Genomic DNA, 112,315 nt, shown 5'->3' with positions numbered 1-112,315 from the left:
TCCAGGTGACGTCTGAAGGTGTGGTGCTCGCCAGTTCTGGCAGCGAGGTTGGCGAAGACTTTTTCACATACACGGTCGAGGATGACCTGGGAAACACCGATGTCGGCCATGTCAATCTGATCACAACCGCCCCCTGTTTCACCTTTGGCACCCGCATCCGGACACCGCGCGGCGGAGTTCCGGTTCAGCATCTCAAGGTCGGTGATCTGGTGGAAACCGTGGATCGGGGGCCGCAACCCCTTGTCTGGATTGGACGTTCGATCAGAAAGGCGGTGGGGATGGATGCGCCCGTTCGGATTGAAAAAGGTGCTTTGGGGAATTCGCGCACGACATGGGTGTCGCGCAATCATCGCCTGCTGCTCAAACAAAGTGGCTTGCAGCTGTTCTTTGGCGAAAAGGAAGCCTTGGCAAGGGCTTGTGACATTGTCGACGGGAAAGGAATTGTTCTTGATCCGTCAGGCAAGGACGTAGTGTATTTTCACCTTTTGCTTGAGCGCCATGAAATTATTGTCGGTGACGGTATGCGGAGCGAAAGCTATTTGGCAGGCCCTGAAACTGCGCGGAGTTTTGACGAAACCTATCAGGAAGAGCTGTTTGGTCTGTTGCCGGGCCTACGGCATTTGAAGGCACCAAAAATGCAATCTGCGCGGCTTGCCCTAAAACCTTTCGAAACCGCCTTACTCCCGCGGCTTGGGTCCGGCTTGGCCAAACCAGTTTCCTGCGCGCGGCGGACCGTCGCCTGAACCGATGCACCCCTAGGGTCAGGACCCATTAATTCGCAATGCTCAGCATGGAAAAATGCGTGTTGTCAGAGGGTTGAATTTCGCAGACAAGGCTGGTTGCCTTGGCAAGAAAATCGAGCCACTGAGAGCATGTATTTCTCCATGCCCTTCGGGTTCAACTGATTTTGCTCCAACCTGCGTTATATACCCTTGAAATAGAACCACTATTCCGGCGGGCATATGCCTACTCTGGAACAAAATCAGATGAACTGAGCGTTGTGACTTAATGGGTCCTGACCCTAAGGTAAGGGGATTATAGTCGGCGTTTTTGCTCGGGGGTGCGCAGCCCGGTGGTGGGCTGCGCGGGTGCTCTGTCAGTGGCAGCCTTTGGCGCGGTAGATGCCTTCGAGTTGCTTGAGGGATTTGGTGGCGTCGATCTCATCCACGAGGTTGACCCCGGTTTCGATATCGGCGGCGGTGCGGACCTCTTTATCCTTGGCGAAGATCGACTCGACGTTATTGACGAAACCGTCAACCTGCGCCGAGGTTTTGCGCTGCTCGCGCTTGCCGATCTCGCGGGCGAGCTGGGTGCAGCTATAGGTTTGGGCCTTGGCCAGCTGCTGTTTGGATTCACCACAGGCAACAAGAAAGCTGAGGGCTAGCAGCCCCATCAAAGGCAGTTGGATGGAACGAAGGTACATAATTTTCCTCTTAGTCTGTCGTTTCCCACCGCTGGCCGGTTGTCTGTCTTGGGGTTTGCGGCCCTGACGGATCGACCGGCTTCGGTTGCCTGTGCAGATAGGCGGCGGGGGGCAGTGCTGTCGTCTCCTTCCAACGGGAAGGACAAATTAGCGGTCGAGACAGGTGGAAAAACCGTGCTGTCCTGTCCTTGCCGGTTGAGAGAGACGACAAGAATGGGGGAGATGCGGCAGGACCGTTCTGTCGAAACGCCGCGCGTCTTGACGGTTTGGGCGGTTGCTTAACTCCACCATGGCTGGCAATCCGGGGTCGCGGTATTGCGCAGCGTATGAGACAGGTTCCGAGATGACTTTTGCTTCGATTGAAACTGCCCTGACCCTTGCGACAGCCGGCTTTTGCCTGTTTTGCGCCAATCTCTTGCTGCTGCGGCGGCGCGATGCCTGGGTCTATGTGCCGCTGGCGCTGTTGTTTCTGTTCAAGGGCCTGGCCAGCGGTGCCCTGTTATGGGCAGAGAGCGAGGGGGCACCGGATTTTGCGCTGCGACTTGCGCTGCTTGTGGGCGGGTTCGAAGTGGCCAGCCCGTTTCTGTTCTGGCTCTATGTGCGCGGCCTGACCAGCGAGGGCGAGCTGGAACGCGTCCCGAGACTGCGCCGCCACATCCTGCCGATTGTGTTTGTGGTGCTGTGTTTCTGGTCCGCTCTGTTCATGCCTGCTGATCTGGTGAATGCAGAGATTGCCGAGGATGACCCTAGGATGCCGGGCCTGTTGTTGATCGCTTTGCTGGTGCTGGTGGCGGATCTGAGTTTCAAGGTTATGATTGGCATCTATATCTATCTGACGATCCGCCGGTTGACCACCTATCAGGCGCGTTTGAAAGAGGTGTTTGCCAGCACGGAAAACAAGGAGCTGACCTGGATCTGGGTGATTATGCTGTCGGCGGGTCTCTATCTGTTGGTCAATATCCTGCACAGCGCGTCGATCTGGGCCGGGGCCCTGAGCGCGGCGGATTTCGAGGCCGAGGCACTGGCGCTGAACAGTCTGGTTCTGTTTGCGCTGTTTTGGGTGCTGGGGATCTGGGGGTTGCGGCAACGGCCTGGGTTGATCCAATCCCACACGGATGACCGCCTGCCGCCCGAGGAACCGGCCAAGCCGAAATACGAGAAATCCGCCCTGGATGAGACCCGCGCCCAGCGCATCGCCGAAAAGATCGAGGCGGCGATGTCAGAGGATTTGCTCTATCGCAATCCGAACCTGTCGCTGTGGGATCTGGCCAAACATGTTGGCGTGAATTCCCACTATCTGTCGCAGACGCTGAACGCGCATCTGGACAAGAATTTCTTTGACCTGGTGAATGGCTATCGCATTCAGGACGCGATCAAACAGCTGACCCAGACCGAAGAAACCATTCTGGTCATCGCCTATGATGTCGGGTTCAACTCCCGCTCGGCCTTTTACAAGGCGTTCAAGCGGGAAACCGGTAAGACGCCGTCAGACCTGCGCAAGTAGAACTAGGGCCTGTGGACATTCACCATAGATCATCAGTTTCAGTCCAAAATTGCTCAGTTTTAGGCATTTGAGCGCAGCACTAGCGGGCTAATGCGAGCGAAAATAACGACGAAATGAGCAATTTTGGCGAAACAGCGGAGCTGCGCGGCCCATTTTGCCTTTGCCTTCGTTGATTTCCCCTGCCGATCAACCAGATCGCTGCGGGAAAATCGCCTTGTCAGCGGCAAAATGGGTCTCGCGCTGATGATCTATGCTGATTGTCCACAGGCCCTAATCGGCCTGCTGCGCCTTGCTTTCGAAAAACGCGTCCAAATGCCGGGTGCCGTGGGGTTTGGCGGTCATGGGCAACCCGATGGCTGAGAGGAAGAACTGCGCAGGGCCAGAGATGTGGCGGGGGGTGACATGTGGGATCACCCTGAGGGCCAGGCGGCGGGTCCAATCGGGGAGATGGGTGATGCGGGGTGATTTGCCAAGGCTGTCAAAGGCGAGCTTGGCCAGATCCTCATGGGTGAACATATCGGGGCCGCCCACATCAAGCCAGGTTTCGCCCGCCTCAATCGCCTGTCGGGTGGCATGAGCAAGATCTGCCCCATGGATCGGGTTGATCCGCAATTGACCAGAGCCAAACAGCCAGACCCGCCCCTGCCGCGCCATGTCAAAGAAATCGGACATGTCCGAGAAATAACCGGTGGGGGCGATGACCGTATGGGATATCGGAGCGGTTTGCAGCTTGCGGACAAAGGCGCTTTTGGCGGCGACAAGGGGGACGTGGCTCATCCGGTCAGCATGAAGCACATGGGCATAGGCGAAATGTGCGACGCCGCTGGCCACGGCCTCGTCCAGCAGGTTGAGATTGGCCTGGTAATCCACATCCCAATAGCTCAGCCCATCGGCCTGGCGGGTGATGCCCAGCGCAGAAACAACCAGATCAATACCTTGCATGGTGCCATGCAGGGTTTCGCGCCAAGTGGCCTCGGCCTCGACGATGCGGTCGGCGGGGAGATCGGTGACTTTGCTTTTGGAGCGGACAAGCGCGGTGACATGCCAGCCATTGGCGTGAAATTCCGCGCAGAGATGGCGGCCGAGATAGCCGGTGGCCCCGGCAATAAAGACATGTTTCATCGCACATAGCCCTCGCTGGCGCGGTCGCTGGGCACGACCTGATTGAACAAAGTGGTAAAGCCTGCGGCGGCCAGACGCGCCGCAGGACGGGTGTCATCCAGAGCATCGCGCCCCGCCACAGAGGCGTTGAGCGGCAGAGACACAGCTCCGGTCAGCAAATCATGCAGGGCCTGGAAACGGCAGGCGCGGATGCTCAGGATGTTAGCCATTTTGCGCCCCCTTATCCAACAACGTTATGGCCGCGGCCACGCATGCAGTTGATCAGGATCGACTGCTTTTTCTCGCGCGCGTCGCCGACACCTGTCAGGCCACCAGCCAGAGCGCCAGCAATGGCCCCGCCTGTGGCGTCGCCCTCGTCATCCGCGCTGCCCAGCGCCGCGCCGATCCCGGCCCCGATGGCGGCTTTGCCCATGGTCCGGCGGTTGAGCTGGGTCTGGTTCTTGGCCAGGGCGCGGCAGGAGGCGAGATCGCTTTGATAGGCGGCGTCTTTGGGGCCGTCCAGAATGGGTTGGTAATTCGCGCCGCTATTGGAGCAGGCCGCAATTGCGACAACAAGCGGGAGTGTGATCAGAGCTTTCATATGAGTCCTCGTTGACTGTAAAGCGCCGCGTTTGGGGGCGGCGGTGTTGCTGTGACGCCGAGATAGTCAACGAGGGGGATGGAGATCGTCCGAACCGGCTGGGACGGGCGTACGGACAAGCTGGCCCGTACGGATTTGGGAAATTCCTTATATTTTACTGACAGTTACAGAATGGGGTCGCTGATCATTTTCGCGCATGTTTTGCCCGCCATTGCGAGGGCGTCTGCTCGGTCACCTTTTTGAAACTGGTGTTGAAGGTAGATTTCGAGTTGAACCCCACCGTCTCGGAGATCTCCAGAATCGTGTGGCTGGTGGTGGCCAGCAACTCGCAAGCGTCGCGGATGCGGCATTGGTTCACGTAGTCGTAAAAGGACATGCCAAGCTTGGTGTTCAGCACCTCGGACAGGTGGATCGAAGGGATTGAGATTTCAGAGGCCAGCGCGCGCAGGCTAAGCGCGTGATTGCGCCAGAGCTGGCCGACCTCCATGCGTTGGGTCAAACGATCAGCGTAGCGGTTCAGATCTTCGGGTGTCAGGCCAGAACGGGCATAGCGATCAGGTTTTGGCGAGGGCGGCGCAGGTGTGGCTGTCTCGATCACCGGCGGCTCCAGCACGGCGCTGGTCCAACCCGGCAAGGGCGGCACAGCGCGCAGAGCAAAGAGGCCAAAGGAAAAGACCAGCACCAGATCGTACAGGAATTCGGTGGGGCCAAAGCGGATCTCGGGATAGTTCAAAAGGTCAAGCACCTCGTCCACGATCACGATCAGCGACAGGATCAGGATGGTGGCAACCAGCGCGTCGAGCCAGGCCAGCGTCTTGCCCGTCAGATCGGAAAACACGTCGCGAATGTTGCGTTTGTGCTGGATGAGCTTGCGCGCGCAGAGGGTGCCGTAGATCAGGACGGTCACCACCCATAGTGTCCAGAATGCATCATCCCCCAGTTGGATCAGGTCAAGGTGGTCTTGAGTGAGGCCATGCGCCTCGGGGTCGCGGCGGATCTCTCCGGGCAAGAGCAGCGCAGGTGACAGGCAGAGGAAGGACAGGGCAATCGGGATGAGATGCAGCCAGTCGCGCCGGATCAGCTTTGGCGCGGCGCTGGTGAGGCCACGGACAAAGAAATAGAGCGCGATCATGAAGCAGGGCAGAAAGATTTCGTGCCATTGGAACAGCCATTCCGGGCCCCAGATGAAGGGGTTATAGATCAGCTCGGCCAGGTGGTCGGCGGCGTTGATGGAGAAAAACCCGATCATCGCCCATACGAACATGCGGTGGCTCTTGGTATCGCGCAGCTTGAGCAAGAGGCCAAGCAGCACAAAGATGCAGAGCGCGAAAGAGATCATGGAACCGGAGAACAGCCAGAGGTCGTCAGGCGCGATGGAAATGTCGATCATTTGGAATGTCTTGGGCGCGTGGAAATGGGGGCTTGGGCGTAGTGTATCCGGGTGGAGGGGGGATGCAATGGGGTTGGCAGGTTAGTTAGGCGGGGCGCGGATAATGCGCCTCACTTGTAATCATCCCAAACGAGAGGTTCGCGCCCGATCCCGAGGGTGGGCGCGTCTAACCTTAGCGACTGGGTGGTGGTATTAGATTACAGTGCATCCAATTGAAACGTAGAGACCAATTCGCGCCCGCCGCTTTGCCGAAGGCAAACCTTTGGTTTGACGGGCGGGATCATGCTGGAAGCATGCCTCTGGCATGAGCGCGAACCGGATCGCAAGCGATCCGGGGCGTTATCTCGATGATGAGAATTTCATTTACTGGTGACTAGGCTCATCAGTTAGCGCGGATATTTACACTTCCACGCTCCCACCGGGCCGCCATCTGTGCCAGGCGGGTGCCGAAGTGTCGGGCGGTTTGGGCGTCCTCTGGGCGCAAGGTCTCTCCGCTATCCGTGGCCATGAGGCCAAGCCAGCTGCCATCGGCGTTCAGCCCTTGGCGGTCCGGATAGACCGGCGCGCCAATGGCGGTTTGGCCAACCCAGATCATGCCCATTTGCGCCGCATAGATCGATAGGCGCGAAAGGGCAGAAAGCTTGTCGCCTGACGGGTGGATGGCGCTGACAAACCCGGCGGCCAGCTTGTCCTGCCAGCGCAGGTCTGGCCAAGCGCTTGCTGCCTCTTCGAGAAACAGGGAATAGCGTGCCGGGGTGGAGCCCATATAGGTTGGGCAGCCAAAGGCGATAAGACTGGCGGCGTCCAGGGCCTGCCAATCTGCGGGGGAAAGATCGGTGACATCCATGGTAACGGTACGGGCGCCAGAGGCGTCCACCCCGGCGGCAATTTCCTGCGCCAAGGATTGCACATGACCGGTTTCGGAAAACCAAGGAAGGCAGATGAGCGGTGTATCGGCTTGCGTCATAACGGCAAATTGGGCGATTGTCGCGCCAGTCACAAGAGCGAAAGAGCCCCATGGTCACGGTCAAGGAACAATACGAAGCCTATCCCTACCCCGAACGTGATCCCGCGGATGAGGCCAAACGGCTGATCACCGGCTCGCCCTCGCATCCGATTGAAATGGATCATTATTTATGGGGCGGCCAGCGCGATTGGTCCCAGCCCTTGCGGGTTTTGGTCGCCGGTGGCGGCACCGGGGATGGATTGATCCAGCTCGCGCAGGTATTGAGCCATGCTGGCGCGCCTTATGAGATCACCTATGTGGATCTTTCCAAAGCCTCGCGCGCTGTGGCCGAGGCGCGGGCGAAAGCGCGCGGGTTGAGCGGCATTCGTTTTGAGACCGGCAGTTTGCTGGATGCGCCGGATTACGGTGAATTTGACTATATCGACAGTTGCGGCGTGCTGCATCACCTGCCCGACCCCGAGGCCGGCTTTGCCGCCTTGCGCGCTGCCTTGGCACCGGGGGGCGGCTTTGGCTTTATGGTCTATGCGCCCTATGGGCGCTCTGGCGTGTACCCGTTGCAGGGCGGGTTTGGCGCGCTGTTTGAGGGGATGGCCCCGCAAGAGCGGCTGAAGGCGGCGCAAAAGATTGTCGAAGGGTTGCCCGAGGGCCACCCGTTCAAGAGCAATCCGAATTTGAACGATCACAAAGCCTCGGATGCCGGGTTTTATGATCTGTTGTTGCATGGGCAGGATCGGTCTTATTCGGTGGCGGAGCTGTTGGAGACATTCGAGAAAACCGGCTGGCAGTTACAAAGCTTTGTCACCCCGGCGCTTTATGATCTGGAGCGGATTTGCAAACGCCCCGAGGGCATGAGCGACGGCGCGGCCATGGCGGTGGCAGAGCAGTTGACCGGCACCATCCGGCTGCATGTGGGCTATGCGGTGCCTGCGGGTGAGGATCGCAAACCCGCCAAGGGCAGCAATCGCAAACTGGTGCCACATCTGAGCGGTGTTCAGGCCGGGGCGCTGGCCAAGGCGGTGGCGCAGGGCAAACCGATCCCGGTTGGGTCAGATGGGGTGCGCAGCACGTTCACATTGCCCAAGGCAGCGGCGGGATTGATCGCGGGGATTGATGGGCGACGCTCGCTGGAACAGATCGCGGCGGGTGCGCGCATGGATGCGCTGGCATTTGGCATGGCCTGGGCCCCGGTGGAAAAGGCGCTTTGTGGCTGGGGCTTGTTGAAATATTCTGGCTTGGGGAACCTTGGGAAGAACCCCTAATAAGCTGAGGGAGGTCACCCATGTGTGGACGCTTTGCCACCACCCTGCCCAATGAGGCCATGGCGCAGTTGTTTGACGCCAGCCCGGCCAATGACCTGCCCGAGGTGCCCAATTTCAACACCTGCCCGACCACCCAGATCCATGTGATCGAACCCGGTGAAGATCGGCGCAAGCTGCGCGCCATGCGCTGGGGATTCATCCCGCATTGGTATGACAAGCCAAGCGGCGGGCCGCTGCTGATCAACGCGCGCGCCGAAACCATCGCCGAAAAACCCGCCTTTCGCGAGGCCTGTCGCCAGAGGCGATGTTTGATCCCCTGTAGCGGGTTTTATGAATGGAGCAAGGATGAGGCCGGCAACCGCCTGCCCTGGTATATTACCCGTAAGGATGGCGCGCAGATGGTCTTTGCCGGGATCTGGCAGGATTGGGGGCCCGAGGAGGCGCGGCTGCGAACCTGCGCCATGGTGACGGTGGCGGCAAATGCGGTGATGTCCAGGATTCATCACCGGATGCCAGTGATCCTGGAGCCGCAGCATTGGGGCAAATGGCTGGGCGAAGAGGGGCATGGTGCGGCAACGCTCATGCAACCCGCTGAGGAGGATGTCATCACCTTTCACAGGGTCCGCACAGAGGTGAATTCCAACCGGGCCAGCGGGCCGCAGTTGATCGAAGAAATTCCACCTGATGCGTGTTGACGCCGCCCGCGCTCTGGCCTAAACCCTGTCTTCGCTGCGGGTATGGTGAAATGGTATCATAAGAGCCTTCCAAGCTTAAGGTGCGGGTTCGATTCCCGCTACCCGCTCCAAACTCCCCTACAGATCTGGTGGGCCGCGCAGGCGATTGCCTCTGGGTGCGCGCGTGATATCTGGCGCGTGTATGCGGCGCGCGGGTCCAAATTTCATCGATGAAATTTGCAAATTCCGTCAACGGAATTTGGAGGCGAGTTGCGCGAGGCCAACGCTCGCCATGAGCGAAAGGACAAGCCTGAGGCCCACAGAGCGCCCTGCAATTGCCCGCCCGCGTCATCTCAGCGCTTGACCCGGGGGCCAGAGATGGCAAAACCCCCTGACAGCTATTTGCAAAGGACGCATACATGGCCCGTGGCACGACGATGACCTCAGCCGAGGCAGACCGCGAGAAATCCAAGAAATTGGGATCGCTGGGCGCGCTGTGGCCTTTCATGCGCCCCTATCGTGGCCAGATGATTGCCGCCCTGCTGGCTTTGATCACCACCGCCACGTTGTCGCTGATCCTGCCGATGGCGGTGCGCCGGGTGGTGGATAATTTCAGCGTCGAGGATGGCGCTCTGTTGGATCGCTATTTTGGCGCGGCTTTGGCGATTGCCGCCGCGCTGGCCGTGGGCACGGCTTTGCGTTACGCGCTGGTCACCCGCTTTGGTGAACGTGTTGTCGCCGATATTCGCAAGGCAGTGTTTGATCGGGTCATCGGCCTGTCCCCGGCCTTTTTCGAGAAAACCATGACTGGCGAAGTGCTGAGCCGGATCACCACGGACACCACGTTGATCCTGTCGGTGATTGGCTCGTCGGTTTCGGTAGCGCTGCGCAATGTGCTGATGTTCAGCGGCGGGTTGGTGCTGATGCTCTTTACCTCGCCGAAACTGACTGGGTTGGTGCTGCTGATTGTGCCTGCCGTGGTTGTGCCCATTCTGGTGCTTGGCCGTCGTTTGCGTCAGCTGAGCCGCGAGAACCAGGATTGGATCGCTGAAAGCTCGGGCAATGCTTCTGAGGCCTTGAGTGCGGTGCAGACCGTGCAGGCCTTTACCCACGAAACCCTGTCGCGCAGCCGCTTTGGCGATGTGACGGAAAAGAGTTTTGACTCGGCCCAGAAACGCATCTGGACCCGCGCGCTGATGACTGCCATCGTGATCTTTCTGGTCTTTACCGGCGTGGTCGGTGTGCTGTGGATCGGGGCCTGGGATGTCCGCGCAGGCGGGATGAGCGCCGGCACGCTGGTGCAATTTGTCATCCTGTCGGTGCTGGTGGCCGGGGCGGTTGGGTCTCTGTCCGAAGTGTTCGGAGAGCTGCAACGCGCCGCTGGGGCGACCGAGCGTCTGGTCGAGCTGTTGCAGGCCGAGGACAGCGTGCAAGACCCTGATGCGCCCGCATCCCTGCCCAGTCCGGTGCGCGGGGCGATCCGCTTTGACAAGGTCAGTTTCTCCTACCCGTCGCGCCCCGATCTGGCGACTTTGGACGATATCGAGCTGAGCATTGAGCCCGGTGAAACCGTGGCGCTGGTTGGTCCCTCGGGCGCTGGCAAAACCACGATGATCCAGATGATCCAGCGCTTTTACGATCCGGTATCCGGGGTGGTGACGCTGGATGATGTGGCTTTGCGCGACCTCAACCGCCATGATTTCCGCAGCCATATCGCACTGGTCCCGCAAGAGCCGATGATCTTTGCCACGAGCGCGCGGGAAAACATCCGCTTTGGCCGCCCCGGAGCGAGCGATGCCGAGGTCGAGGCCGCCGCCAAGGCCGCCGCCGCGCATGACTTCCTAACCAAATTGGCGGACGGTTATGACACCTGGCTGGGTGAGCGCGGCGTGATGCTGTCGGGTGGCCAAAAACAACGGGTCGCCATTGCCCGCGCCATCCTGCGCGACGCGCCGTTGCTGCTGCTGGACGAGGCCACCTCGGCGCTGGACGCTGAAAGTGAGCGCGCCGTGCAAGAAGCGGTGGACACTTTGTCAGCCGATCGCACCACGGTGATCGTGGCGCACCGTTTGGCGACGGTGAAAAAGGCGGATCGTATTGTGGTGATGGATCAGGGCCGCATCGTGGCCCAAGGCACGCACGATGCGCTGGTGGCCAAAGGCGGGCTTTATGCGCGTCTGGCCAAAATGCAGTTTACCGACGGGTAAAGCGCTGGCCTACGGGATGGTGGGCGGGGCGATGCTCTGCAAGAGCGAGCGGCGTCCCATCATCTCCCTTAGGAGGAAACCCCAAGAGGGATTTGCGCGTGCCGCGAGCGGGTTGGGGGCGCTGCCCCCGTCCGCAAAGCGGCCTCCCCCGGAGTATTTTCGCCAAGAAGAAACTCAGGCACTCTGCATGTCGAGGAAAAAGCGCTCCGGATAAGCGCCTGGCCAATACAAAAAAGGCGGATCGCCTTGTGGCGCAAGGCACGCATGGCGCGCTGGTGGCCGAAGGGATGTTTTATGCACGTCTGGCCAATATGTAATTCACGGCCGGGTCTGTCGACGGGTAAAACCTTCGGCTTGCCCGACGGATTTGCACTCTGCTCCAGGCCTCCTTGCGAGACAATCGAGACAAGGCTGGACGCTGGCAGGTGGTTGCCGGGTCATACGCCAGGTCCCGGATAGCCGCACCTACGGCAAGGCGTTGGCCCAGCGGCAACAGGCTGAGCGCGTAGCGACCGGGGAAAAAGCTTTCAACCGGGAGCCCTTCGGCCAGTAAAATATCGTGCTGATCGCACAGGATGCTGTGATAGGTCACCGAACGCGCGCCGCGCATCTGACGAAACCCCGGCAGAGGGGTCAGATGTTTGGCCGCCACCAAAGCCGCTGGTGATTGCGTCGTCGCGGGTAACATGACCCCATGTTGCGGCGACAGGACCAGACGGTTTTGCGGAAACCCGCGCCCCATGGCGCCTGGTTTGATCTCGATTGGTTTTTGCGACAGGTCCCCATCTGAAAAGACCAAATGCCGGCTGGCCCGCCAGATGACCTGACGCTCGGTGCCGGACGCAGTGGTCACCCGGTCCCCGACCTTCACCTCTTCGACTGGGAGCGGTCCGTTTGGGGTCGCAATCCGCGTGCCGCTGGCAAAACAAGGAAAAGCCTGAAGGTTGGTGTGGAATAACCCGGTATAATTGGTGTCCACGGTCGTGACGGTAACGGATTCAATATACGCGCTGGACCCGCTGGTGATATCCGTTCCGGCAAAATTCGAATTGGTCAGAAACAGGTTGCCGTTGGAATCCTGGAACATCACCGCATTGGTAAAATTCGCGGTGTCGCCATTGGTGTAGGTCACGGTCAAGGACACCACAGCCAGGGAATCCACCGTTGTGATGACCGGAAAGCCGCCTGCGGAATGGCTGATCGTATCCAAGGTGGCCGTATTGTCGGTCGCCACCTCACCGGTTGAATCCCAATCGTCGAAATCGATGTCCACCACGTGATCATGAAGCGGGTCCCCGGACGAGCCAAAGGAATTCAGATAGACACCGGTATTTTCGACCGGAAAGGTCAGCTCATCCGTGTCCGCATCGGCGTAAGTGCCTAAATAGATCGCCTGATGTGTTGAAATTGGCAAATGAGCCTCCGCATCGAAACGCGGCAAAGCTAGCAAGCCTTGGTAAAGTCTTTCTTAGGGTCAGGACCCAGCCTAAGAACCCTTGTCCAGTGTTCGACCTTGGCAAAGAAAAACCCCTCCCCCGGGCAAAGCGGGAGAGGGGGGCATCAGTGGCGCGTGCCCTGATTATTTGGCTGTGATGCGGCCATCCAGCATGATTTTGACCGGGCCCATTTTGGCCATGTATTCGGCGGTCACATCCGCCAGATCCGGGCCATAATCATAAGCGTTGTCAGCGTCGCGGAACATTTTGTAACCGTCGCCGCCATTGCGCACATAGTTGTTGGACACAACGCCATAGGTCGCGGCCAGATCAATTGGCGCGCCGCCAACCATCACGTCGGAGACCCGCTCACCCGCTGGTTTGGAGGCGTCAAACGCATAGGTCATGCCCGCAACCTGTGGGAAACGACCTGCGCCATCTTCCAGCTTGGAGACACCGTTTTCCAGCGCTGCCACGATGGTTTCACCGGTGACCTCAAAGGTCGACAGGGTGTTCTGGAAAGGCAGAACCGAGAGCACTTCGCCCATGGTGACTTCGCCCGCATCGATAGAGGAGCGCAGGCCGCCACCGTTCTGAATGGCGATCTGGATGCCTTGATCCTTGACCCGGTCCAGCATGGCATCTGCCACCAGGTTGCCCATGGCGCATTCTACCGCACGGCAGGAACCACGCTCGCCATCAATGGCTTCGGCGGTTTCGGCCACAACGCGGTTTTTCATTTCCTCAATCGGGCCAGCCAGTTCGGCCACGCGGGCGACGATGGCTTCGTCTTCGGCCACAGAGGCATCCAGAACGATGGTGTCGCCGGTTGCGGCGGTCACATTGCCCGCATCATCAAAGGTCAGCGTCAGGTGGCCGACATATTTGGAATAGGCATAGGCCTGCACCACGGGCACGTCACCAACCATGGTTGGATAGGCCATTGCGCCCTCTTCGGTGTTGGAGAATTTGGTGTGCGAGTGACCGCCCACAACCGCATCAACACCGGCGACTTTCTCGGCGATTTCCATGTCTTTCTTTACGCCAACATGGTTCAGCGCGATGATTTTGGTCACGCCGTCTGCCTCAAGCGCGGCCACATCGGCCTGCAGGCTTTCGATTTCGTCCTGGAAGATCACCGCTTCGCCGGGGCTGGAGGTCTCGGAGGTGTCAACCGCCAGGGCAGAGATGACCGCGACCTTTTCGCCGCCAACCTCAAGCACCACGTGATTGTCGACTTTACCCGCCAAAATATTGGATTGGGTCACGTCGATATTGCCCGAGATCACCGGGAAGGAAACGCCATCCACCAGCTTGAGCAGGCCTTCGGGGCCATCGTCAAATTCGTGGTTGCCCACGGCCATGACGTCAAAGCCGATCTTTTCCATCATCTCGATTTCCACGTCACCCTTGTAGGTGGTGTACATCAGAGAGCCCTGATACTGGTCGCCCGCATCCAGAACCAGCACGTTTTCGTCTTTCAGCTGCTCGCGCAATTCGGCGATCTTGGTCGCGACGCGCGCATAGCCGCCAAAGCACTTACCCTCGGCATTATCCTCGGCCTTGCAGGTCGAATCGTATTTGTTGATCGGCTCAATACGGCTGTGCAGATCGTTGATGTGCACAATATGCAATGTGTAGTCAGCAGCAGCAGAGCTGGCACAAAGCGCAGCCGCAGCGACCGTGGACAGAAAACGAACAGACATGATATTCCCCTGTGTCGGTTATTATATCGTGTGATGCTGCACCTGTTCTAAGGGCGAGTCAAAGCCGAAAAACATGACGCAGCGGACCCTTGCCCAATAGGCGTGATTTGTATCGGTTTCATGTCGCGCCGCTGCCTGACAAAGTGGCAGGCCCGCTTGCGGCGCTGCTGCAATTAGGGCCTGTGGAGGAAATACCGCTTGACCCTGACACTAGTGTCATAGCGCTACCCCTGCCCCCTGACAGCATTTTGCAACACAGGAGACGCAGCGAGATGACAGGTACCAACACGTGGCAGGACAAGGTGGCGATTGTGACTGGGGGCAGTTCTGGCATAGGCAAAGCCGTGGCGCTGGAACTCGTACGGCAGGGTGCCAAGGTGGTGATCACCGGGCGGAATATGGATCGGTTGGCAGAGGTGGCGGGCAACAGCGCAGCAATTGAGGCTGTGCAGGCGGATGCCGCTGATCCGGCAACTGGCGCGGTCCTTGTTGCGCGCGCCTTGGCCCGGTGGGGACGGATTGACCTGATCGTCAACAATGCCGGGGCTGGTCAACCGATGCCCCTGCCCGCTTATGACGCAGAGGTGATCAGCCAGATGGGTGCCGTGAACATCACCGCGCCATCCATGCTGGTGAAGGCCGGGGCGGAGGCCTTGAAAGCGAGCAAGGGGGCGATTGTGAATATTGGCACCGCGGTATCGCGCAAGGACGCGCCGATGATGGCGCATTATGCGGCGAGCAAAGCGGCGCTGGAACACCTGACCCGCGCCTGGGCTCTTGAATTTGCCGGGGATGGCGTGCGGGTGAACGCCATTGCGCCGGGGCCGGTCCAGACCGGGGCTTTGACCGGGATGATGGGGCTGCCCGCCGAGATGGCGGCGCAGATTGAGGCGCAGGAGGCAAAGCAAATCCCTCTGGGGCGGCGCGGGGTGACCGAGGACATCGTGCCTTGGGTGCTGCGCCTGGGCAGTGCCGAGAATGCCTGGCTGACCGGGCAGATCTTGACGGTGGATGGGGGCTGGACGCTGCGGGAGTAATCTCGTCCTTGTTGCTTTTGCGCAGACGAGAAGAGTCGTTCCCGGATTGCCTGCAATCCGGTTCGCGCCCGACCCCGCCCCCCCAGGGCGGGCGCGAATTTTGAAACATCGCAATCCTCTGCAAAGCGGCGAGGATGCAAGCGGAAACCATGCCAGTTAGGCCCACCCTCGGGGTCGGGCGCGAACCTCTGTTGCTCGTTCTTCTGTAAGTCACGTTGCCTTGGTTTTTGTACAAAAGACCCTAGCTCAATCTTCACCACCACAAAGAGGCCGCCAAATGACCCCCAAAGACGCCGCCCTCCATCTTGGCATCAGCCAGCGCATGCTGCGCCATTATGAAAGCGCCGGGTTGATGGCGGTCGGCCGGACCCTGAACGGCTATCGCCAGTACAGCCCATCGGATCTGCGCCGCGCCGCGCGGATCCGCGACTTTATCGCCACCGGGTTTTCGACGCGCGAGATCTATGCCATGCGGGCGTGTCTGAGCGATGACGGTTCAGGCCCTTGCGAGGGTGGCATCGCCAAGATGACCGAAAAGCTGGAGAGCATTGATCGGCTCATGGCCGAACTACAAGAGCGTCGCGCAGCCGTTCTGGATCGGCTTCAGCTGCTAGAGACGCAATTGGACAGTGAATCCCCCCGGTCAGAGCCGCAACCCGCTTGACCCCACAGCAGCGGCGCCGCATCACGGCCCCATGCTGATCTACAAAATTCTCCGGGCCCCGGAATGGGCCGATTTGCAGGCGCAGGGCGAAACCGCTGGCGCGCCTATTGATGTCGCTGACGGGTTTGTGCATTTCTCGACCGCCGCCCAGGCCCGCGAAACCGCCGCCAAGCATTTTGCCGGGATCGACGGGTTGTTGCTGGCCGCTTTGGATGCCGATGCCCTGGGTGAGGCGCTGAAATGGGAGGTCTCGCGCGGCGGTGACAAATTCCCCCATCTTTATGCGCCTTTGCGCCTGGCCGACATCCTCTGGACCCGCGACCTGCCGCTGGGCCCGGACGGGCACCAATTCCCGGAGGAAATGGTGTGAGCCATATCGACCCGACCCGCGCCCAGTTTGACCTGTTCAAAGGGCTGAACCGCGATGAGCCTTGCGAGATGCTGAACCTCGTCAAGCTGCGCGATCAGGCTGCCTATCCCGAGGGCCACGCCCTGCACGGGCAAGGGCTGAGCGGGGCTGAGGCCTATGCCCGCTATGGCGCCGAAAGCGGCCCGGTTCTGGCCCGGGTTGGTGGCACCATCCTGTGGCGCGGCGCGTTTCGCTGCACCTTGATCGGGCCTGAGGGCGAGGATTGGGATCATGTGTTTATCGCGCGCTACCCTTCGGCCCATGCCTTTATGGCCATGGTCAAAGACCCGGATTACGCCAAGGCGGTGATCCACCGTCAGGCGGGCGTCGCAACCTCGCGCCTGATCCGCAATGCCCCAACTGAGACCGGAGATGTGTTCGGATGAAAGCCCTCGAAACGCTTGGCATGAGCCTGCTGCGCAAACTTGATCCTGAAACCTCGCATGGCGTTGCGCTCAAGGCGCTCAAGGCGGGCCTTGCCCCTTTGCCGGGGCTGGTGACCTCGGATCGGTTGCGCTGCTCGGTCGCCGGGCTGAACATGACCAATCCCGTAGGCATCGCCGCCGGATTTGACAAAAACGCCGAGGCGCTGCACCCGCTCAGCCGGGCCGGGTTTGGCTTTGTCGAGGTGGGGGCGATCACGCCGCGCGCCCAGCCGGGCAACCCGAAACCGCGCCTGTTCCGCCTGTCTGAGGACCGCGCGGCCATCAACCGGTTTGGCTTTAACAATGAGGGTATGGAAGCCGCCGCGACCCGGCTGGCCAAACGCCCGCGCGATATGGTTCTGGGTCTGAACCTGGGTGCCAACAAGGATAGCAGCGACCGCGCCGAAGATTTTGCCAAAGTGCTGCGCCATTGCGGCGCGCATCTGGATTTTGCCACGGTGAATGTCAGCTCACCCAACACCGAAAAGCTGCGCGATTTGCAGGGCAAGGACGCGCTGGCGGCTTTGCTTGGCGGGGTGATGGAGGCGCGCGGCGATCTGGCCACGCCCATTCCGGTCTTTTTGAAAATCGCCCCGGATCTGGACGAACAGGGGCTGAAAGATGTGGCCGAAGTCGCGCTGAGCTCGGGTGTGTCTGGAGTCATCGCCACCAACACCACCCTGTCGCGCGAGGGGCTGACATCGCAGCACAAGGGCGAGTCTGGCGGTCTGTCCGGTGCGCCCCTGTTTGAAAAGTCCACCCGCGTTTTGGCGCAGCTTTCCCTGCTGACCGAAGGCAAACTGCCCCTGATTGGGGTGGGCGGCATCGGCTCGGCCCAACAGGCCTATGACAAGATCCGCGCCGGGGCCTCGGCGGTGCAGCTATATACGGCGCTGGTCTATGGCGGGCTGACGCTGGGGGCTGAGATCGCGCGCGGGCTGGATCAGCTTTTGGCCCGCGACGGGTTTGTAAATGTCGCCGAGGCTGTCGGCACCAAAAGAGAGGACTGGCTATGATCCTGTGGCACAATCCACGTTGTTCAAAATCGCGCCAAACCCTGACGCTGCTTGAAGAAAACGGCCATGCGCCCGAGATCCGCAAATATCTAGAGGATGTGCCCACAGTCGCGGAACTGCGCGCTGCCGCTGACATGCTGGGCCTGCCGGTGATCGCGATGATGCGAGTCAAGGAGGCGGCGTTCAAAGACAAGGGCCTGAGCAAAGACAGCGATGCCGAGACCCTGCTGACCGCCATGGCAGACGCGCCCAAGCTGATCGAACGCCCGATCCTGTTTGCCAATGGCAAAGCTACCATTGGCCGCCCGCCAGAACAGGTGCTGGAGATCCTGTAAGCTTAGGCTCTGTCAACAAGGCCTAGAGTTCGGGAATAGCGCCCGCGCTTTGGGCCGCGCTGACAAACTCCGCGATCAGCCCGGCATTCTTTTGCCCCGGCGCGCTTTCGACGCCCGAGGACACGTCGACCTGGGTCGCCCCGGTCAGTTCCACGGCGCGCGCGACATTGTCAGGCGTTAGCCCGCCCGCCAGCATCCAAGGGCGCGACCAACGCCGCCCAGCAATCAGACGCCAGTCAAAAGCCAAGCCGTTGCCGCCGGGCAGATCGGCCCCTTTGGGCGCTTTGGCATCAACAAGGATCTGGTCACAGACACGCTCATAAGCAGGCAATTGCCCCAGATCCTCGGCAGTGGCGACGCCCACGGCCTTCATCACCGGCAGACCATAGCGGCTGCGGATCTCGGCGACGCGCTCGGGGCTTTCCTCGCCATGCAGTTGCAATATGTCGATGGCCACGCGGCCGCAGATCTCATCCAGCAGCGCATTATCCGGATTCACGACCAGAGCCACCTTGGCCAAACCAACCGGGGCCAGCACCGCAAGGTCGCGCGCCTGCTCGACACTGACATTGCGCGGTGACTTGGGAAAGAACACAAACCCTGCATAGGCCGCGCCCGCCTTGGCCACAGCTTCCACATCTGCCGGTTTCGACAAACCGCAAATCTTGACCTTCACATCCATGCTGTCGCCCTGTTTCTTCTTGGCACAAATATCCCGGGGGTGAATTGCTTGAAAAGCAAGAGGGGGCAGCGCCCCCTCCCCGGCCCTATAAGGGCATTCTCAACTTTACAAGTGGATCAGCTGGCCTGATCCAAAAGCGCCAGAACCTCGTCCTTGTCCTTGTCGCGCTCGGCCTGAGTCTTTTTCAGCTCACGCTCAAGCTTGCGCACCTGCGCGCCCTTTTGCGCGGCATCAGCGCGGTGCTTGTGCTCACGCAGCCATTCCAGCACTTCACCCAGCAACACGCCAAGGATCAGGCTGCCCAGGACAACGATAAACAGCGGCACCTCAACCGATTGCGACAGCCAGCCAACACCCGGAATGGCCGCCACGGCCTCGGGCAAGGTGTTCAATGTCACCATGTCACGATTGGCCAAAGACACGGTTACAAGAAGCACTGCGAGCGCTGCGTAAAAAGCGTAACGAATATACCGCATGGGTTATTTCCCGTTCAGGCGGTCCCGCAGCAGCTTGCCGGTCTTGAAGAAGGGCACGTGCTTTTCCTCGACCTCGACAGATTCCCCGGTACGGGGGTTGCGGCCGGTGCGTGCATCCCGCTTCTTGACCGAAAACGCTCCGAAGCCCCGCAATTCGACCCGGTCGCCCCGAGCCATGGCATTGGTGATCTCTTCGAAGATCGTATTGACGATCCGTTCCACATCCCGCTGATACAGGTGCGGGTTCTCATCCGCAATCTTCTGGATCAATTCAGACCTGATCATGCTTTCGCATCCCCCCTGCTGTGCTTGTCATTTGCACGTGATTATTGCCCGACTATAGGACGCGAATTGCGTTCCGAAAACTGTTCAATGGGTGAAAAACTCATGTTTTGCAGCTATTTGAGCAGAAATAGCGCCGCAGTCTCGTGAAATAGGCGGTGAATGGCGCAAAAACCGGGCTGTGCAGTCGCAGCATCCCATGCGGCGATTCGTCTGCCCTTTTGTCCCGCTTGCGACAGTTGGGTGGGGCTGATAGAGCGGTGTCACAGATCAAATGGCAGGAGGTTTGATGTCCTGATTGGGCCGGATGCACAGCATCCATGACAGTGTGACCACATGAAACGGCTTTGGGCCGCATGTGTGTTTGCAGCCAATCAAAACTTGATCCAATCAAATCAAGAGACATCAAACAATGATCAAAGACTATCAACCTCTCCGATGACGACGCAATCGTCGACATCTATCGCCGTGCCAGCCAACAGGCGCATGGGTTTGTGTCACCAGCCTTTCTGGAGCAGGAATGTGACAATGTTCGCCAGATTTACCTGCCACAAGCCCAAACACTTGTGGCGCATGAGCAGAACCGGCTTTGCGGTTTTATCGCCCTGTTGGGCCACACTGTGGGCGGGCTTTTTGTCGATCCGGACTGTCAGGGCAAGGGCCTGGGTCAGGCCTTGGTGACAGCAGCTTTGCAGCGCCAACCGGTTTTGGAGTTGGATGTGTTTGAGCACAATCCGCTGGGTCGTCGGTTTTATGAACGGTTCGGCTTTGTCGAACTGAGCCGCCGTCACGACGATTATACGGGTCAGCCGGTGATCAAATTGCGCTATGAAACGCGCGGCTAACCGCCAAAGGGGTCAGGTGCTATTTGCATCTGGCCTCAAACACCGTGAGCCCCTGGGCATTACGCCCCAAGACTTGCAAACCGCCAAAGGGTTTGCCGATCTCGGCACAATTCTTGGCCGCCTCGGACTGCACCTGCCCCGGAGCCCAATCACTGCCAAAAACGCCCAGCATCTTATGGATGCCATCCTCGACCTTGAACTTCATTTTCAACGTGTCAGGGCCGCTGGCAAAGGCCGTGCTGGCGACAATAACAAGGGCGGTTGTACACACGAACCGTTTCATGGCTCCCCCAAATTCTCTTTTTCAATAGGTTCAGCCTAAGGGGCGCGCTTGGGGCGGTGCAACTCAAATATCATGAAGTGCCGAGAGACAGGACTAAAGTCACCGAGTCCCGCGCCAGAAGTGCAAAAACCCGGCCAGCAACACAAGATGAAGGAGGGTGTTGGGCAGGAAGGACATGGGCGAGGCGTAGATGCCGAACATATAGGCCAAGGGATCAACGGGCAGGATCAACACTTGTAACAGGGCGTTCGCAAGCAAAATAGCCGCAAGGGTCGGCGAGGCCTCATGTGATCGGACCAAGATATTCAGGACACCGATGCTGAACAAAAAGGCCCCTGCCGTTCGCGCCATGACCAGCCCCGCGCCGGTGGGCTGCGCGCTTTTCATATCCACCAAGAGCGTTGTCGGAAACAGAAACGCGATGGTGCCGATGGTGCAGGCGATGAAGGCGGCAAAGGTCAGGAAGGTTTTGCGAGACATGTGGTGTCCTGTTCGTGGTCCAGAGTGGCGAGGGCAATGTCCAAGGCGTCCTCAACCCGCACGCGTCCGCCGCCGGTTTTGGCAAGGGCGCTGAGCCCGTTCATGCTGGCGTAAAGGTAGTCAGCCAAAGCCTCTGTCGAGGCGTGCGACGTGACCCTGCCCCGGTCTTGTTCAGCGCGCAGAACCCCAGCGAAACCGCTGCGCACCTTATGCGCAACAGCCTCAAGAACCGGCGCAATCCTGGGGTCGGTGGCCTGGGGGCTAAAGGCGGTGACAACAGCAAAGCAGGCCCCGCCGCCATGGGTTTCTTGCGCGGCAAGAGAGCTGAGGATGAAGGATTTGATCGTCGCCATATTGGCATCCGGCGCGTGCAAGGGTTTGCATTGCTCGGCCACCATGGATGTGTAGTGCTCGGCGGCGGCAAGAAAGACACCATCCTTGTCGCCAAAGACATTATACAGCCCCTGCCGCCCCATCCCCGTCGCCTCCACCAGCTCCTGGATAGAACAGCCCGCATAGCCGTTGATCCAAAAGGCTTTCAAAGCTCGGTCAAGCAACGCGTTCTTGTCGTATTCAATGGGTCTGGGCATATCAATCACGGGTTATGGAATGATCATTCCATAACCTATTGCATGATTCTTGTAAAGCTTTGGCCTGACATCGGAGGAGTAACGCTTTAATGTCTGGATGCATTGGATTGACACGCCAAATCCAGATACGCCCCAAACAAAAAAGGCCCCGGATTTCTCCGGGGCCTTTCTGTGTCGCGAGAGCGTGACGATTACTCGTCGCCCTTCAGAGCCGCGCCCAGGATGTCGCCGAGCGACGCACCGGAGTCGGAGGAACCATACTGTTCCACGGCTTCTTTTTCTTCTGCGATTTCGCGTGCTTTGATCGACAGGCCCAGACGACGGGTCTTGCTGTCGATATTGGTGACGCGCACGTCGATCTTGTCACCGGTGTTGAAGCGCTCTGGGCGCTGCTCAGCACGGTCACGGGACAGGTCGGAGCGGCGGATGAAGGATTTCATGCCTTCATATTCCACTTCGATGCCACCATCTTCGATCGCGGTCACTTCGACGGTCACGATCGAGCCGCGCTTCACGCCGCCAACCGCATCTGCGAATTTGTCACCACCCAGCGCCTTGATCGAGAGCGAGATACGCTCTTTCTCGATGTCGACTTCGGAGACAACGGCCTGAACCATGTCGCCTTTGCGGTAGTTCTGGATCGCATCTTCGCCACGCTCGTCCCAGGACAGGTCGGAGAGGTGAACCATGCCGTCGATATCGCCTTCGAGGCCGATGAACAGACCGAATTCGGTGATGTTCTTGACTTCGCCCTCAACCTGAGTGCCCTCAGGATAGGATTCAGCGAACTGCTCCCATGGGTTGCGCATGGTCTGCTTGAGACCAAGGGAAACGCGGCGCTTGGAGCCGTCGATTTCCAGAACCATGACGTCGACTTCCTGAGATGTGGAGACGATCTTGCCCGGGTGAACGTTCTTTTTGGTCCAGGACATTTCAGAAACGTGAACAAGACCTTCGACACCGGCTTCGAGCTCAACAAAGGCACCGTAATCGGTGATGTTGGTCACGCGGCCTTTGTGCACGGAACCCAGCGGGTATTTCGCGCCAACCAGATCCCATGGATCTTCTTGCAGCTGCTTCATACCCAGCGAGATGCGGTGCGTGTCTTTGTTGATCTTGATGACCTGAACCTTGACGGTTTCGCCGATGGTCAGGATCTCGGATGGGTGGTTCACACGGCGCCATGCCATGTCGGTGACGTGCAGAAGGCCGTCAACGCCGCCCAGGTCAACAAAGGCACCGTATTCGGTGATGTTCTTGACGACACCCTCAACGGAGTCACCTTCACCCAGCTTTCCGATAACTTCGGCGCGCTGTTCGGCGCGGGACTCTTCGAGGATCGCGCGACGCGAGACAACGATGTTGCCACGGCGACGGTCCATTTTCAGGATCTGGAACGGCTGCTTGAGACCCATCAGCGGGCCAGCGTCGCGCACGGGGCGCACATCAACCTGAGAACCAGGCAAGAACGCAACTGCGCCGCCCAAATCAACGGTGAAGCCACCTTTGACACGACCAAAGATCGCACCTTCGACGCGGGCGTCATCAGCGTAGGCTTTTTCCAGACGATCCCATGCTTCTTCACGGCGCGCCATCTCGCGGGAGATAACAGCCTCGCCACGGGCGTTTTCGGCAGCACGGAGGTAAACCTCGACTTCGTCGCCAACTTCGACCTTGGGGGCTTCGCCGGGTTCAGCGAATTCTTTCAGCTCGACGCGGCCTTCCATTTTGTAGCCTACGTCGATGATGGCCTGGCCCGCTTCAATTGCGATTACCTTGCCTTTGACAACCGAACCTTCGTCCGGCGTGTCCATTTCGAGGCTCTCATTAAGGAGGGCTTCGAATTCTTCCATAGTTGCATTAGCCATGTGGCGTTTTATCCTTTGCATCACTTTGTCGGGCCGCACGGTTGTCTCCGCGGGTCTTGGTTTCGTTGCATCCGGGGCGATCGCTGGTAGAGGCGGGCGTGGCGAAAAACACAAACAAGAAGGGCCCGAGGATTGTCCCCTGGCCCTGCTCACCACATCCGCGACTCTTGATGGCCGTCAGATAGCGGGGTCCTTACAATGAAATGAAGGGTTGGGCAAGCCCGTATGCCGCGTTGAGGACCAAGCGAACTTGGGCCCCAACCACACATTCCTTGATCGCAATCGCCCCCCATGCCAAGAATGACAGGTATTGGAGGACTTAATATGAAGACTATTTTTGCAATTTCCCTGGCGGCTGTTTCTCTTTTGACTGCATGCCAGACGGTGACACCGGATGCGGCTCCGACCACGGCGGTGACGCCTTTGGTGGGTAAAAAGCTGATGGCCGATAATGGTTTGGTTATTATCATGAACGCCGATGGCACCGTGTCGGGCACCGCGCGGGGGGAGGATATTGACGGGACTTATGTTGCCACCGCCAAGGAGGTGTGCAGCACCTATGCCGCCCCGGAGTTTCTGGCCGGGAAAGAGTTTTGCAGCGAGCCGCAGATTGACGGAAACACCGTTGTTTTCCTGCGTCGCGACGGATCGAAATCGGCCACTTATACGATTGGTGGATAAGCGGTCGGCATAGGCCCAGCAAAACGCCACTATTGACCTGAAATGAATGAGGTTGCCAGCCTGTGCTGGCAGCCTTTTTTGTTGCGTGATCTGCCCAAAATGTGCGGCCTTTCCATGGGGTCAGCGGACACAGATTTTAGGGGAAAACACCCCACGCCCTCCCCCTATGGGTTTCCTGACTGGCACAAACTGCCGGGCGTTTGCAGATAGAAAGCACCGGGCCAAAACGGAATTTTCAACCCGGCTTCTTTTTGACAAACACACAGGTGTAACCATGAAAACTGTAACGCTTTCCATTTCGAATATTCCAACCAGCACCCAGGCGTTTCTGGCCGAACAGGGCTGGACCATTGCCGATGTCGCCGCATGGTTGGCCGAAGGTGATTTTCTGGCGATAAGCGCGGCTTTGGAGGTTGATCCAACCGCCGCGCTCAATGCCATGTTGAACACCCCGTCGGCGCTGGAGGCCTTGGCCGCTGGAGCGACCGAAGATGCCTTTGGCGAAATTGGTGGGGCCAAGGGGATTGAGGACCATATGGCCGGCCTGCCCGAAGCGGGTGAGGACAAGATGGAACAGGCCGCCAGTGGCGATCAGAGCACGCTGTTTGAGGGGGATGGCTGGCATACGGATACCGGCAAGCCGAATTACCAAACCGCGCAGCCCGGCGACATCGTGTATGATTCCAATGGCAAGGAGGCCGGGGTGATGACCAAGAACGGCATCGATCTTTGGCTGGATGGCACGGATGAGGACGGGGACGGCAAAGCTGATTACGCCGTTGATGAGGACGGGACCATCTATCTCTGGCCCGAAGAGGGACACAATCCAGAGCCTGAACAAGAGGATGAGCCCGAAGACGGCACCGGCAAAACCCCAGAAGACGATGGGGACAGCCCGGAACCGGAGGACACTACGCCAGAAGACGGCAAAGAAACTCCTCCAGAGGAAGATGACGCGCCGGCGGGCGGCTCTGATACTGCCGCCATTCCTGCCGGTGGCGAAGACGGGTTGGGCGGATGCAGCGGAGACGAAGACGGGGCCGACATCCCGGATGCCTTTGAGTTCCGCAAGCCCGGCGATGACGGCACCACACAACCCGGCCCTGACACCTATGAGGTTGAGGTCGAGCTGGTCTTGCACGGCCCGACCTATGGGTTGACCCAGCCTGCACAGGGCGACGGTGAATTCTCGGGCGGCGTTGTGGTCGAGCCGGTGGATCCAACCTATGGCACCACCCAGCCGGATCCGATTGACGATTTCATCTTTTGAGTGACGCCGCCAAAAACAACCAAGCCGCCAGAAGTACTGGCGGCTTGATCCTGTTTATCGCTTGCTTTGGGGAAGCCCCAAATTAGCTGTGCTTTTTGATCTCACCCGATTTCAGGCGCGACAGGTAGCTGTCGAGCTCGCCCTTGACGACAGGCATCAGGAGGTAGAGCGCAACGATGTTGACCACCGCCATGGCAAAGATCGCCGCATCGGAGAAGTCGATCACAGGGCCAAGGTTGGCCGAGGCACCGATCACAACAAAGATGCAGAAGATCACCTTGAAGATCAGCTCTTTGGTCTGGCCTTCACCGAACAGGAAGGTCCAGGCTTTCAAACCGTAATAGGACCAGCTGATCATGGTGGAGAAGGCAAAGAGGATAACCGCAACCGCCAGGATATACTTGAAGAACGGGATCGCCGAAGAGAAGGCCGCAGATGTCAGCGCAACGCCTTTGTTGCCGTCAACGGTCTGGATGGTCGATGCGCCTTCGTCCAGCAGGTAGAGCCCGGTATTCGGATCGGCCACCAGCTGACCGGTGATGATGATCACCAAAGCGGTCATGGTGCAGATCACCACGGTGTCGATGAATGGCTCCAGCAAGGAAACGAAACCTTCGGTGATCGGCTCTTTGGTGCGGACCGCCGAGTGGGCAATCGCCGCAGAACCAACACCGGCTTCGTTCGAGAACGCCGCCCGCTTAAAGCCCTGGATCAGCGCGCCAACCATACCGCCTGCAACGCCAAGACCGGTAAAGGCCCCTTCAAAGATCTGGCCAAAGGCCCACATGATCATATCAGCGTTCATGATCAGGATGACCAAAGCGGTCAGAACATAAAGCACGCCCATGAAAGGCACGACTTTCTCGGTCACCTTGGCGATGGATTTCAGACCACCCACGATCACTAGGAACACGATGGCCGCAAAGATCAGACCGGTGATCCAGCCCGGATAGTCGCCGACAACATTGGCGATCTGCGCATGGGCCTGGTTGGCCTGGAACATGTTGCCGCCGCCCAAAGCGCCCAGGATACAGAAGATCGAGAACATCACGGCCAGGATGCCACCGGCGGGAATGCCGCGTTCTTGAAAGCCCTTGGTCATGTAATACATCGGGCCACCAGAGACGGTGCCGTCATCGTATTCATTGCGATATTTCACGCCCAGCGTACATTCGGTGAATTTCGACGCCATGCCCATCAGGCCGGCCAAAATCATCCAGAAGGTTGCGCCCGGACCGCCGATGCCAATGGCCACGGCAACCCCCGCGATATTCCCCAGGCCTACTGTACCGGAAAGCGCGGTTGCGAGAGCCTGAAAATGACTGACCTCACCCGCATCATTGGGGTCGGAATAGTCACCTTTGACCAGCGAAATCGCATGTGGAAACGCGCGAAACTGAATGAAGGCAAAGTAAAGGGTGAACACGGTGGCGGCGATGACCAGCCACATTACGATCCATGGGAAGGTCGTTCCCGGGAACGGGCTGAAGATGAAGGAGACGAACCAGCCGGTGGCGCTTGCAAAGCCCTGGTTGATCGTTTCATCGAGCGATTGAGCCGCGGCTGGCGCAGATGCAGCCAACACGGCAGGAGCGGCCACGGCCGCTGCCTTGATAAGATTTGTCATGATAGATCCAATTCGCTTTTGGCGCTTAGGGTACAATGGTGACAGGCACGGGCGCAGATTGCGCAAGGCTGATGGCGACAGAGCCGAAGACCCGCGACGACAAACCAGGTTCACCGTTACGACCGATCACAATCTGATCGGCACCGCTTTCCTTGGCGATATCGCCAAGCGTGGTCGCGATATTGCCGTATTTCAACGCCGTGTCGATCGCCAGACCGCTGTCTTTCAAGCCATCAACGGCCGGAGCCAAAATCGCGACCTCGGCCCGATCCAACTCTTCGCCGCGCCGCTTGTGACGCTCTTCGAGTTCGGTTGGCGTCAAGAACGAATATGGAGACCATTCCAGGATATGGGCAACGACAATGCTGCTGCCCTGTGTCTTGGCTTGGTCTACGGCAAAGGCCAATGCGGCCTTTGCGCTGTCGCTGCCGTCATATCCGACGACAATTTTCTGGGACATAATCCCCTCCCATTTTTGTTTTGTCTGCTGTGAGACAGGCGCAAATTAGTCGGAAAGGAATGAGAAAGGTTCTTTAATTTCTTGAAGATCAGGAATTTTTATGGAAAAAATACACAATCATGGAAAATATTGGGATAATTTCCGATGGACAGACTTGATATCCGAATTCTTTCCATACTGCAACGGGACGGTCAAATCTCGATGGCCAAGCTGTCCGACCAGGTCGGGCTGTCCTTGTCCGCTTGCCACCGGCGAGTCAAATTATTGGAGAGTCAGGGGCAGATTTCGCACTATGCTGCCCGGCTCAATCGCAAGAAGGTCGGGCTGGAAATCCAGGTGTTCATCGAGGCGAAACTGGTCAGCCAGCGCCGCGAAGAAATTGAAGCCTTTGAGGCGGCCATTCATGAAATGCCCGAGGTGCTGGAATGCCATATGATCTCGGGCGAGTTCGACTATCTGATCCGGGTCGCGGCGCGCAACACCGAGGATTACGAGACGCTTTATCGCGAGCGTCTGACGCTTATTCCATCCGTTGTGCAGATGAAAACCTTGCTGAGCCTGTCAGCGGTAAAGGAATTTCGGGGGTTTCATCTGACCGAAGATAGCTAGGGCCTTTTGCCCCCCAAGAGGCTGATGCAGACCCGTCCAGGTCTGCATCCTGTTTCACGGCAGTTACGCGATTTCGGTCACGAACCCGGCGCGCGGTTTGCGCACTTTCTTCATGTTGACCAGCCAATCCTCTTCCGCCTGACGATAGCCCAGCGGCAGCAGGGTCAAAGAGCGCAGCCCCTTTTCACGCAGGCCCAGAATTTCATCGACCTTTTCGGGGTCGAACCCTTCCATCGGGGTGCTGTCGACCTCAAGTTCAGCGGCGGCGGCCAGGGCAAAGCCCAGGGCGATATAGGCCTGACGCGCGGCGTGGTTGTGGTTCACTTCGGCCTCACGTGGGAGATACATGTTCTTGAGGTTGTCATAATAGCCGGTCAGCATCTCGCTCTTGCCGCGCTCTTCCTCCATTTGGGTGACAACCGCGTCGATACGCTCGGCGCTGTAATTGTCCCAGGCGGCAAAGACCAGAACATGCGAGGCATCTGTGACTTGCGACTGATCCCAGGCCACTTTGCGGATTTCGGCGCGGATCTCGTCATTGGTCACGACAAACACTTCGAAAGGTTGCGTCCCGGACGAGGTCGGCGCGAGGCGGATCGCTTCGAGGATTTGGTCCACCTTGTCCTGCGGGACAGATTTGGACGGGTCGAATTTCTTGGTGGCATAGCGCCAGGTCAGCTTGTCGAGAAGTGCGGTCATTTTGAGTCAATCCTGATGATGCGGCCAGCGCCGCGAGGGGTGGTGTCATTTTGTAACTGGCTATATAAACAGAACCACTCGCACCACAAGAAGGCACAAATTTGTGTCCCGGTAACAAAAAGGAAACCACATGGCAGAGCGTCCCAAATGCCCGGACTGCCCCCGCATCCAAGAGGTGCTGTCGCGCGTTGGCGACAAATGGAGCGTGCTGGTCGTCACCGCCTTGGGCTATAACGACGTCATGCGTTTCAATGAGTTAAAGCGCCATTTGGGCATTTCACAACGTATGCTGAGCCTGACTTTGCGCGAATTGGAACGCGACGGGCTGGTGCGAAGGACACAATACCCAACCATCCCGCCCAAGGTGGAATACGCGCTGACGCCGCTGGGGCAATCCTTTCGCGAACCGGTGCGGTTGATGGGCTATTGGGCGATGGATAATCTGGCCAATATCGACGCAGCACGGGCGAACTTTGATGAGCGGAGCGAGGCATCGTGATGGATGCCGCAGCCCCCACGACTGAAACGCTGACTTTTGCCGAAGCTGATTTCACAGAAGTTCTGAACATGCGTCATGCGGTCATGTGGCCCGAGCATCCGCGCGATTTTTCCCGGGTAAAGGGCGATGCCACGGCCTTGCATCTGGGGGCGTTTCTTGGCGGAAAACTGGTTTCTGTCGTCTCTTTATACGATTCAGAGAACGGCCTTCGATTGCGAAAATTTGCGACTCTGCCAGAATTTCAGGGCCGCGGGATCGGATCGCGGATGTTGCAAAAGGTGATAGACATCGCCGCCAAGGACCATAGCAGGATCTGGCTTGGCGCGCGGCTGGATGCCATCACCCTTTACAAACGGTTCGGGTTTCGGGAGTTCGGACAGCGCTATGAAAAGGGCGGTCGCCCTTTTTGTTTTATGGAACGAGCGCTGGATGAGGGGCGGGATGTTTCCTAGGGTCAGGACCCATTAATTCGCAATGCTCAGCATGGAAAAATACGTGTTATCAGAGGTTTGAATTTCGCAGACAAGGCTGGTTGCCTTGGCAAGAAAATCGAGCCGCTGAGAGCATGTATTTCTCCATGCCCGTCCTCCCGAAGGGAGGCCAACTGGTATTGGCGCGCCTCTGGCGCGACGGGTTCGCCGGATTTTGCCCCAGCCTGCGTTATATACCCTTGCAATAGAACCACTATTCCTGCGGGTATATGCCTGGTCTGGAACAAATTTTGGCGAACTGAGCGTTGTGAATTAATGGGTCCTGACCCTAGGTTCTTTCCGAAATCAGGCTGATCGCCTGGCGCACGGCTTCGTCGATGCTCAGGTCAGAGGTATCAAGCAGCACCGCATCTGCCGCCGGTTTCAGCGGCGCATCTGAGCGGTTCATGTCACGATCATCGCGCTCGCGCACATCGCGCAACACCGCCTCGTAATCATCCGCCAGCCCCTTGGCTGCCAGCTCGTCAAAGCGCCGCTTGGCGCGCACCTCGGCTGAGGCGGTGACAAAAAGCTTGGCCTCGGCCTGCGGACAGATCACCGTGCCAATGTCACGCCCATCCAGAACCGCACCGCCAGCCCGACGGGCAAAGGCGCGTTGGAAATCGACCAAGGCGGCGCGCACCTCAGGAAATGCGGCCACTTTTGACGCGGCTTGCGCCACCTCGGGCGTGCGCAGGCTGTCATTTTCCAAATCTTCCGGCTGCAAGCCTTGGGCCGCAGCGATGGCTGAGGTGCCGCTCAAAGTCTTGGCCCCAACTGCGCGATAAAGCAGGCCGGTATCCAGATGGGCAAAGCCGAAATGTGCCGCCACGGCCTTGGAAATCGTGCCCTTGCCCGCCGCCGCAGGCCCATCAATCGCGATGGTGAATGCCATCAGTCTCGTCCTTTTTCTTGACGCATGCGCAACATCGACAAGACCAGCAAAAGCCCCAGTGAGATCAGCAGCAACACCCATTTGCTAACCGTGAATTGCGAGGCGCGCGCAACCATTTCTGGGGTGATGCCATCCGCCCCGGCGCGGAGCAGCCCAGCCACAAGGGCGTTTTCACACAGATCCATCATGGCGTAACCGGCCGCCGGAATGACCAACACCAGGCGCGACCAGGGATGCATATTCGCGGCCTGGTTCATGATTAGATGGCCCAACAAAAGGGCCAACACGACCGGAAAGGCGCTGTCCAACAGGCGCAGTTCCACCAGATAGAGCGCTTTGCCGGTGCTGTCCAAAGTGCTCAGATAAGTCTGGGCATCATCAAGGCTATAGCCAAGCCCCCTCTCGTCAAAAGGGGCCAATCCCTGAGCCGCGGGTTTGAGCACGGAATGCACAAGCCACAGCATCACCCCGAACAAACTGACCGACAAGGCCGCCAGGATCGGGGTGGCGCGCATCATGCCTCGGCACCCTTGCGCTCGATCTTGGCCCCAAGACCGCCCATCAGGCTTTCAAAGATCGGGAAAGAGGTGGCGATTGGCCCGCCATCATCCACCGACATCGGTTTTTGCGTGGCAAAGCCCATCACCATAAAGGACATGGCAATGCGGTGATCGAGCTGGCTGGCGGCAGTCGCGCCACCGGGCACGTTGCCATGGCCCAACCCATGCACGGTCCACCAATCCTCGCCCTCATCCACACGAACGCCCGCAGCGCGCAGGCCAATGGCCATGGCGTCGATGCGATCTGATTCCTTGACCCGCAGCTCTTTCACACCGGGCATATGGGTCTTGCCCTCGGCAAAGGCGGCCACCACGGACAGGACCGGATATTCGTCGATCATGCTGGCGGCACGTTCGGCGGGCACTTCGATGCCCTTAAGGTCGGGGCTGAACCGGGCGCGCAGATCGGCGACAGGCTCGCCCCCCTCTTCGCGCATATTCTCAAAGGTCAGATCGGCACCCATATCCTGCAGGGTAAAGAACAGCCCAGCGCGGGTCGGGTTCAGTCCGATATTGGGCACCAGCACATCCGAGCCTTCGGTGATGATCGCCGCGCAAACCGGAAAGGCCGCGGATGACGGATCACGCGGAACGATAATGGTTTGCGGCTTGAATTCGGGGCGGCCCTGCAGGGTGATCACCCGCCCCTCATCGGTTTCCTCGGTGCGGATTGTCGCGCCAAAGCCAGCCAGCATACGTTCGGAATGGTCACGCGTGGCTTCTTTCTCGATCACCACGGTGTCGCCCGGCGCGTTCAAACCCGCCAAAAGCACCGCCGATTTCACCTGGGCCGAGGGCACTGGCACCTCATATCGTACCGGCAGCGGGTCCGCCGCGCCAACCAGAGTCATGGGCAAACGCCCGCCCTTGCGGCCGTAGGATTTGGTGCCAAACAGCGCCAGTGGGTCGGTGACCCGCGCCATGGGGCGACCATTCAAAGAGGCATCGCCGGTAAAGGTCGCCGTGATCGGAGAGGTCGCCATCGCCCCCATGATCAAGCGCACCCCGGTGCCTGAATTGCCGCAATCAATGACGTTATCAGGCTCAGCAAAGCCCCCAACGCCGACGCCATGGATGTGCCAGGTGTCACCGGTCTTTTCGATCTCGGCCCCAAAGGCGCGCATGGCTTTGGCGGTGTCCAACACATCCTGCCCTTCCAGCAACCCGGTCACCTTGGTTTCGCCCACAGTCATGGCCCCTAGGATCAACGAGCGATGCGAGATCGACTTGTCTCCGGGCACATGCGCCTCGCCGCGCAACGGGCCAGAGGCGCTGGAGGTCATCGGGATCGGATCACCGTGGCTGGACATGGGCAGTTATCTTTCCTGTTAGCGGTCGCGGGTTTGATAAGACATGGCCCCGTTACTGTCCATGCGCCCTTGGTTTCTCTGGGTCAAAAATATCCCGGGGAGTCCTGAGCCTGCTCAGGACGGGGCAGCGCCCCCTGCCCGGCTACCGTTTGCGGAACGTCATGTAATGGGGCACCCGCCCTTCGCGCAGGGCCTTTTGTTCGTAACGGGTGGAAATCCAATCCTGCCAGGGCTCACGCCAATCCGACGGCCCTTCGGCCAGCCACTCAAACCCGGCCTTGGGCACTTCGATCATGGTTTGACGCACGTAATCAGGGATATCCGTCGCGACACGGAACTCCGCGCCGGGTTTCAGCGCGCGTGACAGTGGTTGCAGGTATTCCGGTGTCACCGCACGGCGGCGGTGATGGCGTTTTTTCGGCCAAGGGTCGGGATAGAGCAGAAAGGCCTTGTCGATCGAGGCCTCGGGCAGCACGTCAAAAAGGTTGCGCACGTCACCGGGATGCACCTTGATATTGCCCGCCTCGGCCTTGCGGATCTTGCCCAGCAGCATCGCCACGCCGTTGATATAGGGCTCACAGCCAATAATGCCGACATCGGGGTTGTTGACCGCCTGATGCACCATGTGTTCACCCCCGCCAAAGCCGATCTCCAGCCAAACCGGTTTGCCGCCAAACATCGCCTGCAGATCCAGCGGGCTACGATCGGGGTTGTCCTCCCATTCAATCGCACCCGGCGACAGGGCGGCGAGGTCCTCTTCGAGATAGGCCTCTTGCGACTGTTTCAGGGTCTTGCCCTTCACACGGCCATAGAAATTGCGCCAGGGGGCTTGCGGGTGTTTGTTCGACGTGGTCATGGGCGCGCTTTTACCAGAGCGCACGGGCAAGACAATGATTGAAAACCCTGCCAGCGTGCCTGTCAGGCCTCTGGCGGGCCATCCGGCCAGAATAGCGCTGTCTTTTGCACCCCCTGTTCACGCAAAGGAGCCAAATCCTGCAGGCGATGATCTAGTCGATAGGCTGTGAACTCTGCCGGGCTAGGAAAGGTCAGATGATGGATTTCATCCGGCACTTCTGCCCCTTCCGGGACTTCGACGGTGATTTCCGCCCCATATCCGCGCATGATCTCCATCGCCTGATCTTCAAACTGACGAAAGGCGCGCGCCGCGCCGGGGGTTTGCCAAAGATGAACAGTGACGCGAAAAACCATGTGACTATCCCACAAAATCAGACCGATGCGCCTTGATATAGGGCACCAGAATGTCGCGAAAAGCCCGCACCCGAGCCGAAGGCCAGACATCGGGATGAGCGACCAGCCAGATATCTGCATAGGGTTGCGGGGACAGGATCGGCACCTGCACCAGACCGGGCAAAGCACGGCCCAGAAAAATCGGCATACGCGCGATCCCCAAACCAGCCTGCGCCGCCCCGGCCATGACCACCATATCGTCGAAATGATATTGAATGCGCGAGCCCGGTGCGGTTTGCATCACCTGATCCGGCAGAGTCTTATGGGTGACATAGGCCACCCAATCCAGCGGTGCCTTCGGGTCGGCCGCAAAGCGATCCGCCCAGGCTTGTGTGGCGAAAGAGGCGGTTTCCTGTTCGGCCAGCCGCAATCCCGTAAGGTTGTCACCGGGCGCACGGCTGATGCGAAAGGCCAGATCCGCCTCGCGCCGGTCCAGATCCAGCAAGGTATTGGTGCCTTTGACCTCCAGCTCAACTTCGGGATGGGCCTGACGAAAGGCCTGCAGGACCGGGCAGAGCACATGGGCGATCATCAATTGTGGTGCCGTGATGGTGAGCTTGCCGGTCAAGGCCTGATCCTGCCCGGTCAGCGCGCGCATCATGGCGTGCTGCGCGCTTTGCATATCAGCGGCGTGATGGGCCATGGTCAGCCCCGCTTCGGTCGGAAGATACCCATCGCCAGAACGCACAAACAGCGCCTGCCCGGTCGCGGCCTCAATCCGCGCGACCCGGCGGGCGACGGTGGTGTAGCTGATGCCCAGCTCAGCCGAGGCGGCGGCCAAAGAGCCGCGCTGCACCAGAACCAGCACGGTTTCCAGATCATCCCAATGTGTCTTTGCCTGCGCCATGCATGCGTTTTCGCATGAGTGCGATGCAAAAGCACTCGTTTTCGCGCATGACCGTGGCGATTACCTCTGGGCCATCAGAAAATGATCACCCCAAGGAGCCCATCATGATCTACGCCTATGTTCAAATCACCGTCACAGATACCGCATCATTTACCGCCTATGCGGAAAAAGCCGGGGCAGCCTTGGCCAAATACGGGGCCAAGCCTGCGGCCATGAGCACCGAGCCGACCAAGTTGGAAGGGGACGAACCTGCGCCCGGGCGTGCGGTTTTGCTGTCCTTCCCGGATCGCGATGCCGCTTTGGGCTGGATCAACGACCCGGACCTCGCCGAGACACACGCACTGCGCCGCGCCTCTGGCCCTAGTGAGATTACCTTGATTGGCTAGTGACAAAAGAAAAGGGGCGCAGGCCTCGCGACCTGCGCCCCAAATTCCGTCGACGGAATTTGCAAAACTTTTCTGCAGCGTGTTCAGTTCAATTGTATTCCTTCGGCAGGCCGAACGCGTTGTGCATTGCAAACGCTGCCTCGACCTGCCGAAAGAATGCTCAAATCCGATCTAACCGAACACGCTGTAAAAGTTTTGTTCCGCTCTTTGGTATCAAACCGCCTTTTTCAAAGCGTCGACCAGATCTGTGCGCTCCCAGCTAAAGCCGCCATCGGCTTCCGGGTCGCGACCAAAGTGGCCATAGGCTGCGGTGCGCTGGTAGATCGGCTTGTTCAGCTCCAAGTGGGTGCGGATGCCGCGTGGGGTCAGATCGATGACCTGCGGGATCGCCGCTTCGATGTCACGCGCTTCAACCTGGCCGGTGCCATGGGTGTCGACATAGATCGACAGCGGCTTGGCCACGCCAATCGCATAGGACAGCTGAACGGTGCAGCGATCCGCCATGCCAGCGGCGACAACGTTTTTCGCCAGATAACGCGCCACATAGGCGGCCGAGCGGTCAACCTTGGTCGGATCTTTGCCCGAGAACGCGCCGCCACCATGCGGAGCCGCGCCGCCATAAGTGTCAACGATGATCTTGCGACCCGTCAGGCCGGCATCGCCATCGGGGCCACCAATCACGAACTTACCGGTCGGGTTCACGTGCCATTCGGTAGCATCGGTCAGCCAACCATCCGGCAGAACTTCGGTGATGTAGGGCGCAACGATGGCCTGAATGTCAGCGGAGCTGAGCGAGGCGTCCAAGTGCTGGGTCGACAACACGACAGAGGAAACGCCAACTGGCTTGCCACCTTCGTAAACCACCGAAAGCTGCGATTTCGCATCCGGGCCCAGTGCAGGCTCGGAGCCGTCTTTGCGCACTTCGGCCAGACGACGCAGAATCGCGTGGCTATACTGGATCGGCGCAGGCATCAAAGCCGGGGTCTCATTGGTCGCGTAACCAAACATGATACCCTGGTCACCGGCCCCTTCGTCGCCCTGCTCGCCGGTCACACCCTGCGCGATATGCGCGGATTGTTCGTGCAGCAGGTTGGTAACTTCGACGGTTTCGTGGTGAAACTTGTCCTGCTCGTAGCCGATATCCTTGATACAGGCGCGGGCGATCTCGTCGATCTTGCCCATATAGTCGTGCAGTTTTTCCTGATCGGTCAGCCCGACTTCACCGCCAATAACAACGCGGTTGGTGGTGGCGAAAGTTTCGCAGGCAACGCGGGCCAGCGGATCTTCGGCCAGAAATGCATCCAGGACTGCATCAGAAATACGGTCGCAGACCTTATCAGGATGGCCTTCGGACACGGATTCCGAAGTGAAAGTGTAATTCTGTCGGGACATGTTTGCTCCATTCAAAAATGACACCGCCACGTCAGGAAGCCGTTGTGGCGGGGTATATGCCTATTGCCCGTAGGCCCGGATGAGCAGAAGGTCAATCGGAAACGCGCCGCCCGGTCCAGAAAAGGCACAAACACCCCAGAACCAGCAGCAGAAAGATCGGGAAATCGCCAAAACGCGAATAAAGTGTCACGCGAAGGGGCGGCGGCAGGGGGGAGTCGACTTTGCCTGCGACGCCAAGGTCCAGATCAGCCAAAATGCGCCCTGCCCCGTCGATGACGGCAGAGACACCCGTATTGGCAGATCGCAGCATGGGCAGCCCCTGTTCGATGGCCCGCACACGCGCCTGGGCCAGGTGCTGATAGGGGCCGGACCATTTGCCAAACCAGGCATCATTGGTGATCTGCAACAGAAAGTCCGGGCGCGACGGGCTGCGATAGACATCCTGTGGAAACACCGCCTCGTAACAGATCAGCGGCAAGGCGCGACCAAGCGCGCCGAGGTCCAAAAGCTCAGGCCCCGGTCCGGGGGTGTAGCCCCCATCGGCGCGGGCGGCCAATCCGGCGATGTTCCAGCGCTGAAAGATCGCAGCGGCGGGCATGTATTCGCCAAAGGGAACGAGGTGATGTTTGTCATAGATCTGCGCCAGCGCACCCGTGCTGTCGAGCAAGATTAACGAGTTGAAATAGGTTCCAGCGCTGCCCCGCTGAATGCCCGCCACCAGGTGCGCCCCCTGGGCTGAAAGGGTCATAATGCGGCGCGCGTCTTCGGAGCGTTCCAGCATCACCGGAACAGCGGTTTCCGGCCAGACAATCAGATCGGGTTTGCGTTGATTTGGCTCGGGCGCGGCTTCGGTCAAAGACAGCTGGCGGTCAAAGAACATTTTGACAAACCGCGGATCCCATTTTTCATGTTGCGGCGCGTTGGGTTGGATCAGGCGCACGGTGGGACGGTCGGACAGGTCTTGCAGCGGTGGCGTTAACCATGTTCCACCAAGGAAGAGCGCTGCAAGCAGTGTGATGGCCGCAATGCTTGGGCGCGTGTTGGGCCGCTTGGTCAACAGACCCGCCGTCGCACAAGCGGCAAAGATCAAGGTCACAAGGGTCATACCATGCGGCCCCATGACCGAAGCAAGCTGGATTGGGCTGACCGAGGTCCAGATGTAGCCGACCAGCGCCCAGGGAAAGCCGGTGAACACATAGGCGCGGGCAAATTCGGCAGCGGCCCAGAGGAAGACCAGCGCCGCCAAAGGATAGCGGCTTTGATGGGCCGCGCCCCAAAAGGCCAGCCCCCAGAACAGCGCCAGCCCTCCGGCCATGCCAAATAGGGCAAAGGGGGCCATCCAACCGGTGACGGCGGCGTCAACCATGAAGGGTTCAACTATCCAGCCAAGCGAGACGCCAAAATAGCCCAGCCCCACGCCCCAGCCTGTGCCAACGGCATAAAGCCCCTTGGGGGCTGAGGCAAAAAGCCAGAAGGCGGCAATCAGCCCCGATAGTCCGAGATACCAAAGATCGTAAGGGGCCAGCCCCAGCGCCATGATCGCGCCGCAGACAATCGCCAATGGCAGGCGCACCCAGCGGATCAGGGGCGGTGCAACCGCCTGATCAGCCAACATGAGCACTGCCTGAGCGGGGTGCGAGGGCGGCTACCTTGGCCTTGGGCGCACCGGGCAGGCGCACGCGCAGCCGTTTGATGCGGCGGGGATCGGCATCCACGACCTCAAAATCGACACCGGCAGGATGTGGCACAATCTCGCCCCGTGTCGGCACGCGACCCGCCAGCATAAAGACCAGACCACCCAAGGTATCGATCTCTTCGGCGTCGATCTCTTCATCCTCGGTCAGGGTCATGCCCAGCTCGGCCTCAAAATCCTCAAGCGGGGTTTTCGACAGGGCGAGATAGCTGCCCTGGCTTTCCTTGGCCCAGAACTGCCCCTCATCGGTGTCGTGTTCATCCTCGATCTCACCGATAACCTGTTCGATCAGATCCTCAATGGTTACCAGACCGTCAACGCCACCATATTCGTCGATCACCAGCGCCATATGCCGCCTTTCGGTCTGCATCTTGGAGAGCAGCACACCGATGGGCATGGAGGGGGGCACAAAGAGCAAGGGGCGCAGCATCTTTTGCAGATCAAAATCACCACCCGCGCCGTTGAAGCCCTGGCTGAGTGCAAAATCCTTGAGATGGGCCATGCCGACAGGCGTGTCGAGAGTACCGTCATAGACCGGCAGACGCGTCAGCCCGGATTCGCGGAACACGCTGACCAGTTCATCCTTGTCGATGGTGTTTTGCACAGCGACGATTTCCGCCTTGGGAATCGCCACATCCTCAACCCGCATCCGCGAAAGGTTGCCAAGGCCAAGGCCCTGTTGCGGCGCGATGCTGCGCGGTGTTTCCACCGGCTGCGATTGTGGCGCGTCCTGTGCTTGTGGTGAAAGCCAACCAAAGAGCCGGGTCCAAAGCCCCGCTTGCGCCTTGATCCCGTTTTCCTGCCCACCCTTTTTCGGGGAGCCGTTCATTTGTGTCATCTGACGCGCGCTTTGCGCTGCGTTAGACGATCCGTCAATATCGCCCATCAATCCGTACCAGTCATAGGCCGTTCGGCCCGGTATCCTCTCTATATGGGTCGGGCAGACCGAGCTTGCCAAGTATTTCCACCTCTAACTGTTCCATAAGCGTGGCATCTTCGTCACGGATATGATCATACCCCAAAAGATGTAACACCCCGTGAACAATCAGGTGAGTGACATGGTCGGCCATGGGTTTGCCCTGTTCCGCCGCTTCACGTTGGCAGGTTTCATAGGCAATGGCGATATCCCCCAGCTCTTCGGCCTCGGGTTCCAGCGGTTTCCCGCCGGGGGTTTCCGCCGAGAGGTCTTCGAACGGCCAGGACAGCACATTGGTGGCGCGCGGTTTGTCGCGAAAATCGCCATTAAGTGTGGTGATGCGGGCATCGTCACAGCCCATGAGCACGATTTCATGTGCCTCGGGGTCAAGGTCGAGATGCCGCAAGGTGACGGTGGCAGCCTGATCGGCCAAGGGTTCGAGATTAAACGCCTGCCAGCGCGAGTCTTCGATGACGGTGTCAGTAAGCAAAGTTATGCACCGGGGGCCAGCCCCCGGACCCCCGGAATATTTGAACCAAGAAGAAACCCTTACAGCGTTTCGATTTTAACTCAAAACATCAAGTATCGTTCAACACGTTGAAATCTTTGATGTCAGGCAGCTTTACGCGATGCCTGTTTCATCGACAACGCTCTAGGTTTTCACTTCGTCTTTCTCATAGGCTTCGATGATCGCCGCGACAAGCGGGTGGCGGACCACGTCTTTGCCGGTGAAATAGTTGAAGGAGATGCCGGGGATGTGATCCAGCAGGCGTTCCGCATCGGCCAGGCCCGAGGGCATGCCGCGTGGCAGGTCGATCTGGGTGCGGTCGCCGGTGATCACCATGCGAGAGCCTTCGCCGAGCCGGGTCAGGAACATCTTCATCTGCATGGTGGTGGCGTTTTGCGCCTCGTCCAGAACCACAAAGGCATTTGACAGGGTGCGGCCGCGCATAAAGGCCAGCGGGGCGATTTCGATCACCTTTTCCTCGATCATCTTGCCAAGCTGTTTGCCCGGCAGGAAGTCATTCAGCGCATCGTATAGCGGCTGCATATAGGGATCGACCTTGTCTTTCATGTCACCGGGCAGATAGCCGAGCTTTTCCCCCGCCTCGACCGCTGGACGCGACAAGATGATTTTATCAACGGCACCGGTGATCAGCATGTTCACACCCACGGCAACGGCAAGATAGGTCTTGCCCGTGCCCGCCGGGCCAATGCCAAAGGCCAGCTCGTTTTCAAACAGGCTGGTGACATAAGCCTTTTGCGCATCGGTGCGTGGTTCGACCAGCTTTTTGCGGGTCTTGATCTCGACCTTGCCGCTGGTGAACATTTCAAGCTGGTCATCCGGGGGGAGATCATCCGCCATGCGGAATTCCCGGTCGATATCGCTATGCCCCACTTCGCGCCCCTGTTCGAGACGTTCATAGAGCGAGCGCAGCACCTCGGTCGCCTCGGCCTGAGCCTCGGGCGCGCCATGAATGGCAAGCTGATTGCCCCGGCGCAGAATCTGCACGCCGGTGCGGGCCTCGATATCGGTGAGGTTGCGGTCATATTCACCGCACAAATCAATCAGCAAGCGGTTGTCAGGAAATTCCAGAACGGCTTCGGTCAAAGGGCCAGTTGTCACGCATGTCTCCTGCCATGTTTCAGGCCATGTCTCAGGTGCCAAAATACATAGATATGGTGCCAAGGCGCGCGGGGATGCGCAAGTGTCGTGTTGAAAATCTCTGGGGATAAGTTTGATTGCGCGGGAAATGGTCAAAAGAAAACCGGCCACACGCTGGGTGCAGCCGGTCTCTTGAAGCCGTTATTTACAGATAGTTTAAAGCGGGTCGCCGATGATGGAGGTCGAGCCCTGCTTGAAGTCGCCGGTGGCGATTGTCGGAGGCGCGGTGCCAGAGCAGACCGGCTTGCCATATTTGTCGAGACGCGCGGACAGATAACCCTCAACGCCATCGTCGATGATCCAGTGATCACAGCCATTCGGGTCAACCCAGATGCCTGCATGCATGGTGCTCAGATCGTCAGCGTCAATGCCGCGGTCGATGCTTTTGTCCGGGCCATAAGCGCCCACACCTTCAAGTCCGCCGCCCTCGCAGCCAGCCAAAACCGCAGCAGCACCCAGCAGAAGGGCCAGTTTCGTCATTTTCATGGTCAGACCCCTTTAGCGGATGCAGATGATTTCAACACGGCGGTTCTTCGCCATGCCGGTGGCCGTGCCGTTTGTGGCAACGGGTTGGCGTTCGCCATAGCCGCGCACATCAGCAACATTTGCGCCAACGGATTTTGCGACGCGAGCAACGGACAGGGCGCGGTTGTAGGACAGTTTCATATTGTAGCTGTCCGAGGCGCGGCTGTCGGTGTGACCTGCGATGATATAGGCCTGAGCAGACGCGTTGTTAAAGAACTCGGCCAGGCGCTGTTTACCTGCGGACGAGATACGATAGCTGTCCGTGGCAAAGAATTGGTCGGAATTCATGACGCCGCAAACGTTGCCACGGTTACAAACCGGGATACCTTTGCGGTTCACATGTGGGGTCATATACCCCTCGACACCGTCATCCATAACCCAGTGTTCGCAGCCATCCGGATCAATCCAGATACCAGGGATGTATTGCTCGCCCTGAATGGTGCGTGTGTTTTGCGTCGAAATGAATGGTGATTTTTGCCCCGCTTCATCGGCAAATGCCGGCGCGGTGGCCGAAATGCCAGCGAGAGCAGCCAGCGCAAGCGCGCCAACGGCTTTGGTCAATCGATTAGCCACAGCCTCTGTCCCTTTGGTTTGTGTTTCCCCCACTGCGCGCACCAAAAAGGCAGCGGTACACGCAAAGTTACTATAATCAACAGATTAGCAAACCTTGCTCGCGTGTGAAGTGAAAAGGCAGCCTGATTGGTGCGAAATCGGAAACAATTCCCGGGATTCTGTCGCTTTCTTGTGGATAATCCGGTTCGCTATTACGAAACAAAGGCTTGTTCGGCCCTCTTCACGGCAAAAGCACACCTTTGAGCGAGTTGGGACCGGAGGAGGCGATTCGCACCTTGGCCAGCTCGCCCACTGCGATTCCCTCGGCCTCGACATGGACCGCGTGCAGGTATTCGGATTTGCCCACCATCTGGCCCGTCATGCGGCCCGTCTTCTCAAACAACACCGAAACCTCGCGTCCGACCATGGCATCCTGAAGGGCCTTTTGCTGCTCTTTCAGCAAGGCCTGAAGGCGCTGGAGACGGTCATCCTTTTCCTCTTCGGACACCTGAGGACGTTCGGCAGCCGGGGTGCCGGGGCGTTCGGAATATTTGAACGAAAAGGCCGAGCCGTATTCCACTGCCTTGATCAGGTTCAGCGTGTCCTGGAAATCCTCTTCGGTCTCTTCTGGAAAGCCAACGATAAAGTCGCCGGACAGGTGCAGATCCGGACGCACGGCGCGCAGACGCTCGATCAGTTTCAGGTATTCCTCAGCGGTGTGAGACCGGTTCATGCGCTTGAGAATTTTGTCGCTGCCCGCCTGCACCGGCAGGTGCAGGTAAGGCATCAGCTTTTCGCAATCGCCATGGGCGGCGATCAGGTCGTCATCCATGTCGTTTGGATGGCTGGTGGTAAAGCGGATGCGCTCGAGCCCGTCGATTTTGGCCAGATCGCGGATCAAACCGCCGAGCCCCTTGTCATGACCGTGATAGGCGTTGACGTTCTGTCCCAGCAAGGTGAGCTCGCGCACGCCACGTTCGACCAGTTCACGGGCCTCATCCATGATGCGCCCCGCTGGGCGGGAGACTTCGGCCCCACGGGTATAGGGCACCACGCAAAAGGCGCAGAATTTGTCACAGCCTTCCTGAACGGTCAGAAAGGCGGTTGGGCCGCGCTTGGCTTTGGGACGGTTTTTGAGGGTTTCAAACTTGTCATCCTCAGGGAAATCGGTGTCCAGCGCCTTTTTGCCCTCACGCGCTTTGGCCTCCAGCTCCGGCAGGCGGTGATAGCTTTGCGGACCAACGACCAGATCGACCATGGGCTGACGGCGCATGATCTCTTGCCCTTCGGCCTGAGCCACGCAACCAGCGACACCGATCTTGAGATCCGGTTTGTCCGCCTTGAGCCCCTTGTAGCGTCCGAGTTCGGAATAGACCTTTTCCGCCGCCTTTTCGCGAATGTGGCAGGTGTTGAGCAGGATCATATCCGCATCGTCAGGCGTATCGGTCTGCACATAGCCCTTGCCGCCCATGGCCTCGGCCATGCGTTCGCTGTCATAGACATTCATCTGGCAGCCATAGGTCTTGATAAAGAGTTTCTTCGGCTCGGTCATGATCGGTCCTGTTGCTCGCGGCGGGCGTTGGTGGGATTTTCGCCTGAAAAACCACCATCGGGTCAAAACGCGCAGATAACGCATAACCGACCCATCTTGCAATGCACGAGATTTTCACCGATTCTGGGAGAAATTTCCGCACCCAATCGGGGCAGATGCGGATCAGGGGCTGATGCATGTATTATAATGGACTGAGCGATTATATCCAAAAGGGCAAAGCCGCCTTTGCCAAAGGCCCCATCGCGCTGGTCTTTGCCGAGGATGATGCCGAGCTGGGCACCACCCTGCGCCATCACATGCATTCGGGGTTCAAATCGGTGACGGTTTTTATGTCCTCGCTGTTCGAGCTGCCGCCCGATCTGGAGAACAGGGTACACCGTGTCGAATATGATATGACCGTCGAGGGGGCCCTGCCCGCCGCGATCAACGCGGTCATTGCCGCCGCGCCTGATATCTGGATGTATTACTGCTATAATGCCGAATACCTGTTTTACCCGTTTTGCGAGACCCGCACGATTGGCGAGTTGCTGACCTTTCATACCGAAGAGCGGCGGGATGCGATGCTGGCCTACGTGGTCGATCTCTATGCTGGCAATCTCGACAAATGCCCCAATGCCGTGTCACTGGATGATGCGCATTTGGACCGGTCTGGTTATTACGCCCTGGCCCGCCCCGACCCGGCGAATAACAACTACCCCAAGGAACGGCAGCTGGATTTCTTTGGTGGTTTGCGCTGGCGGTACGAGGAACATGTGCCCGTTGAGCGGCGCAAAATTGATCGCGTGGCCCTGTTCAAATCCAAACCGGGGCTGAAACTGCGCGACGATCACACCTTTGATGATGAAGAATACAACACCTATGCCTGCCCATGGCATAACAACCTGACGGCGGCGATTGTGTCCTTTCGCACGGCCAAGGCGCTCAAGCGCAACCCCGGTTCAACCTTCGATATTCGCAGTTTCCGCTGGTATAATTCGACGCCGTTTGAGTGGCATTCCCGGCAATTACTGGATCTCGGGTTGATTGAACCAGGACAGTGGTTCTAGGCGGTTTAAAATCCGTGCACGGATTTTGCAAATTCCGTCGACGGAATTTGTGGCGCGCGCTGCGAGGTCACGCGCCGAAAGAACAGATGTCTAAATGCCCGTCGGTGGCGCGGGTCAGCGCGTCATTTACAAAAACCGCATGGACATATCTCGGGGCCTCGGCAGAGCCATAATTGTAGCTCACGCAGGCCTCATCCCAATTGGAAGGGTTTCGTTCAAAACCGCTATCCGGGCCAAGCGCAACTTCGGCCTCAGAGGGGCTCACCCCTTTGGCCAGTTTGCGCGCCACCCCGTCGCTTTTGGGAACCCCGCCCTCACCGGCGGGACCTGCGCCTTGCATGCACCCCGAAACGCCGACAATCGCGGCCAAAATCAAAACAAGACGCATATCAGCCCCCTCAGAGATTCTCCTGCTGAGGCATTCCTAGCACATGGAACCCGCCATCGACGCGGACAATTTCACCGGTTGTGCAGGAGCCAGCCTCGGAGATCAGCCAGACCGCGGTGCCACCCACCGCGTCGAGCGTTGCGTTCGAGCGCAGAGGTGCGTTTTGATCGGTGTGCTTATAGGTCTTGCGCGCGCCACCAATGGCGGCCCCGGCCAGCGTCTTCATCGGACCCGGAGAGATCGCATTGACGCGGATACCCTCTGGCCCCAGATCATTGGCCAGATAGCGTGTGGTCGCCTCAAGCGCCGCCTTGGCCACGCCCATGACGTTGTAGTTCGGCGTCACACGGGTTGAGCCCATATAGGTCAGGGTCAGCAAGGTGCCGCCATTTTCCTTCATCAGCGGATGGGCACGGCGCGCCACCTCGATAAAGCTGTAGGCGGAGATATCCATCGAGTTTTTGAAATTCGCCCGGCTGGTATTCAGGATACGGCCGGTCAGCTCATTCTTGTCGGAATAGGCAATCGCATGCACGACGAAATCGAGACTGTCCCAGCGCGCACCCAACTGCTCAAAGGCTGCGTCCAGTGATGCATCATCGGTGACATCGACATCCACCATGAAATCGCTGCCAACGCTGGCGGCAAGCGGTTCCAAACGCTTGCCAAAAGCCTCGCCCTGATAGGTAAAGGCCAGCTCGGCCCCCGCGTCGGCGCAGGCCTTGGCGATGCCCCAGGCGATCGAGCGTTCATTGGCGACGCCCATCACCAGGCCGCGTTTTCCCTTGAGATCAATGGTCATGAAATTGGTCCTGCAAATCAGTCTTTATATTTCGACATCACCATCGAGCCGTTGGTGCCGCCAAAGCCAAAGCTGTTGGTCATCACCGAATCCAGCCCGGCATTTTCCACCAGGGATGTGGCGATCTCTTCCGGCTTCAGGGCGGGATCAAGGTTTTCGACATTGATCGACGGAATGATGAAGTCATGTTCCAGCGCCAGCAGGCAATAGATCGCCTCTTGGGCACCGGTTGCGCCCTGGCTGTGGCCGGTCATGGATTTGGTCGAGGAGACCGGCGGGGTCGCCCCCTCACCAAAGACGCGGCGCACCGCTTCGATCTCACCCACATCACCGACCGGGGTCGAGGTGCCATGTGCGTTGATATAGCTGACCTTGCGACCCTCTGGCAGGGATTGCAGTGCCAAGCGCATGGCGCGCTCACCGCCCTCACCCGACGGGGCCACCATGTCATGCCCGTCCGAAGTCGCGGCAAACCCGGTCACCTCGGCATAGATCTTGGCCCCACGCGCCTTGGCGTGTTCCAGATCCTCCAAAACGACCATACCGCCGCCGCCGCCAATCACGAACCCATCGCGATCCGCATCAAAGGCGCGGCTGGCAAGCTCGGGCGTGTCGTTATATTTGGAGCTCATCGCACCCATGGCATCGAACAGGCAGGACAGCGTCCAATCCAATTCCTCGCCACCGCCTGCGAACATCACATCCTGCTTGCCCATCATGATCTGCTCAGCCGCGTTGCCGATACAATGCAGTGAGGTCGAACAGGCCGAGGTGATGGAATAGTTGATGCCCTTGATCTTGAACGCGGTCGACAGGTTGGCCGACACGGTTGAGGACATGCATTTGGGAACCGCAAAGGGGCCAATACGCTTGGGCGCGCCTTTTTCCAGAACGGTCTGATGAGCAACCAGCATGGCCGAGGTAGACGGACCACCCGACCCGGCCACAAGACCTGTGCGCGGGTTCACAACATCGCTTTCCTCAAGCCCCGCATCGGCAATCGCCTGCTGCATGGCGATATAGGCATAGGCCGCACCCGGCCCCATAAAACGCAGGGTGCGTTTGTCGATGTGATCGGCCACATTCAGGTCAATGTCACCGGCAATCTGGCTGCGAAAACCATGCTCTTTCATCGCCTCATTGGCGGTGATCCCGGATTTTCCGGCCTTGAGCGATGCCAGAACTTCTTCGGCATTGTTCCCGATGCTGGAGACAATCCCCAGACCTGTAACGACGACACGGCGCATGCGGCCTCCCTAGTTTGCTTGCCTCTTAGTAGGGCATTGCTTGGGGAAGGTGCAAGGTGGGCTCGACATGCAATCAGGAATGTCTAAGCTGGTTTTGCGAGGTCAGGGGCGTATTTATGGCATCCGTGAAAGAAATGGTCGAGACAATCGCGTCTCTTTCTGAGGTTCGAAAACGAGGTTGGAGCAAGGCTGATCTCATAAACCCGGATCAGGACTGGGCAGATTACATCCTTCACTTGCCTCAAAACCCTCCGCTGCAGGTCATAGAAGCCCTGTTGAAAACCTTTGATGACTCAATCGACGACGGAGGAACCCAGGAAATTGTGATCGGATACTTAACAGTGGTTCCAAGGGCGCTACTATTGCAGGCATTGACCAACCAAATGGCGCATTTGAAGACCCACGCCCCGAGTTGGCTGGAGGACCTCGAAACCGGTTTCATCCAAGACGCTGACCTTTAACAACGACACGGCATGTGCGGCGTCTTTAGCATTCTTACGCTTTTCCGGGCATTGCAGCAGAAAGATGTAAAATGGGCTCGACAGGCAATTCCAATTGCCTAGGTCAGGTTGGGATGATCTAGGCTCTTTTGACAGCTTACCGCTTGTGAGATCTCCTACCCCGCAATGCCTGCGCTGCAGTCTTTTCCCAAATAGAGCCACAGTGCCAAAGGCACAAAAAGTGTGCCTAGCATGAGCAATGTTGACACTTTGTCGTGGCGGACACGTTCAATGCCAAACAACACCTTAAAGGTCTTTCCAATTCCCAATTGGTGTTTGCGTTTGATGTAGAAGGACGTGGCGATGCAGCCGAGAAAGAACAGGGCCGCCGGGATTGGATAGGCCGCGTTGACACAGTCTTGGACGTCCATCACGGCTCCTATTGTTGGTTTGGCCCTCGCTCAGCGCGGCCTTGGCCAGCCTAAATCTTCTTCACGAATTGCGACTTCAATCCGATCTGCCCCAGGCCCGGAATCTTGCAGTCGATATCGTGCCCACCGGCGACAAGGCGAATGTTGCGCACTTTGGTCCCGGCTTTGACGCTGCCCGAGCCACCCTGCAATTTCAGCGATTTGATCACGCTGACCGTGTCACCGTCTGACAAGACATTGCCAACGCTGTCGCGCACAATGTCGTCATCGCTTTCCTGCGCGGATGCGGACCATTCATGCCCGCATTCCGGACAGACCAAAAGCGCATCCATTTCATAGGTGAACGTGGATGCGCATTCGGGGCATGGGGGGAGGTTGTCTGACATCAGCTCTCGCTCAGGGCGACCTTCATGTCTTTGACTTCATAAGCCAATTCGCCGTCAACCTTCACGATGCCATCCGCAACACCCATGGTCAGGCGGCGGGTTTGAACGGCTTTGGTAAAGTCGATCTCATAGGTGACCAGTTTGGCCTCGGGGCGCACCATGGCCTTGAGCTTGATCTCACCGACACCCAGCGCATAACCGCGGCCTTTCCAGCCACGCCAGCCGAGGTTAAAGCCGGTCAACTGCCACAAACCGTCCAGTCCCAAACAGCCAGGCATGATCGGGTTGCCGGGGAAATGGCATTCAAAGAACCATAGATCCGGCGTCACGTCGAATTCGGCCAGCACATGGCCTTTGCCATGGGCACCGCCATCCGCAGAGATATCGGTGATCCGGTCCATCATCAGCATGGGCGGTGCAGGCAATTGAGCATTGCCCGGACCAAACAGGTCCCCTGCCGCACATTTCAAAAGATCTTCTTTGCTGAAGCTGGTCGGAAAATCAGCCATGCTGACGCGCCCCTATGTTGTTTTTCTGAGTTCCTCTAAGGATTCCTCTACCACTCGCCCTACATAATGCCAAGCGGGGTTGCGCCCAAGCAGGCTTGGACCGGACGCGCCGCGCTGTTTGTGTTGCGAGTGAGGTGCAAGAGCAAATTCGTTTGAAAACATGCCCCGTTGAGGTTTATATAGCTGAGGCAGCAAATAGGACACGGCGACCGATGAATTCAGTGGCACTGACACGCGGCAAGGAATGGCTTGGCAAATCGGACCTGCGTCCGACGCGGCAAAGGCTGACTTTGGCGGCCCTGCTGGTGGGTGATGGTCAAAACCGCCATGTCACCGCCGAAAGCCTGTTTGAAAGCGCCAAGGATCAGGGCGAAGCTGTCTCGCTCGCCACGGTTTACAACACGCTCAAGGCGTTTTGTTCCGCTGGCCTGATGCAAGAAGTCACCGTCGATGGCTCGCGCAGCTATTTTGACACCAACACCCATGATCACCCGCATTTCTTTTGGGAAGACGATGGCAAACTGACCGACGCCCCGGCGGAACAGCTGCGCATCGTTGAACTGCCCGACGCCCCCGAAGGGATGGAAATCGCGGCGGTGGATGTGGTGATCCGTCTGCGCAAGGTTTGAAGGTTTCGGACACGTGTTGAGCAGGCCGGTTTACCCGGCCACCAGAACCAGCCAATTGCGATGCACCCAGCCCTTCTTGCCCGGATATGGCACGGGACGCTGGCCTTCACCGACATAGCCACAACCAATTTCATTGCCGTTCTCGATCAACTCGTGCCCGCGCCCATAATAGACCCCAGCCCAATCGCCGCGAATGTCAAAAGTGATGACAAAGTCTCCGTTATGAAGCTGATCGATTTGGCGAAAGCTGGTACCGGGGCCAGAACGAACGGATAAAAACCCGTCGCGTTCGGTGTTCAGCCCCTCGACCATGTCCAACGTGCATTCCGCCACTTGGCCATCCCCTCCGCGCTCGTAGATCATGACATCCAGACTGTCAGCTTGGGCGGTTTGAGTGTTCAGGAAGAGGATGCTCGATGACAAAAACAAGGACGCAAAGAGCGTTGTGTAGTTTTGGGTGATGGGTTTCATGCGGGTGACCTAGCAGCTAAAAACTTGCTAAATAATAGTTGATTTTTGAACTGTGATTAGTCTGGATTTCCACCCCTAATGGAGCCTTAAAATTAAGAGGTTCCACGCTGGCACACCGCCCCAATCAATGACGGTTCCAGCATAGTTTTACCATGTCTGATATACGGTTAGCGGTCTGCGGAAGGGGCGCAAGCCACGGGCTTGTCATAGCGATCCTGACACCTGGTACCCGCGGCCGGACTCGAACCGGCACGGCCTATTAAGCCTGGAGATTTTAAGTCTCCTGTGTCTACCATTCCACCACGCGGGCCAGTGGCGCGACAATAGCCGGGCCATCCGTGGTGTAAAGAGCAATAGGGTCAGGAAATGGTTAAAGTTCTTGCCCCGGCAAAGGCTGGATCAGGTGGCGTTCGGACAGCCACGGGTTCAGCTCAAGCGCATCGCGCAAGGTCTGTTGCCCCTCAAAGTCGCGCCCCATTGCCAGCAAGGTCAGCGCCTTGCCCGACAGCGCCCCGATATGGCGCGGATTGAGCTCTAAGGCGCGGTCAAGATCAGGCAAGGCGGCCTCGTAATCCTGACGCAAGTAGTTGACAAAGGCGCGCTGATTGAACCCTTCGGCATAGAACGGACAGTAGCTTACCAGCGTGTCAAACCGCTCTATCGCGCGCAAAAAATCCCAGGAGGCGCGCGCACTCATGCCCTCATCCAGCATCTCCTGGCTGGCCTCATCCGGGGCCTGCGCCCAGTATTTCCACATCTCGTTGGACAGCTGCTGCGCTTCGAAGTCGTTGTCGACCTGTTGCAGCGCCTCGTAAAGCGGCTGCAAGGCGGCGATGTGATCAGGGGCAACCGGACAGCCATCGGCCAAGGCAGCCCCAGCCCAGAGGATGGAAACAAGAGTTGCGCGTATCATGGGCCAATGGTGACCCACGCCTGCGGAAAATCAAGTCACGTCTGCGAGACCATCCTCTTTGACCGCTTCCATCGCCACATAGGTCGAAGTGGAAGACATGCCTGGAAGGGTCGAAATCTTTTCCGCTAGAACACGGCGATAGGCGCGCATGTCAGCAGTGCGCACTTTGAGAAGGTAGTCAAAATTCCCTGCAATTAGATGCACTTGTTCAATTTCAGGAACTGAGGCCGCCGCAGCGTTGAATTTGGCCAGAGCGGCCTCGCTGGTCGAGCTCATCTTCACCTCGACAAAGGCGACATGATCAAGGCCAAGCTGGATCGGATCCAGAATGGCGCGGTAACCTCGGATGGTGCCGTCACGCTCCAATTTGCGCAGCCGCGCTTGGGTCGGAGATTTCGACAACCCGATGCGCCGCGCAAGGTCGGCAATCGAGATACGCCCCTCTTCCGCCAATGTGGTCAGAATCGCTTTGTCAAACCGATCCAGATCTAAGTGGTCCATTTGACTGCCCTTTCGCAGTTTTAAAGGTCAAATCGTCAGCACTGACTACAATAACAGACGATTAAACCGCAAGCTTTAAGATAGACAGGAAGAGTGACCCATTTCACGCCGCCCTCAATACAACCCCAACAACGGAGGACATCATGCCGCTCTCAAACCACCGCCGTCTTGTCGATGAGCTGACCTATAGCGACGAGGCCGAGATCATCGCGACCCTGCGGGAGAGCGCCGCCTTGTCGGGATCGGAACGGGTCGACATCAGCGCGAAAGCGGCGCAATTGGTGCGCGACATCCGCTCGTCTACCAAACCCGGCCTGATGGAAGTTTTCCTTGCTGAATACGGGCTGTCCACGGATGAAGGCATTGCCCTGATGTGTCTGGCCGAAGCGCTGCTGCGCGTGCCTGATGCCACCACCATGGACGCCCTGATCGAGGACAAGATCGCTCCGTCGAACTGGGGCAAACATATGGGGGCCTCGACCTCTCCGCTGGTGAATGCTTCGACCTGGGCGCTGATGCTGACCGGCAAAGTTTTGAAAGAGGACGCCCCCGGCCCCGTTGGCCACCTGCGTGGCGCGATCAAACGCCTGGGCGAGCCGGTGATCCGCACCGCCGTCGCCCGCGCGATGAAAGAAATGGGCGCGCAATTTGTTTTGGGGGAAACCATCCAATCCGCCATGAAACGCGGCAGCGCCATGGAGGCCAAGGGCTATACCTATAGCTACGACATGCTCGGCGAAGCGGCGCGGACCGAAGCGGATGCCCGGCGCTATCACCTGGCCTATTCCCGCGCGATCTCGGCCATCGCGGATGCAGCGCACAGCGACGATATTCGTGAAAACCCCGGTATTTCGGTCAAGCTGTCGGCGCTTTATGCGCGTTATGACGAGATGCAGCGCGACGCGGTGATGCAAAATCTGGTGCCGCGCCTGCGCTCTCTGGCCGGTCTGGCGCGTTCCGCCGGGATCGGGCTGAACATCGACGCCGAAGAATCCGAGCGTCTCGCCCTGTCGCTGGATGTCATTGAGGCGGTGCTGAGCGATCCATCCCTCGCAGGTTGGGACGGGTTCGGCGTTGTCGTGCAAGCCTATGGCCAGCGCGCCGGCTGCACCATCGACTATCTCTATGAACTTGCCCAGAAACACGACCGCCGCATCATGGTGCGACTGGTCAAGGGGGCCTATTGGGATAGCGAAATCAAAAAGGCCCAGGTGGCTGGTCTCGACGGTTTCCCGGTCTTCACCAACAAAGCCCATTCCGACATTTCCTATATCGCGAATGCCCGCAAATTGTTGAACATGGTTGACCGGATCTATCCGCAATTTGCCACCCATAACGCCCATACGGTCAGCGCCATCCTGCATATGGCGGACGACAAAGACGCCTTTGAGTTCCAGCGCTTGCATGGAATGGGCGAGACTCTGCATGATCTGGTGAAAGAGCAGAATTTGACCCGCTGCCGGATCTATGCCCCTGTGGGCGCGCATAGCGATCTGCTGGCCTATCTGGTGCGCCGCCTCTTGGAAAATGGCGCGAACTCCTCTTTTGTGAACCAGATTGTCGACGAAGATGTCGCGCCCGAAGTGGTCGCCGCCGATCCGTTCGATGAAGTGGTCACAGGAAAGATCACCGCAGGCCCGGATTTGTTTGCACCGGAGCGGGTCAATTCCAAAGGGTTCGATCTGCGTCATCGCCCGACATTGGAACAGATCGACGCCGCCCGCGCGCCCTTTCAGGCCGCGCAATGGCAGGCAGCGCCCCTTGTGGCGAAAGACGCGCCATCCGGCACAATAAGCCCGGTGCTCAATCCGTCTTACCCCAGCGAAACCGTTGGCTCGATCACCTGGGCCACCCCGGAAACCGTGGCCATCGCTGCCGAGGCCGCGACCCTATGGGATGCCTCCCCGGATGAGCGCGCCGCAGCGCTGAACCGCGCCGCCGACCTTTACGAGGCCCATTTTGGCGAATTCTTTGCCCTGCTGCATCGCGAAGCAGGCAAGACCAATCTCGACGTGGTGGCCGAGCTGCGCGAAGCGGTGGATTTCCTGCGCTACTATGCGGTGCGAAGCGCTGGGGCCCCGGCCCGTGGCGTCATTGCCTGCATCTCGCCCTGGAACTTCCCTCTGGCGATCTTTACCGGTCAAATTGCGGCGGCTTTGGCGGCAGGCAACGCTGTTTTGGCCAAACCGGCTGAACAAACCTGCCTGATCGCCCATCGTGCTGTGCAATTGCTGCATGAGGCGGGCGTGCCGGTCACAGCCTTGCAACTGCTACCCGGTGCCGGGGATGTCGGCGCGGCACTGACCTCGCAACCGCAGGTCGCGGGCGTGGCCTTTACCGGCTCGACCGAAACCGCGCAGATCATCCACAAATCCGTTGCGAAAAACCTCGCCCCCGGCACGCCGCTGATTGCGGAAACAGGCGGTTTGAACGCTATGATCGTCGACAGCACCGCCCTGCCCGAACAAGCCGTGCAAGCCATCGTCGAAAGCGCGTTTCAATCGGCGGGCCAGCGCTGCTCGGCCCTGCGCTGCCTCTATGTCCAAGAAGACATCGCCGAGGACTTCCTGGAAATGCTCACCGGGGCCATGGACACGTTGGTGCCCGCCAACCCGTGGGAGTTGCGCTCGGACCTTGGGCCGGTGATCGACGAAGAGGCGCGCGCCGGGATCATGGCCCATATCGATCTGGCCCGCAGCGAAGGTCGCGAGATCAAGCGCTGCGCCGTGCCTGAAACCGGCTATTACGTGCCCCCCACCCTGGTGCGTATCAACGGGATTGCCGATCTGGAACGCGAGATCTTTGGCCCGGTTCTGCATGTGGCAACCTTCAAGGCCGATGAGGTCGATGCGGTGATCGATGCGATCAATGCCACCGGCTATGGCCTGACCTTTGGCCTGATGACGCGGATTGATGACCGAGTTCAGCATGTGACCGAGCGCGTTCACGCGGGCAATATCTATGTCAACCGCAACCAGATTGGCGCGATTGTCGGCAGCCAACCCTTTGGCGGCGAGGGCCTTTCGGGCACCGGCCCCAAGGCAGGCGGCCCGTTCTATGTCGATCGTTTCCGCCAACAGCCTGCGCCTGTCGCGGGTCAGGATTGGGCCGGACAAGACAACGCCACACGCCTGCAATCGGCGCTGGAGGCAGCGGGCCCTGCAACGCCAGAGGCAACGCTGGACCTGCCCGGGCCAACTGGTGAATCCAACCAGCACAGCCATATGGCCCGCCCGCCAGTTCTGTGCCTTGGCCCCGGAGCAGATTGCGCCGCCGCGCAGGCGCAGGCGGTCACTGCGCTTGGTGGCGTCGCGGTCGAGGCCCATGGATCGGTTCCTGCTGACGCCTTGCAAGACCTGCCCGGTTTTGCTGGCGCATTGTGGTGGGGAGATGAAGCCGACGCGCGCGCCTATCGCAGCGCTCTGGCAGAGCGCACTGGTGCGTTGCTCCCCCTGATCACCGACGCGCCTGACATCGCCCATGTCCGCGCCGAGCGTCATGTCTGCATCGACACCACCGCCGCAGGGGGCAACGCATCCTTGCTGGCAGGCGAAGGGTAAGCGCCCAAACCAAAACAGTTTTCAAGGCGGGGCCTTTTGGTTCCGCCTTGACGCGCGGGGACAAACTGGCACTCTGCCGCTATGTTTCCGATCCGAGATCACAACCCTTCGGGGCGCACGCCCTATGTCACCTATGCGCTGATCGTCTTGAATGTGGTGATCTTTGTCTCAACCTGGCATCTCTCGGCCTCGCCCCGGCAACTGCTGGCCTTTTACGCGGATTACGCGCTGGTCCCGGTTTTCCTGAGCCAAGGGGATGGGTTTACCGGGCTGCTCACCTCGATGTTTCTGCATGGCGGCCTCGCCCATCTTGCAGGCAACATGCTGTTTCTGTTCATCTTTGGCGACAATATGGAAGACGAGATGGGCCATTTCGGCTTTCTCTTCTTTTACCTAGCCGCCGGGATTGCCGCCGGGTTGATCCATTACCTGTCTGCCCCCTATTCTAATGTCCCCACGGTCGGTGCCTCGGGTGCGATTGCCGGGGTGATGGGGGGGTATCTGCTGCTTTACCCGCGCGCGCGCATCGACATCATTCTGATCCTGATCGTGTTTTTCAAAATTTTCCCAATCCCGGCCTGGATCACTTTGCTGATCTGGTTTGCCATGCAATTGATTGGCGGTGTCGGATCTGACCCGAACGGCGGCGGCGTCGCTTACTGGGCCCATGCCGGTGGGTTTATTGCCGGGATCATCCTGACTTTGCCGACATTCCTGCGCCTTGGCGGCACGCGATTTTGGCATGACAACCAATTCCATCCGCCCCATCCCGAGGCTCAGTATTCTTATACCCAAGTACCAAGGATCCGTCGAAAATGAGTGAAACAGTCAAAGCCACCTGCCATTGCGGCGCTGTCGAATTGCGGGTCACCCTGAGCGATGGATTAAACACCGCGCGCCGATGCGATTGTTCCTTTTGCCGCCGTCGCGGGGCCCCGGCTGTTTCCGCCCCTTTGGGGGGCATCGACGTGGTCAAGGGCGAAGACAAGCTGACGCTGTATTCCTTTAACACCCACACAGCGAAACATCGGTTCTGCTCGGTCTGTGGGATCTACATGTTTCACCAACGCCGCTCCAACCCGAATGAATATGGAGTAAATCTCTATACAATCGAAGGGGTAGAGCCCAAGGATATGGAACCGGTCAAGTGGGTGGATGGGGTGAACCATCCGTCCGATCAATAGGGAGTCAACATGCATAATTTGGTAACGCGGGACCATGTGGATCAGTTCCAGCGCGATGGTGTCACCCTGATCAAGGGGCTTTGGGCGGATCATGTCGAAACGCTCCGCGCTGGTGTCGCGCGCAACATGGCTGATCCCGGCCCTTATGCGGCTGAGAACCTGCATAAGGGTGAGGCCGGGCGGTTTTTTGACGATTATTGCAATTGGCAGCGCATTCCCGAGTTTGAAACCGTTATCCGCAAAAGCGCCGCCGCCGAAGTGGCCGCCGACCTGATGCAATCCCGCAGCACGCAGCTGTTTCACGACCATGTCCTGGTCAAGGAGCCCGGCACCTCCAAGCCGACCCCCTGGCATCAGGATGGCCCCTATTACTTTGTCTCCGGGCGTCAGACGGTCAGCTTTTGGTCGCCGCTCGACCCGGTGACCGAGGCTTCGTTGCGCTGTGTTGCGGGGTCACATCTATGGGACAAGCCGGTGCTGCCCACCCGCTGGCTGTCAGAAGAGAATTTCTATCCGGATGAAGACGCCTATATGCCCGTGCCGGACCCGGATGCCGAAGGGATGACCATTCTGGAATGGCAGATGGAACCGGGTGACGCGGTGGCCTTTAACTATGACATCCTGCATGGCGCACGCGGCAACACGACAGACCAACGTCGTCGTGCGTTTTCATTGCGCATGTTGGGGGATGACGCGCGTTATGTCACCCGCCCTGGCCGCACCTCGCCCCCCTTTCCGGGGCATGAGATGCAAGAGGGACAAAGGCTGCGCGAGGATTGGTTTCCGGTTTTGTTTGAGCGGTGAGGCTGCCTGACAAACCCTATTGGCTTCGCAACGCGGTACGTCGGGATGTGGCGCAAGAGCTGCGGAGCCTCTGCCTGGCAGCCAAGCGCCCCGGCACCCGCATTGAATTGACATCAGACATCGCGCTTTTGCTCACGCAAAATCTGCCGCTGCATCTCATTAGCTCGGGGGCCATCATCACGCGGGTTGTTGGGTTCGATAAGCAACAGAACCAAAATTGGACCCTGCCCTGGCACCAAGACCGCGTTATCGCAGTGGCAGAGCAACAGGAGGTGCCGGGCTACAAAAACTGGTCCTGCAAGGCGGGTATCTGGCATTGTGAACCGCCTGAACATGTCTTGGAAACGATGCTCTTTACGCGGCTCTTGCTAGAGGACATTGGCCCGGATCAAGGGGGGATGGAATTCGCCGCAGGCAGTCATTGCGCGGGCCTGGTTCCATCGGATCAGGCCGATGACCAAGCCAAGCGTTTTCCTAAAGAATTGGAGGCCGGCAAGGCTGGCGATCTCTTGGTGATGCCGATGCTCACACTGCACAGATCAGGCAAGACACACAGCGCAAAATCCCGCGCGGTGTTGCGCATTGATTTGGCGACGCAATCCCTACCCTCCCCGCTGCAATGGCTTAGCCTTCGGAACGAATGACCTTGGCAAAGGTGCTGAAGATGTCGTTGTTGGCGCAGATCAGGCTGCCGGTTTCCAGCGGATCCTGGTCTGAGCCGCGGATGCCTTCGACCAGAGCGCCAGCCTCTTTGGCGATCAGGTAACCGGCGGCGATGTCCCAAAGGTTCAGCTCGCGTTCCCAATAGCCATCATAGCGACCTGCAGCGACATAGGCCAAATCCAGAGCGGCAGAGCCAAAACGGCGCACACCGGCGCATTCGGGCATGATGCGCGCCAGATCCTTGAGCGTGGCAGGCAAGGTGCGCTTGGCGGCAAAGGGGATGCCGGTGGCAAACACCCCTTCGATCATGCGGCGGCGACCAGACACACGAATACGGTTGCTGTCATTCAACCAGGCCCCTGCCCCGCGCTCGGCATAGAACATTTCGTCTTTGGCCGGGTCAAACACCACGGCAGAGACGATCTGACCTTTGTGCTCCAACGCGATGGATACGGCCCAGTGCGGCAACCCGTGCAAAAAGTTGGTGGTGCCATCCAGCGGGTCAACGATCCAACGGCGGGTCGGGTCTTGGCCCGCGATCTCGTCGCTTTCTTCGCCCAACCAGCCATAGGTCGGACGCGCGCCCATCAATTCCTCTTTGAGGATGTTTTCAGCCGCCACATCCGCACGAGACACAAAATCCCCCGCGCCTTTCATCGACACCTGGAGGTTTTCAACCTCACGGAAATCCTTGACCAGAGAGCGACCCGCTTTGCGTGCGGCCTTGATCATGATGTTGAGATTTGCACTGCCTTGCATGGCTTGCCCCGTGAGATGGAATGTGGTGGTGAAACGCGATCAGGCCGCGCATATACGCGGCCTGAGAGCAATTGCCAAGAGCGAAGCGTCTCCTTAGCGGACGACGACACCCTTTTCGCCAACCGGAGCGTAGACGCGCGGGGCGTGATATTTCGGCTTGGACGCTTTGTGTACCTTGCCGGGACGGTCGATATAAGGGCCTGCATTGGGTGTGCCGCAACAGATCACGCCGCCCATCATCACCGGCTGAAGCCCCGCCGGGCAGTAGTTAGGCGCGTTGTAGGAATGCGCCAAGGTATTGGAATTCGGGTTATTTGTCCCGTCGCCCATATACATGTCACCCCAAGCCAACGCCGCAGAGCCAGAAACGGCCATGGCAGCAGCCGCAACAAAAATCCGTGCAATACGCATGATATCCCCCATTGAAGACTGGTTAATCCCAAGTTTTGTTCAAGCTACCAGCACAGGCGCATTAGTCAATTTATTAGTCAATTTATTCGGGCGAAAAACCGTTGAAAACACGGAGAATTTGCACGAATCCAGCCTCGACGCACCGGCTGCGGGCAAAATAGGGGTGTTGGCGTTCGACAGGCTTTTCACGCCAGAATGCCCTGGAATGGGTATGATTCCCCGTTCTTTGCCTCGCCCGGGGCCCTGTTGAAACATTTGAACCGCATTTCACACATGGGTTCACAGGCGCTTGAGCGGGGCTTTTGCAAGGCCGATCTGTCGCGCATCTTGTTGGGAAACCCGACCCAAAGGAGCCCCGCTATGACCACGTTGACCCGCCGTTCCCTTCTTGGCCTGTCCCTCGCCGCCCCCGCCCTGATGCTGAGCGCTCAGAGCGCCCTAGCGAAAGAACCTGAAACCTATGCCGAAAACGGCGTGGCGATCGACGGGTCTGATGCCGTGGCCTATTTCGATGGCAATGGCCCGGTGGCCGGAACCGCCGCCCATAGCGTGACCTGGAAAGGGGCCGAGTGGCGCTTTGCCTCGGCGGAAAATGCGGCCAAGTTCAAAGCTGACCCGATGGCTTATGCCCCACAATTCGGCGGCTATTGCGCCTTTGCTGCCTCGCGCGGATATCTGGCTCCGACCACGCCCGAGGCCTGGACGATCTACGAAGGCAAGCTTTATCTGAACGCCAATCTGCGCGCCCGCGAGCTGTGGCTGCAGGATGTTCCGGGCAATATTGCCAAGGGCGAAGCCAACTGGCCCGGAATTCTGGGTTAATATTCTGGGCTAAGAAAACAGGGCGCTCATAGGGCGGGCTTGACCGAGCCAGCCCTATGAGCGCACGCTCTATTAACCATAATACAGGAGCTTTCTGTCAGCCTTCCGCCATTCGAATTCCCCATGTGTCAAAGGAACCGATCCGCAACCGGAGTGAGCCCATGTCCCAGATCCTGCCCCTTCTGAGCCTTTATTACCTTTGCGATCTCGCTGCGGCGGAACGCTGGATGAACAAGGAAGAAGTGGATCGCTGCATGGCCAACTACAATGAGCTCAAGCTTGAGTTTATTGACGAGACCCCCGCACCATTGGGCACCCCTGAGCGGGCGGCGCAAAACCTGCTGGGCTATCGTGGGCTGAAAGCCTGGGAAGCGGCCAATCCTGAACTGGTAGAGGAATTGCGGGCCGAAGCTCGGTTGCGCCTGCGCCACAGACCCTGAGACTCCGCCGCAGGGCTGTTTCTAGACGCTTCCTGCGGTCTCAATCACCAAAACCCGCGCGCCCCCTTGGGGATGGGCGACATGTTCATCGCCATCTTCGGCATGAAAAATATCCCCGACTTGCAACGGGATGACCAAGACTTCGCCCGCTTGGCGAACATGCATGTCGACCTTGCCGTCCAGAACGACAAACACCTCGGACCCATCATTCACATGCCATTTATATGGCGCGTCGGTCCAATGCAGCCGGATGCTGGCATTTTCGATCAGATCAATATCCAAAGCCTGCCACGCTTTGGTTCCTGTGAACTCGTTTGGTGTGATTTTTCGCATCGCATTTCCTCGCTTTGGCGGGCAATCTAGAGGGCGAACCAGCGGCAAAACAGATTGCGAACCGCCGGTTTTGCCCTGCGAAGTGAAGGAAATGCTGTGGATCTCACCGACAAACGCATTGCGACGCTGTTACAATCCAATGCGCGGATGAGTTTTGCCGAAATTGGCCGGGTGATCGCCTTGTCTCGGACCGCTGTTCAGGATCGTGTGACCCGGATGGAAGAACGCGGAGAGATCACCGGGTATCATGCCCGTTTGGCTGACCCGGACGCGCTTGGGCTGGCGGCGGTGATTTTTGTGCGCATCAACACCCGCCCCTGCCAGCCGGTTCTGGAATGGCTGCGTCAGCTCGAAGGGGTCAGTTCCGTGCAATCACTTTCCGGGGAAACCGATGCGATCCTGCATTGCCGATTGCCCAGCGCGGATCACCTGACCCGGCTCAATGACCAGATCGGCGCGCATTCCGCGATAACCGAGGCGCGGTCAAGCCTGGTTTTGAAAACCCTATGAAAAAGGGCCTGCCCGGGTTTTCCCGGTGCAGGCCCGCAATGGCATCACCGCCGGTGCCATGGTTTTGGTTTCCGGGTCAGGACCCGTAGCGTTCCAACAAGGTTCGCAGCGCAAAAGGTGACAAGGGAAACAAACTTGGCTGCGTCCCCTGACGGGGTGGTGCTGGCGAAATCGGATGATTGTGCATCTCTTTCCTCCCATGACATTTGAAAAGAACATAAGATTGTCCTTAGCATTGTTCATGGGGAGAAAAGCGGGCCGCTTCCCCAGTACGGGGGTTTGGCCCCCCGAAAAGGGCTCAATTCCAGGCCATTTGCCACAGAGATAGGCGTAGGGCTATTTTTTCAGCATCCGGTCCGCCTTTTTGCGGACCAGAACTGTGCGCAGATCATGCATGGCCAGTAACAGGTCATCTGTCACCTCTTCGAGCTGATCATCGGTGGCGCGGGATTGCGCCCATTGGGTGGTCAGGTTCAGGTGGTCCACAGCACGGTGGATATCATCAATGTCGCGCATTGCCAGCAGGGCCTTGCGGCGGATGATCCAGCCAGAGATTTCCTTTTTATCCGCGCCAGACAGCTCACGATCCCCATGGGGTTTGAACTCGCCCTTGTTCAGATTGATGACTGCGATCTGTTCCATCTCGATCCGACGCTGGCGGTTTTCCGTGTCGACACGAAACACCGCCGCCCCGTTTTCACGGATGCGGTAATAATACTCTGGCAGTTCTCCGGCCATGCTGTTCTCCTGCCTCTTTGTTAACTCACGCCAACCCGTTGCAGAAACGCGCGATCCGGGTGCAGGCCTCAGTCAAGGCCTCGTCAGACGTAGCGTAGCTGACCCGGAAATTCGGTGACAAGCCAAAAGCGGCCCCAAAGACGACGGCAACCCCTTCTTCTTCGAGCAAAGCCTTGCAGAAGGCTTCGTCATTGTCGATCTTCACCCCTCCGGCCGAGGTTTTGCCCATGCAATCGGCAATCGACGGATAGACATAAAACGCCCCTTCCGGGGTTTCGCAGGTGATGCCTTTGCAGGCATTCAGCATCTCAACAACCAGGTTGCGGCGACGCAGGAAGGCCTCGGAGCGTTCGGCCAGAAACTCTTGCGGCCCGTTCAGTGCCTCGACCGCCGCCCATTGGCTGATGCTGGAGGGGTTGGTTGTGGATTGGCCCTGGATCTTGCGCATGGCGGCAATCAGATGCTCGGGCCCGCCCGCATAACCAATGCGCCAGCCGGTCATGGCATAAGCCTTGGACACACCATTCACGGTCAGGGTGCGGTCATAAAGACGCGGTTCGATCTGCGCCGGAGTGGTGAATTCAAACCCATCATAGGCGAGGTGTTCATACATATCATCGCTCATGACCCAGACATGGTCATGCCGCATGAGCACATCGGTCAGCGCCTGCAATTCCTCACGCGAATAGCCGGCCCCGGTCGGGTTGGAGGGCGAGTTGAAGATCAGCCATTTGGTTTTTGGCGTAATCGCCGCCTCAAGGGCTTCGGGCGTGATTTTGTAACCAAGCTGACGCTCACCTTCGACGATCACCGGTTCACCGCCGCCCAGACGCACTATATCCGGGTAGCTGACCCAATAAGGCGCGGGAATGATGACCTCGTCCCCCGGATTCAGGGTCGCCATCAGGGCATTATACAGCACTTGTTTGCCACCGGTGCTGACGCTGATCTGCTTGGGCGTATAATCCAGCCCATTCTCGCGCTTGAACTTGGCGCAAATCGCCTCTTTCAGCTCGATAATACCGTCGGGCGCAGTATATTTCGTTTTCCCCGCCTCAATTGCCGCGATTGCGGCAGCTTTGATATTCTCGGGCGTGTCAAAATCGGGTTCACCGGCCCCCAGGCCAATCACGTCCCGGCCAGCCGCCTTGAGCTCTTGTGCCAGCTGGGTCACAGCCACGGTGGGTGACGGTTTCACGCGGTCGAGGGTCTGTGACAGAAAGGACATGGGGCACCTGTTTGTAAATTTGCAGCTCCTGTCATAGTTTGCGCCACAGACCCAATCAAGCTGTCCCAGAGGGGGAAATTGTACCATGAATGACGAAAACGATTGGTACGGTCCAGAATCCGCAACCTTCGGTGATCGACTTGCCGCGGCACGCGACGCGGCCGGAATGACACAGGGCACTTTGGCCAAACGGCTGGGCGTCAAATTGAAAAGCCTGCAAAACTGGGAAGAAGACCTGTCAGAGCCCCGCGCCAACAGGTTGTCCATGATGGCGGGCATTTTGAACGTTTCGATGGTTTGGCTGATCACCGGCGAGGGCGAAGGCCTTGGTGCGCCGGATGACGAAGAAACCTTGCCCCCCGATGTCACCGCTGTTTTGACCGAAATGCGCAGCCTGCGCGCCGAGTTCAAAGCCCGCGCCGACCGGTTGGGGCTGCTAGAAAAGAAACTGCGCGTCTTGCTAAAGGAATCTGCCCCCCATGACAGCTGAAACCCACGAAAACCGGTTGCGCCGTCTCAACATGCGCTCCATGCGGCGCGGCACGAAAGAGATGGACATCCTGCTGATGCGTTACACGGCGGCACGTTTGGCGGAGCTGTCCGCGGCTGAACTGGACGCCTATGAGGCCCTGCTGGATGAGAATGATCAGGATATCTATCAGTGGATTTCCCAGCAAAAACCGGCCCCGACTGCGCACCAGCCCACCGTGAATGACATCATCGCCGTGGCCGCCAACGGCTGAGCAGGTTTTCGCTGTTTTCCCCCTGCCCTGACAGGAATGAGGATTCCGCTCGGGCCGCTGCCCGTGTTAGCCTAACCTCAGGATTTGAGGTTTCAGGTATCGGGGTAGATCATGGCGATCACACGACGCGCGTTTTCATTTGGGGCCACGGCCTTGGTTCTTGCGGGATGCGGTGGCGGCAGCACCAGCACGGCGCAGGTCTCGACCAAGACCAAGCTCGGGCCGGAATTCCTGCCTCAACCCAATGCGTCTTATGACAAATGGGTTGTCGGGTTTAAGGAACGGGCGCGCGCGCGTGGCATTTCCAACGCGACGCTAACGGCGGCCTTTCGTGGTCAGGGCTATTTGCCCGGCGTGATTGATCGCGACCGCAACCAGACAGAATTCAAACGCTCGCTCGAAGATTACCTTGCCATTGTTGCCCCGGAGGAAAAGGTCAGCTTTGGTCGCAAAGCCTATGCCAGCCAGCGCCGCGCGCTGGCGCAGGTTGAGGAACGCTATGGGGTTCCCTCCGAAATCATGGCGTCAATTTGGGGGCTTGAGAGTTACTTTGGCACCAAGCGCGGTTTGATCCCGGTGATCTCGGCCACGTCCACCCTCGCCTGGGAGGGGCGGCGCGGGCGCTTCTTTGAAAGCAACCTGATGAATGCGCTGCGCATCGTGCAATCCGGTGATGCGCGCCCCAACCAGTTGGTGGGCAGCTGGGCCGGAGCCATGGGACATACGCAGCTTATCCCCGACGCCTATCAGGCCCATGCGGTGGATTTTGACGGCGATGGCAAGCGTGACATCTGGAGCGAAAACCCCATCGACGCCTTTGCCACCACCGCCCGTTTCTTGCAAAAAGCGGGATGGAAAAAGGGGCGCACCTGGGGGCTGGAGGTCAAATTGCCTTCGGGGTTTGATGCAAGTATCGGCCATCGCAACAAACGCAGCGTCGACAATTGGCGGTCTTTGGGTGTCAAAGCTGCCTCTGGTGGCGGTCTGCCCGATCATGGATCAGCGGCCATTCTGGCCCCGATGGGGCGCTCGAAACCTGCCTTTTTGGTGTTTCACAACTTCAACATGATCAAACGCTACAACCCGTCGGACAATTATGCGCTGGGGGTTGGCTATATGGCGCATCGCTTGCAGGGCGGTGGCCCGCTGGTGACACCATTTGGACGCGACAAATATGGTCTCTTGCTGGAAGAGCGCGAAGCCCTGCAACGCGGGTTGACCCGCGCAGGGTTTGACGCAGGCCGCCCGGATGGGGTGATCGGCAAGAAAACCAAAGCCGCCATTCGTGGATTTGAAAAGGCGCGTGGCTTGCCCGTGACTGGTACACCTTCGCCCGCCCTCCTGAAACTCTTACGCTGAAAATCCAACAGGTCGTGCGGCTGGGCGATCAAAAGTTTTGTGAAAACTTTTGCAAATTCCATCGATGGAATTTGGCTGCGCCTGCCTCGCGGAAAAAGGCGACCCAATGGGCGGCCTTTTGCTCTTCATACTTTAAGGCTCTCAGACTTCGATCAGCAACCGTGCTTGATAGGCCTTGAGCGACATGCGCGCTGCGCCAAAGGCTTCGCGGCCCATGGGTGACACCAGCTGCGGGAACAGCATTAGCAGCTCTTCGCGTTGGTCCATATCCAGCCCCGCCAGTGACAGATCACCGGGCTGGAAGCTCTCGGTCCAGGTGCCATCGGACATCACCAGCTCGTGGCGGTCGAACATGAAATGCACATAGGTCACGCCCGCCTCTGGGCATTCGCGGGTGATCCCCGGACGGCCCACCAGGTGGGTCGCGGCAACCAGCACTTCGTCCTCGCCAAAGAGCAGCTCAATCGCGTAGCCCGACATCACAACCCGGTGTTGCGGTGAGACGATCATGTCGCGTTCCGGCATGCCTTTGCCCAGGGCTCCGCGCGCGATGCGGATTGGTTGCAGCGACGGGTTGCAGGCGATCTCATCACCGCGAAGGACCTTGGCCCCGGCCCAGCGCACGGTCTGATAGCCGTTATCGCGGGTCAGGATCACGTCGCCTTGACGGATTTCGGCCACATTAACCTCGCCCTCGACCGTCTTGATCAAGGTGCCCGGCGTGAAACAGGGCACGTAATTGACCTGTTCGATCTCGGAGAAGGACAGCGTGCTGCCATCCAGCCATTCCACGGTGCCGCTTTCGGTGCCGGTCATGGTGATGGTTGCCGGGCCGGTCACGTTCAGCGTGTCGCCCGCGGTCTCGCCGCTTTCACCGCCAACAATGGTCAGGTTGCCGCCCGAAACATCACTGGCCCCGACATTAAAGGTGTCGTCACCATCACCGCCCTGCGCATCATCACCCGAGCCGACATTCAGCACGTCATTCCCCGCGCCGCCCATCATGGTATCCGCGCCGTCACCACCGGTCAGCGTGTCGGCATCATCGCCGCCATCCAGGCTGTCATCGCCATCGCCACCCGTGATCGTGTCAGAGCCAAGCCCGCCATCGACCACAAGACCACCCGTGTCACCCGACCCGTCAACACTGTCATCGCCATCATCCAGCAGAATGGTTTCGATGCCGGTAAATGTGGCGGTGCTGGTGCCATCGCTCAGCGTCCCCGCTTCGTCACCGGTATAGGTCACCGAGACCGGGCCGGTCAGACCAGAGGCATCGATCGTATCCTGATCCGCACCGGTGGTGGTGGTCTCGCCCCCATCAATGCTGTCATCCCCAAACCCGTCGGTGAGGGTAAAGAAGTCCTCATCCGCGCCGCCCGAAAGGTCGTCATCGCCTGTGCCACCGATCAGCGTGTCGCGACCATCGCCGCCATCCAGCGTGTCACTGCCAGCTTCGCCATCCAGCACATCATCCCCGGCCTCGCCCAGAACGCTATCATCATCCAGACCGGCCATGACGGTGTCGTCCCCGGCACCGGCCTGGATCGTATCGATGTCCGAGGAGGCAGGGCCATCGCCATTATCGACCATGTCGCCTTCGGGATCGCCAAGATAGCTGTCATCGATCAGTTCCCCCGCGCCGGTGCCCGACACGACGCCCGGAACCGGAGCAACCGGGGCCAAGGGGATGCCGATGGCTTCGAGCTGTTCGGGGCTAGAGACTTCGGCAATTGACACACCAACCAGGGTGACGCTTTCACCATTCGGGAAGGTCAGGATGGCATCACCCGTACCGTCTCCATTGGTGTCGATGACAGTCACATCGTCGGTGTTGACCGGATCGCCGCCCGCATCGGTCAGACCGGTGACATCCAGCTGATCATTGCCACTAAAGGTGCCATCGCCATTATCGGTCGGGGCTTCGAATTCTTCGACAATGTCATTGCCAAAGCCATCATCCAGGATCAGCTCATCATTGACGCCATCACTTGCGCCCAGAGCAATTGTGTCATCCCCTGCGCCGCCTTCGATGGTGTCCGCGCCGCCATTACCAGCGATGCTGTCCGCCGCGGCAGAGCCAGTGACACTGTCATTGCCCGAGCCGAGTTCAAGCCGCTCGATCTCTTCAAAGCTGGTCGTGTCCGTGCCATCGGTGATGGTGCCGATTTCATCGCCGGTAAAGGTGACGGTCAGGTCATCGCTGAGCGCGGTCAGGTTGACTTCATCGCCCAGGGTTTCGCCTGTTTCGCCACCGATCAGGCTGTCATTGTCCAGACCTGCATCAATGGTAAAGCGGTCATCGCCGCCTTCGCCGTGCACGGTGTCGTCACCTTCGCCGGCATAGATGGTATCATCGCCTTCACCCGCCTCGACGCTGTCATCGTCGGACCCGTCAGAATGATCAGCGTTGTCGATCATGTCACCCTGCGGATCACCGGTATAAGCGGTGTCGATCACCTCGCCTGCGCCGGTGCCGGAGACAACATAGTCGCTGACCGGGGCGGCGGCTGGGATACCGATCGCTTCGAGCTGTTCCGGGCTGGAGACCTCAGAAACAGGCACGCCCACCAAGGTCAGGCTTTCGCCATTCGGGAAGGTCAGGATGGCATCGCCGGTGCCGTCGCCATTGCTATCGGTGACGGTCACATCATCGGTGGTCACCGGATCGCCGCCCGCATCGGTCAGGCCCGTGACATCCAGTTGATCATTGCCGGTAAAGGTGCCGTCGCCATTATCGGTTGGGGCTTCGAATTCTTCGATGACGTCATTGCCGTCGCCATCTTCAAAGATCAGCTCATCATTGACGCCATCAGATGCGCCCAGCGCAATCGTGTCATCACCCGCGCCGCCGTCAATGGTGTCCGCACCGCCGTTACCAGCGATGCTTTCGTCGCCAGCGGACCCGGTCACGCTGTCATTGCCCGCGCCCAAGGCAAGTGTTTCGATTTCTTCAAAGGACAGTGTGTCGGTACCATCGGTAACTGTGCCGACCTCGTCACCCGAGAAGGTCACGGTCAGATCGTCACTGATCGCGGTCAGGTCAACCGTGTCGCCATCAGTCTCGCCCGTCTCGCCGCCAATCAGGCTGTCATTGTCCAGACCGCTGCCCGAGACAAAGACATCATCGCCGCCTTGGCCATGCACGGTATCGTCGCCCGCACCGGCAATGATGGTGTCATCGCCGTCGCCCGCTTCGACGCTGTCATCATTCGAGCTGTCCGAATGATCGAGATTGTCGATCATGTCGCCATGGGGATCACCGGTGTAAGCGGTGTCGATCACCTCGCCCGCGCCGGTGCCGGAGACAATGTAATCATTGGAGACGCTGCCCAACGGCACGCCAATCGCATTCAACTGCGCCGGGGTCAGCACCTCGGAGGGGGACACGCCTTCGAGGGTCAGAACCACCATACCGGGGAAGGTCAGCACCGCATTGCCGCTGCCATCATCGGTGACGGTGACATCATCGGTGGTGACCGGATCACCGTCATCATTGGTCAGGCCAGTGACATCAAGCAGATCGTTGCCGGTAAAGCTCCCGTCTCCGTTATCGGTCGGGGACTCAAAACCGCCAACCGTGTCCGAGCCACCCAGATCAGCCAGAACCAGCGTATCGGTGCCCGAACCAAGGATGATGTTTTCAATCTCGTCAAAGGTCAGCGTGCTGGTGCCATCGGTGACGGTGCCCGCCTCGGCATTGGCCTGGGTCAGGTCAACGCGCAGCGCGTCAGTTACGGCGCTGAGATCCAGCGTATCGCCAACAGTTTCGGCAACGCCCTCGGCATCGACCGTGTCATTGCCAAAGTTGTTTTCGATATGGAAGGTGTCGTCGCCAAAGCCGCCCCAGAGGAAGTCATCCCCTTCGCCGCCCCATAGCGCGTCATTGTCATAAGAGCCGCGCATCCAGTCATTGCCGGTACCGCCAATCAGCGTGTCAGCGCCTTCGTTTCCTTCGAGCGTGTCATCGCCCGCGCCACCCAGAACGGTGTCCGAGCCAACCTCGCCATAAAGCGAGTCGCTGCCATCGCCGCCAACAAGGCTGTCATCGCCATCGCCACCGCGCACGCTGTCATGGCCTTCGCCGCCCAGCAACGTATCGCCGCCAGCGCCACCATGGACCGAGTCATCCCCGGTTCCGGCATCGACGCTGTCATGGCCTTCGCCTGCATCAATTGTGTCGTTATCAACACCGCTGAGGATGGTGTCATCCCCATCCCCGGCCAGCACGGAATCCGCGTTTGAGCCATCGGAATGGTCGTTATTCTCGATAAAGTCGCCTTCGGGGTCGCCGGAATAAGTTTCGTCGATCAGATCTGCGCCAGTAGTGCCTTCGACGATGAAATCGCCGGGCGACAGGGTGACGCCCATGGCAAAGAGCTGAGTTTTGTCTTCGACATCCGACATGGGAACGCCGGACAGGGTCAGGCTTGTTCCATCGGGGAAGTTTAATACCGCATCGCCTGTGCCGTCGCCATTGGTGTCGGTGACATCAATGTCTTCGGTGCTGATCGGGTTGCCGCTGGCATCGGTCATGCCCGACAGATCCAACAGATCTTGTGGGCTATAGGTGCCGTCGCCATTGTCGGTTGGGGCTTCGAAGCCGATGATGGTGTCATTGCCGTCACCATCCCCCATGCGGATCACATCCGCCTCACCATCCCCAGCACCGATATCGAACACATCGTCGCCTGCGCCGCCGTCAACCGTATCGGCACCGGCCCCGGTGGATACGCTGTCATTGCCATCGCCACCTGTAACGCTGTCATCGGCATCACCGGTTTCCACATGCTCGATTTCCGAGAAATTGATCGTGGTCGTGCCAAGCTGCATTGTGCCAGCTTCCGGATCGGTTGGGGACAGATCCACTGTGACCGAGCCGGTGTAATCCCCGACGCTCAGCGTGTCGCCTCCGGTCTCGGCGTTTTCGCCGCCTGTGACGCTGGCCGAGGTCCCATCCAACAGCGTGCTGTCGGCGGTGAAGAGATCATCGCCGTCAAAGCCCGCAGCGGTGTCGCCACCGCCAATCTGGATGCTGTCATCGCCGGTGCCGCCATAGAGCGCATCCGCGCCCGCGCCACCATCCAACGTATCATTGCCAGCGCCGCCATAGACCGTATCTGCATCCGCGCCCGAAGAGATGGAATCATCGCCGCCATAGCCATAGACCAGATCCGCATCGGACCCGTCGGAATGATCATCGCCGTCAATCACATCGCCTTCGGGATCACCCAGATAGCCAACATCAATGGTTTCGCCCGCACCGGTGCCTTCGACGATGAAGTCCGCAATCGGGCTTGGGGCTGGGATACCGATGCTTTGCAGCTCGGCCGCGTCGTTCACATCTGCGGGTGCCACGCCAACCAAGGTGATTGCTTCGCCGCCTGGAAAGGTCAGCACGGCATTGCCGCTGCCATCATCGCTGACCACCACATCATCCGTGGTGACAGGCGTCGTGCCGCCATCCGAGGTCAGGCCAGACACATCCAATTGGTCATTGGTGCTGCCATCGCCGCTATCCGTCATGTCAAAAGCGCTGACCGTGTCGCTGCCCGAGCCATCCGCCAGAACAACGGTGTCGCGCCCACCGCCAAGGCCCACAACCTCGATCTCGCTAAAGGTGGCGCTGTCGGCCCCACTGGTGATGCTGCCGCTTTCGACCCCGCTCAGATCAACCGTCGCGTCAGTGGTCAGCCCGGAAAAGTCGATGGTGTCATTGTCGCTGCCGCCTTCGCCACCGGTGATGGTGTCCGCGCCAAACCCGTCACCCAACTGAAAGAAATCTTCGTCATCGCCACCAGACAGCGAGTCATCGCCCGCACCGCCGATCAGGGTATCCTGACCCGCGCCCGCATCGACGACCTCATTGCCACTGCCACCGGTAAAGCTGTCATCCTGATCGGTCAGGGTCACGGCTTCGATCTCGGTTAAGGTGATGCTGTCACTGCCAGAGGTCACATTCCCGGCCTCATCGCCGGTAAAGGTGACGCTCACGCCGTTGCCGGTCACGCCGCTCAGGTCCAGCCTGTCAAAGTCGCTGCCCGTGGTGACAGCTTCGCCACCCGCAACGGTGTCGTTGCCAAAACCATCCTCAAAGGTGATCACGTCCTGATCGGCACCGCCATCAATCAGATCGTTGCCGACGCCGCCGTTCAGCGTGTCCTGCCCCTCATCCCCATTCAGGGTGTCATCGCCGGTCATGCCATAGATCAGGTCATCGCCAAGGCCGCCATCTATGCTGTCATTCTGGTCTTCCGGGGTGGCGTAAATCGTCGTCCCGGGAGAAGAAAACCCATCTGTTGAAAAGGCGTAATTCGTTCCGGCCCCGCGTGACGTGACCTCGAACACCAGCGAATGCTGGCCGGTATAGGCAAATTGCGCCCAATGGTTTTCATCCGCATTGCCCGAGCTGGTTCCGTCGGAAGAGGCCGAAAGCTGTTCGCCGCTATCTGCCGGGGTCAAGTTGGTAACGGGCGCGGCCGAAAGGGTCAGGGATTCCACATCCGCCGACAGGGCCGTCACGCTTTCCGAGGTGGTATCAACATCGTGGAAGGTAAAGCCGCCGCTGATCTGGATCGGCTCACCCGTGGCCTGATCAAAGAACTCAAAGCCAAGGGTAACGCCAGTCCCGGCAAGAGCTTCGCCATTTTCGTTGATATAGACTGAGTTGGTGCCAAAATCGACTTGGATATTGGGATCGTCCGCATCCAAAATGGTGATGCGCGCCTGAACCACCGTGCCATCGCTGGTGGTCCCGATATTGTCATAGATTGCATATTGGCCAATGACGCCCGTGCCCACATCGCCCGAGGACGAAATCGCAGAAAAGTCAAAGCTGCCCAGGGTTCCGGCATCGGTGCCGATATCGGCATCGTCACCATAGATCGTGTCATTGCCCTCGCCACCCGAAATGGTGTCGCGACCCGAGCCACCGGCGGCCTCATCATCACCTGCGCCAAGGTCAATCAGGTCGCTGCCAGACCCACCATCAACGCTGTCAGCCCCATCGCCGCCGCTGATCGTATCGCCGTTCAAACCGCCAGACAGGCTGTCGGCCCCATCATTACCCGTCAGAACATCCGCGCCTTCACCGCCGACAAAAGTGTCATCGCCACCACCGCCGCTCAGGGTGTCATCGCCGTCGCGCCCAACCGCAAAAACACCATCCGTGGTCGCCGCCGAGGCATCAACCGAGTCATCACCGGTGCTGAGAAAGAACCCTTCGACCTCGCTGAACGCGCCGCTGTCGCCATCGGCATCGCTATAGGTCCCGGCCTCGTCGCCGGTGAAGGTCACGGTCAGGGCATCATCCGCGCCGCTGATATCAACAATGTCCATGTCACTGCCGGTTTCGCCGCCGATAATGGTTTCATTGCCATTGCCGACCACAAAGGTATCGGAGCCTCCGCCGCCTTCCAGCGTGTCGCTGCCCGTGCTCGATACCAGCGTGTCGTCACCTTCGGAGCCGGACACCGTGTCGAAATAGGTCAGGAGGGTTGTGCCGCCGAGATAGGCATCAGACGCCCCAGCGGTAAAGTCGCCAATCACAAAGGTCGTTGTGCCATCGGAAATGGTGATCTGACCGCTAAAGACATCATGTTCGACCGTGTAATCGGATCCCAAACCGGAGAAATCCAACTCATGCCCATCAGCGCCTTCGCTAACGCCAGACCAGAAAGCCGGGGAGTTCCAGTTTGATGTCGTTACCGTATACGTCGCCATGTCAGCGCTCCTAACCTATGTACTTGCCACACTGCGTGGCCCCCGTCGCAAGACGGCATGCGTCACTGGTTAGAAACGCCGGGAATTCGGCATGAATGCGGAACGGGCGGGTTAAACTGATGGAATTTCAGACCAAACCTGCCCCAATCCTGCCATTGTTTCGCAGGCTGGCATTGTCTGACTTGGCTTGTTTCCTGAGGATTTGAGCGAGTTCGGGCGCTCATAAAGAGGATTTCAACCTTTCCAAACCTAGCATGCAGGCGGGACCGGTTTGCGAGTGACCTCGCGATGGTATTTCCGTCGTTTGAACGATTGAGGCCCAAGGTGCCGGATTGCCCGGGTTATTATCCCGCATGGCAAACCGGAAGTAACAAGGATTGTAGGGGGTATTGCCGATCAGACCTGCTCTTATCGGTTGGGACGAGTGGGCCGGAGCCTTGTGCTCCGGCTATTCCGTTGGATCTGTTCCAGGCATGGATTCGATGCACGGAATCGATCCCTTTTTGTGACGTGAATTTTATACACGTAACGATAGATCGCCCTCGCAAACCTTGACCCTGTGTTTGAAACACCGCCTAAAAAAGCGGAATTTTTCCAAGTTTTCCCCTTGAGTTGCGGGAATTTACGCAAAAATCACGGTCGGTTCACGCCTTGGGCGCAGATTGTCATCAAGCGAATTCAGAAACACCAAGCTTCCGACTTGAATGAGGTCAGTCATGCGTCCGTCTCCTGCCAGTCCAGCGCCCAGCCTAAGGGTCATCCCCGGTGCAGGTCTGTCCCCGGAACCCGGCCTGCGATTGCAGTCCGATTTGCAAAACGAGATGTCGCACAGCGAATGGGCGGCGGAACTGGCGCATTTGTTTGCCGTTGCCCTGATGCAGGATCAACCGCTTGAGCGGTTGCATCTTGCCCATCACGAAGTGGCATTGGACACGCATCAGCGGTTCAACCTGCACGAAGTCCTGTGCGAATTGCGCAGTCTCAGCTGGTTTGACACCATGTCAGGGCTGCATTCCGACATCGCACAAGAGGCCAGCGACCGGCGCGCGCTGTATTTGAATGCCGATAACCAGCTGTGCCTGCGGACCATGTTTCAAACCGGCGTCGCGACGCAGACCGCCAGCTTTGTCCCCTCCCCGCTCCTTATGGCGGACAAAGGTTCGGTTGCCGGGCAATCCGACACGGTGCCTCCCGCGGTGTCGGCCCCCATGTCTGACTGGCAGATTTGGTGTGCCAGCCATAGCGGTGCCGGTTTGAACCATCTCATTGATAACGCGTCGGAAATCTCAACCGTCAACGCCTTGGCCAAACATGTCAGCGACATCCCCGCCGCGCGTCCGTTCTTCAATACGGCCCTGTCTGCGATGCGCAGTGACGTCGCCCTGGATCGCGGATTGCAAAGCGCCCATGATCTTTGCGAAAGCAATTGGTCTGGGCAGCGTTTACTGTCCCTGATGGCACAGGCGGAAAAGCGGGCCACCAAATTTGCCAAATGGCGGGCGACCCACGCCGCGCGTCAGGACCGCCCAGCGGTTATGGCGGCGCGCGTTTCTGTCGCCCTGGAAAACCTGCAGCGCACACACAAGCCAGAAAACAATTTGCCGCATCAGATCGCCTCTGAGCTGTCTTACGCCGCGCCCAACCTTGTGTCCTGGATGTCCAAGGTCAACGCGTCATTGCGCGACGGCCTTTGCCTGAAACACTGTGTGTTCCTGCCGTTGACGCAAGAATACTCCGCGCCTTTGCCCCCCTCTCAGACCGCGGCGCATATGGTTGTCGCTGGGGCGCTGACGACCCTGATTAAAGCGGTGCTCGACACCTCAATTCCGCATAGCCCGGTAAGCCTTGAAAACGGGCGGTCCGGCGCTGAGTTGACCGAACAGCTGCACCAGCTCTGTGCCAATTTCGCCTTGGCACGGGTTGCGGGGGGCGGTTATTACTCTTCGGAAAACCATGTTGAGCTGCGCATGGGCCAGTCTATCGCCTTGCTTTTGCTGCGGGAAACCCTGGCGACGGACAATCGCAGCGCCACCTTGTCCTTTGCCGGATTTGATGGCGAGCATATCGAGCTTAACGCCCATCCGCGCGCGTCCGGCACCGGCACTGTCGAATATCTGCAAGATGGTGATTTGCAGGAATGGCCCGACAGTGCCCCGCGCCAACGCCCCAACCTCACGGCGGTGGTTTGACACCGATCAAGGCAATTTCTCCGAAACACTCCCAAACTCAGCGCATGTATCAGGAGGACGGATCATGCGCATTTTCTTTCTTACGGCTTTGGCCAGTGTGACGATTGCAAGCGCCGCCGCGGCACAGGATGCCGATATCGGGCGCGCCCATTACCAAACCCATTGCGCCACCTGTCATGGGCTGGAGGGGCGCGGAAATGGTCCGATGGCCGGAGTCCTGATGATCAAACCCGCCAACCTGACAGAGCTTGCCGCCCAAAACGGTGGTCGCTTTCCGCTCGAGCGTGTGGTCAAACGGATTGACGGGCGCGAACCGCTGGTCAGTCACGGCTCTCCGATGCCGGTCTATGGCGACTACTTTGACGGGCGGTTTGACGTGCCGATGCCGACCGGGGATGGTGATCCGGTTCTGACCTCGCAGCCCGTGGTCGATCTGGTCGCGTTTCTACAAGAATTACAACGGGTTGAATAAGGCCTCTGGGTCAAGTCACCCTGCTTCGCCCTCGCCGCGACAGATCCCCTCGGTCTGGACCCCGGCCCAAGGCAACCGCACCCGCCCAGGCCCAAGGGCACGATCCAACCCATCAATGGGCATCTCCTTGGCGATCATGGCACGCAGGCGCGCCGTGCGCGGCGCTTTGGGGTCCAGCAAGCGGCAACAGACATATTCCTCGACAATCGAGCCCTGCTGCTCATAGCCGTAGTCCAAAAAGCTCTTGGTGTTATCCGGATCAAACAAATAGGGGTCGGCACTGTTGGCATGTTCCCGCAACGCCTTTAACGGGTGGTAACCGGTGCGCGCTCGGTTTTGCCATTGCCAGACATGGGTCGCCTCATGCGCCAATAGCATGGCATAGAACAGATCGATCTGCTCCGGCCACCCCGCCATAAAGTCCTGCGAATACAGATCTTTGCGATACAGAGTCTTGTTGAACAAGACCGTCGCCGCAGGTGAAACCGTCACCGTTTTGGCCTTGGTCTGCGGCGGCCATATGCGTTCCTGACAGGTCGTGCGCGGGCGCACCGGGATTTGATAGGTGACACTGCCAGCAAAATGCCCATCCACAATGCGCATCTTGCCAGTGTCGAGTTGATCGCCATGAATGGCCTGAAGATAGGCCGTTTCAGACGGGGCCAAAGGACGGCCACAAGCCGCCAAAACCAAAAGGGACAGGATCAGAAAAAGACGCGCAAACATGCCTTCAGAAGGCCCTGAAATCGCAGGTTAAGCAAGGGGTTTGTGCCGGATTTTGGCACCCCGGCGTTAAACGTCCAGCTCTTCGACGAACTTGGCGTTTTCCTGGATGTATTGGAACCGCAGTTCGGGCTTTTTGCCCATCAACCGCTCCACCAGATCTCCGGTTTCGCCCGGCTCATCCTCATCGATCGTGACCCGGATCAGCGTGCGGGTGTCGGGATCCATCGTGGTTTCCTTCAGGTCTTTGGCATCCATTTCACCAAGGCCTTTGAAGCGCTGTACGTCGATTTTTCCTTTTCCGCCCAGGCCCTTATCCATGGCCGCGTCCTTGGCAGCGTCATCCGGCACATAGATCCGTTTGGCCCCTTGGGTCAGGCGGTAAAGCGGCGGGCAGGCCAGATAGAGATGCCCGGCATCGATCATTGGACGCATCTGGGTAAAGAAAAAGGTCATCAGAAGAGAGGCGATATGCGCCCCGTCCACATCCGCATCGGTCATGATGATAATCTTGTCATAGCGCAGATCATCAACGTTGAACTTGGTGCCCAGACCAACGCCAAGCGCCTCACAGAGGTCCCGGATTTCTGCGTTTGAACTCAATTTGTTAGAGGCCGCACCAAGCACGTTGAGGATCTTACCCTTGAGCGGCAAAAGCGCCTGGGTCTCGCGGTTGCGCGCGCCTTTGGCAGACCCGCCGGCCGAGTCGCCCTCGACAATGAACAGCTCCGTGCCCTCGCGCGATTTCGACGAACAATCGGTTAGCTTACCGGGCAGGCGCAGCTTTTTGGTGGCGGATTTTCGGGCGGTTTCTTTTTCCTGGCGGCGGCGCAGGCGTTCTTCGGCGCGCAACACGAGGAAATCGAGGATAGCCCCGGCGGATTTTGTGTCTGATGCCAACCAGTTATCGAAATGGTCCCGCACGGAGTTTTCCACAAGGCGCTGTGCCTCAACCGTGGCGAGGCGGTCTTTGGTTTGGCCGACAAATTCCGGTTCTCGGATAAAGCAAGAGACCAATGCACAGCCACCCGTGATCAGGTCATCCCTATTGATTTGACTGGCTTTTTTGTTGCTGACCAGCTCGCCATAGGCGCGGATTCCTTTCAGAATCGCGGCCCAGAAACCGGCTTCGTGGGTGCCGCCTTCGGGGGTGGGGACGGTGTTACAATAAGATTGGATGAAGCCATCGCGCGATGGGGTCCAGTTGATGGCCCATTCCACCTTGCCCGGCGTGCCGAACTTCTCTTTGAAATCGACAACTCCGGCAAAGGGTGTTTCGGCGTAGGTGGTTGATTTCACAAGGGTTTCGGACAAGTAATCGGCCAGGCCGCCGGGGAAATGGAAGACCGCTTCGCTGGGAACATCGGCTTCGTCCACATGGCATTTCCAGCGGATTTCAACGCCGGAAAATAGATAGGCTTTGGACTTGGCCATCTTCAAAAGCCGCGCCGGTTTGAATCGGTGCGATCCGAAAATTTCCTTGTCAGGATGGAAGGTTACGGTGGTTCCGCGGCGGTTGGGGGCGGCACCGATCATGGTGAGCGGGCCGAGCGGGACGCCGCGGGAAAAGCGGATCTCGTGCAGCTCTTTGTTTTTGGCGACCTGCACCACGAGGCTGTCGGTCAGGGCGTTCACAACGGTGGCCCCCACCCCGTGCAGACCGCCCGAAGTTTCATAGGCATCGCCGTTAAATTTGCCGCCGGCATGCAGCTCGGTAAAGATCATTTCCAGAGCGGATTTGCTGGGATCTTCGGGGTGTGGATCAATCGGGATGCCACGACCATTGTCGCGAATTGTTATGGAATAATCGGCATTTAGCTCGACCTCGATCCGGGTTGCATGGCCTGCCACGGCCTCGTCCATGGAGTTGTCGAGGATCTCGGCCGCCATGTGATGCAGCGCGCGTTCATCGGTGCCGCCGATATACATGCCGGGGCGCATGCGCACGGCCTCCATGCCTTTGAGCACCTTGATCGAGGAGGCATCATAGGTGGGGGTATCGGCTGCCTGGAGAAGATCGTCGGCCATAAACGCTGCTCTTTTTGCTGTTGGTTGGCGGGCATTATGACAGACCTGCACGACACGTGAAAGGGTTGGTTAAGCCATCGTCCCGCCAAGTTAATCCCGTCGCCCGGTTTTTGCGCAACGGGCAATCGGTACAAAACAGCGTTGATTTAGGAGGGATTGGGTGGGGTGAGTCGCGGGGCCCCGGGGGAAGGCGCAGACCCAATATGTCCGATTCGGACGGAGTTTAGGAGAGATTGCCCCGCGCAACGAGCCCCGTCTCGTTGCGCGGCGTGGCAAGGGAGGCTTTTTCGTTAACGAAAAAGAGCTCCAGCCACCCGGTGAGGCCCTTTCGGTGGTCAATGGAACCCAAACCCCGTTCAAAATTCACCGCCAAGATCGGTGGGGTAAAACCCCACCCTACGGCATGTCGCGAGGTTTGGAGTTATGCCTGGCGCTACCGTCTTGATCCACAGAAATCAGCCTGCTGATTTCTGTCGCGCCTGCCCCGCCCCGTCGCACCAAAGGTGCGCCGACGATATTGGCCCGCCTCTGGCGGGACGGGGTGGGCGCGTTACGCCCTCCCCTCGGGTCAGGCGCTACGGTGCAAATCGTCAAGACTCACTTCAAAACCTGCATCTTTCAATTCACGTGTGAGTTCGTATTTCCAAGCTCCCGCAGAATCTATCGGTTTGTAAATAACACCCGAAAAATCTGACGGTAATTCCACGCCATCTTCGTAGAGGACGCAAACTTTGCTTCGACCCAGCTTCGCGGAAAAGTAACCCAGTTCCAAAACAACGTTTTGCCTTGCTCTTCTTTTCAAATTCTCAGCAGGTGTTCCTTTGTTTCCACCGACATCGTCGCCAGTCATCAAAACAACAGCAAAGCCAACATTTGAGTTGTCTTCAAACTTTTCAATTATCGTTCGTCCCTTGTCGGTTTGTTCAGACAAGACGACAGAACGCAAGCCAAGACGTTGTATACAAAGCGACACTTCACTTCTGATCGCATGATCATGACCATGAACGATGAAAACCTTGTCGGATGGCAGAGGCCCGTTATCTTCTTCCTCTTCCTCTTCCTTTGAATAGGCTGCCGCATTTCTAATAACGGTTCTCAGTGCCTTTAGAGCGGTCGGCTTGTCAAAGCTCCCATAGACAGTGTCGCCACCAATGACATAGACATCAGGTTCAGAGTAATTTGCCGCAGCCTCAAAGTAGGCTCTTACTGCATCATCACTAAAGTACTCTGCAAGAAAATCTCTAGTTTCACGGTACCAACTGTGGTGCTGAGCCCCTTGCTTTCCAACACTCAGCGCAGTTCCGCGGTTAAGAAACACTTGCAACTGCCCCAGAACATTTTCTAACGAGAACTCAGGTTCAATCCCACAATTAATATTCATCTATTCACCCCAACAAACCCTCAAATTCCCGCCATTCGCCTTTGGACATGCCGGATGTCTCTTGCGTGACTTCTTCACCTTTCAACATCCGGCGCACAACCTCAAGGGCTGTGGCGGAGAGGGTTGCGCCACCCATGCGGTAATCTTCAAACGCCTTAAACGCAAATGGCACCCAGTCGGCGACGACTTTGCAGATCTCGTCGGCATAGACGCGGATTTCGTATTGGGCGTGGGCGTCGGCGCGCAGGCGCAGGAAGTGCAGCAGGTTGTGCAGATCGACCTTCCAATACCATTGCGTGTAGACATTGGCGGGCAGGTTCATGCGGGCGAGTTCGCGGGCCAGACCCTGTTGACCATCTTGCGAGATCATCTCTTCGTAGTGGTCATAGGCGCGCATGGAATCCTCGGTCAGGTAGCGCAGGACCCGCTGCGCCTCTTCGCCCGACAGCGCCTCGCCCCGGCCCTGATTGTTGACCACGGATTGCGCGGCGAGGTGATCGGGGGCGGGGATGTAGAATTCGCGATCCAGGATGGAATAGCGCGCCGAGTATTCGTTGACGTTGGCGGTGCGGTGGCGGATCCATTGGCGGGCAACAAAGACCGGCAGTTTGACGTGCAGCTTGATCTCGCACATCTCGAACGGGGTCGAGTGCCAGTGGCGCATGAGATAGCGGATCAGGCCTTCGTCGTTCTGGACGGATTTGGTGCCCTTGCCATAGGAGACGCGGGCGGCCTGACAGATAGCCGCATCGTCGCCCATATAGTCGACAACGCGGATAAAGCCATGATCCAGAACGGGATAGGCGGTGTAGAGGTGTTTCTCCATGCCCGGAGCGGTGGCACGCAGGGTTTGTGTGCTGACGCTGCGCTGTTGTTCGATTTCGGCCTGCTGTTCGGACGAGAGGGGCATGGCGATTCCTTTCCCACAAGATGAGTCGGGTGACACTATATCTGGGGTATGGCGCTGGGGGAACGCGATATATGGGCGACAGTTTTGCCTCAGTTGCGGCGAAACTGCGGCGCTGGGGTGGCTTGGTGATTGACTTGGGGCGGCGGGCGCAGGCAGGCTGCTGACAAAATATAAAACGGGCAAGACCTGAGGCAGTCAGATGTATCGCAATTTTGTAGCGCTCGCGTGTGCGGGTGTCCTTTCCGCTTGTGCCGCCATCGGCTCGGGCGGCGACAATTCAGATAATCCACTCGTTGACGGTGACGGCAGCGGGATTGGGGACGACAATCAACCACTGGTCGCGGATCCGACCGCAACGACCGATGATTCCACGCCGGTGACCGGGACGGATACGGACCCGGATCAGGCGTTTGGCCATGAGCATGATGACAATCTGCGGATGAATGCCGTGGATTTTGACCCGACCACGGGTGAGCTGGTGCTGAACAACCTCCCCTTTGATGGCGACGATAACCTGTATCAGCGCAATGGGGCGGCGTCGGTGTCGATCCAGGGTACATCTGGCACAGGGTTTGATGCCTATCGCAATGCGTCGGGAACGGCGGATTATTATGCGGTGTTCCGGCTGAGCGATAGCGGGTTCTCGCAAGTGACCGCCGCGGCGACAGACCGTTATGTCAGCTTTGGCTTTGGCGGTGTGGCCGCGCAGCGGTTGAGCGGCAGTGGCGCGCTCCCGGAGGCGGATCAGTCCTATGTCTTTACCGGAGAATATGCGGCGGTGCGCACGGTGACCAACACCGGGGCCGGTGTCTCGGTGCAATATGTGACCGGGGTTGCCACGTTGGATGTGGATATCGAGGATTTCGACGATATTGGCGCGGTCGAAGGCATCATCGCCAGCCGTCAGTTCTTTGACGAGAACGGTGTGCATATTGCCGATCTGGACGGGGCAGACTTTATCTCGCTCGCGACTTCGCAGATCAACTTTGACGATTGGACGATCCAATCCTCGACCGCGACCGCCTATGTCAATGGCGAGGCCGGGGCGACGGGCAATTGGGAAGGCATGTTTGCTGGCCCCAATGGCGAAGAGGTTGCGGGCATCGTGATTGTCGAAGGGGACGGGCCGGTCGGAATCGACCCGGATACCGGTGCCTATGTTGAGGTCTCGGTGCGCGAAACAGGCGGTTTCGTCGCGACCCGGTAGGGAGATGCGCCCCCTTTTCTCTTTGATGCGCCGCGCGGTGCTGGCAGGCTGCCTTGCTTTGGCAAGCGTGTCGGCCAGCCCCTATGTGGTGGCGGCGGATGAGCTGCGTTTGAGCCTGGAGGAGGCCCGCGCAGCTGCCGCCCGATTGCTGCGCGCCGGGCGTGCGGCCGAAGCCTTGGCTTTGGCGGATGGGGTGCTGATCGGGGCCCCGGGGGATGTGCAGGCGTTGCTGTTGAAAGCCCGCGCTGAACAGGAGCTGGGCAAACACAAAGACGCGCGCAAATCGGCCAAACTGGCCTGGAACAAGGCCGAAATCGACCGCGACCGGTTTTTCGCGGCGATGGTTCAGGCGGGGACGCTGGCCTCGGATGGCAATAAGGGCATCGCGCAATACTGGCTGCGCCGCGCCGCCCAGGTCGCCCCCGAGACCAAAATGCGCAACATGGCCGTCTCCGATTTCCGCAAGCTGCGGCGGCTGACACCTTGGCGGTTGAACTTGGCACTGATTGCGGCCCCATCGGATAATCTGAACGGAGGGCCGACAAAAGAAACCTCGGAAATAGGGGCGATCACCTACCCCAATTCAAACCGCCCTCTTTCAGGTTTTCGATACGGGGCCAGCATCGATTTCAGCTACCGATACGCGCTGACGCAAAACCAACGTTTAAAACTTGGCGTAGAATTGGACACCCACCGCGTTGAGCTGAGCGACAAAGCACGCGAACGCGTACTATCCGCCCGCAACCGAGACTATAGCGAAGACAGTCTTGGCTTTTCGCTCGGCTATGAACGTCGCAGCGCAAAGGGCGACTGGTTGGCCAATGGTGAGGTCTTTGTCCGGCATAACCAGCGCGCCGGAGAGGGGTTTTCCAACGTCACAGGGATGACACTGTTTTTCGGTCACGCTTTGGGGCAGCATTATACCGCGACGGCCCGTACAAGTTTGCGGTATGAACGCTTGCTCAACGATGACGAGGATACTTTGCTGACACGCGAAGCTGGTGTGACGCTTGCGCGGCGCTTTCAGTTTGGCAAAATCAGTCTGGCCGCTTCTGCGGGTGATACGCTGACTGACATCAGATGGGTCGGCAAACAGTTCCAAACAGCGCAGTTGAGCATTGCCAAGGCCCGTCCGGTTATGGGCGTGCAGCCGCGTTTGTCCCTGGGGTATCAACGCTCTGATTATGACGAGATGCCCCGCTCTGCCGCTATTCTTTCGCTGTTTACCGGTAATGATTATGAGACGCGCCTGGATGAAGAATGGAGCCTGTCGCTGGACCTCTTGCTGCCCAAGATGGACCTTTACGGGTTTGCCCCCGAGATTGGGATCACAGTACGTGATCGTGAATCCAACTATGATGAGTTCGACAGTCAAACCACCGATTTGCGGTTAGGGATCAAATCGGTATTCTGACCTCGAATTGTTTGCGCTCACAAGGTTGAGTCGGCGGGGAGAGGGACGTTACCGATGGGAATCAAATATTTACACACCATGGTCCGGGTCAAAGATCTTGAGGCCTCGATGGCATTTTACAAGTTGCTGGGGCTCAAGGAAACGCGGCGCTATGACAGCGAGGCGGGGCGGTTTTCGCTGATCTTTATGGCCCCAGACGGGCAGGAGGATTGCCCGGTTGAGCTGACCTATAACTGGGATGGCGATGATGAACTGCCCTCGGATTCGCGCCATTTCGGCCATCTCGCCTATTCGGTGCCCAATATCTATGAGACCTGCCAGTTCCTGCAGGACAATGGCGTGGTGATCAATCGCCCGCCGCGTGATGGGCGCATGGCCTTTGTGCGCTCGCCCGACAACATCTCGATCGAGCTGTTGCAGGAAGGCGACGCGCTGGAACCGGCTGAGCCCTGGACCAGCATGGAAAACGTAGGTCACTGGTAAGCCCGGTGCTGCGGGCGCTGGCAGTTGGAGTGACACTTGCGGGCGGGGCCGAGGCCTGCCCGCTGGCCTTGGTGCTGGCGCAGGATGTGTCCTCATCCGTGGATGAGATCGAGTATATCTTGCAGCGCGACGGGCTGGCTGCGGCGCTGATTTCTGAAGATGTCCAAGGCGCGATCCTGTCCGGTGGCGGCATCGCCCTGGCGGTCTATGAATGGAGCGGGCGGCGTCAGTCGCGGATCGTGCTGGATTGGACCTGGCTGGAAAGCCCCGCCGATATCGAGGCGGCTTCGGTGCTGATCTCGGGCGCGCGCCGGTCGTTCAGCCGGTTTCCGACGGCTATGGGCTATGCTTTGGGCTTTGGCGCGGGCCTGATGCAGCGTGCCCCGGACTGCGACCGGCAGGTGATTGACCTATCCGGGGATGGCATCACCAATGACGGGTTTTGGCCGCAACTCGCCTATAAACACTTCCCCTTTGACGGGATCACGGTGAATGGGCTGGCGGTGCTGGGTGCGGACCCGGATGTGGTGGATCATTTCCAATTCGAGGTGCTGCACGGCCCCGGCGCGTTTCTGGAAACCGCGCAGGGCTATGAAGGCTATGAACGCGCCATGACGCGCAAGCTCTACCGCGAGATCGAGACACGGGTCGTGGGCAGCCTCCTGCCGCAGCAAGGCACGGATGCCTCACAGCGCTAGGCGCATACAGATACCACGCCATCACATGGCGGTTGGTCGATTGATGATATGGGTGAGAAGGGTCTGAGGACGGTCAGGCAGATCTGACGGAAACCTCGTGGCAGTGCGATTGTCTTGTAGCTAACCTTTATTCTTTCCGGTCGAAAGGCGTCGCTACTCTGCCTTTACTGACCATGATCTTTACAAAGTGAGCGGACCGTTCTGGTCTGATCTCACCGGGACTTTCACCACCCCGCCTTGCGCATTTCGGTGCTTGGCCTTGGGGGAGCGGGATTAGTAGATGTACCGAATTTGATCGGTCCAATAGCGTTCGACGCGGCGCAGGGATGTGGTGATATCGTCGATCCCTTCAACGCTGAGAACAGCCTTGCTCTGCAGGCCGTCGGCGTGACGCAAGAACAATTCGGACACGATGTCACGAATGTCACGACCGCGCTGGGTCAGACGCACACGCACAGAACGGCGATCAATTTCGCAGCGCTGATGATGCATATAGCCCATTTCGACCAGTTTCTTCAGGTTGTAGCTGACATTGCTGCCCTGATAGTAACCGCGCGACTTCAATTCGCCCGCCGTTACCTCGTTTTCTCCGATATTGAACAGCAGCAATGCCTGCACCGCATTGACATCAATGATGCCAAGCCGTTCAAATTCGTCTTTGATGACATCCAGCAAGAGCCGGTGGAGCCGTTCCACCAAGCCGAGCGCGTCAAGATAGCTCGTCATGAAGCCCTGATTGGCTCCATTATCCATGGACGAATGAATGCTCATTTCGTTCTCCGCCTGTTTCGTTCAGACGGACATTTCAAGAAAAAACCGAATATTGCGTTAAACCGCATCGAAAGCCATGAAAATGCGATCTAATTTGGTCAAACATTAACATAAACCGCGGTGTTTATTACCAGAACCGCGATATTTCTCGCATGTGTAAAGAAGGCGTTTCTGATGCAACGCAAACGCTTTTCCCGCTTATCGGGTCAAGAGGAACCTGCAAAGCTTTGCAAGGCTGGCGAGGGATGTGTTGATTCGACATCCCAGCAAATCGCCATGGTTTTGACAGGAAAATGGCGGGAGAACACCACAATACCTTGATCTTGATAAGGCTCCGCTGTGCATTTGACGCCAAATAGCATCAAATCGCACCACTTCGGGTCTTGCGCAGGAGGCGAAACCCCTTAAGGTTGTAGAAACCAATTCACACTAGCTTAGCGATATGACCATCCACCAGACGCCAACATATCCACCAAATTCCCGTGCCAAAGCCTCTGTTTGGGCCGTGCGGGCTGCGGATCCTACGCAAAAGCCGCAGAAATCCCCCCTGCCCGAAGGCTGGTGGATTCCCTTTGGTGCGATCCTGGGGCTGAGTTCCTGGGGTGTTCTGTTCTGGTGGATCTTTAGTTAGGTTAGCGTCACAGTTTGTAGGCGGATTTGACCAAATCCACGGTCAGCGCCCGCGCAAGGTCAAAGGCCTCTTCTTCGGTCAAACGGCCTGTCGCCACCAACTCAGCCAAAAAGGCCGCATCCACCCGGCGCGACACGTCGTGACGGGCAGGGATTGAGCAAAAGGCGCGGGTGTCATCGTTGAACCCGGCGGTGTTGTAGAACCCGCAGGTCTCTGTTGTGATCTGACGGTAGCGCTTGATGCCTTCGGGGCTGTCAAAGAACCACCAGGCCGGGCCCAGTTTCAGGGCCGGATAGGCCCCGGCCAAGGGGGCCAATTCGCGCCCATAGGTGGTTTCATCCAATGTAAACAGAAGGATGGTCAGGTCAGGCTCCATCCCGACCGCGTCCAACATTGGTTTGAGCGCCGAAACAAAATCGGTGCGCTGGGGAATATCAAACCCCATGTCGCGCCCGAAATCCGCGTAGACAGAGGCATTGTGATTGCGCCGCGCCCCGGCATGAATCTGCATGACCATGCCGTCTTCAACGCTCATCCGAGCCATTTCGGTCAGCATCTGCCCGCGAAACGCCTCGGCCTCGGCAGAGGTGAAATCACCAGACTGCACCTTGGCATAAAGCGCAGCGGCCTCATCCTGGGGCAGGTCCAGCGTCTGCGCCGTTGGGTGCCCGTGATCGGTGGCCGTCGCCCCATGGTCGCGGAAATAGGCGCGACGGGTGCGATGAGCGTTGAGATAGCCGGCCCAGCTGCCGATATCTTCGCCGGTCAAGGCACCAAACGCGTCAAGATTGGCGGCAAAGCCTTTGAATTCCGGGTCCACCACGGCATCGGGGCGATAGGTGGTGATTACCCGCCCCGCCCAATCCGAGGCGATGATCTGCTTGTGCCAGCGCAGATCATCCAGCGCCCCTTCGGTGGTGGCGAGACATTCGATCTTGAACCGGTCAAACAGCGCGCGCGGGCGGAATTGCTCCATCCCCAACGTGTCGTCGATGTGATCGTAATAGCTGTCTGCATTCTCGGGCGTCAGCGGTTCGAGAAAACCAAAGACATGCTCAAAGGCATGGTTCAGCCACAGCCCCGATGGGGTGCCGCGAAACAGATGAAAGTGATCCGCAAATAGCTGCCAGACCTTGCGCGGATCCTGCGGGACCGAGCTTCCATCCTGACGGGCAATCCCAAGCGCCTCCATCGGCACGCCCTGGCTGACCAACATGCGAAACACATAATGATCGGGGATGACAAACAGCTCCGCCGGGTTGGGAAACCGGTCATTCTCGGCAAACCAGCGCGGGTCACAATGGCCATGCGGGCTGAGGATCGGGAGATCCTTGATCCCGCTGTAAATCGCCCGGGCAAGCCCGCGCAATGCCCCATCATAGGGAAAGAGACGGTCCGGATCGGTGAGAGACATTGTCGTGGTCCTGTCGCGAATGGTCTGCGCGACAGAATTGATATTCTAGTCTGTCAGGGATGTCAAAAACTGAACCGACCGGTTTTGTTTTCATAGAAGGGCCAAGATTCGCTCATAGCTTACCTTAGGTCAAAAACCCTCTATTTCCATAAGCAAATTCGCAAAGGACGCCCCGTGCATATCGCGGTCAGCGGGCATGCCCTGAATGTTCGGGCGCGGCAGGCTGAGCTTGATCGTGTTGAGATCGGCAATGTCGAATCGCTTGAGCGTCTGGCTCGGGATTCGGAAAAGCGCAGCCACGTGCTGTGTATCCAACCCAGCGCGCACCCGTTCGAACCGCTCGGCATCGCCACAGAAAATGTCGATGGTCAGCCAGAACGGGCCCGCATTCTTGGACCGGATTTTTTGCGCCACATCCACCAGTCGGGTCATGCGCCCAGCTCCTCTGTTGTCAGCTCAAAGGCTTGCATCGGGTCCTCCAATTGCAAGACATGGTTCAGGCAGAATTGATAGACCGCGCCGCGCGGCATTTCCGGGGGCGAAAACGGAAAAGCAAAGGTTGGCATCTCTTCCTGTTCGGTCAGCGGGTGATGCAGAAGATAGGGGTTGAGCATCTTGGCCACCTCGCGGCTCAGCGCTTCGGTTTCGGCAGTGATGATGCCCATGACGCCCAGCTCGCTGCCTTTGTGGGCGCTGGTATCAAGATCGCCAAGGGTGGCGTTCTGGCCAATCACTCGCAGCTCGATGTCAAACGCGCCGTCGATCCGTGTGCGTGCTTTGGCCGTGCATTTGGCGACAATATCCGCGCACCATTCTTCGATATGGTCCACATAGCGTGCATCGCGCACCAGCACGAGCGAGACGGTCTGGTATCCAGAGCGGCGCGCGCCCTCGAGCTTGACCGTATAGCTGTCGGACGCCACCCAAACGCTGCCCGTCACCCGGACCCGCCGGTCATCCAACGCGGTGTAAACAGAACCAGTCACATCCAGATGTCCGCCGGGTTCATAGAGGATATAGGGGTCGGAGTTTTCATAGAGCATATGGGCCGAGACGGTATGCGGCGTGGCGCGGGCCTCGTCACCCATGGGGGTCATGGTAAAGCCGTCGGCGTCAAACTCGATCAGGATGGTGCCGGAATTGGGGCTGGTGGTGGCCAGTGCCCCGCATTCGCCGATCTTGGCCCCATGCCAGGCCGCCCCGGCATGGCAGCCCCGCGCCAGAGGCAGGGCCGAGATGATCGCCGTGTCCGTGGTGCGCCCGGCAATGACGATATCGGCCCCGGTGGCCAGCGCCGCCTGGATCTGTTCAGCCCCGGCCAGGGCAACAATATTGCTGCAGTCCCGCAGGGTCTCGGCGCTGATCTCGGGCGCGGCAGGCAGCGGAGAAATCCGCCCGCCCTCAAGCGCGGCGGTCATGGCCTCTGCCCCCTGCCCGCTTTTCAGCACCGCCAGTTTCAGGCGCTCGCCCCGCTCGCGGGCAATTTCGCGGGTGATGTCGACCAGCCAATCAACCGCCGAGTCCGCACCGCAGGTGCCCGCCGTGCCTATGATCAAGGGCACGGCGGCCTCTGCCCGTGCGGCCATGAGCTCGGCCCATTCGGCCTTGGTCGAGCTGCGCGAATATTTCGAGCTCCCGGTGCCAAGGTAATGGGGCCCACTATCCGTGGACCCCCCGTCGATTGCGATGATGTCGGGCTTTTGAGCGATGCCGCGCGCCAAGGCCGCGCGGTCATAGCCCAGGCCCAAGGCCCCGGACGGGATGAGGACTTTTACCATCAGTCGGTGATCCTTTGCGGCTTGGTCAAGAAACGGCGCAGGAACATCGGCGCGACAAAGCCCACCACGGCCACGGCCCAGAGACCAATGGCAATGCCCGAGCTAAAGAGATAGGTCCAATCCCCATCCGACAGCACCATGGCGCGGCGCAGCGCGTCTTCCATGTGGCCACCCAGCAGGATGCCCAGGATGATCGGCACAGTGGGCACGTCCAGCTTGCGCAGCACCCAGCCCAGCACCCCAAAGAGCACCATCAGCAGCAGGTCAAAGTAAGAGCCCGATAGCGAATAGATCCCGACAAAGGACACCATGGTCACCCCCGGCAACAGCACCCAGGCAGGCACTGACAGGATCTTTACGAAGATCTTGACCATGGGGACGTTCATCAACAGCAACACAAAGTTTGCGATCAACAGCGAGGCGATCAGGCCCCAGACCACTTCGGGCCGTTCAGTGAACAGGGTTGGCCCTGGCGTGATGTTGAGCGTCATGAGCAAAGCCAGCAGCACGGCGGTGGTGCCCGAGCCCGGAACGCCCAGCGTCAGCATCGGCACCAGCGCACCACCCGCAGCAGCATTGTTGCCCGCCTCGGGCGCGGCGACACCCTTGGCGACCCCGGTCCCAAACCCTCCCTTTTCACCGGCGATGGATTTCTCGGACATATAGGACAGGAAGGACCCCAGAGAGGCCCCGGCACCGGGCAGAACCCCAGCGATAAAGCCCACAACGGAGGAGCGCAGCATGGTCACGCTGGACCCGACGATTTCCTTGACCGGCACGGTGACCTTTTCCAGCTTCACGCCAATCGAGGTGTTCTTGCCATGGCTTTCGATAAAGAAGAACACTTCGGCAATGGCGAACAGCCCGACAATGGCAACCAGGAAATCGATGCCGTCAAACAGGTGCAGATTGCCCCCGGTCAGACGCGGCATGCCGGAATTGTTGTCGACGCCGATCATGGCAATGCCGAGGCCAATACAAGAAGCAATCGCCGCCTTGGCCTGGTTGTTCGAGGCCAGCCCGCCCAGCGTGGCAAAGGCCAGCAGGTAAAGCGCGAAGTATTCAGCAGGGCCAAACAGGAAGGCCACCTGCGCCAGCATTGGGGCCAGCAGCATCAGGCCAATCGTGGCCAGAAACGCCCCTACAAACGACGCAACGCCCGAGATCACCAGCGCATCGCCCGCGCGACCGGCCTTGGCCATCGGGTAGCCGTCAAGCGTGGTCATCAGGGCCGGTTCGTCACCGGGGATGTTCAGCAGGATCGAACTGATCCGCCCGCCATACATCGCGCCGTAATAAACGGCCGTCATCAGGACGAGGGCAGATGTCGCATCCAGCCCCATCGAAAAGGTCAGCGGGATCAGGATCGCCACGCCATTAGACGGGCCAAGCCCCGGCAAAGCGCCGATGATCGTGCCAATGAAACAGCCGAACACGGCCAGCATCAGGGTAAAGGGGGACAGGGCGATGTCGAAGCCGATCGCCAAATTGGATAGCAATTCCATGGGAGTACCCTCAGTGGGTCAGAAAGCTCGGCAGCCCGAAAAGGCTTAGTCCAAGAGCGAATTTGAAGATGATGAACAGGCCAAGAGACAGGCCAATCCCGGCAAGCGCGGCTTGTTTTGTGTTTGGGTGGATCTGATAGCTCAGGATCGCGGCGGTCACCGCGGTCGGGATCAGAAAGCCCAGCGGTTTCAGCGCATAGGCATAGGCCACCAAGACCACAACAGCGACAGCCAAGGCACCCAGGGTGCGCAATTCGGGCCAGGCCGGATCTTCGTCAGGTTTCAGGATGATCACGATGCCACAAATGGCGGCCACTGCGCCAATCAGGATCGGAAAGGTTTTCGGGCCAACCGGGTCGGCCATGAAGCTGGTCTGGATCTGTGTTGCACTGGCGATATACGCCAGTGCAATCAGTGTCACGACCGCGCCAAAGATGCGGTCCGAGGCCATTACTGGATCACCCCGATCTCTTTGGACAGGTCACGGATTTCCGCAACGACACCGTCCACATAAGATTGGAAATCACCGCCGACCTTGGTGAAAGGCGCAAGGCCGTTTGCGGCCATGGCTTCCTGCCACTCAGCGGAATCGGCGACCTTTTGCAGGCGCTCGGCCCACATGTTGAAGTCATCATCGCTGATGTCTTTTGGCACATAGAGCCCTCGCCAGTTCACCGCGACCACATCCAGCCCCTGCTCTTTGGCGGTTGGGATGTCCTCGAAACCGGGCACGCGCTCTTCGGTTAGAACGGCGATGGCGCGCACGTCACCGGATTTCAGGAAGCCAACGATTTCGGACATGTCGCCGGTCATCGCCTGGGTAAAGCCACCCACGGTCTGGGTGATCGCATCCGCGCCACCGTCAACGCCGATATATTTGATGGCTTTGACATCGGTGATACCGGCGCGCTGCAGCACCATCAGCGGTTTGATATGGTCGAACCCACCAACGGCAGAACCACCAGCAAAGGCGATTTTGCCCGGCTCGGCCTTGATCGCGTCAACAAGATCGGTCAGCGACTGGTAAGGGCTGTCTGCCGCCACCACGATCACGCCCGGATCGGCGCCAATTGCCCCCACAAAGCGCACCTGGTCAGCGGTCATGCCCGCATAGGCATTCTGCGCCAGACGGGTCGAGGTTGCCGAAGAGGCCGCCACGATCAGATCCGCGTCGCTGCCACGCTCAGACACCACATGTGCAAAGGCCAGACCGCCGCCGCCACCGGCCATATTGGTGACCTGAACAGGCTTATCCACCGCGCCGATATCATGCATGATCTTGCCGATCTGACGGCAAGTGAAATCCCAGCCGCCGCCCGGGTTGGCCGGTGCAATGCATTCTGCGGCAAACGCTGTGGTTGCAGATACGCTAAGAACGGCGCTGGTCATCAGCGCCTTGATAAGACGTTTCGTCATTGGTTTCCTCCCATTTGACATGAAGGGTTGCCCCTCTCATGTTGTCAGTGAAACGGTCTAACCTGACATCAACCTGTCACCCCCTGAAAAAGGCATCTCATGCGTTTCCTGCTGATCGAAGACAATATGCAGCTGGCGGCCAATATCGTCGAGCGGCTGCAGCTGGATGGACATGCGGTGGATCATGCCGACACGTTGGAGGCGGCTGAGGACCTGATGGCGGTTGCTTCTTTCGATTTGATTTTGCTGGATATTATGCTGCCGGATGGCGATGGGCGCAGCTTTCTCGAACGGCACAGACAAGCACAAGAGCGCGTGCCGGTGATCGTCGTCACCGCCCGTTCCGCCGTGTCAGATCGGGTCGGTTTGCTGGACCTTGGCGCGGATGATTACATCACCAAACCGTTCGATTTTTCCGAGCTCGAGGCCCGCTGTCGCGCGGTGTTGCGCCGTCAGGGAGGGGCCGCTGACAACCAAAAGAGCTTTGCTGACACGGTGCTTGATTCGGCCAGCGCTGAGTTGCGATTTGCTGGGCAGGTGATCAGTCTGCGCAACCGCGAGTTGAGGCTTCTCGAAGTCTTCTTTAACGCACCCGGTCAGGTCTTTGCCAAATCCCACCTGATGGACCGGCTGTTTTCGCTCTCGGACGAGGCCAGCGAAAACGCCATCGAGGTCTATGTCGGGCGCTTGCGCAAACGGCTCGAAGGATCCGGCGCGCGGATCGAAACCGTGCGTGGGTTGGGCTATCGGCTGGTGACCGCATGAAGGTTTTTGGCTCGATCCGGCGGCGGTTGTTTTTCCAGCTGGCCGGGGTGGCGGCAATCCTGACGCTGGTCTTTATCCTTGTGGTGCGCGGCGTGGCAGAGCGCGCGGCTGAAGGCACACAGGATGACATCCTCACCGCTTCGGCCACGGCGATTGCCGACAGTCTGCATAGCGAGGGCGGTGCGATAACGCTGGATCTGCCTTATTCCGCCCTGTCGATGCTGGGAACCCTAAACCAAGACCGGGTGTTTTACCGGGTCAGCGTGGCGGGTGAGACCCTCACTGGCTATGGTGACCTCCCCCTGCCCGATCTGGTGCCCAACCTGGGCGCGCGCGTGGTGGCAACGCTGGACTATCGCGGTGAGCCGGTGCGGCTGGTCTCGGTCTCGCGTCGGATTGGCCCGGCGGCTAACGCCACCACCGCGGTGATCACCGTGGCGCAGACCCGGCAGGGGCTGGCGGCGATTTCGCAACAGATCACCTGGACGGCCACGGGGGTCGGGATTGTGTTCCTGCTCTTGGCCACCGCGCTTAGCCTCTGGGCCGCGAATTCAGCCCTGGCCCCGATCAGCCGCTTGACCGGTGCCGTCACACGGCGTGGCCCCAGCGACATGCGCCCAGTTCGTGCCGAAACGCCCGAGGAGTTGGTGCCGCTGGTTGAGGCACTGAACAACCTGATGGCGCGGCTGCGCGCCTCGCTTTCCCGTACCGAAGATTTCATTACCGAGGCCGCCCATCGCGTGCGCACACCGTTGGCCACCGTGCGCAGTCAGGCCGAAATCACCCATCGCAAGCTCAACAAACCGCATCACAAACAAGCGATCCGCGAAATGATCCGCGCGATTGATCAAAGCTCGCGCTCGGCGGGGCAAATGCTGGATCATGCCATGGTGACCTTCCGCTCCGATGCGCTGGCGCGCGACACGCTGGACCTGCGTGCCCTGCTGGCCGAGACCTGTGATCGGTTGGAACCCACAGCCGAGTTGAAAGATATCAAGGTCTTGCGTGACCTTCCCGATGATCCTGTCACGCTGCTAGGCGATGGGATTTTGTTGCAGGCCGCGATGATGAATATCCTCGACAACGCCATCAAATACTCCCCTGATGAGAGCGACATCACCATCACTTTGCAACAGGGTGATCAAATCCGGCTGAGCATCTCGGATCAAGGGCGCGGCTTTGGCAATGCTGATCTGGGCGAAATCACCAAGCGCTATCAGCGTGGCGACAATGTTGGTCACGTGGTCGGCTCGGGCCTGGGTCTGACCATCGCCGAAGAGGTCGCCCGCGTGCATGGCGGCCGGCTGGACATCACCCATAACCAAGAGGGCGGCGCATGCGTATCCTTGCTGTTTTAATGGCTCTTTGGGCCTGGATTGGCTGGGTGGGAGCCTTGTCAGCCTTTGAGATTGAAGACCAGCGGCTCTATCCCTCCGACGCCGAAGCAAGCACGCTGCGCATCATCTCAACCGCCGATTTGAACGTGTTCGATCCGGTGTTACGGGCGTTTCAGGCGCAAAACCCCGGCATAACGTTGGATTACACGGTCACCGGCACCTCGGACCTGATGCAGGCGATTTATACGGACGGGGCGGTGTTTGATCTGGCAATTTCCTCAGCGATGGATTTGCAAACCAAGCTGGCAAATGACGGGTTTGCCGTTTCCTATCAGCCCGGATCGGTGGATCTGCCCGATTGGGCGCTGTGGCGCAATCAGCTCTTTGCCTTCACTCTGGAACCGGCCGTTCTGGTCGTCTCCAAAAGCGCCTTTGCCGATACCGAGATCCCACAAACCCGCGATGAGTTAATTGCGCTTTTGCGCGGCTCACCTGAAAGATTTCAGGGCAAAATCGGCACCTATGACGTGCGCCGCTCCGGGTTTGGCTATCTGATGGCCACGCAAGACAGCCGCAATTCCGAAGCCTTTTGGCGGTTGATGGAAGTAATGGGGCGGCTGGATGCGCAGCTCTATTGCTGCTCAGGTGACATGATCCGCGATGTGGCAAGCGGGCGGCTGGCCCTGGCCTATAACGTGCTGGGCAGCTATGCGGCGGGTCAGGCTGCGGCCATGCCCGATCTGCATATCGTCGAAATGCGCGATTTCACCAATGTGATGTCGCGCACGGCCCTGATCCCCGCCACGGTGGAAAACGAAGCCGGGGCGCAGGCGATGATCGACTTTCTGCTGACCTATAACCAGCGCCCCGATCTCATCGCCGCCACCGGCCTGCCCGCGATCACCAATGCCTCGCTGGAAACCAACACAGCCCTGCGCCCGATCCGCTTTGGCCCAGGTTTGCTGGTGTTTCTCGATCAATTGAAACGGGCAAGTTTCCTCAAGAACTGGGAAAGCTCACTGGAGCAGGACTAGGGCCTGTGGACACTCACCAAAGACCATCAGTTTCAGTCCAAAACTGCTCAGTTCTAGGAATTTGACCGCAGGAATTCCCTTTCGGGACATTTCGTACCGAAATGCCCTGTCGGTCGGTGGTGCTCTATTTCAAGGCCAAATGACGACGAAATGCGCAATTTTGGCGAAACAGCGGAGCTGCGCGGCCCATTTTGCCTCTGCCTTCGTTAATTTCCCTTTCCGATCAACCAGATCGCTGCGGGAAAATCGCCTTGTCAACGGCAAAATGGGTCTCGCGCCGATGATTTATGGTGAGTGTCCACAGGCCCTAGGATCAACCTCCTCCCGACACCGGGTTTCTTTGGGCCCAAAATATCCCGGGGGTGGCGTGCCGCAAGGCGCGCAAGGGGGCTGGCCCCCTATGCTCCGCCCGTCAGGCCTTCAAAACCGGCGGCATGACAAAGCCGCGCGACAGGATCTGCAGCTTTTCCTCCGCCGGAGTGAAATAGGCGCGCAACACATCCAGGCTGCGCATCGGATCACAATCGCCACACATAAAGATGTCGATCGCCGCATAGGCGTGTTCTGGCCAAGTATGCACCGAAATGTGGGATTCCGCCAAAAGCGCAACGCCAGTAAACCCGGCCCGATCGCCAAAATCATGCAGCTTGATCTCAAGCAGCTCTGCCCCCGCCGCCTTGGCGGCTTGGGCGAAAATGGCCTTTGCAGGAATGGGATCAACAAGATGATCCGCCCCACAGAAATCGGCAATCACATGTTGGCCCAGGGCGATTTGCGGATCAAATTGTGTCATGCCTGCTCAAACCCCGCCCAGTGCCGCGCACCATAGAATATGCAGCAAAGCCTATGAATATCCGACCCGGCGATCAAGGCTGGCAAAGTTGGCAGGCAGAGGAACAGATGAGAATGTTTAAGAGGGTGAGGGTCCCACCCAAATTCCGTCCACGGAATTTGCAAAAGTTTTATCTAAAACTTTTACCACCGAGCGCCTTACGGAAGCGGAATGAACTCTTGGTCATCCCCAGGCGGCAGGCGAAAGCGGCCGTCTTGCCAGTCACCCGCGGCCCAGGCGGCCTTGGCCTCTTCGATGCGCTCGCGCGAGGAGGCGACGAAGTTCCACCAGATATGACGCGGCCCGTTCAGCGTGGCCCCGCCCAGCAGCATCAGACGCGCGCCCTGCCCGCCGGCCCGCACGGTGATCTTGTCACTGGGACGAAAGACCATCATCTGACCGGCAGCAAAGCTTTGGCCCGCCACCTCGATCTCGCCCTGCACCACATAGATGCCGCGATCTTCGTGATCATCCGGCAGCGGCAGCATCGCCCCTGCCTTCAGCACCGCATCCGCATAGAACAACTCACTATCGGTGCGGGTGGGCGCCCGTTCGCCCCAGGCGTGGCCCATGATCAGCCGCACCTCCTTGCCTTCGCCCTCAAGAAGGGGCAGCGCCTCTTTGCTGTGATGTTCAAAGGCCGGAGCGCTGTCCTCGGCCTCCTCTGGCAGGGCGATCCAGGTTTGCACACCAAACAGGCTATGCCGCGTGCCACGGGTCTCAGCACTGGTGCGTTCCGAATGGGTCACCCCCTGACCGGCGGTCATCAGATTGACCTCACCGGGATAGATCATCTGATGGGCTCCGGTGCTGTCGCGATGTTCAAACTCGCCCTGATAGAGGTAAGTCACGGTGGAAATGCCGATATGAGGATGCGGGCGCACGTCGATACCGCCTTCGGTGATGAACTCAGCCGGCCCCATCTGGTCAAAGAAGATAAACGGCCCAACCATCTGACGCCGGGCCGCGGGCAAGGCGCGGCGCACTTCAAAGCCGCCAATATCGCGGGCGCGCGGCACAATCAGGGTCTCAATCGCATCCATGCTCGCCGCTTCGGGGCAATGGGGGTCGATTGCCGGGTTCCAACTCATGTCTTGCCTCCTCATCACAATGATCGTGTTGGCCAGTAAGATGACACTGTGAGAGGATTTATCAATTCACCGCAATTCGTCAGGGTTGGTGCGCAAATGCACAAGCGCTCAGTTGGTTTGCCCGCTCAACCCCTCAAGGATCGGGCAATCGGGGCGGGCGTCGCCGCAGCATTTCTGCGACAGATCGGACAGGGTGGCGTGCATGGCTTGCAGATCGGTGATCTTGGCCTCGATCTCGGTTAGGTGCTTTTGCGCGATGGCTTTGACATCGGCGCTGGCGCGGCTGTCATCCTCATAAAGCGCCAACAGGGTGCGGCAATCCTCAATCGTAAAACCCAAAGCCCGCGCCCGGCCCAGAAAGGTCAGTTTGTGAAAGTCGCTTTCACGAAAGACCCGATAGCCATTGCTGTCACGCAAGGGGGTGATCAGCCCAATATCTTCGTAATAGCGGATGGTTTTTGCTGGCAGGTTTGCGCGTTTGGCGACCTCGCCAATGGTGAGGTTTGTCATGCTGGGCGCTCCTGTGGTGAGGTGAGCGGAGGGGTGGGCTGTGCAACCGGCTTGGCGGCAGAGACAAAGCGCAGGCGCAAGGCGTTGGACAGCACAAAGACCGAGCTGAGCGCCATGGCCCCTGCCCCCAGCATCGGCGATAGTTGCAGCCCCCAAAGCGGGTACAGCGCACCAGCGGCGACCGGGATCAACACGGTGTTATAGCCAAAGGCCCAGAACAGGTTTTGCCGAATATTGGCCAGGGTGCGGCGCGACAGATCCAGCGCGCTGACCACGCCGCCAAGGTCGCCAGAGACCAGAACCACGTCGGCGGCTTCGATGGCAATATCGGTGCCGGTGCCAATGGCCAAGCCGACATCAGCAGCGGCCAAAGCGGGCGCGTCATTGATGCCATCGCCGATAAAGGCGAGCTTGCCCTTTTGCTTTAACCGTTCAATCGCGGCGGTTTTGCCATCGGGCAGCAGCTCGGCCTCGACATGGTCAATGCCCAAATCCCGCGCGATGGTGATGGCCGTGGCCTTGGCATCGCCGGAGATCATGGCCAGTTGCAGCCCCATCACCTTGAGCTGGCGGATCGCCTCGACCGCGCCGGGCTTGATCGGGTCGGCGACGGTGATCAGCGCCGCCAACTGACCGTCCACGGCCACAAACAGCGGGGTGTGCCCGGCTTGAGCCTGCTCTTCGGCGCGGGGTTGCAGGCCGGTCAGGTCGATCCCGTCACGGGTAAAGAAACGTGCCGCGCCAAGTTTGATCTGATGCCCGTCCACATCGGCGGTGACGCCAAAGCCGGTTTCGCTGGCAAAACCTTGGGCGGCTGGAACGGTCAAACCACGCGTCTCAGCGGCGCGGGTGACGGCCAAGGCGATAGGATGTTCCGAAAGCGCTTCGACCGAGGCGGCCCATGCCAGGACCTGATCCGCGTCAAAGCCCGGCAGGGTCTGGATATCTGACAATTCGGGCCGCCCTTGGGTCAAAGTCCCGGTCTTGTCAAAGGCGATGACGGCGCAATCCTGCAACTCTTGCAAAGCGTCGCCTTTGCGGAACAAAACACCCAACTCAGCGGCCCGCCCTGTGCCCACCATGATCGAGGTTGGCACGGCCAGTCCCATGGCGCAGGGGCAGGCGATGATCAACACCGCCACCCCGGCGACCAAGGCGTGGCTCAGCACTGGGGTCGGCCCAAAGGCAAGCCAGACCAGCACGGTGATCACAGCCGCCAAAATCACCGCCGGAACGAACCAAAGCGTGATGCGATCCACCAGGTTCTGGATTGGCAATTTGGCCCCCTGCGCCTGTTCGACCATGGCGATGATCTGCGCCAGCATGGTGTCGGCCCCAACCTTGGTGGCGCGGAATTGCAGCGCCCCGGTGCCATTGATCGTACCGCCAATCAGTGCATCCCCTTGCTGTTTTTGCACCGGGATCGGCTCGCCCGTGACCATGGCTTCGTCGACAAAAGAGCTGCCGGTTATGACCTCGCCATCGGTGGCGATCTTTTCGCCCGGGCGCAGTTGGATGATGTCGCCGGTGACGATCTCTTCGACCGGGATTTCCGTGCTTTGATCGCCGCGCAGCACAAGGGCGGATGTGGCGCGCAACCCGACCAGCTTGGCAATGGCGGCGCCGGTGCGGCCCTTGGCGCGGGCCTCGAGCCAGCGGCCCAGCAGGATCAGCACGACGATCACGGCGGCGGCTTCGAAATAGACGTGATTGGCTGCGGCGGGCAACAGGGCGGGGGCAAAGGTCGCCAGTGTCGAATAGCCATAGGCCGCCGCTGTGCCCAGCGCGACCAGCGAATTCATTTCAGGCGTGCCTTTCAGCAGCTGGGGAATGCCGGTGCGATAAAACCGCCAGCCCGGCCCAAACAGCACGGCGCTGGTCAGCAGGAATTGCAACACGCGGCTGGTCTGCGTGCCAATGTTATGAGCGACCCAGTGGTGAAACGCGGGAAAGATATGCCCACCCATCTCGACCACAAAGACCGGCAGGGTCAGCAAGGCCGCAATCAGGGTAAGCCGCCCGAGATCGGCGATTTCGTCTGATTTGTCAGAGGGCGCGCTAGGGCTGTCCGCGCGCAGGACTTGCGCTGGATAGCCGCGATCGGTGACCCGCTGCGCCAATTCCGTTGGGCTGGTCAGGCCGGGGATGAAGGCCACCGTGGCGCTTTCCGTGGCCAGATTGACCTGAGCCTCAACCACGCCGGGCGCGTCAGACAGGTTTTGCGCCACGCGCCCCGAGCACGAGGCGCAGGACATGGAGGAAATGCCAAGCCGCGCCTGTTTCAGCGCAGCCGGATAGCCCGCCTGCTCCAGGGTTTCGACAAGAGATTGCGGGCTGGCCGGGGTCTGGAATCGGATATGCGCGGTTTTGGTCGCCAGATTGACGCTGGCCTGCGTAACGCCGGGCGTTGCGTTCAAGGCGCGTTCGGCGCGGGCCGAGCAAGAGGCGCAATTCAAACCACTGATGGGCAGCGCGAGGGATTTGGTCATTCTATTCTCCGAAAGGGCCGACTCGAGCGGGGGCGAGAGGCTTCCCGTGACTGGAATGTCAAGGTTCCAGTTGGGGGAAGGTCAAGCCCTTTCAAGGGTGTTTGAGTTTTTATTGCTCAGATTGCATCCAAGCAGGCGATCAGGCAGGTTGCGGATAGCCAAATCTGGGACCGTCTGATGCCGCATATACCGCCTTTGCCCACGGGGCCATTTCGCTTTGTCGCGCTGGATGTGGAAACCGCCAGCCGGGAGGCGGCGAGTATCTGCCAGATTGGTCTGGCCTGCGTCGATCATCACAACGCGATCCACGCCTATAGCGTGCTGGTGAACCCGGAAACGCCCTTTGCCAGCTTTAATATTGAGCTGCATGGTATTGGGCCGCAGACCGTGGCCGGGGCGGCGACTTTTCCTGAGATTTGGCAGGTGATGGCCCCGTTTCTGCAGCCCTATCACCTTGTTCAGCATAGTCAATTTGACAGCCGCGCCATTGCCGCGGCCTGTCGCGCCTATCGCCTGCCAGAGCCTGACCTGAGCTGGAGCGACAGTGTCCGTATCGCCCGCAAAGCCTGGCCGGAATATCTGGGCAATGGTGGGCATGGGCTGGGGCATCTGAAAAAGGTGTTGGACCTGGAATTCACCCATCACGACGCTGGCGAGGATGCGCGGGCTTCGGCGGAAGTGGTGTTGCTGGCTGAGGAACGGCTGGGCACGCCCTTTGAGCAGATCGCGCAGGTCAAGTACAAGGCGCAGATGTCCTTGCCGATCCGTCCTTAGGGTCAGGACCCATTAATTTAACGCCACTGGTTTGGTTGATCTTGGCCCTGACAAGGCACATCATCATAGAAATACTGGTTGTATTTCAAGCTGATGTAACGCAGCTCAGGGGCAAAGTCAGGCAAATCCGTCGCACCGGAGATGCGCCCTTTAGTTGGCTCCCCTTTGGGGAGACGGACGCAGGAAGCGCTGCAAAGCAGCGGCTTTGACCGCTTGCAATTGACCCCGCCAGTTCCTACGCGTCCAAAACCCCTGCTTTATTGCCCTTCCTGCGCCAGTGACGTCAAATTAATGGGTCCTGACCCTAGGGTTAGGATGCATTGATTTAACGCGACTGGCGCAGGGGTGGGGCGCTGCCCCGCCCCGAGCAAGCTCGGGACTCCCCGGGATATTTTTGGCCCAGAGAAACCTGAAGGTTAGGCGAGCGGACCGAGGAAGATGGCACGCAGGGCCCGGATTTCTTGGGCGAGATGGTCGATCAAAACCCGCACCCGAGTTGTGCGGCGCAGGTCGGAATGCAGAAGCAACCAGATGGAGCGATCCAGGAATGGTTTGCAGCCGGGCATCTCAACGAGACCGGGTATCCAGTCCTGGGCGGAATAGGGCAGGTAGCTCATCCCCATTCCCGCGGAGACCAGTTGCCCGATCATGGTGGGGGAGCGCACCATGTAGCGCAGGCGCGCTTTGGGAAAGGGGCTGGCTTTGACCCAGTCGGGGATTGGGTCGGTTTCGCCCCAGCCGATCCATTGCAACCCTTCACCGGCAGGGCCAGCATCAGCCCAGTGACGATCCAGGTAGTCCTGCGAGGCAAAGACATTTCCGCTATATTGCAAGACCTTGCGCCCCACCACGTCATCATCGATCTGATGGGCGATGCGGATGGAAACATCGGTTTCCGAGCGGTTGATATCTTCGAATTTGTTGGTGACGCTGATACGCAGCTCGATATCGGGATAGGCGCGTTCAAACCTGGCGATGATCTGCGCAAAACGCCCGGGCAGAAAGCCGGCGGGCATCGAAAGGCGCACGGTGCCGCGTGCCTCTTCGTCCAGACCTTGAACCTTGCGCCGCGCGTTGGAGACCAGCAGCCCGGCCTCTTCGGCCATGGGCAGCAGCACCTCGCCCGCAGCAGTCAGGCGCAGCCCTTGTTTAGAGCGATCAAACAGGCGCACGCCGTAATCTTCCTCAAGCGCGCGCAGGTTGCGATCAACCGTCGCATGGGTCGCGCCGATATGTTCGGCGGCGGAGCGCAGGCTGCCGGTCTGCGCCACCGCGAGGAAATAGGGGAGCCGTGCCCAATCCATCTAGGTCTCCTGCGTTGCATGCCAAACCCTAACGGCAAAAGCCAAAGGGGTGGTGTATCAAAAACGATCCAAGGTGTCGCGAACTTGGCCGTATGTCATGAAAATAGACGCACTATCTTACCCTTCGTCAACAGGAGGACAAGAGATGCAACGACGACATTTTCTGACCAGCACCGCCGCCATAGCCGCATTGGGCCTGCCAAAACTGACCTTGGCAGCCGGGTCTGCCGATTTCCCGTTTGAGATGAAGACCAAAGAGATCCTCGGCCAGAGCATGGCCTATGTGGATGAGGGCGCGGGCGATCCGGTGGTGTTTTTCCACGGCAATCCGACCTCAAGCTATTTGTGGCGCAACATCATTCCGGCAGTCACCGGAACCCACCGCGCGATTGCCGCCGATATGATTGGCATGGGTCAAAGCGCCAAACCCGCCGATCTGGCCTATACCTATGACGATCACGCCGCGCATCTGCACGGGTTGCTCGACGCGCTGGATCTGCAAAACGCCACGTTGGTGCTGCATGATTGGGGCGGCGCGCTGGGCTTTGACTGGGCGATGCAGAACCCCGACCGGGTCAAGGCCATCGCTTTTATGGAGACCATCGCCCCGCCCGCCATGCCCTTTGCCAGCTATGAGGCGATGGGCGAGTTTGGGGAGCTGTTCAAGGCCTGGCGCACGCCGGGTGTCGGGGAAAAGATGATCCTTGAGGACAATATGTTCATCAATGAGATCCTGGGCAAAATCGCCGTGGCGACTCCGCTAGATGCCCCGACGCTGGCGCATTACAATAGCTATTATGCCAATGCCGCCCAGCGCGCGCCGCTGCTGGAATGGCCGCGTCAGGTGCCGATTGGCGGTGAGCCTGCGCGCACCACGGCGCTGACCAATGAGATCGCCGGGTATTTGACCACAAGCGATATCCCCAAGCTGCTGTTCCATGTCACCCCCGGCGCGATCATGCCGCCGGACGCGGTCAAATGGTTGCAGGCCAATGTGCCCAACCTCTCGACCATCCATCTTGGTCCCGGGGCGCATTTCATTCAGGAGGATTACCCGGTCGAGATTGGTCAGGGCCTGGCCGATTGGCTGAAAGAGATTTGAGGAGGGCGCGGATATGTCTGCGAATAAACTGCCCGGTCGATACAGCCTGACGACGGAGACTGACGTAAACGCACCCGCCGACAAGGTTTGGGAGGTGCTGGCCGATTTCAGCGCGCCGGATACCTATGCGCAGCAGGTGACGCTGGCCTATAGCCTGACGCCTGACCTACAGGGGCTTGGGGAAAAGCGTCATTGTGACATCAAAGGGTTTGGCAGCATCCAGGAAGAGATCATTGCCTGGGACGCTGGCCGCAGCCTGACCTATTCGGTGACGCCGCTCGGCCCTTTGGCCGCCTCGACCAGCCGATGGACGGTTTGGCCCAATGGCGAGGGGCGCTCAAAAATCACGGTTGAGCTGGGGTATGATCTGCGCTTTTGGCCGATTGGCTGGATCATGCATGCCCTGTTCATGCGCCGCGCCTTGAAAAAGGCACTGCCACAAGGGCCGGAGGCGGTGAAAACCCGCGTCGAAACCGGGCAATCCCTGCGCGACAGGCGGGCCCCGCATGGACAGCCGCAATTGAAGCCGGCGCTTGCCTGAGATTTTTGCCCTAGATCGCCTGGCCGAGGCGGTACAACGCCTTGGCCAGGCGAGTAATTCTTGGGGTGAACCGGGGATTTCGCGGGCGTGTCACAGGGACGTGATCACAGTTGCTGACAATGGCTGGCAGCAAGCTGGGGCATAGGCTGTTCACCCGACAAACCAAGCCTATGTCACACCCTAAGCAAGTAGAGAGTTGAGGAAATTCAGATATGAATGTGCAAACACCGGTCAACCCAGATGTGGCCAAAATCGCGGACCTGTTTGAGCGCACCCGTGGCCGGACAACGCGATTGGTCGCGCCGCTGACCGCTGAGGACATGATGCTGCAATCCATGCAGGATGCCAGCCCGGCGAAATGGCATCTGGCCCATACGACCTGGTTCTTTGAGGAATTCATTCTGCGTAAGCGCCTGCCCGATTATCAATCGCCCGATGATCGTTTTGCCGTTCTATTCAACTCATATTACGTGCAGGCCGGGCCGCGCCATGCGCGCGACAAACGCGGGTTGATCTCGCGCCCGGATCTGGAGGCTGTTCGGTCTTACCGTTTGCATGTCGAGGACTCCCTACGCGCCCTGTTGGAGGCGGGCCGTGACGACACGCCCGAGATTGCAGACCTGGTTGAGCTGGGCTGTCATCACGAGATGCAGCATCAGGAATTGCTGGTCACCGACCTACTGCATGGGCTGAGCTACAACCCCTTGTTGCCGGCCTATCTGGACCCCGCCACGCCCCCCAAACGCCGCCCGGCGGAGCTGCAATTCGAGCGTTTTGATGGTGGGTTGCACAGCTTTGGCTTTGACGGCGGTGGGTTTCATTTTGATTGCGAAGGGCCCCGGCATCAGGCCTTTGTCGCGCCTTTTGCACTGGCCAATCGCCCGGTGACCAACCGCGAATGGATCGCGTTTATGCGGGATGGCGGCTATGACAGCGCGCCGCTTTGGCTGATGGACGGGTTTACCCGCGCCCAGCGCGACGACTGGCAGCACCCGCTCTATTGGTGGCAACAGGATGGGGCCTGGTGGAGCTTTACCCTGCGCGGTGCGCAACCTGTCGATCTGGATGCGCCGGTGGTGCATGTGAGCTATTACGAGGCGGATGCCTTTGCCCGCTGGGCCGGGGCGCGTCTGCCGACTGAACACGAGTTGGAGCTGGCGGCGCAGGACACGCCGATCACCGGCAATTTCGTTGATGATGGGCACTTGATACCGTTGCCCGGTGCCGGGCTCTGGGGTGACGTCTGGAATTGGACGCAATCGGCCTATGCAGCCTATCCCGGGTTTAAACCCGCCGAAGGGGCGATTGGCGAATATAACGGCAAGTTCATGGTCAATCAGTTTGTGCTGCGCGGCGGGTCCTGCGCCACGCCGGTCGAGCAGATGCGCCCGACCTACCGCACCTTCTTTTACCCACATCAACGTTGGCAAATGCTGGGCCTGCGCCTGGCCAAAGACGTGTAACCGCGCCGCAGGAGAGATCAGATGGACAAACCCGTCATCACCCATTCCCAATTGGCCAATTCAGCCATTGAAACCCTGTCGCGCCCGCAAAAAGCGCTTGAGGCCAAGTGGTTTTACGACCACCGCGGCAGTGAGCTGTTCGAGGCCATCACCCAGCTGCCGGAATATTACCCGACCCGCACCGAAATCGCGATTCTTGAGGACAAGGCCGCGCAATTGGCGCGCTTTGTGCCCGATGGCGGCATTTTGATGGAGCTAGGAAGCGGCGCCAGTGTGAAAACCCGTATCCTACTGGATGCCCTGCCCCGGCTTGGTGCCTATATGCCGCTCGACATTTCAGGGGAGTTTCTGCAGCTCAGCGCCGCGCAATTGCGCCGGACCTATCCGGGTTTGCAGGTGACGCCGATTGTAGCGGATTTCATGCAGGCCCTGCCCCCGTTGCCCGGCGCGGTTGACCAACCGGTCACCGTGTTCTTTCCCGGCTCGACCATTGGCAATCTGGAACCAGAGGCGGCGATTGCCCTGCTGCAACGCATCCGCGATCTGCCACAGGTTCATGCGCTGATCCTTGGGGCCGATCTGATCAAAGAGGAAAGCCGCCTGATCGCCGCCTATGACGATGCTCAGGGCGTAACGGCAGAGTTCAACCTGAACCTGCTGCGGCGGCTGAATTTTGAGGCCGGGGCGAATTTCGATCTGGCAGGGTTTAAACATGAGGCGCGCTGGAATGCCGAACTGGCCCGGATCGAAATGCATCTGGTCAGCTTGCGCGCGCAAGAGGTGCAGATTGGCGCAGAGCGTTTCCGCTTTGAGACAGGGGAAAGCATCCATACCGAGAACAGCCACAAATACAGCCATGCCAGCCTATCACAGATGGCCGAGCAATCGGGTTGGCAGCTGGCGCAGAGCTTTACTGATGCTAGCAAGGATTTCTCGGTCTCTGTGCTGGCACCCACTGTGGCCTGACAGAAACACCATGTGACACGAAAACAACATCGCGCCGAACCTTGGCAATCAAGACTTGGCGCGACTCAGCACTTGCCCCTATGACACCGCCACGCAGCCCGACACGCGGTGCTGCTGGCTTTGATGCCCAAATCGTAACCCCTAACAGGAAAGGGTCTGACATGCTTATTCATCTCTCTGCCCTTCGGGGTTTGATCACTCTCTAAGCCAAAACGGCCCGAGGTGATCTGATATGTCGGCTCTGTCCCGGCAATTCTTTACAATACGATAGCGCCCAACGTGGCGCGAAATGGGTATCTCTCATGGGCAATTCTGTCTGTGATGGTCAGGCCAGCGCCAATCAAGGGCGCGGCACCATCACCACATTTTATTCACCCTCTGCCTGGATCGAAGACCAGGCAGAACAACAACTTAAACAACTGTCCGGATGGGCGGGCGTCCGCCAGATCGCGGCATTTCCCGACCTGCATCCGGGCAAATATGGCCCGGTGGGCTGCGCGGTTCTGGCTGACCGGCTTTATCCGCAACTGATCGGTAACGATATCGGCTGTGGCATGGCGCTCTTTGCGTTGGACCTGCCTGCGCGCAAATTCAAGCTCGACAAGGCCGAGCGGCGGATGCGCGCACTTGAGGGGCCTTTGGAAGCGGACCTGTCCGAACGGCTGGAAGAGGACGGGCTGGCACCGGACCTGTTTGCGCAGGCGCTGGGCACCATTGGCGGCGGCAACCATTTCTGCGAGGTGCAAAACCTTGTTGAGGCGGAGCCAGACAGCGGGTTGGATATATCCCGGCTCTATCTGCTGGTGCATTCCGGATCGCGCGGCTTTGGCAATGCGGTTCTTGGGGCGCTGCCTCAGGGGGCCTTTGCCGGGCTGTTGTCGGATGATCCGGTCGCGCAGAACTATTTGCGGGATCATGATCAGGCGGTGCTTTGGGCGCGGTTGAACCGGCAGATCATCGCGGAACGCGCGGCCGAGGCCCTGCGGGCTGACCTGCATCTGATCAGCGATGCGCCACATAACCTGTTGGAGCAAAAGGGCACCGGTTGGTTGCACCGCAAAGGCGCGGCCAAGGCAGTGGCTGGTGTGATCCCGCTGGCGGGCACCCGCGCCACGCCCAGCTATCTGCTGCGTCCCTTGGGACACGCGGATGCGCTGGGGTCTTTGGCGCATGGGGCAGGGCGGCGTTATGATCGCAGTTCGATGCATGGGCGGGTGCGCGGCAAACGCTCTGACCTTGAGGCCATGACCCGCACGCAGTTCGGCGGGCGTATCCTGTGCGAAGATCGGGATCTGCTGATCGAAGAAGCCCCGCTGGCCTATAAATCCGCAGGCGATGTGGCGGCGGATTTGCAGGATATGGGGGTCGCGCAAACCGAGGCCAAATTCCACCCGCTTCTGACCTTTAAAAAGGTCAAATCGGAGGGGCGGCGATGAGCAGGCAAATCTCGGTCATGGTGACATCGGGCAATGGCCCCGCAGAATGCCAATTGGCGGCGCAGCATGTGGTCACGCGTTTGCAAAGCGAGGCGGAGCAGATGGGGGTTGAGGTCGATATCAGTGACAGCCCCAGCAAACATGGGATCCTGTCGGCTGTTTTGGTGCTGAATGGTGCGTTGGCCGCAACGCTGGCGCGGCAATGGATTGGCACCATTCGCTGGCGTCACCAAAGCCCCATGCGCCCGCATCACAAGCGCGCAAATTGGTTTGTCGCTGTCTTTGAATTGGAGGTGGCGCGCGCTGGTGCGGTACAGATCACACCCGAGGATGTACGCTTTTCCACCCTGCGCGCGGGCGGGCCCGGTGGACAGCACCAGAACACCACCGACAGCGCCGTGCGCGCCCATCACAGCGCCAGCGGCCTAAGCGTCGTTGTGCGCGATGGGCGCTCGCAACATCAAAACCGCAAGCTGGCCCTGGAGCGGCTTCAGATCCTCGCCAATGCCCGCGCGCAGGCGGATCTGGCTGACAGCAAAAGCGCGCAAAATCAACTGCATCACCGGGTGCAGCGCGGCAATCCCTTGCGCTGCTTCAAAGGCCCCACCTTCAAGGAAGACAAGTCATGAGTTGGAATATTGTTACGAGTTATCTGGCCACTGCCCTGCAAAGCGATTTCTTTGCCGGAGGCTTGGCGCTGGGCGGGCTTGGCCTGTTGGCGGCGATGCTACGCTCTCTATACGCGCTGGTGGCACGGCTGGTGCATCGCCGCGTCTGGGTCAGCCTTGTGCCAGGCTCTGTTGACACAACCCAGTCACCACCGGCGCGTGTCAGATTTTGCTGCTGACAAGCTGATTTGACCGCAGCGATCTGGGTGATCGGAAGGGCAAATCAGGGCGGTCAGAAGCAAAATCCGCCGCGTCGCTTGCGATTTCGCCAAATTTTGCCAGCGCGTCGTTGTTTCCGCTTGCAAGGGGGCGCCCTAGCTGCGCGAAAACGCCTAGCGCCGACAAAATTTGGTCTGAAACCGGTGGTGGCTGGGTTGTGTCAACAGAGCCTAGACAATCGCAGCCCCGCCTATCGCCATTTCTGCCTGTGGATGGAGCATACCGGCGTGTTGGATCACACCCGGCAATTGCGCCTGACCGATGACAGCTGGGCCGAGGGCACCAAAGGCTATGCCCCTGCCCCCGGCAGCCATTGGTTTATCTATCAGGGGCATCTGTGCCGCCTTGATCGCGAAATCAATGAAAAGGCCAAGGTCGGCGGCAGCTATGAGCAACGCCCCATGGAGGTGCTGGAAATCACCGTGCTGTTTGGTCGGGTGCAGACCCTTTTGGGCTGGATCGCCAAAGGGCGCGACCTGGCCGAGAACCGAGACCGCATCGGCCCCAGCCTGCATGTGCTCAAAGGCGATTGGTGGGATGAGGTCGGCGAGGTGCCGCGCCGCGCGATTGACACGGTGCTCACCGATGATGATCGGGTGGACAAGCTGCTGGAGGATCTGCGTTGGTTCCATAGCGCGCAGGCCTGGTACGCGGATCGTGGCGTGCCGTGGCGGCGGGGTTATCTGCTATATGGGCCGCCGGGCACCGGCAAATCCAGCTTGATCCGCGCCCTGGCCTCGGAACTTTCGCTGGATATCGCGACCATGGACCTCGGGCGCATTGGGCTCAGTGATGATGATCTGCGTGACGCCATGATCTCGGCCCCCGCACGTACATTGCTGGCGATTGAGGATATTGACGCGGTCTTTGCCCAGCGGGAAACCGGAGAAAAGCGCGCGACAATCAGCTTTTCCGGCTTGCTTAACGCGATTGACGGTGTAGCTGCGCAGGAAGGGCGCGCGCTGATCATGACCACCAACCACAAGGAGCGCCTAGACCCGGCGCTGATCCGCCCTGGACGCGCCGATATGCATCTGGAGCTCGGCCATGTGCGCGCCGCGACCGCGCGCCAGCTGTTCGAACGCTTTTTTCCCGGTGAGGCCGAGCTGGCGCAGCAGTTTCAGACCCGGCTGGGCGCAAGCCTTCACAGCCCGGCGGCCATTCAAGCCTGGCTCTTGGCCAATTCCGCCAATCCTGAGCTGGCGGCGCAGGCGCTGGATCTGCACCCCGCCGCCGCGCCCATCGCTGCCGAATAGCGCGCCAAACCGGCTGGGATTTGCCCAATCATTGCGCTTGGGAAACGGGCCTATTTGGTGGTAAGCTGATAGATGACTTCAAGATATGTCTTTCCCGACACAGCTTGCCCGTCCCCGCCCGTCTATGTAAACCGACCGCTCACCAACCAAGAGAATCGCTGCCATGACTCGCTTTGCTGCCCCAATCGCCGAACAGATCTGGGACATGAAATACCGCCTCAAAGAAGCCGACGGAACACCGATTGACGCCACTGTCGAAGACAGTTGGCGCCGGATTGCCCGGTCATTGGCAGAGGTGGAAGCAGAGCCGAAAGCCTGGGAAGACAAGTTTTACGGCGCGCTGGAGGATTTCAAATTCCTACCCGCAGGCCGCATCACCGCCGGAGCCGGGACCGCGCGCAGCGTGACCCTGTTCAACTGCTTTGTCATGGGCACCGTGCCCGACAGCATGGGCGGGATCTTTGACATGCTGAAAGAAGCCGCGCTGACCATGCAGCAAGGTGGCGGTATCGGCTACGACTTTTCGACCATCCGCCCCAAAGGCGCACCGGTGGCAGGCGTTGCCGCCGATGCCAGCGGGCCGCTATCCTTCATGGATGTGTGGGATGCCATGTGCCGCACCATCATGTCGGCCGGGTCGCGCCGCGGGGCGATGATGGCCACCATGCGCTGCGACCACCCCGACATCGAAAGCTTTATCGCCGCCAAAGCCGACAGCGCCCGGTTGCGCATGTTCAACCTGTCGGTTCTTGTCACCGATGATTTCATGGAAGCGGTCAAAGCCGATGGCAGTTGGGAGCTGAAATTCGGCGATGTGGTCTATCACACGGTCGAGGCCCGCGATCTGTGGAACAAGATCATGCGCGCCACCTATGATTATGCCGAACCCGGCGTGATCTTTATCGACCGCATCAACAAGGCCAACAACCTGAGCTATGTGGAGACCATTGCCGCGACGAACCCGTGCGGTGAGCAGCCTCTGCCGCCTTACGGCGCGTGCTTGCTTGGCTCGATCAACCTCGCCCGTCTGGTGGATCGCCCCTTCGAGGACGGCGCGGATCTGGACGAAGAGCTGCTGGACGATCTCGTCGCCACCGCTGTGCGCATGATGGACAATGTGGTCGATGCTTCGCGCTTCCCGCTTGAGGAACAGCGCCTTGAGGCCCAGAACAAACGCCGCATCGGCTTGGGTGTCACCGGGTTGGCGGATGCGTTGCTAATGGTTGGTCAGCGCTATGGCTCAGAGGAGGCGGCGCGTCAGACCGAACAATGGCTGAAACGTGTCGCCCGCGCCGCCTATCTGGCCTCGGTGGATTTGGCGAAGGAAAAAGGGGCCTTTCCCCTGTTCGAGGCCGAACCTTATCTCAGCAGCGGCACCATGCGCGCCATGGATGACGATGTGCGCGCCGCAATCGGCGAACATGGCATCCGCAACGCCCTGCTGACCTCGATCGCGCCAACTGGCACAATCTCGCTCTATGCCGGGAACGTGTCGAGCGGGATCGAACCGGTCTTTGCCTATAGCTATACCCGCAAGGTGCTGCAAAAGGATGGCAGCCGCACCGAAGAAGAAGTCGTTGATTACGCAGTGCAAATGTGGCGCGAAAAGTTCGGCGACAAAGAGCTGCCGGATTACTTCGTCAATGCCCAGACATTGGCTCCGCTCGATCACGTGCGCATGCAGGCCGCGGCACAGAAATGGGTCGACAGCTCGATCTCAAAAACCATCAACTGCCCCGAAGACATCTCGTTCGAGGATTTCCAGAGCGTCTATCTCGAGGCCTACGAGACCGGCTGCAAAGGTTGCACCACCTATCGTCCGAATGATGTGACCGGCTCGGTCCTCTCTGTATCCGAGGCCGACAAAACCCCGTCCGAGGCCCCTGCCCTGGCGCAAGACGGCACTGCCGGGGCCGAAGTGGTCTATATGTCCGAACCGCTGGACCGGCCACAATCGCTGGAAGGTGCGACCTACAAGCTGAAATGGCCCGATAGTGAACATGCGATCTATCTGACCATCAATGACGTGGTTGTCGGCGGCCATCGCCGCCCGTTCGAGGTGTTCATCAACTCCAAGAACATGGAGCACTACGCCTGGACCCTGGCCCTGACCCGGATGATCTCGGCCGTGTTCCGCCGTGGTGGCGATGTGTCCTTTGTCGTCGAAGAGCTCAAGGCCGTGTTCGACCCGCGCGGCGGAGCCTGGGTGCAAGGCAAATACATCCCCTCAATCCTGGCTGCGATTGGTGGCGTGATCGAAAAACACATGGTCTCCATCGGCTTTATCGAGGGTGAAGGCATGGGCCTGAAATCAGACCCACAAGCTGACGTGGTCAATCTCGGCTCCACCCCACGCGGCCAAGCCTGCCCATCTTGCGGCCAATATGACATGCGCATGGTCGAAGGCTGCATGACCTGCGGCTCCTGCGGGCATTCGAAATGCGGGTGATTTAGGTGTTTTGACCATGCGCATCGCCGATGGCAATGTCTCCGTCAAAAGGGCGGCGACTTTGTCATGGTGGACGAATAACGGTGCAAAACCAATCTAATGAGTGCGTACTGCAGCTGGCCAGTCTTGGAGGCACCGGACTATTTCGCCCGGGTTGCGACCGTGTCCCGGGTCGAATTTGTTCTGAGTGCGGCGCGCCTGTCCAGCACCTTATGAGCGATAACTTTTGGCCATTGTGCGATCAGATTTATGCTGCCAGGCAGCGCATGCGGAGTAGGCCGGCCCGTGATTCCAGAAAACCGAATGAGCAGAGCACACGATCGTCGCGGGGTATCAACATCTCTTTGGTATTTGCGTTGATGATGGTAGTGGGCGACACGTCCAGCCCCAATGCCCCGCCAAACAGACGGCCTACGCACTCTCACTATCACAACCCAGTTTGACGCATGACTGTCTAACTGGGTGTCTCAACCCGCGCCAAGTGAGACAGTTTTCCCGCCCCC

The 112,315-nt window shown here is 59.1% G+C and carries 114 protein-coding genes, 2 tRNA genes and 1 riboswitch (1 of these 117 only partly in view); of the genes, 52 read left to right on the top strand and 64 right to left on the bottom strand.

The features are described from left to right. Positions 1-743 carry the 3' portion of a choice-of-anchor L domain-containing protein gene (locus tag CLV87_RS20085; protein ID WP_099249065.1) on the top strand. It extends 877 nt beyond the left edge of the window, so only the last 743 of its 1,620 coding nucleotides appear in the window; the start codon falls outside the window, past its left edge; its stop codon occupies positions 741-743. 353 nt (positions 744-1,096) lie between these two features. Here the strand turns inward: CLV87_RS20085 and CLV87_RS20080 are convergent, their stop codons facing one another. Further along, on the bottom strand, positions 1,097-1,423 hold the full coding sequence (locus CLV87_RS20080) for a hypothetical protein (protein ID WP_133840855.1): 327 nt from the start codon (positions 1,421-1,423) through the stop codon (positions 1,097-1,099). Positions 1,424-1,766: 343 nt separating this feature from the next. Between CLV87_RS20080 and CLV87_RS20075 the strand changes: the two genes are divergently transcribed. Further along, on the top strand, positions 1,767-2,927 hold the full coding sequence (locus tag CLV87_RS20075; RefSeq protein WP_166652803.1) for a helix-turn-helix domain-containing protein: 1,161 nt from the start codon (positions 1,767-1,769) through the stop codon (positions 2,925-2,927). Between the two features lie 270 nt (positions 2,928-3,197). Here CLV87_RS20075 and CLV87_RS20070 read toward each other — a convergent pair whose 3' ends face one another. The 5 genes from CLV87_RS20070 to CLV87_RS20050 all read right to left on the bottom strand — a co-directional run bounded on the left by CLV87_RS20070 (position 3,198) and on the right by CLV87_RS20050 (position 7,019). After that, positions 3,198-4,049 (bottom strand): SDR family oxidoreductase, encoded by an 852-nt coding sequence (locus CLV87_RS20070; RefSeq protein WP_099249060.1) that lies wholly within the window; start codon positions 4,047-4,049, stop codon positions 3,198-3,200. Then, positions 4,046-4,258: a hypothetical protein gene (locus tag CLV87_RS20065; protein ID WP_099249058.1), complete on the bottom strand. Its 213-nt coding sequence runs from the start codon at positions 4,256-4,258 to the stop codon at positions 4,046-4,048. Before CLV87_RS20065 ends, CLV87_RS20070 begins: the two co-directional genes overlap by 4 nt. A gap of 11 nt (positions 4,259-4,269) precedes the next feature. Beyond that, positions 4,270-4,629 carry a glycine zipper family protein gene (locus CLV87_RS20060; RefSeq protein WP_099249056.1) on the bottom strand — a complete coding sequence of 120 codons (360 nt, stop codon included), beginning with the start codon at positions 4,627-4,629 and terminating at the stop codon, positions 4,270-4,272. A gap of 184 nt (positions 4,630-4,813) precedes the next feature. Continuing rightward, complete coding sequence (locus CLV87_RS20055) at positions 4,814-6,019, bottom strand: helix-turn-helix domain-containing protein (RefSeq protein WP_099249053.1); 1,206 nt, start codon at positions 6,017-6,019, stop codon at positions 4,814-4,816. A 382-nt stretch (positions 6,020-6,401) separates the two neighbouring features. Then, positions 6,402-7,019 (bottom strand): flavodoxin family protein, encoded by a 618-nt coding sequence (locus tag CLV87_RS20050; RefSeq protein WP_235872001.1) that lies wholly within the window; start codon positions 7,017-7,019, stop codon positions 6,402-6,404. A gap of 17 nt (positions 7,020-7,036) precedes the next feature. On the opposite strand from CLV87_RS20050, the gene CLV87_RS20045 reads away from it, so the two are divergent. The 4 genes from CLV87_RS20045 to CLV87_RS20030 all read left to right on the top strand — a co-directional run bounded on the left by CLV87_RS20045 (position 7,037) and on the right by CLV87_RS20030 (position 11,126). Then, positions 7,037-8,245, top strand: a complete 1,209-nt coding sequence (locus CLV87_RS20045; protein WP_099249049.1) for a class I SAM-dependent methyltransferase — start codon at positions 7,037-7,039, stop codon at positions 8,243-8,245. A gap of 20 nt (positions 8,246-8,265) precedes the next feature. After that, complete coding sequence (locus tag CLV87_RS20040; protein WP_099249047.1) at positions 8,266-8,940, top strand: SOS response-associated peptidase; 675 nt, start codon at positions 8,266-8,268, stop codon at positions 8,938-8,940. Positions 8,941-8,976: 36 nt separating this feature from the next. Then, positions 8,977-9,050 (top strand) — tRNA-Gly (locus tag CLV87_RS20035). Positions 9,051-9,338: 288 nt separating this feature from the next. Continuing rightward, positions 9,339-11,126 carry an ABC transporter transmembrane domain-containing protein gene (locus CLV87_RS20030; protein WP_099249045.1) on the top strand — a complete coding sequence of 596 codons (1,788 nt, stop codon included), beginning with the start codon at positions 9,339-9,341 and terminating at the stop codon, positions 11,124-11,126. A gap of 292 nt (positions 11,127-11,418) precedes the next feature. Here CLV87_RS20030 and CLV87_RS20025 read toward each other — a convergent pair whose 3' ends face one another. Together CLV87_RS20025 and CLV87_RS20020 are read right to left on the bottom strand one after the other, a co-directional pair. Then, positions 11,419-12,540: a Hint domain-containing protein gene (locus tag CLV87_RS20025; RefSeq protein ID WP_133840854.1), complete on the bottom strand. Its 1,122-nt coding sequence runs from the start codon at positions 12,538-12,540 to the stop codon at positions 11,419-11,421. A 165-nt stretch (positions 12,541-12,705) separates the two neighbouring features. Further along, a complete protein-coding gene (locus tag CLV87_RS20020; protein ID WP_099249041.1) occupies positions 12,706-14,268 on the bottom strand; it encodes a bifunctional metallophosphatase/5'-nucleotidase in 1,563 nt (520 codons plus the stop codon). Between the two features lie 272 nt (positions 14,269-14,540). On the opposite strand from CLV87_RS20020, the gene CLV87_RS20015 reads away from it, so the two are divergent. The 6 genes from CLV87_RS20015 to arsC all read left to right on the top strand — a co-directional run bounded on the left by CLV87_RS20015 (position 14,541) and on the right by arsC (position 18,154). Beyond that, positions 14,541-15,305, top strand: coding sequence for an SDR family NAD(P)-dependent oxidoreductase (locus tag CLV87_RS20015; RefSeq protein ID WP_099249038.1), 765 nt, complete (start codon positions 14,541-14,543; stop codon positions 15,303-15,305). A gap of 277 nt (positions 15,306-15,582) precedes the next feature. Beyond that, entirely contained in the window at positions 15,583-15,969 is a 387-nt protein-coding gene (locus tag CLV87_RS20010) for a MerR family transcriptional regulator (protein WP_099249036.1), read from the top strand. A 31-nt stretch (positions 15,970-16,000) separates the two neighbouring features. Then, complete coding sequence (locus CLV87_RS20005; RefSeq protein ID WP_099249034.1) at positions 16,001-16,339, top strand: DUF952 domain-containing protein; 339 nt, start codon at positions 16,001-16,003, stop codon at positions 16,337-16,339. After that, a complete protein-coding gene (locus CLV87_RS20000; RefSeq protein WP_099249033.1) occupies positions 16,336-16,764 on the top strand; it encodes a DUF1330 domain-containing protein in 429 nt (142 codons plus the stop codon). Before CLV87_RS20005 ends, CLV87_RS20000 begins: the two co-directional genes overlap by 4 nt. Then, positions 16,761-17,819, top strand: coding sequence for a quinone-dependent dihydroorotate dehydrogenase (locus CLV87_RS19995; protein ID WP_099249031.1), 1,059 nt, complete (start codon positions 16,761-16,763; stop codon positions 17,817-17,819). The genes CLV87_RS20000 and CLV87_RS19995 overlap by 4 nt, the downstream gene beginning before the upstream one ends. After that, positions 17,816-18,154, top strand: coding sequence for an arsenate reductase (glutaredoxin) (arsC, locus tag CLV87_RS19990; protein WP_099249029.1), 339 nt, complete (start codon positions 17,816-17,818; stop codon positions 18,152-18,154). Before CLV87_RS19995 ends, arsC begins: the two co-directional genes overlap by 4 nt. Before the next feature lie 22 nt (positions 18,155-18,176). Here the strand turns inward: arsC and CLV87_RS19985 are convergent, their stop codons facing one another. From CLV87_RS19985 to ihfB, 3 genes are all read right to left on the bottom strand, one after another. Further along, entirely contained in the window at positions 18,177-18,836 is a 660-nt protein-coding gene (locus CLV87_RS19985) for a phosphoribosylanthranilate isomerase (RefSeq protein ID WP_099249027.1), read from the bottom strand. A 116-nt stretch (positions 18,837-18,952) separates the two neighbouring features. After that, on the bottom strand, positions 18,953-19,312 hold the full coding sequence (locus tag CLV87_RS19980; protein WP_099249025.1) for a LapA family protein: 360 nt from the start codon (positions 19,310-19,312) through the stop codon (positions 18,953-18,955). Between the two features lie 3 nt (positions 19,313-19,315). Beyond that, positions 19,316-19,597 carry an integration host factor subunit beta gene (gene ihfB, locus CLV87_RS19975; RefSeq protein WP_097803234.1) on the bottom strand — a complete coding sequence of 94 codons (282 nt, stop codon included), beginning with the start codon at positions 19,595-19,597 and terminating at the stop codon, positions 19,316-19,318. 491 nt (positions 19,598-20,088) lie between these two features. Between ihfB and CLV87_RS19970 the strand changes: the two genes are divergently transcribed. Continuing rightward, positions 20,089-20,439 carry a GNAT family N-acetyltransferase gene (locus CLV87_RS19970; RefSeq protein WP_218012925.1) on the top strand — a complete coding sequence of 117 codons (351 nt, stop codon included), beginning with the start codon at positions 20,089-20,091 and terminating at the stop codon, positions 20,437-20,439. Between the two features lie 19 nt (positions 20,440-20,458). Here CLV87_RS19970 and CLV87_RS19965 read toward each other — a convergent pair whose 3' ends face one another. From CLV87_RS19965 to rpsA, 4 genes are all read right to left on the bottom strand, one after another. After that, complete coding sequence (locus CLV87_RS19965) at positions 20,459-20,722, bottom strand: hypothetical protein (protein WP_099249020.1); 264 nt, start codon at positions 20,720-20,722, stop codon at positions 20,459-20,461. A 99-nt stretch (positions 20,723-20,821) separates the two neighbouring features. Beyond that, positions 20,822-21,202 (bottom strand): hypothetical protein, encoded by a 381-nt coding sequence (locus CLV87_RS19960; RefSeq protein WP_099249018.1) that lies wholly within the window; start codon positions 21,200-21,202, stop codon positions 20,822-20,824. Further along, positions 21,181-21,792 (bottom strand): TetR/AcrR family transcriptional regulator, encoded by a 612-nt coding sequence (locus CLV87_RS19955; RefSeq protein WP_099249016.1) that lies wholly within the window; start codon positions 21,790-21,792, stop codon positions 21,181-21,183. Before CLV87_RS19955 ends, CLV87_RS19960 begins: the two co-directional genes overlap by 22 nt. A 191-nt stretch (positions 21,793-21,983) precedes the next feature. Beyond that, positions 21,984-23,660, bottom strand: coding sequence for a 30S ribosomal protein S1 (rpsA, locus tag CLV87_RS19950; protein WP_099249014.1), 1,677 nt, complete (start codon positions 23,658-23,660; stop codon positions 21,984-21,986). 324 nt (positions 23,661-23,984) lie between these two features. Between rpsA and CLV87_RS19945 the strand changes: the two genes are divergently transcribed. Then, positions 23,985-24,341, top strand: a complete 357-nt coding sequence (locus CLV87_RS19945) for a hypothetical protein (RefSeq protein WP_099249012.1) — start codon at positions 23,985-23,987, stop codon at positions 24,339-24,341. A 274-nt stretch (positions 24,342-24,615) separates the two neighbouring features. Continuing rightward, the gene (locus tag CLV87_RS19940) at positions 24,616-25,611 is read left to right on the top strand and encodes a hypothetical protein (protein WP_133840853.1); all 996 of its coding nucleotides are present in this window, start codon (positions 24,616-24,618) and stop codon (positions 25,609-25,611) included. A gap of 82 nt (positions 25,612-25,693) precedes the next feature. On the opposite strand, the gene CLV87_RS19935 is transcribed toward CLV87_RS19940, so the two are convergent. Further along, positions 25,694-27,238: an alanine/glycine:cation symporter family protein gene (locus CLV87_RS19935; protein WP_099249008.1), complete on the bottom strand. Its 1,545-nt coding sequence runs from the start codon at positions 27,236-27,238 to the stop codon at positions 25,694-25,696. A gap of 25 nt (positions 27,239-27,263) precedes the next feature. Then, the gene (locus CLV87_RS19930; protein WP_099249006.1) at positions 27,264-27,698 is read right to left on the bottom strand and encodes a universal stress protein; all 435 of its coding nucleotides are present in this window, start codon (positions 27,696-27,698) and stop codon (positions 27,264-27,266) included. A gap of 144 nt (positions 27,699-27,842) precedes the next feature. On the opposite strand from CLV87_RS19930, the gene CLV87_RS19925 reads away from it, so the two are divergent. Continuing rightward, positions 27,843-28,307: an Lrp/AsnC family transcriptional regulator gene (locus CLV87_RS19925; RefSeq protein WP_099249005.1), complete on the top strand. Its 465-nt coding sequence runs from the start codon at positions 27,843-27,845 to the stop codon at positions 28,305-28,307. 63 nt (positions 28,308-28,370) lie between these two features. Here CLV87_RS19925 and CLV87_RS19920 read toward each other — a convergent pair whose 3' ends face one another. After that, positions 28,371-29,006, bottom strand: coding sequence for an NAD(P)H-dependent oxidoreductase (locus CLV87_RS19920; protein ID WP_099249003.1), 636 nt, complete (start codon positions 29,004-29,006; stop codon positions 28,371-28,373). Between the two features lie 130 nt (positions 29,007-29,136). On the opposite strand from CLV87_RS19920, the gene CLV87_RS19915 reads away from it, so the two are divergent. Then, positions 29,137-29,505, top strand: a complete 369-nt coding sequence (locus tag CLV87_RS19915) for a winged helix-turn-helix transcriptional regulator (RefSeq protein WP_099249001.1) — start codon at positions 29,137-29,139, stop codon at positions 29,503-29,505. Next, complete coding sequence (locus tag CLV87_RS19910) at positions 29,505-29,957, top strand: GNAT family N-acetyltransferase (protein WP_099248999.1); 453 nt, start codon at positions 29,505-29,507, stop codon at positions 29,955-29,957. Before CLV87_RS19915 ends, CLV87_RS19910 begins: the two co-directional genes overlap by 1 nt. Before the next feature lie 307 nt (positions 29,958-30,264). Here CLV87_RS19910 and cmk read toward each other — a convergent pair whose 3' ends face one another. From cmk to CLV87_RS19880, 6 genes are all read right to left on the bottom strand, one after another. Beyond that, the gene (cmk, locus tag CLV87_RS19905) at positions 30,265-30,870 is read right to left on the bottom strand and encodes a (d)CMP kinase (RefSeq protein WP_099248997.1); all 606 of its coding nucleotides are present in this window, start codon (positions 30,868-30,870) and stop codon (positions 30,265-30,267) included. After that, entirely contained in the window at positions 30,870-31,388 is a 519-nt protein-coding gene (locus CLV87_RS19900; RefSeq protein WP_099248995.1) for a hypothetical protein, read from the bottom strand. Before CLV87_RS19900 ends, cmk begins: the two co-directional genes overlap by 1 nt. Next, positions 31,385-32,740 carry a 3-phosphoshikimate 1-carboxyvinyltransferase gene (gene aroA / locus CLV87_RS19895; RefSeq protein WP_099248993.1) on the bottom strand — a complete coding sequence of 452 codons (1,356 nt, stop codon included), beginning with the start codon at positions 32,738-32,740 and terminating at the stop codon, positions 31,385-31,387. Before aroA ends, CLV87_RS19900 begins: the two co-directional genes overlap by 4 nt. A gap of 142 nt (positions 32,741-32,882) precedes the next feature. Then, on the bottom strand, positions 32,883-33,596 hold the full coding sequence (gene trmB, locus CLV87_RS19890) for a tRNA (guanine(46)-N(7))-methyltransferase TrmB (protein WP_099248991.1): 714 nt from the start codon (positions 33,594-33,596) through the stop codon (positions 32,883-32,885). Between the two features lie 62 nt (positions 33,597-33,658). Further along, the gene (locus tag CLV87_RS19885) at positions 33,659-33,949 is read right to left on the bottom strand and encodes a DUF1330 domain-containing protein (RefSeq protein ID WP_099248989.1); all 291 of its coding nucleotides are present in this window, start codon (positions 33,947-33,949) and stop codon (positions 33,659-33,661) included. A gap of 4 nt (positions 33,950-33,953) precedes the next feature. Further along, the gene (locus CLV87_RS19880) at positions 33,954-34,835 is read right to left on the bottom strand and encodes a LysR family transcriptional regulator (protein ID WP_099248987.1); all 882 of its coding nucleotides are present in this window, start codon (positions 34,833-34,835) and stop codon (positions 33,954-33,956) included. Positions 34,836-34,939: 104 nt separating this feature from the next. On the opposite strand from CLV87_RS19880, the gene CLV87_RS19875 reads away from it, so the two are divergent. After that, on the top strand, positions 34,940-35,221 hold the full coding sequence (locus CLV87_RS19875; protein WP_099249384.1) for a DUF1330 domain-containing protein: 282 nt from the start codon (positions 34,940-34,942) through the stop codon (positions 35,219-35,221). A gap of 213 nt (positions 35,222-35,434) precedes the next feature. Here the strand turns inward: CLV87_RS19875 and metK are convergent, their stop codons facing one another. The 8 genes from metK to miaB form a co-directional block, all read right to left on the bottom strand. Beyond that, on the bottom strand, positions 35,435-36,613 hold the full coding sequence (gene metK / locus CLV87_RS19870) for a methionine adenosyltransferase (RefSeq protein ID WP_099248986.1): 1,179 nt from the start codon (positions 36,611-36,613) through the stop codon (positions 35,435-35,437). Between the two features lie 3 nt (positions 36,614-36,616). After that, positions 36,617-36,667: riboswitch (SAM-SAH riboswitch) on the bottom strand. Between the two features lie 37 nt (positions 36,668-36,704). Next, a complete protein-coding gene (lnt, locus tag CLV87_RS19865; protein ID WP_099248984.1) occupies positions 36,705-38,228 on the bottom strand; it encodes an apolipoprotein N-acyltransferase in 1,524 nt (507 codons plus the stop codon). After that, entirely contained in the window at positions 38,218-39,192 is a 975-nt protein-coding gene (locus CLV87_RS19860; RefSeq protein ID WP_099248982.1) for a hemolysin family protein, read from the bottom strand. Before CLV87_RS19860 ends, lnt begins: the two co-directional genes overlap by 11 nt. Before the next feature lie 13 nt (positions 39,193-39,205). Beyond that, positions 39,206-39,712 carry an rRNA maturation RNase YbeY gene (gene ybeY, locus CLV87_RS19855; RefSeq protein ID WP_099248980.1) on the bottom strand — a complete coding sequence of 169 codons (507 nt, stop codon included), beginning with the start codon at positions 39,710-39,712 and terminating at the stop codon, positions 39,206-39,208. A gap of 162 nt (positions 39,713-39,874) precedes the next feature. Next, positions 39,875-40,849: a PhoH family protein gene (locus CLV87_RS19850; protein WP_099248978.1), complete on the bottom strand. Its 975-nt coding sequence runs from the start codon at positions 40,847-40,849 to the stop codon at positions 39,875-39,877. Between the two features lie 195 nt (positions 40,850-41,044). After that, complete coding sequence (locus CLV87_RS19845) at positions 41,045-41,374, bottom strand: hypothetical protein (protein WP_099248976.1); 330 nt, start codon at positions 41,372-41,374, stop codon at positions 41,045-41,047. Positions 41,375-41,386: 12 nt separating this feature from the next. Further along, a complete protein-coding gene (locus CLV87_RS19840; RefSeq protein ID WP_166652802.1) occupies positions 41,387-41,986 on the bottom strand; it encodes an OmpA family protein in 600 nt (199 codons plus the stop codon). 220 nt (positions 41,987-42,206) lie between these two features. Continuing rightward, positions 42,207-43,517, bottom strand: coding sequence for a tRNA (N6-isopentenyl adenosine(37)-C2)-methylthiotransferase MiaB (gene miaB, locus CLV87_RS19835; RefSeq protein WP_099248974.1), 1,311 nt, complete (start codon positions 43,515-43,517; stop codon positions 42,207-42,209). A 176-nt stretch (positions 43,518-43,693) separates the two neighbouring features. Between miaB and CLV87_RS19830 the strand changes: the two genes are divergently transcribed. Continuing rightward, complete coding sequence (locus CLV87_RS19830) at positions 43,694-44,563, top strand: hypothetical protein (protein WP_099248972.1); 870 nt, start codon at positions 43,694-43,696, stop codon at positions 44,561-44,563. A gap of 67 nt (positions 44,564-44,630) precedes the next feature. Here the strand turns inward: CLV87_RS19830 and CLV87_RS19825 are convergent, their stop codons facing one another. The 3 genes from CLV87_RS19825 to fabB are packed head-to-tail and all read right to left on the bottom strand — an operon-like array spanning position 44,631 to position 47,000. Further along, positions 44,631-44,951, bottom strand: a complete 321-nt coding sequence (locus CLV87_RS19825; protein WP_099248970.1) for a hypothetical protein — start codon at positions 44,949-44,951, stop codon at positions 44,631-44,633. 10 nt (positions 44,952-44,961) lie between these two features. Further along, on the bottom strand, positions 44,962-45,753 hold the full coding sequence (locus CLV87_RS19820; protein ID WP_099248968.1) for an enoyl-ACP reductase FabI: 792 nt from the start codon (positions 45,751-45,753) through the stop codon (positions 44,962-44,964). 17 nt (positions 45,754-45,770) lie between these two features. Next, complete coding sequence (gene fabB, locus CLV87_RS19815) at positions 45,771-47,000, bottom strand: beta-ketoacyl-ACP synthase I (RefSeq protein ID WP_099248966.1); 1,230 nt, start codon at positions 46,998-47,000, stop codon at positions 45,771-45,773. A gap of 116 nt (positions 47,001-47,116) precedes the next feature. Here fabB and CLV87_RS19810 point away from each other — a divergent pair, with 116 nt between their 5' ends. Next, a complete protein-coding gene (locus tag CLV87_RS19810) occupies positions 47,117-47,461 on the top strand; it encodes a hypothetical protein (protein WP_099248964.1) in 345 nt (114 codons plus the stop codon). Between the two features lie 155 nt (positions 47,462-47,616). On the opposite strand, the gene CLV87_RS19805 is transcribed toward CLV87_RS19810, so the two are convergent. Genes CLV87_RS19805 through fabA form a run of 3 tightly spaced genes read right to left on the bottom strand, consistent with a single transcriptional unit; the run spans position 47,617 to position 48,766 of the window. Further along, complete coding sequence (locus CLV87_RS19805; RefSeq protein WP_099248962.1) at positions 47,617-47,871, bottom strand: hypothetical protein; 255 nt, start codon at positions 47,869-47,871, stop codon at positions 47,617-47,619. Between the two features lie 50 nt (positions 47,872-47,921). Next, the gene (locus tag CLV87_RS19800) at positions 47,922-48,257 is read right to left on the bottom strand and encodes a zinc ribbon domain-containing protein YjdM (protein WP_099248960.1); all 336 of its coding nucleotides are present in this window, start codon (positions 48,255-48,257) and stop codon (positions 47,922-47,924) included. After that, entirely contained in the window at positions 48,257-48,766 is a 510-nt protein-coding gene (fabA, locus tag CLV87_RS19795) for a bifunctional 3-hydroxydecanoyl-ACP dehydratase/trans-2-decenoyl-ACP isomerase (RefSeq protein ID WP_099248958.1), read from the bottom strand. The genes CLV87_RS19800 and fabA overlap by 1 nt, the downstream gene beginning before the upstream one ends. Before the next feature lie 212 nt (positions 48,767-48,978). On the opposite strand from fabA, the gene irr reads away from it, so the two are divergent. Continuing rightward, positions 48,979-49,395: a Fur family transcriptional regulator Irr gene (gene irr / locus CLV87_RS19790; RefSeq protein WP_099248956.1), complete on the top strand. Its 417-nt coding sequence runs from the start codon at positions 48,979-48,981 to the stop codon at positions 49,393-49,395. A 30-nt stretch (positions 49,396-49,425) separates the two neighbouring features. Here irr and CLV87_RS19785 read toward each other — a convergent pair whose 3' ends face one another. From CLV87_RS19785 to CLV87_RS19770, 4 genes are all read right to left on the bottom strand, one after another. Then, positions 49,426-49,866 carry an SH3 domain-containing protein gene (locus CLV87_RS19785; protein WP_208293359.1) on the bottom strand — a complete coding sequence of 147 codons (441 nt, stop codon included), beginning with the start codon at positions 49,864-49,866 and terminating at the stop codon, positions 49,426-49,428. Between the two features lie 223 nt (positions 49,867-50,089). Continuing rightward, a tRNA-Leu gene (locus tag CLV87_RS19780) sits at positions 50,090-50,176 on the bottom strand. Between the two features lie 60 nt (positions 50,177-50,236). Next, entirely contained in the window at positions 50,237-50,779 is a 543-nt protein-coding gene (locus tag CLV87_RS19775; RefSeq protein WP_099248954.1) for a tetratricopeptide repeat protein, read from the bottom strand. Positions 50,780-50,809: 30 nt separating this feature from the next. Continuing rightward, positions 50,810-51,280, bottom strand: a complete 471-nt coding sequence (locus CLV87_RS19770) for an Lrp/AsnC family transcriptional regulator (RefSeq protein ID WP_099248952.1) — start codon at positions 51,278-51,280, stop codon at positions 50,810-50,812. Between the two features lie 143 nt (positions 51,281-51,423). On the opposite strand from CLV87_RS19770, the gene putA reads away from it, so the two are divergent. From putA to CLV87_RS19745, 5 genes are all read left to right on the top strand, one after another. Further along, positions 51,424-54,840, top strand: a complete 3,417-nt coding sequence (putA, locus tag CLV87_RS19765; RefSeq protein WP_099248950.1) for a bifunctional proline dehydrogenase/L-glutamate gamma-semialdehyde dehydrogenase PutA — start codon at positions 51,424-51,426, stop codon at positions 54,838-54,840. Between the two features lie 81 nt (positions 54,841-54,921). Then, positions 54,922-55,659 (top strand): rhomboid family intramembrane serine protease, encoded by a 738-nt coding sequence (locus CLV87_RS19760; RefSeq protein WP_099248949.1) that lies wholly within the window; start codon positions 54,922-54,924, stop codon positions 55,657-55,659. Then, a complete protein-coding gene (locus tag CLV87_RS19755; RefSeq protein ID WP_099248947.1) occupies positions 55,656-56,024 on the top strand; it encodes a GFA family protein in 369 nt (122 codons plus the stop codon). The genes CLV87_RS19760 and CLV87_RS19755 overlap by 4 nt, the downstream gene beginning before the upstream one ends. 9 nt (positions 56,025-56,033) lie before the next feature. Continuing rightward, positions 56,034-56,828: a phytanoyl-CoA dioxygenase family protein gene (locus tag CLV87_RS19750; RefSeq protein WP_099248945.1), complete on the top strand. Its 795-nt coding sequence runs from the start codon at positions 56,034-56,036 to the stop codon at positions 56,826-56,828. Further along, positions 56,825-57,472 (top strand): phytanoyl-CoA dioxygenase family protein, encoded by a 648-nt coding sequence (locus CLV87_RS19745; protein WP_099248943.1) that lies wholly within the window; start codon positions 56,825-56,827, stop codon positions 57,470-57,472. The genes CLV87_RS19750 and CLV87_RS19745 overlap by 4 nt, the downstream gene beginning before the upstream one ends. On the opposite strand, the gene CLV87_RS19740 is transcribed toward CLV87_RS19745, so the two are convergent. Both CLV87_RS19740 and CLV87_RS19735 read right to left on the bottom strand, forming a co-directional pair. Further along, on the bottom strand, positions 57,453-58,250 hold the full coding sequence (locus CLV87_RS19740; protein ID WP_099248941.1) for an inositol monophosphatase family protein: 798 nt from the start codon (positions 58,248-58,250) through the stop codon (positions 57,453-57,455). The two genes, CLV87_RS19745 and CLV87_RS19740, sit on opposite strands and share 20 nt — an antisense overlap. A gap of 93 nt (positions 58,251-58,343) precedes the next feature. After that, positions 58,344-58,661, bottom strand: a complete 318-nt coding sequence (locus CLV87_RS19735) for a hypothetical protein (protein WP_099249378.1) — start codon at positions 58,659-58,661, stop codon at positions 58,344-58,346. A 360-nt stretch (positions 58,662-59,021) separates the two neighbouring features. Here CLV87_RS19735 and CLV87_RS19730 point away from each other — a divergent pair, with 360 nt between their 5' ends. Both CLV87_RS19730 and CLV87_RS19725 read left to right on the top strand, forming a co-directional pair. Continuing rightward, the gene (locus CLV87_RS19730; protein WP_099249376.1) at positions 59,022-59,483 is read left to right on the top strand and encodes a YHS domain-containing (seleno)protein; all 462 of its coding nucleotides are present in this window, start codon (positions 59,022-59,024) and stop codon (positions 59,481-59,483) included. A 161-nt stretch (positions 59,484-59,644) separates the two neighbouring features. After that, on the top strand, positions 59,645-59,923 hold the full coding sequence (locus tag CLV87_RS19725) for a hypothetical protein (RefSeq protein WP_099248939.1): 279 nt from the start codon (positions 59,645-59,647) through the stop codon (positions 59,921-59,923). Between the two features lie 21 nt (positions 59,924-59,944). On the opposite strand, the gene CLV87_RS19720 is transcribed toward CLV87_RS19725, so the two are convergent. Then, positions 59,945-60,256: a cupin domain-containing protein gene (locus tag CLV87_RS19720; RefSeq protein ID WP_099248937.1), complete on the bottom strand. Its 312-nt coding sequence runs from the start codon at positions 60,254-60,256 to the stop codon at positions 59,945-59,947. Between the two features lie 96 nt (positions 60,257-60,352). On the opposite strand from CLV87_RS19720, the gene CLV87_RS19715 reads away from it, so the two are divergent. Further along, positions 60,353-60,766 (top strand): Lrp/AsnC family transcriptional regulator, encoded by a 414-nt coding sequence (locus CLV87_RS19715; protein ID WP_099248935.1) that lies wholly within the window; start codon positions 60,353-60,355, stop codon positions 60,764-60,766. A gap of 336 nt (positions 60,767-61,102) precedes the next feature. On the opposite strand, the gene CLV87_RS19710 is transcribed toward CLV87_RS19715, so the two are convergent. After that, positions 61,103-61,504 (bottom strand): hypothetical protein, encoded by a 402-nt coding sequence (locus CLV87_RS19710; protein WP_099248933.1) that lies wholly within the window; start codon positions 61,502-61,504, stop codon positions 61,103-61,105. A gap of 25 nt (positions 61,505-61,529) precedes the next feature. Continuing rightward, positions 61,530-62,732 carry a pyridoxal phosphate-dependent aminotransferase gene (locus tag CLV87_RS19705; protein WP_099248931.1) on the bottom strand — a complete coding sequence of 401 codons (1,203 nt, stop codon included), beginning with the start codon at positions 62,730-62,732 and terminating at the stop codon, positions 61,530-61,532. 85 nt (positions 62,733-62,817) lie between these two features. Here CLV87_RS19705 and CLV87_RS19700 point away from each other — a divergent pair, with 85 nt between their 5' ends. From CLV87_RS19700 to CLV87_RS19690, 3 genes are all read left to right on the top strand, one after another. Then, on the top strand, positions 62,818-63,222 hold the full coding sequence (locus tag CLV87_RS19700; RefSeq protein WP_099248929.1) for a helix-turn-helix domain-containing protein: 405 nt from the start codon (positions 62,818-62,820) through the stop codon (positions 63,220-63,222). Continuing rightward, positions 63,212-63,475, top strand: coding sequence for an FAD assembly factor SdhE (locus tag CLV87_RS19695; protein WP_099248927.1), 264 nt, complete (start codon positions 63,212-63,214; stop codon positions 63,473-63,475). Before CLV87_RS19700 ends, CLV87_RS19695 begins: the two co-directional genes overlap by 11 nt. 111 nt (positions 63,476-63,586) lie before the next feature. After that, entirely contained in the window at positions 63,587-64,834 is a 1,248-nt protein-coding gene (locus CLV87_RS19690) for a lytic murein transglycosylase (RefSeq protein WP_099248925.1), read from the top strand. A 141-nt stretch (positions 64,835-64,975) separates the two neighbouring features. On the opposite strand, the gene CLV87_RS19685 is transcribed toward CLV87_RS19690, so the two are convergent. After that, positions 64,976-72,556, bottom strand: coding sequence for a Hint domain-containing protein (locus CLV87_RS19685; RefSeq protein WP_099248923.1), 7,581 nt, complete (start codon positions 72,554-72,556; stop codon positions 64,976-64,978). A 716-nt stretch (positions 72,557-73,272) separates the two neighbouring features. On the opposite strand from CLV87_RS19685, the gene CLV87_RS19680 reads away from it, so the two are divergent. Together CLV87_RS19680 and CLV87_RS19675 are read left to right on the top strand one after the other, a co-directional pair. Further along, positions 73,273-74,745, top strand: coding sequence for a hypothetical protein (locus CLV87_RS19680; RefSeq protein WP_133840852.1), 1,473 nt, complete (start codon positions 73,273-73,275; stop codon positions 74,743-74,745). Positions 74,746-74,809: 64 nt separating this feature from the next. Continuing rightward, complete coding sequence (locus CLV87_RS19675; RefSeq protein ID WP_099248919.1) at positions 74,810-75,217, top strand: c-type cytochrome; 408 nt, start codon at positions 74,810-74,812, stop codon at positions 75,215-75,217. A 15-nt stretch (positions 75,218-75,232) separates the two neighbouring features. Here CLV87_RS19675 and CLV87_RS19670 read toward each other — a convergent pair whose 3' ends face one another. From CLV87_RS19670 to thyX, 4 genes are all read right to left on the bottom strand, one after another. Further along, positions 75,233-75,943, bottom strand: coding sequence for a hypothetical protein (locus tag CLV87_RS19670; RefSeq protein WP_099248917.1), 711 nt, complete (start codon positions 75,941-75,943; stop codon positions 75,233-75,235). 66 nt (positions 75,944-76,009) lie between these two features. Further along, positions 76,010-77,968, bottom strand: a complete 1,959-nt coding sequence (gene parE / locus CLV87_RS19665) for a DNA topoisomerase IV subunit B (RefSeq protein WP_099248915.1) — start codon at positions 77,966-77,968, stop codon at positions 76,010-76,012. 568 nt (positions 77,969-78,536) lie between these two features. Next, the gene (locus CLV87_RS19660) at positions 78,537-79,349 is read right to left on the bottom strand and encodes a TIR domain-containing protein (protein ID WP_099248913.1); all 813 of its coding nucleotides are present in this window, start codon (positions 79,347-79,349) and stop codon (positions 78,537-78,539) included. Positions 79,350-79,353: 4 nt separating this feature from the next. After that, positions 79,354-80,259, bottom strand: coding sequence for an FAD-dependent thymidylate synthase (thyX, locus tag CLV87_RS19655; protein ID WP_099248911.1), 906 nt, complete (start codon positions 80,257-80,259; stop codon positions 79,354-79,356). Positions 80,260-80,458: 199 nt separating this feature from the next. Here thyX and CLV87_RS19650 point away from each other — a divergent pair, with 199 nt between their 5' ends. From CLV87_RS19650 to CLV87_RS19635, 4 genes are read left to right on the top strand one after another with little or no spacing between them, the layout of a single operon-like run. Next, entirely contained in the window at positions 80,459-81,466 is a 1,008-nt protein-coding gene (locus tag CLV87_RS19650; protein WP_099248909.1) for a hypothetical protein, read from the top strand. Positions 81,467-81,470: 4 nt separating this feature from the next. After that, a complete protein-coding gene (locus tag CLV87_RS19645; RefSeq protein ID WP_099248907.1) occupies positions 81,471-82,880 on the top strand; it encodes a surface lipoprotein assembly modifier in 1,410 nt (469 codons plus the stop codon). Positions 82,881-82,934: 54 nt separating this feature from the next. Continuing rightward, positions 82,935-83,363 (top strand): VOC family protein, encoded by a 429-nt coding sequence (locus CLV87_RS19640; protein ID WP_099248905.1) that lies wholly within the window; start codon positions 82,935-82,937, stop codon positions 83,361-83,363. Between the two features lie 29 nt (positions 83,364-83,392). Beyond that, on the top strand, positions 83,393-84,061 hold the full coding sequence (locus CLV87_RS19635; RefSeq protein WP_235872000.1) for a DUF1194 domain-containing protein: 669 nt from the start codon (positions 83,393-83,395) through the stop codon (positions 84,059-84,061). A gap of 273 nt (positions 84,062-84,334) precedes the next feature. Here CLV87_RS19635 and CLV87_RS19630 read toward each other — a convergent pair whose 3' ends face one another. The 7 genes from CLV87_RS19630 to CLV87_RS19600 form a co-directional block, all read right to left on the bottom strand. Further along, positions 84,335-84,832: a MarR family winged helix-turn-helix transcriptional regulator gene (locus CLV87_RS19630; protein WP_099248901.1), complete on the bottom strand. Its 498-nt coding sequence runs from the start codon at positions 84,830-84,832 to the stop codon at positions 84,335-84,337. Between the two features lie 638 nt (positions 84,833-85,470). Next, the gene (uxaC, locus tag CLV87_RS19625; RefSeq protein ID WP_099248899.1) at positions 85,471-86,877 is read right to left on the bottom strand and encodes a glucuronate isomerase; all 1,407 of its coding nucleotides are present in this window, start codon (positions 86,875-86,877) and stop codon (positions 85,471-85,473) included. Positions 86,878-87,006: 129 nt separating this feature from the next. Further along, complete coding sequence (locus CLV87_RS19620) at positions 87,007-87,309, bottom strand: DUF4387 family protein (RefSeq protein ID WP_099248896.1); 303 nt, start codon at positions 87,307-87,309, stop codon at positions 87,007-87,009. Then, on the bottom strand, positions 87,306-88,655 hold the full coding sequence (locus CLV87_RS19615; RefSeq protein WP_099248894.1) for an acyclic terpene utilization AtuA family protein: 1,350 nt from the start codon (positions 88,653-88,655) through the stop codon (positions 87,306-87,308). The genes CLV87_RS19620 and CLV87_RS19615 overlap by 4 nt, the downstream gene beginning before the upstream one ends. After that, positions 88,655-90,160, bottom strand: a complete 1,506-nt coding sequence (locus CLV87_RS19610) for a tripartite tricarboxylate transporter permease (RefSeq protein ID WP_099248892.1) — start codon at positions 90,158-90,160, stop codon at positions 88,655-88,657. The genes CLV87_RS19615 and CLV87_RS19610 overlap by 1 nt, the downstream gene beginning before the upstream one ends. A 10-nt stretch (positions 90,161-90,170) precedes the next feature. Continuing rightward, the gene (locus CLV87_RS19605; protein WP_099248890.1) at positions 90,171-90,611 is read right to left on the bottom strand and encodes a tripartite tricarboxylate transporter TctB family protein; all 441 of its coding nucleotides are present in this window, start codon (positions 90,609-90,611) and stop codon (positions 90,171-90,173) included. Then, positions 90,611-91,576, bottom strand: coding sequence for a Bug family tripartite tricarboxylate transporter substrate binding protein (locus CLV87_RS19600; RefSeq protein ID WP_099248888.1), 966 nt, complete (start codon positions 91,574-91,576; stop codon positions 90,611-90,613). The genes CLV87_RS19605 and CLV87_RS19600 overlap by 1 nt, the downstream gene beginning before the upstream one ends. Before the next feature lie 99 nt (positions 91,577-91,675). Between CLV87_RS19600 and CLV87_RS19595 the strand changes: the two genes are divergently transcribed. From CLV87_RS19595 to CLV87_RS19585, 3 genes are read left to right on the top strand one after another with little or no spacing between them, the layout of a single operon-like run. Continuing rightward, the gene (locus CLV87_RS19595; protein WP_099248886.1) at positions 91,676-92,341 is read left to right on the top strand and encodes a response regulator transcription factor; all 666 of its coding nucleotides are present in this window, start codon (positions 91,676-91,678) and stop codon (positions 92,339-92,341) included. Next, positions 92,338-93,699 carry a sensor histidine kinase gene (locus CLV87_RS19590; RefSeq protein WP_099248884.1) on the top strand — a complete coding sequence of 454 codons (1,362 nt, stop codon included), beginning with the start codon at positions 92,338-92,340 and terminating at the stop codon, positions 93,697-93,699. Before CLV87_RS19595 ends, CLV87_RS19590 begins: the two co-directional genes overlap by 4 nt. Beyond that, a complete protein-coding gene (locus CLV87_RS19585) occupies positions 93,678-94,712 on the top strand; it encodes an ABC transporter substrate-binding protein (RefSeq protein WP_099248883.1) in 1,035 nt (344 codons plus the stop codon). Before CLV87_RS19590 ends, CLV87_RS19585 begins: the two co-directional genes overlap by 22 nt. Before the next feature lie 412 nt (positions 94,713-95,124). Here the strand turns inward: CLV87_RS19585 and speD are convergent, their stop codons facing one another. From speD to CLV87_RS19565, 4 genes are all read right to left on the bottom strand, one after another. Beyond that, the gene (speD, locus tag CLV87_RS19580; RefSeq protein ID WP_099248882.1) at positions 95,125-95,505 is read right to left on the bottom strand and encodes an adenosylmethionine decarboxylase; all 381 of its coding nucleotides are present in this window, start codon (positions 95,503-95,505) and stop codon (positions 95,125-95,127) included. Positions 95,506-95,702: 197 nt separating this feature from the next. After that, positions 95,703-96,635 carry a pirin family protein gene (locus CLV87_RS19575; RefSeq protein WP_099248880.1) on the bottom strand — a complete coding sequence of 311 codons (933 nt, stop codon included), beginning with the start codon at positions 96,633-96,635 and terminating at the stop codon, positions 95,703-95,705. 108 nt (positions 96,636-96,743) lie between these two features. After that, positions 96,744-97,145, bottom strand: a complete 402-nt coding sequence (cueR, locus tag CLV87_RS19570; RefSeq protein ID WP_099248878.1) for a Cu(I)-responsive transcriptional regulator — start codon at positions 97,143-97,145, stop codon at positions 96,744-96,746. Then, on the bottom strand, positions 97,142-99,634 hold the full coding sequence (locus CLV87_RS19565) for a heavy metal translocating P-type ATPase (RefSeq protein WP_099248876.1): 2,493 nt from the start codon (positions 99,632-99,634) through the stop codon (positions 97,142-97,144). The genes cueR and CLV87_RS19565 overlap by 4 nt, the downstream gene beginning before the upstream one ends. 177 nt (positions 99,635-99,811) lie before the next feature. Between CLV87_RS19565 and CLV87_RS19560 the strand changes: the two genes are divergently transcribed. Beyond that, positions 99,812-100,408, top strand: a complete 597-nt coding sequence (locus CLV87_RS19560) for an exonuclease domain-containing protein (RefSeq protein WP_099248874.1) — start codon at positions 99,812-99,814, stop codon at positions 100,406-100,408. Positions 100,409-100,824: 416 nt separating this feature from the next. On the opposite strand, the gene CLV87_RS19555 is transcribed toward CLV87_RS19560, so the two are convergent. Continuing rightward, entirely contained in the window at positions 100,825-101,712 is an 888-nt protein-coding gene (locus tag CLV87_RS19555) for a LysR family transcriptional regulator (RefSeq protein WP_099248872.1), read from the bottom strand. 145 nt (positions 101,713-101,857) lie between these two features. Here CLV87_RS19555 and CLV87_RS19550 point away from each other — a divergent pair, with 145 nt between their 5' ends. The 9 genes from CLV87_RS19550 (at position 101,858) to CLV87_RS19510 (ending at position 111,812) form a co-directional block, all read left to right on the top strand. Further along, positions 101,858-102,814, top strand: coding sequence for a haloalkane dehalogenase (locus CLV87_RS19550; protein WP_099248870.1), 957 nt, complete (start codon positions 101,858-101,860; stop codon positions 102,812-102,814). Between the two features lie 13 nt (positions 102,815-102,827). After that, positions 102,828-103,355 carry an SRPBCC family protein gene (locus tag CLV87_RS19545; protein ID WP_099248868.1) on the top strand — a complete coding sequence of 176 codons (528 nt, stop codon included), beginning with the start codon at positions 102,828-102,830 and terminating at the stop codon, positions 103,353-103,355. A gap of 212 nt (positions 103,356-103,567) precedes the next feature. After that, positions 103,568-104,818, top strand: a complete 1,251-nt coding sequence (gene egtB / locus CLV87_RS19540; RefSeq protein WP_099248867.1) for an ergothioneine biosynthesis protein EgtB — start codon at positions 103,568-103,570, stop codon at positions 104,816-104,818. Positions 104,819-104,839: 21 nt separating this feature from the next. After that, on the top strand, positions 104,840-105,784 hold the full coding sequence (egtD, locus tag CLV87_RS19535; protein ID WP_099248865.1) for an L-histidine N(alpha)-methyltransferase: 945 nt from the start codon (positions 104,840-104,842) through the stop codon (positions 105,782-105,784). A gap of 302 nt (positions 105,785-106,086) precedes the next feature. Continuing rightward, the gene (locus CLV87_RS19530; protein WP_099248863.1) at positions 106,087-107,220 is read left to right on the top strand and encodes an RNA ligase RtcB family protein; all 1,134 of its coding nucleotides are present in this window, start codon (positions 106,087-106,089) and stop codon (positions 107,218-107,220) included. Beyond that, positions 107,217-107,849 carry a peptide chain release factor H gene (prfH, locus tag CLV87_RS19525; RefSeq protein ID WP_099248861.1) on the top strand — a complete coding sequence of 211 codons (633 nt, stop codon included), beginning with the start codon at positions 107,217-107,219 and terminating at the stop codon, positions 107,847-107,849. The genes CLV87_RS19530 and prfH overlap by 4 nt, the downstream gene beginning before the upstream one ends. After that, a complete protein-coding gene (locus tag CLV87_RS19520) occupies positions 107,846-108,067 on the top strand; it encodes a hypothetical protein (RefSeq protein ID WP_099248859.1) in 222 nt (73 codons plus the stop codon). The genes prfH and CLV87_RS19520 overlap by 4 nt, the downstream gene beginning before the upstream one ends. 195 nt (positions 108,068-108,262) lie before the next feature. Continuing rightward, on the top strand, positions 108,263-109,363 hold the full coding sequence (locus CLV87_RS19515; protein ID WP_133840850.1) for an AAA family ATPase: 1,101 nt from the start codon (positions 108,263-108,265) through the stop codon (positions 109,361-109,363). A gap of 163 nt (positions 109,364-109,526) precedes the next feature. Beyond that, positions 109,527-111,812: an adenosylcobalamin-dependent ribonucleoside-diphosphate reductase gene (locus CLV87_RS19510; protein WP_099248856.1), complete on the top strand. Its 2,286-nt coding sequence runs from the start codon at positions 109,527-109,529 to the stop codon at positions 111,810-111,812. The last annotated feature ends 503 nt before the right edge of the window (positions 111,813-112,315 follow it).

This window comes from Pelagimonas phthalicica (assembly GCF_004364805.1).
GTDB lineage: Bacteria > Pseudomonadota > Alphaproteobacteria > Rhodobacterales > Rhodobacteraceae > Pelagimonas > Pelagimonas phthalicica.
The sequence above is the reverse complement of the archived record's forward strand: the minus strand, read 5'-3'. Positions and strand labels throughout refer to the sequence as shown.

Coding starts and splice junctions, on each gene's coding strand:
- CLV87_RS19690 (WP_099248925.1), top strand. CDS start 63,587: ATGGCGATCACACGACGCGCGTTTTCATTTGGGGCCACGGCCTTGGTT.
- CLV87_RS19740 (WP_099248941.1), bottom strand. CDS start 58,250: ATGCAAGGCAGTGCAAATCTCAACATCATGATCAAGGCCGCACGCAAA.
- CLV87_RS20045 (WP_099249049.1), top strand. CDS start 7,037: ATGGTCACGGTCAAGGAACAATACGAAGCCTATCCCTACCCCGAACGT.
- CLV87_RS20030 (WP_099249045.1), top strand. CDS start 9,339: ATGGCCCGTGGCACGACGATGACCTCAGCCGAGGCAGACCGCGAGAAA.
- egtD (WP_099248865.1), top strand. CDS start 104,840: ATGGACAAACCCGTCATCACCCATTCCCAATTGGCCAATTCAGCCATT.
- CLV87_RS19845 (WP_099248976.1), bottom strand. CDS start 41,374: ATGAAAATGACGAAACTGGCCCTTCTGCTGGGTGCTGCTGCGGTTTTG.
- CLV87_RS19885 (WP_099248989.1), bottom strand. CDS start 33,949: ATGGTTTTTCGCGTCACTGTTCATCTTTGGCAAACCCCCGGCGCGGCG.
- CLV87_RS19520 (WP_099248859.1), top strand. CDS start 107,846: ATGAGTTGGAATATTGTTACGAGTTATCTGGCCACTGCCCTGCAAAGC.
- CLV87_RS20005 (WP_099249034.1), top strand. CDS start 16,001: ATGCTGATCTACAAAATTCTCCGGGCCCCGGAATGGGCCGATTTGCAG.
- egtB (WP_099248867.1), top strand. CDS start 103,568: ATGAATGTGCAAACACCGGTCAACCCAGATGTGGCCAAAATCGCGGAC.
- CLV87_RS19960 (WP_099249018.1), bottom strand. CDS start 21,202: ATGTCTCGCAAAACCTTCCTGACCTTTGCCGCCTTCATCGCCTGCACC.
- CLV87_RS19810 (WP_099248964.1), top strand. CDS start 47,117: ATGGCATCCGTGAAAGAAATGGTCGAGACAATCGCGTCTCTTTCTGAG.
- CLV87_RS19925 (WP_099249005.1), top strand. CDS start 27,843: ATGGACAGACTTGATATCCGAATTCTTTCCATACTGCAACGGGACGGT.
- CLV87_RS20075 (WP_166652803.1), top strand. CDS start 1,767: ATGACTTTTGCTTCGATTGAAACTGCCCTGACCCTTGCGACAGCCGGC.
- CLV87_RS19575 (WP_099248880.1), bottom strand. CDS start 96,635: ATGAGTTGGAACCCGGCAATCGACCCCCATTGCCCCGAAGCGGCGAGC.
- CLV87_RS19935 (WP_099249008.1), bottom strand. CDS start 27,238: ATGACAAATCTTATCAAGGCAGCGGCCGTGGCCGCTCCTGCCGTGTTG.
- CLV87_RS19920 (WP_099249003.1), bottom strand. CDS start 29,006: ATGACCGCACTTCTCGACAAGCTGACCTGGCGCTATGCCACCAAGAAA.
- CLV87_RS19820 (WP_099248968.1), bottom strand. CDS start 45,753: ATGACCATTGATCTCAAGGGAAAACGCGGCCTGGTGATGGGCGTCGCC.
- CLV87_RS19565 (WP_099248876.1), bottom strand. CDS start 99,634: ATGACCAAATCCCTCGCGCTGCCCATCAGTGGTTTGAATTGCGCCTCT.
- cmk (WP_099248997.1), bottom strand. CDS start 30,870: ATGGCATTCACCATCGCGATTGATGGGCCTGCGGCGGCGGGCAAGGGC.
- CLV87_RS19680 (WP_133840852.1), top strand. CDS start 73,273: ATGCGTCCGTCTCCTGCCAGTCCAGCGCCCAGCCTAAGGGTCATCCCC.
- CLV87_RS19825 (WP_099248970.1), bottom strand. CDS start 44,951: ATGCGTCTTGTTTTGATTTTGGCCGCGATTGTCGGCGTTTCGGGGTGC.
- CLV87_RS19700 (WP_099248929.1), top strand. CDS start 62,818: ATGAATGACGAAAACGATTGGTACGGTCCAGAATCCGCAACCTTCGGT.
- CLV87_RS20065 (WP_099249058.1), bottom strand. CDS start 4,258: ATGGCTAACATCCTGAGCATCCGCGCCTGCCGTTTCCAGGCCCTGCAT.
- ihfB (WP_097803234.1), bottom strand. CDS start 19,597: ATGATCAGGTCTGAATTGATCCAGAAGATTGCGGATGAGAACCCGCAC.
- uxaC (WP_099248899.1), bottom strand. CDS start 86,877: ATGTCTCTCACCGATCCGGACCGTCTCTTTCCCTATGATGGGGCATTG.
- miaB (WP_099248974.1), bottom strand. CDS start 43,517: ATGACCGAGCCGAAGAAACTCTTTATCAAGACCTATGGCTGCCAGATG.
- trmB (WP_099248991.1), bottom strand. CDS start 33,596: ATGACCACGTCGAACAAACACCCGCAAGCCCCCTGGCGCAATTTCTAT.
- CLV87_RS19940 (WP_133840853.1), top strand. CDS start 24,616: ATGAAAACTGTAACGCTTTCCATTTCGAATATTCCAACCAGCACCCAG.
- prfH (WP_099248861.1), top strand. CDS start 107,217: ATGAGCAGGCAAATCTCGGTCATGGTGACATCGGGCAATGGCCCCGCA.
- CLV87_RS19800 (WP_099248960.1), bottom strand. CDS start 48,257: ATGTCAGACAACCTCCCCCCATGCCCCGAATGCGCATCCACGTTCACC.
- irr (WP_099248956.1), top strand. CDS start 48,979: ATGAATTCAGTGGCACTGACACGCGGCAAGGAATGGCTTGGCAAATCG.
- CLV87_RS20055 (WP_099249053.1), bottom strand. CDS start 6,019: ATGATCGACATTTCCATCGCGCCTGACGACCTCTGGCTGTTCTCCGGT.
- CLV87_RS19830 (WP_099248972.1), top strand. CDS start 43,694: ATGTATTATAATGGACTGAGCGATTATATCCAAAAGGGCAAAGCCGCC.
- CLV87_RS19585 (WP_099248883.1), top strand. CDS start 93,678: ATGCGTATCCTTGCTGTTTTAATGGCTCTTTGGGCCTGGATTGGCTGG.
- CLV87_RS19695 (WP_099248927.1), top strand. CDS start 63,212: ATGACAGCTGAAACCCACGAAAACCGGTTGCGCCGTCTCAACATGCGC.
- CLV87_RS19595 (WP_099248886.1), top strand. CDS start 91,676: ATGCGTTTCCTGCTGATCGAAGACAATATGCAGCTGGCGGCCAATATC.
- CLV87_RS19980 (WP_099249025.1), bottom strand. CDS start 19,312: ATGCGGTATATTCGTTACGCTTTTTACGCAGCGCTCGCAGTGCTTCTT.
- CLV87_RS19775 (WP_099248954.1), bottom strand. CDS start 50,779: ATGATACGCGCAACTCTTGTTTCCATCCTCTGGGCTGGGGCTGCCTTG.
- CLV87_RS19955 (WP_099249016.1), bottom strand. CDS start 21,792: ATGCCCAGACCCATTGAATACGACAAGAACGCGTTGCTTGACCGAGCT.
- thyX (WP_099248911.1), bottom strand. CDS start 80,259: ATGCCCCTCTCGTCCGAACAGCAGGCCGAAATCGAACAACAGCGCAGC.
- CLV87_RS19545 (WP_099248868.1), top strand. CDS start 102,828: ATGTCTGCGAATAAACTGCCCGGTCGATACAGCCTGACGACGGAGACT.
- CLV87_RS19650 (WP_099248909.1), top strand. CDS start 80,459: ATGTATCGCAATTTTGTAGCGCTCGCGTGTGCGGGTGTCCTTTCCGCT.
- CLV87_RS20020 (WP_099249041.1), bottom strand. CDS start 14,268: ATGTCTGTTCGTTTTCTGTCCACGGTCGCTGCGGCTGCGCTTTGTGCC.
- CLV87_RS19660 (WP_099248913.1), bottom strand. CDS start 79,349: ATGAATATTAATTGTGGGATTGAACCTGAGTTCTCGTTAGAAAATGTT.
- parE (WP_099248915.1), bottom strand. CDS start 77,968: ATGGCCGACGATCTTCTCCAGGCAGCCGATACCCCCACCTATGATGCC.
- arsC (WP_099249029.1), top strand. CDS start 17,816: ATGATCCTGTGGCACAATCCACGTTGTTCAAAATCGCGCCAAACCCTG.
- CLV87_RS19880 (WP_099248987.1), bottom strand. CDS start 34,835: ATGGCGCAGGCAAAGACACATTGGGATGATCTGGAAACCGTGCTGGTT.
- CLV87_RS19915 (WP_099249001.1), top strand. CDS start 29,137: ATGGCAGAGCGTCCCAAATGCCCGGACTGCCCCCGCATCCAAGAGGTG.
- CLV87_RS19725 (WP_099248939.1), top strand. CDS start 59,645: ATGTCCCAGATCCTGCCCCTTCTGAGCCTTTATTACCTTTGCGATCTC.
- CLV87_RS19805 (WP_099248962.1), bottom strand. CDS start 47,871: ATGGACGTCCAAGACTGTGTCAACGCGGCCTATCCAATCCCGGCGGCC.
- CLV87_RS19640 (WP_099248905.1), top strand. CDS start 82,935: ATGGGAATCAAATATTTACACACCATGGTCCGGGTCAAAGATCTTGAG.
- CLV87_RS20080 (WP_133840855.1), bottom strand. CDS start 1,423: ATGTACCTTCGTTCCATCCAACTGCCTTTGATGGGGCTGCTAGCCCTC.
- CLV87_RS19555 (WP_099248872.1), bottom strand. CDS start 101,712: ATGGATTGGGCACGGCTCCCCTATTTCCTCGCGGTGGCGCAGACCGGC.
- CLV87_RS19550 (WP_099248870.1), top strand. CDS start 101,858: ATGCAACGACGACATTTTCTGACCAGCACCGCCGCCATAGCCGCATTG.
- CLV87_RS19750 (WP_099248945.1), top strand. CDS start 56,034: ATGCATAATTTGGTAACGCGGGACCATGTGGATCAGTTCCAGCGCGAT.
- metK (WP_099248986.1), bottom strand. CDS start 36,613: ATGTCCCGACAGAATTACACTTTCACTTCGGAATCCGTGTCCGAAGGC.
- aroA (WP_099248993.1), bottom strand. CDS start 32,740: ATGTCCAGCCACGGTGATCCGATCCCGATGACCTCCAGCGCCTCTGGC.
- CLV87_RS20010 (WP_099249036.1), top strand. CDS start 15,583: ATGACCCCCAAAGACGCCGCCCTCCATCTTGGCATCAGCCAGCGCATG.
- CLV87_RS19995 (WP_099249031.1), top strand. CDS start 16,761: ATGAAAGCCCTCGAAACGCTTGGCATGAGCCTGCTGCGCAAACTTGAT.
- rpsA (WP_099249014.1), bottom strand. CDS start 23,660: ATGGCTAATGCAACTATGGAAGAATTCGAAGCCCTCCTTAATGAGAGC.
- CLV87_RS19710 (WP_099248933.1), bottom strand. CDS start 61,504: ATGGCCGGAGAACTGCCAGAGTATTATTACCGCATCCGTGAAAACGGG.
- CLV87_RS19530 (WP_099248863.1), top strand. CDS start 106,087: ATGGGCAATTCTGTCTGTGATGGTCAGGCCAGCGCCAATCAAGGGCGC.
- CLV87_RS19785 (WP_208293359.1), bottom strand. CDS start 49,866: ATGAAACCCATCACCCAAAACTACACAACGCTCTTTGCGTCCTTGTTT.
- CLV87_RS19770 (WP_099248952.1), bottom strand. CDS start 51,280: ATGGACCACTTAGATCTGGATCGGTTTGACAAAGCGATTCTGACCACA.
- CLV87_RS19560 (WP_099248874.1), top strand. CDS start 99,812: ATGCCGCATATACCGCCTTTGCCCACGGGGCCATTTCGCTTTGTCGCG.
- CLV87_RS19875 (WP_099249384.1), top strand. CDS start 34,940: ATGATCTACGCCTATGTTCAAATCACCGTCACAGATACCGCATCATTT.
- CLV87_RS20070 (WP_099249060.1), bottom strand. CDS start 4,049: ATGAAACATGTCTTTATTGCCGGGGCCACCGGCTATCTCGGCCGCCAT.
- CLV87_RS19685 (WP_099248923.1), bottom strand. CDS start 72,556: ATGGCGACGTATACGGTAACGACATCAAACTGGAACTCCCCGGCTTTC.
- CLV87_RS19620 (WP_099248896.1), bottom strand. CDS start 87,309: ATGACCCGACTGGTGGATGTGGCGCAAAAAATCCGGTCCAAGAATGCG.
- CLV87_RS19730 (WP_099249376.1), top strand. CDS start 59,022: ATGACCACGTTGACCCGCCGTTCCCTTCTTGGCCTGTCCCTCGCCGCC.
- CLV87_RS19610 (WP_099248892.1), bottom strand. CDS start 90,160: ATGGAATTGCTATCCAATTTGGCGATCGGCTTCGACATCGCCCTGTCC.
- speD (WP_099248882.1), bottom strand. CDS start 95,505: ATGACACAATTTGATCCGCAAATCGCCCTGGGCCAACATGTGATTGCC.
- lnt (WP_099248984.1), bottom strand. CDS start 38,228: ATGTTGGCTGATCAGGCGGTTGCACCGCCCCTGATCCGCTGGGTGCGC.
- CLV87_RS19600 (WP_099248888.1), bottom strand. CDS start 91,576: ATGACGAAACGTCTTATCAAGGCGCTGATGACCAGCGCCGTTCTTAGC.
- CLV87_RS19985 (WP_099249027.1), bottom strand. CDS start 18,836: ATGGATGTGAAGGTCAAGATTTGCGGTTTGTCGAAACCGGCAGATGTG.
- CLV87_RS19900 (WP_099248995.1), bottom strand. CDS start 31,388: ATGATGCGCGCCACCCCGATCCTGGCGGCCTTGTCGGTCAGTTTGTTC.
- CLV87_RS19615 (WP_099248894.1), bottom strand. CDS start 88,655: ATGGTAAAAGTCCTCATCCCGTCCGGGGCCTTGGGCCTGGGCTATGAC.
- CLV87_RS19720 (WP_099248937.1), bottom strand. CDS start 60,256: ATGCGAAAAATCACACCAAACGAGTTCACAGGAACCAAAGCGTGGCAG.
- CLV87_RS19760 (WP_099248949.1), top strand. CDS start 54,922: ATGTTTCCGATCCGAGATCACAACCCTTCGGGGCGCACGCCCTATGTC.
- CLV87_RS19645 (WP_099248907.1), top strand. CDS start 81,471: ATGCGCCCCCTTTTCTCTTTGATGCGCCGCGCGGTGCTGGCAGGCTGC.
- CLV87_RS19860 (WP_099248982.1), bottom strand. CDS start 39,192: ATGGGCGATATTGACGGATCGTCTAACGCAGCGCAAAGCGCGCGTCAG.
- fabB (WP_099248966.1), bottom strand. CDS start 47,000: ATGCGCCGTGTCGTCGTTACAGGTCTGGGGATTGTCTCCAGCATCGGG.
- CLV87_RS19510 (WP_099248856.1), top strand. CDS start 109,527: ATGACTCGCTTTGCTGCCCCAATCGCCGAACAGATCTGGGACATGAAA.
- CLV87_RS19630 (WP_099248901.1), bottom strand. CDS start 84,832: ATGAGCATTCATTCGTCCATGGATAATGGAGCCAATCAGGGCTTCATG.
- CLV87_RS19755 (WP_099248947.1), top strand. CDS start 55,656: ATGAGTGAAACAGTCAAAGCCACCTGCCATTGCGGCGCTGTCGAATTG.
- CLV87_RS20040 (WP_099249047.1), top strand. CDS start 8,266: ATGTGTGGACGCTTTGCCACCACCCTGCCCAATGAGGCCATGGCGCAG.
- CLV87_RS19705 (WP_099248931.1), bottom strand. CDS start 62,732: ATGTCCTTTCTGTCACAGACCCTCGACCGCGTGAAACCGTCACCCACC.
- putA (WP_099248950.1), top strand. CDS start 51,424: ATGCCGCTCTCAAACCACCGCCGTCTTGTCGATGAGCTGACCTATAGC.
- CLV87_RS19930 (WP_099249006.1), bottom strand. CDS start 27,698: ATGTCCCAGAAAATTGTCGTCGGATATGACGGCAGCGACAGCGCAAAG.
- CLV87_RS19675 (WP_099248919.1), top strand. CDS start 74,810: ATGCGCATTTTCTTTCTTACGGCTTTGGCCAGTGTGACGATTGCAAGC.
- CLV87_RS20060 (WP_099249056.1), bottom strand. CDS start 4,629: ATGAAAGCTCTGATCACACTCCCGCTTGTTGTCGCAATTGCGGCCTGC.
- CLV87_RS19590 (WP_099248884.1), top strand. CDS start 92,338: ATGAAGGTTTTTGGCTCGATCCGGCGGCGGTTGTTTTTCCAGCTGGCC.
- CLV87_RS20015 (WP_099249038.1), top strand. CDS start 14,541: ATGACAGGTACCAACACGTGGCAGGACAAGGTGGCGATTGTGACTGGG.
- fabA (WP_099248958.1), bottom strand. CDS start 48,766: ATGGCTGATTTTCCGACCAGCTTCAGCAAAGAAGATCTTTTGAAATGT.
- CLV87_RS19910 (WP_099248999.1), top strand. CDS start 29,505: ATGGATGCCGCAGCCCCCACGACTGAAACGCTGACTTTTGCCGAAGCT.
- CLV87_RS19735 (WP_099249378.1), bottom strand. CDS start 58,661: ATGCGTATTGCACGGATTTTTGTTGCGGCTGCTGCCATGGCCGTTTCT.
- CLV87_RS19605 (WP_099248890.1), bottom strand. CDS start 90,611: ATGGCCTCGGACCGCATCTTTGGCGCGGTCGTGACACTGATTGCACTG.
- CLV87_RS19965 (WP_099249020.1), bottom strand. CDS start 20,722: ATGAAACGGTTCGTGTGTACAACCGCCCTTGTTATTGTCGCCAGCACG.
- cueR (WP_099248878.1), bottom strand. CDS start 97,145: ATGACAAACCTCACCATTGGCGAGGTCGCCAAACGCGCAAACCTGCCA.
- CLV87_RS19670 (WP_099248917.1), bottom strand. CDS start 75,943: ATGTTTGCGCGTCTTTTTCTGATCCTGTCCCTTTTGGTTTTGGCGGCT.
- CLV87_RS19945 (WP_099249012.1), top strand. CDS start 23,985: ATGAAGACTATTTTTGCAATTTCCCTGGCGGCTGTTTCTCTTTTGACT.